This window comes from Spiroplasma eriocheiris (genome assembly GCF_001029265.1).
Lineage (GTDB): Bacteria > Bacillota_I > Bacilli_A > Mycoplasmatales > Mycoplasmataceae > Spiroplasma > Spiroplasma eriocheiris.
In genome coordinates this window covers 403,701-519,043 of record NZ_CP011856.1, presented here as the reverse complement: position 1 = coordinate 519,043, position 115,343 = coordinate 403,701, and the positions used below count along the sequence as shown (strand labels likewise).

Below are 115,343 nucleotides of genomic sequence, written 5' to 3'. Positions count from 1 at the left end.
TTTACTCGCCATTCAGGGAAAATTATTCAAATTATTGGTTTAGGAATTAAATTATTCCCGTTAATTATTGGATTATTTTTAGGATTCGTTCATCCAGCCAGTGATAACTCATTTAATGAACCAACAATGCGGAGTTGACACGCTGGAAATTTCTTTATTGCAATTGCACCAATTTTATTCTCTCTTGATGGTTTTATCTATGCCGCAAATTTACAAAAAGAAGTTACTAATAAGCAACAAGTGCCAAAGGCGTTGTTTTGTGGAATGGTATTTATTATTGTCTTTTATGTTTTATTATCAATCTCAATCTTCTTAGGAACAAATGATGGTAGTTTATTTACCTTGTTTGCTAATACATTAGCTGGATGATTTACCAGAGTAATTTATTGGTTGATCGTGATTTCCGCGCTTGTTAGTTTAAATGGGATGACCTTAACGGGAGCCAATGCCATTCATGCTGCTTCCGAAGATAAGTTCTTTTTCTTTCAAAAAGTAATTTCGTTAAAATGATCAGCAATTTACCAAACTATTATTGGGATTGCGTGATATTTAATTGCGGTATTGGTTAGTTATTTTGCCACTGGTGATTTATTCTATATTATTGACCAGTTGTCAAATGCAATTACAGTTCTTGATTTTGTCTTTTATGGTCTATTAATCTTAGCAGCCATTGTTAATCGGATTCGAAAAAAAGTCCCTGTTGATAAAACCCGCATGTTTTGACCGTTCGCAATATTATCCGTAGTAATTTTAGCTACTTTTACTTCTTATATTATTTACTCAATTTTTGCTGAACCAGGAGGAATTACCCGTTGGTTCTTATTAGGTACGATGATGATTGTGGTTATTGTGTGAGCAATTAATGAATATTTAATTAAAAAAACCCAAAAATCAGAACCTGAAGCAAATGCCGAAGTTGATCCGACCTTATTAAATTCAGAACTGGTTAAATCATCACAAACCCTTGAAACATTATAAAGACTATCCATTAATAGTCTTTTTTTCTGGCTAATAAAAAAAGACCTTTATCGAGGAATAAAGATCTATTAAAATTATCATGTTTTTTTGAACTTAAATTTAAATAAGTGAGAGGATATTTTTTATAAAGTTCAATTTATTATTAAGCATAAGGGTTTTGAGAATAACAGATGTGCTAAAAAATTAAATATTATATAAGAGTTAAACAAATTCAATGTAGACGAGAATGAGTAAATAGCGACATATTAAAATGGAGATAAGAATAAATTTTTATAAATTATATTTAAAACTAAAATATAAAACTTATGATTATTTTTTAACAGCACCTGTTATTTGTTATAATATATTTCTTATGATAAGTTATTTTAATGGGGTATATTAATTTATATGTATTTTCGAAGGTAAATTTATAAATGTTATATATGAATAAGTTTGTTATTTTAATGCACTATAGCATGCATCGTTAATACTTTTATAAATATAATATTTCAATACAGATACCTCTTTCCTTGATTAAATAATTTTCGCATTCGTAAATAGTTTTTTGCAGTTTATATTTATCAATTGATGGGGTACCCATATGAGGATCCCACCTCCTTTCCTATCATAATTATTTTTTAATCAATAATGTATCTGAGAAAAGACTTGCTGTTCGTTTTATAAATCTCTTCCTAATATAATTAAATCATTGAAAAGCAAAATTTTTTTTATTAAAAATAAACTTATTTTTTGTATGAAAAATAGAAACCACAAATTTTATGGTTTATTTTTTTGCTAAATAAAATAATTGTAAAAGAACTTGAACTTTTTCTTCACTAGTAGCATCTGATTCAAGAATTTTATTAACAATCATTTTTGCTTTTTCAAAATCTAATAAATCTTCAATTGCTAAACTTTCTAATTTAATTTTAGCTAACATATCTTCTAAATTAGTATTTAAAGAAAAGTAAATTCCCTTGTTTTCTTTTTCAATGTTAACATCATTACTAATTTTTAAATAATAATCATAATGATTTTTATTTTTATAATAATTATTTAACGAAATGATTTTATTAATATAAAAGTTAGGAAACATTTCAGTGGCCTTTGCTTTTAATAAATTAGCTAAACTTCCTTTCAAATCAGTAACCAAAATTGCTTCTTGACGAATAACATCTTTTTGGGGAAAAGTATTAATATATGGAATGAAGATAATGGTAAACTCAATAATTTGTTTTTCAATTAATTCTTTATTAATAACTTCTTTAATGTTTTTATTTAAATTAGTAGTTAAAAACTTAAACAAGGTTTTATATTCCACCCGGGAATTAATAAAATCTTGTTTTAACTTTGTGGTAGCATCAATTGTCCACAAATTTTCTCATTGGTATTTTGTCCAGATTAAAAACCGAAATAACCGTTGTTGGGCATCATGACGATTGATAGTATACCCTTCTTTTTCGAGATGATCAAATAATCGTTGCAAAAAATTAGTAATGACTTGGTATTCATAACCAAAGTCATTCGTGGCAACAATCATTTCATGTTTTGATAAAAACATATTTGATAAAAATAATTTTTCAAATTGATTAGAAGTAAATTCAACATTAAAGGTTGTACAAATTTCATCAATAACTTGACTAGCAATATTATATGATTTTTGATGTTTATAAAACTGTTCATGGTCTGCCAATTGGGCATATAACTGCTGACCTTCACTAAATTTTTCTCGATATACCAAGGTGATAAATAAAATTAAGGATAACGTATCTCACCCAAGTTCAACAAATGATAAATCATTTTTATGAGATAATAAAATATTTTTTATTTTTAAAAAGTCTTCATAACCATATGGCAAATTAAACTTGTTAAAAATAAAATCTAAAATTAATTTACTACTTTTATTTGTATTAATTTGAATACTAAGATTAATCAATAATTTCCGTTTTGATAATTCATCACCACAAAAGAAATACCCGTTACCACTGTTTGAAATTAAAATTTTATCATAGTGATATTTTTCGCGAATCGTTTCATTAATTTTAGTAATTAATTTAAAAGCACTATTCACACTAATGTTTAATAATTTACTAATGGTACTTAGTTTGGTATAGTCATTTAAAAAGACATAAGTAACTAAGATGTAACCACCAACATTACTATTTAAAAAGATGTCTTGTTTTGAAGTAATTAATTCATAAATTTCTTGAAACTCTTCTTTAGTAATTTTAGTAACATTCAAAGTTTTGTTTTTGTGCTTTAAGGCACTATTAATGTGATTTAAGTGATAATAAAAATCACCACGTGATATTTTAATATGATTTAAGAAATTTTTAATTTTCTTAAAAGGTTGGTCCAAATTTTCTTTTAAGGCTTCTAGGATTTCCAAATCTTTTGAATCTAACATAATTATTTTTTCTCCTTACTTTAATTATATTATTAATTTTTTCTTTTTAAAAAATAAAATAAAAAAATGTAATATTATTTTATTACATTTATTTTAATTTGTCCCAATAATTTTTTAACTTCTGTGTTTTCAGCAATCCCTTTGGTAAATGCTGTTGCCGCTCCGGCACTCGCACTATACACGAGTGCTTGATCAAAAGCATGATGTTTTAAGTAAGTTCCAATAAAACCAGCAACCATCGAATCACCAGCTCCCACAGAATTTACTAATTGTCCATGAGCACTATTAACTTGATAAATATTTTTATCTGTAACTAAAATACTGCCCTCTTTCCCATTACTAATTAAAACATTTTGGGCACCCATTGTTATTAATCGTTGGCCAAGATTAATGATATTTTTTTCTTCCTTAAACTGATAATTAGTTTGAAAGAGTTCATTTAATTCTTCAAGATTTGGTTTAATTAAAAACGGATGATAGGATAATGTTAATAATAAAATTTCTTTAGTACTATCAACCACAAACATAATATTATTTTCAGCACAATGCTTGGCAATCATCGCATACAAATCACGGGGACATCCCTGGGGAACTGAACCCGAAATAATTAAACAGTCATTAGCCTTTACATTTGTTTTAACTACTTCAATAATTTTTGTAACATCTGGTTGGGAAACTTGAAAACCTAAACCATTTAATTCAGTTTCTTGTTTAGTAGTTAAGTTTTTTATTTTTAAATTTACCCGGACCTTCCCAGAAACCTCCACAAAATTACTATTAATATTTTTTGCTGTTAAATATTTTAAAAATTCAAGCTTACTATCTTGTCCCATTCATCCTAATACTGCTGTTTCACATCCTAAATTTTTTAACATTACTGAAACATTAATGCCTTTTCCGCCAAGAACTTCATATTCATTCAAAACTTTATTTGTTATTCCTAAGTTAAAAGTTTCAGTTTCTACAATCCGATCAATAGCGGGGTTTAAAGTTAAAGTATAAATCATTTTAATAACCTCTTCTCCTTCCACAATTATATCTAAATAAAACCCAAAACTTAATTTGGGTATCAACTTTCTTAAAGATTAATATTTAATTTTCCCTTTTTAATATCATGCATTCTTCAAAAACTTAAAACACATGTTGAGGCAATCGCTCCTAAAATAATTGCTAATAAATAGAAAACAATTCCCATTCCAATTTGTAAACCAGTTCCACTAAATAGGTTTGATCGTAGGAGAGCAAAAACAAAGATTCCTCCGTGCGGAGCACTTAAACTAACTTGGAATGCCATTGTCACAGCACCCGTAATTGCTCCGCCTACCATCATTGCCGGTAATACACGTTTGGGATCTTTTGCCGCATAAGGAATTGCTCCCTCGGTAATAAAACACAATCCTAAGAACCAGTTAGCACGCGATGCTTCGCGGTCTTTTGGTGTTCATACTTTTTTAAATACTAAACATGAACAAGCAATTGCTAATGGGGGTACCATTCCAGCTGCCATTACAGAACCCATAATACTTGGTTCATAAACAAAACCAGATTGCCCAACATCCGGATTAATTGATAATGTTCCTAATGTGTAAGCTACTTTATTGACCGGCCCTCCCAAGTCAACACACATCATAAATCCTAAAATTAATCCAACAATAACTGACACATTATATTCATTTAATTTGGTTACCCCTAATTTTAAACCATAAGCAAAATAACCTAATGGAATGTTTAAAGCAAACATTACGACTCCAATTGCTAAAACTGATAGCACCGGAATAAAAACAATATCCTTAACTCCCCGTAAGGATTGAGGAATTTTTTTAAACATTACTGTTAAACCATACACAATAAAGGCAGCTGCATATCCTCCGACTAGTGCGCCAATAAATCCTGAATTATATTGTAATCCTGATGGTAATAAACTTCCCCATTCATTAACTCATTTAGTGGGGTCTTGACCCGGACTATATAACATTTCGGGTGCAGTGGCTGCTAAACCAGCAATCATCCCCGGTAACAAACCTTGGGGACCAACAATTGAATACGCAACATAGGCTCCTAAAATTGGAATCATCATTGCAAAGGCAATTTTTCCCAATCCGCTAAATCAGCGGGCAATTGGACGGTTAGTTCCAAAAGCGCCACCCGTATAACCCGAATCTAATAAAAATCCAATTCCTAAAATAATACCACCAGCAACAACGAATGGTAACATTCGGGAAACTCCACCTAATAAATTTCGTGAAACATATTTAAATTGTTTTAAAGAAATTTCACCAACTTCATCACCAGCACCTTTATTTTTAATTGTTGTTAAACGATCATGATTTAAATATCGTTTAATAACAGCTTGGCCATCATAGATAGCATCTTTAGTTCCAACTTCAAGAACTTCTTTATTAGCAAAGCGCCCTAAGTTAGTAACTGCCTTATCAGCGGCAAAAATAATAATTTTAGCATTGGCAATATCTTCTGCTGTTAACACTGATTCGGGTCCACTGCGACCTTGGGTTTCAATTTTAACTGTATATCCCATTGCCTTAGCCGCTTCTTCTAATTTTTCTTTAGCCATATAAGTATGAGCGATACCAGTCGGACAAGCAGTAATTCCAATTACATCATAATGTTGATTTGGTGCTAGCTTATTTGTCACTGGTACTTCTTTATTTTGAAAAGCATTAATTAGTTCTTGATAAGATGCGGCATTTCTAATTTGGTTAATTGTATCCTTATTAGTTAAAAACATTGCTAACTGAGATAATGCTTGGAGATGTTCTTCTCCTTCTTTTGCCGGGGTAACAATCATAAAAATTAAATCAACTGGTTTATTATCTAAACTCTGCCAATCAATTTCCATAGCCAAGGTCATAATAGCAATAGTTGGTTTAATAACCGCTGAACTAGAACAATGTGGAATAGCAATTCCATCCCCAACACCGGTTACGCCCTCTTTTTCACGCTTATCTAAATCTTGTAATAATTGGTATTGATCATTTACAATATTATTTTTAACTAGTAACGTACTTAACTCTTCAAAAACTGCGGTTTTTGTTTTCACAGTTCCTTTAATAATTGTTGTTGTCTCATGAAAATAATTAACAATTGTCATTCAATATCCTCTCCTTTAATTACTTTTCTTTCAATTTGCGGAAATAATTTCAACCTCATTGGTTGTCGCAAATTTTACTAATGATTTATGATTAAATTTAGTTTGGTCGGCTAAAACATAAACTTGCTTTGCTCTTTTAATAACTTCAGCTTTAATCATTGCTTCTTCAGGATCAGTTGTATATAACTCATTGTTATCAATTCCATTTACTCCTAAAAAACCTAAATCAATATTATATTTTTGCAAAGTGCTAATTGCTTCTCAACCGATTAAAGCACCAGTTGATAGCTTATACTTACCCCCAATAAATAAACATCATGAAAACCAGCGATAGCTAATAATTCCGCATGTAAAATTGAATTAGTAATAATGATAATTTTTTGGGTTGGATCAATTAATTTAATCAAAGCTAACGTTGAAGAACCAGCATCTAAGTAAATTGACATTTTATCTTTAATTAATTTAACAGCTTTATCAGCAATTAAATATTTTTCTTTCGCATTATGCTGAATCTTTTGATTAATTTGTTCTTCAAAGCCATATTCTTTGCTTTCCTTTAGTTTAACTCCCCCATGAGTTCTTTTAATTAATCCTTGTTGTTCCATTTCTGTTAAGTCGCGCCGAACAGTAGTTGGTGAAAGATTTAGTTTTTCAATAATATCATTAACTAAAATGATATGGTCCTCTTTTAATAATTCTAAAATTTTATGCCATCTAATATCCTTTATCATTCTTTATCACCTAGTTTTATTATATCCTAATTTAACCAAAATTAACCAAAAAAAACCAAAAATAATAAATTATGATAGAAATTATTCATTTTTAACATTTTATTTGTTTGAAATTTATGAAGATTGTTTTAAGCATTTTTTTATGAAATTGCTATAATTTAAGTATCTTACAATTAATTAATGTAGGAAGAAAATTACAAAGAGAGTATTTAAAATACCATAAAAAAGTTTATTTTTTATGGTATTTTTCTTTAATTGGAGGTGTTCCTTATGCGAGAAGAAATTTTATCTTCAGATACTGATGAAGGATTTGAAGAAGATTTAACCGAAAATAAACAATTGTTAGGTAACAACAATTCTTCACCAGCTTTGGAAGAAGAAAGACAACCATCACAAGAATTTAAAGAAAGCTCTGATGAAGGGTTTGTTGAAGATTCAGATGACAAAGATTTTGAAAATGAACCGGGCAATAATAAAAGTTTATGAACTAGAATAAAAAATAAAATTACGGGAAATAATGAAGAAATAAAAGTTAGTAATGTTGCTTTTTTAGCATTATGAAAATTCCATAATGATTTAAATAAATACGAAAAAGATGAGCAAAATAAAATTAAGGGATGCTATCAAAAATTTCACAAAAAAATTTATAATATTTTAGCAAATAGTAATGAAAATGATGAAATTGTAATAAAAGTTGAGGGACGAGAAGTTGCAGCCATTACAATTGGAGAATTAAAAAAAATGTCTGGTGATCCGGTCAAATGAGTTTATGATCAAATTGAAGCTAATAATAAGATCAAAGAAACTCATACAATTAATGCAGAAGAACTAACGGAAAAGCAACAAAAATTAATCCAAAGAAAAATTGAAAATGCAAAAAAAACAGAAGATATTAAAGCCCAAATGGATAATCAACTTAACGAACAACTAGTACTTGCTCCATCGACCCCTCCACCAGTGAGTGACGACTCAATTCATAGATAACAAGATAATTTAATTAACATAAAAAATGGATAATTTAATTATCCATTTTTTTATAAATATCAAATTGTTGATCATTCCATATTCGATAATTACTTTTAATATTAATCCGTTCTAATGTTACAGAAATGATAATAGAAAAAATATAACAAATGCCAATTTGGATGGCATCATTAATTAACTCAATAATAGCTGCGGATGGGCCAAATAATAAATAAGCATATAAAACATATCATAATAACATTAAACTACTTAACAAGTTTGCAACATACCTTGTAATAATACGATATAAAAAGTAAGTAAGAACAAACATTAAGATTCGAATAATAATTGAAACCGGAATGAAAACTAATCCCCCTGTTATTAAATCAATTATTCCGGCATAAAGAATTCCCGCAATTAACATTAATGGTCCGCGAATAAATATTGTTAATCCTAAAAATAACCCATCTGATAATTGTAAAATACTTTTCCCATTCGCAATTTTAATAAACTGACTAATAAAGGCAATAATAATTAAGATCGCAGTAACTAACGCAAGGGTTGTTAAATAACGAATTGATTTTAAACGGTACATAAAGTTCTTTTTCCTTTTAAACAAATTGTTGATGAATAGCAATTTCAGGGGAAGGATTATTATAAAAAACACTAGTTTCAACTGGTTTTTTTCCTTCGCGTTGAATTTTTAGGAGGATAAGATAACCATTAATTACTTTGATTTTAATCCCTTCTTTAGTTAAAGCGACAATTGTCCCGTTTGCTAATTGCTGATCACTAGTACTTAAATGGTCTAAACTAATTTTTGCTTCATGAATTTTATAAATTTTATCATTGATAGTAGTATAGGCAATTGGCCACGCATATAGCCCCCGAATCTGGTTATAAATATTTTCTTTAATTTGATTCCAATTAATTCGCTCTTCTTCGCGGGTGATATTATATGCAAAAGTAACCTTTGTTTCATCCTGGGGTACTGGGTGGTATTTATTTTCTAAAGTTGGAATTAAATGATGTTTAATAATATCAATTGCTAACAACATTAATTTATCATGCAGAGAACTTGCCGTCTCAGTTAAACTAATTGTTAGTTTGTTTTGGTAATAAACATCCCCAGCATCCATCTTTTTAACCATTTGCATTAAGCTAATCCCCGTCTCATGCTCCCCATAAATAATTGCTTTATGAATCGGCGCCCCGCCCCGTAATTTTGGTAATAATGATGCATGGACATTTAAACAATTAATAGTTGGCAATGCTAAAATTTTGCTCGGAATAAATTGACCATACGCACAAGTTAAAATTAAATCTGGTTGCAACTGGGCTAACTCTTCATAGGCATCAATTAATTTTTCTGGTTGAAAAACTAGTAAGTTCTTAGCGAGCGCTAATTGCTTCACAGGTGAAAACTGAACTTCTTGTTTACGGCCAGTTTTCCGGTCGGGTTGGCATACTACCCCAACAATCTCAAACTGGTTTTTCATTTCTAACAACGTTTTTAAAACACTTGTAGCAAACATGGGGGTTCCCATAAAAATTACCCGATATTTTTTCATTTTAATCATTCCTTTTCTATAAATAATGGTGCAAATGTAATAATTGCTTAATATGTTGGAAAATTACCACCATTGCTAACGTATCACGGTTACAATATTTCAGCATTGCAGAACGAAAATATTTTAGCCAAATTGGTAAGGTGATATTATTTTCAACACGCCGACGGAAGGTTTCACTGGCCATATCTCCTTTTCGAATTTTTAACTCCTGGTAAGTAAACTGGGGGTCAAAAGCCGGTTGGGTTTTTTTAATTGATTTGGAACCATAAAATTCTGGTTTATAAATCATAAAGTCTTTAAAAAAATCCATTAAATCAATTGTTTTCGCTCTAATTTCTAATAATTTAGTTTGGAGATATTGGTATTGTTGTTTAAGTGCTATGTCATCTGTAGTAGAAATTTTTCAGTTCAAATAATCTCCTAGTTCAAAAAGAACTTTACATTCAAAACTTTTGTAATAGGCCACATAAACTCCCATCCCATTCTTAGTTAAATCAGCAATTAATTGGGTCGCTAATGTTAAGCGTGGGTCTTCAAGGCCATCAGCTAAATAAGCATAATGATCCATTGTATTTTCATCTTGATAATCAAAATTATCATCTGTTAAAACATGAACTGAATATTGAAAAGGGATTTGTTGATAAGAATATGAATAATCAAACCGTGGGACGGCTGCTTTCATTGTTTCAAAATCATACATATAAATGGGATATTGATATTGACGAAAAATCTGTAGTAATTCATCTACCCGGTGGGGATTAATAATAGGTTCTAAATCCTGAAGTACTTTAATTTGGCGTATTTGAGGTTCATTAAATTGTAAAGGTTTTTTTAAGATAGCGGAACGTTTAAAATTGAATGGTAAATGGATATCTTTTAACATTATAATATTTTCTTCATATAATAATAAGGTTTTCTTACCCATCCCGCGGTAAAGTTCAAACACACTATTATGTTCGGGGAGTAAGGCACTTGCATGTTGGCAATAACCATAGTAACGGAAATGATCATCTGGTTTTTGGTTTCAGCAACTAGCACTCATAAATAAATCATAAATTTCCGTTAATGACTTTTGATATCCTAGTTTAATTGCTACTAAATCAAGTTCAATTGCACGCTCATTTTTTAACTGCGGGTCAGTAATCTCGCCAGTTGTTAACTGCTGGGCAAATGTCATTAATGATACTCCCGCCATTCGTTTTGATGGTTGTTTAAAATGATCTTGCAACATAAAAAGGCGGTCATAATCAATATCACCATGACGATAATATGACGGATCTAATAACATTACTGAAATTTTACTAATTCGTAGACCACAACCTGTTAAAACATAATATTGGTAGGCAATATCATAGGCATGATCAATCTTGAGATCTTTTTCAACATACTCACCATAGTTTTTATCATATTTTTTGCCGGTAGAAGCTTTTACTTCAATTAAATGAAAGCTACCATCATCTAAACGCTTTAAAATATCACATTTGGTAATACAATTATTATATTCAAAAGAAGGCTCAAAATATACTTGGTAAGATTGGTCTTGTAAAACCTCCTGGGTTTTCGCAAAAGCATTTTTTTTACTATAATGGTCAAGATTAAAACATTTATAATCACGAGTAAAATATTCCCGCGCCCGGGCGCCCACTTCATTTCCATCTGCAATGGTTTCCCCCGGATAAAATTCAATAATCTCTTCGGGATCAATTAACTGATTTAAATCATCATAATAATTGATTAGTTTTTGAGTGTCAAAATCATCTTCGCCTTCTCCGGCTGGTCATGATGTTTCTAGCATTAAATCATAGAGGTTTTCATTCAAAATATTAATATTATTATTCTCTTCATCTTCATTTTCATCATTTAAAAAATTATCTTCATCAATTTTTGCCCCATGAATATTATCTTTTAAATCAAAAAAAACCGACAGTTGTTGTTCACTAACCCATGTTTGAACTTGTTTTAAGTTTGCCCGGTTAGCTAATGCTCAGGATAATTTAAAACATTTTTTAAAACGTTTGTAATCTTCTTTTTTTAAAGTAAGTTTGGCATCCATTTTTATTAACCTCCAACTAAATTAATTATACTAATAAAACAAAAAAATAAATTCAAACTTGAATTTACTTTTATTTGCGGGGCACAAATTTTTCAACTTTTGGTTTTGGTTTATCTTCGGGGTAATCACTACCCGCTGTTTTTTTACCAGCTTTTCGTAAATTGCGTTCTTCTTCCCGTTTTTTTAACATTTCTTGACGTTGTTGTTCAATTTCTTTTTTGGTTTGTTCTTTTTGGGCTTTTTTTTCTTCTTTTGTTAACTTAACTTTCTTTTCAATAATATTAATGCGGCGTTTAGCTTCTTCTAAATCAATTTCTTGGTTAACAGTTCACGTTGTTTCATATTGTTTTTTACTAATTTTTTTTGAAATTCCTTCAATTTCAAACGCTTTTTGTTCTAAAAAATTATTTGTTTTTGCCTCGTAAATATCAACAATTACATCAAAAATATCACGGTATTTATATTCTTTCCCTTTGCGGGGAATAACTTTTTCATATTCTAAGCGTAAATTTTTACGATTATCAGTTTCTTTAATATATTGTTTAATTTTATCTTTAACTTGTTTTTTCCGTTTTTCCCGCTCTAATTTTTGGGCTTTCTTTCCCATTACCGACGAAACTACCGCAAAAATAATAACTGCTACTACAATCACAACTAAAATAATATTCATTGTCATTGAATTTCCAAATAAATTTGACATTTAAAATAAACCTCCCATAAGTTTTAGTTCTATGATGAATCTAACCGCTAGATAATACTAACCTTTTTCTTACTAATATTATATCTTAACAAAATGAATAGTAAATAAAATTTACCAAGATTCTAACTTTAAAACCTGGTAAATTTTATAATTTAAGTTGTAACACTTTTGGTTTCTTCTTCAATAATTGCAATCCGTTCTAATTCCGCGGCACTTTCATTTAGTAAATGCTGCGCGGCTTCTTGTTCTGTCATTGGTAAAAATTCAGCATCTAATTGAACTTGCAAAGCAGGGTTATTTTTTAACCGATCACGTAGTTTTGGCAAATAATAAATAAAATACCACCCCACGGCTACCGCAACAAAGAATCAAAACATTAAAAATTCAATTAAAGTGGCGGCTAAAGTTGCGCCGGTTTCATTAATCATTGTGGTAATCATTTGATAATTAAAAATAATAAATTGGATTGTTAAAAAAATAAACGTAATACTAAATAAAATTCATTCTCAAACTTTAATTTTTAATTGACGACGAAAGCCCATCACACAACATGCTGCTAACACAAAAATATAAATAACAATCGTAATATTTGTTGAGAATCCTAAGACGGTTCCAAAATCAAAGCCCGAACCGATTGCATCAGGGATTACTAGCATAATAATACAAGCAATAATTGTAATAATTAAGTTAACAGTACTTGCTCGCATTGCAATATTTTCTTTATCTAAGACAGCTAATTTTTCACTAATATATCCTTCTTTTGCTAATGGTTCAATCATTCCTCCCGAATATAAGGAATTTTGCATTGCGCCGTTTAGTTTTAATGATAAAGTACAAATGACCAAAATTACCATTCCGGTGGTTCCGGCAACCCCAGCAACAACGTTATTAGGATTATAATTACTTGTTCCTGAACTTCACCCATTATGGTTAATACCACCTTCCGTAATGGCTCCAATAATAAAGACGGTAACTACTAAGTAAAAAATTGTTGCAATCGCTAAAATAATTAAAATTCCGCGCCCAAAATTTCGTTGGGGATTTTTAACATTTTTGGCAACCACAATAAATGTTTCAAAGCCAACAAAGAAATAAAAGAAACTACTAAAAGCATTATTAAACTTGTCAACCGTAAAGGATAAGTTTTTTGTTCCCCGGGCGGCCTCGCTAAAAGCAACATGACCATTTTGAGCCATTAAAATAATGGCACAAATAATTAAGAAAATAGTTGAACCCCATTTAATAATTCCCGATAAATTAACAAATCAACGAAACCCTTTCATTCCAAAGTACATACAACTAGCAACTAAAGCATAAATTAAGATTCCAATACTATCAATAATTAGATTTTCTCATCGTTTCGGAGCTCACGCAAAAATTGGTAGTTGGTCTAAATTAGTCCGAAACATTGAAATAATAGTGACAATAATTGTCGAAGGTAAGGTAATATATTGGATAAAACCAATTAACCAACCACAAAAACGACCAAAGACTCCACGGACATAAACATAAGCCCCACCATTAGTATCGTGGTAAACCTTACTACATTTGGCAAAAGCCCAGGCGCTCCCCCATGCCATTAAGGCTCCTAATAAAATAATTCATAAAATATGTAGGCCTAACCCCCCAGTTTGCCAGTAATATATTGAAATAAATGACATTGGAAACGCAATTCCACAAGTATAGTTAAACCCAATTCAAACTAATTCCGCTAAACTAATTTTACTTTTTTCCGGTTTTGATGTTTTGAACCAGAATTTCATTTTTGTCCAAAATCCTTTTTTTTCCATTTTTAAATCCTTTCTATTTAATAATTAGTAAAAAAAGAGCGAGATAATAAATCTATCATCTCCCTAAGTTAGTAATTATTCTTCTCGTAAATCTCCTTCTAAGGTAAGGGCTTCTTCACGAATATGAAGCGCATCCTGAAGATTTTCATTATCTTGGTTATGATGAATTGCCTTGTTCCGAACTAAATAGTTATCTAATTCATCTTGAATTTCTTTCATTACATAGTGTCAATCATCAACCACTACAAATTGCGCATCTAAAGTTTGTTGAATAGTTGGATCTTTTTGCAATCTTGCTTTGTATTTAGGAATATAATAAACAAAATATCAAATAATTGCAAAGAGAATCATCGCTAGAATGTAAGCAACTTCAATGGTATTTGAAACCAGGGCAGCTACTCCCGCTGCTGAATCCTTGGTCCCTAACTGAGCAATGGCACTATCATATGATTTTCCTAAATCAATAAAAAACTGAATAAATTGTCAAATTAAGAAAACAAACACTAACATTCAAGCGATCATTTCCCAAATTGTCACTTTCATTTTTTAGTAAATCCTAATTTTAAAGCCGTGGCAATTACAAAAACATAAATAATAATCATAATTAATGAGGCTTCTCCGACAATTGCGGCATAGGAGAACACCGAGTCTCCACCAGTCGCCCCTTGAATAATATCGGGGATAAATAGTCAAATAATGGCAAAAATTAAGGTAATTACTAAGTTTAAAAATGATGCACGAAACGGAATGTTATCTTTTGTTAATTCTTGATATTTGGCTGGGAAAATTCCCTCTACCGCAAACGGTTCCAAAATTGACCCTGAATATAAGGCATTTTGCATTGCCGCATTCGCTTTTAATGATACAGTACAAATTAACATAATAATAACACCAATATAATATAACCAACTTCCCGCATGATCCCCTAATAGCCGAAAGACTTGTAAATTAGGATTATTACTAAATTCCCCGCCAATTGCTCCTAACATTAGAATAGTTACCACCACATAAAAGATAGTTGATAATAGCATCGTTCAAATAATACTACGTCCAATATTTCGTTCGGGATTTTTAACGTTTTTTCCAATTGTCGCATATGTTTCAAAACCAAGGAAGAAAAAGAAACACGAGGTAAAAGCAGTAGAAAAATTGCTCGGATTTAATTGGGTATACTTACTACTAGCGTTTAAATCTCATGCTGGAGTGCCATTTAAGGCAAACATCGCAATTAATGCAATAAATAATAACGCAGTTGAACCTCATTTAATATAACTTGAAGCATTTAAATAGCGTTTTAACATTTTCATTCCTAAAAATAAAGTACATGAGACTAACATATAGACAAAGACCCCAACAGCATCTCATGTTAAATTAGCTCAATTTCCTAAACTATCTTTGGTATCTAAAAAGGTTCCTGATCCCACAAAGTTTAATCTAATCATTGAGACAATTTGTGAAGTAACAATAATTGGTAAAGTGGTATATTGTAAAAAAGAAATAAATCAACCTCAAAATTTACCAAAATTACTACGCACATAAATATAAGCGGCCCCATTGCCTGCTGGGTGTACCCGCGATAATTTATTAAAAGCTCACGCACAAGTTCCCGCCACCAATCCTTCAATTAAAAAGATTCAAATCATGTGCATTCCTAAAAATAACCCATCATGTTTTTCCGATGATATCATTAGCGTTGCATAAACTGAAGTAAAAGCAATTCCACAAGTATAGTTAAAACCTAATCATACCAACTCTTGCAAACTAAACTTCTTTTTTCCCCACTAACTATCCTATTTTCAGTTTTCGCAGAGTTTTTTATTTTTTTAAAATACTCCTTTCTTTTTCAAAAGATATTAAATAATAAACTTGATAAAGGCATTGTAGTCCTCTTAATTTAAATAAAAGTATATTACTAAAATTACTTTAAACTCAAAATGAATTATAATTTAAAGTAAATCTAGATATCTAATTTATTGGCATATCATTTATTTAAATTTATTAAATAATTCCTTTATATAAGAATTAGTATAATTAAAAATAATTGAAAAAGCAAGTAAAAAATGTCAAGTATTTTAAAAAACCCGATAAAATTAGCCTTTTTTACCACATTAAATATTAATTAACTTCAAACATCAAACTTGTTTAAATATAATTACTCTTATTTTTTATTACTATTTTAATTATTTGATATACTTGTAGCGAATAAATAAATTATTCACATTTATAAACAAATGAAAACATATTAGAGCACACAAAGGCCGTAAAAGTAAACAATATTTTTACGGTTTTTTTATTTATTTAGAAAAAATAGAAAGACAATTAGGAAACTTTAACATGGAAACAAATAATAATACAGTAAAACAAAAAAAAAAAAAAAATTGAGAATTTTGCAAAAGACTTAATAATTTATCAAGAACATCCGGAAATTATTGACGATGAAAATTTTATCTTTGCTTATGATGACTTTTACAATGAAACAGTAAAATATAGTGATGAATTATTAAAAAATGAAGACCTAATGAACGATATTGTAAAAATAAAGAACTTTTTACAAGATAAAAACTATCAAATCACAACAGAAGAATTAAACAAAACTCTAGCAAATCTTAAATCTTACCAAAAAAAACTAACTAAATTAGAGTTAGAAATGAAAAAAAAGAAAAACTCAAAAATTGTTAATTTATTAACTAATATTCTTATAATTTTGACAAAAGTAATAGAAATTTTAACGACTTGATCAAAAAATCTACGTTTTGGCATTGCTGAATTTATGGTTGGAAAAGAACACATCAATCGAATCGAGCCAACAGAATATTTTGATCTAAATGAATTAAATAAATTAAGGGAAAATATTTTAGATGCAGAATTCATAATATCTGCAGTGGGAAACTTTAACATTTTTTTAAAAGAAAACTATTATGATGCAATTCCCAAAAACTTATATAAATTCGTAGATGATGAAGCTGAAGAAAATAATCATTTTGATGAAACAATGGTTTTTGAACTTGAAAGTTTAAAATTTTGACCAGTTAATATCCGCCAAAAAATCCTTACTAACTTACTTAGTTGTTTAGAAGCTTGTGTGGCTAAAAATAAAAATTATTCATTAGAAAACTATCAGCAAATGAACAATATGATAAATGATGAATTAAATACTATCGCTAATCTTAGTATAGAAAATGAAAATCTAAATGAGAAAATTGCTGAAATTGAAGAATTTATTAAAAATAGTGACCAGGAAATTTTTGAATCAGTTAGATATTTGCAATATCTTGATGATCTAGCACTAATTCAAGAACATCATATTACCGAAGTCTATGATTATTTATTGATCCCAGAAAAAGATGAATTAGCAAAAAAAATAACAGAAATGACGCAAATCTTAGAAAATAAAACATCAATAACTGAACAATATGAATTAATAACTAATTATATAACATTCATTCCCGCGTTAAATGTAGACTTGGAATATTTTGAAAACTTTAGTTTAGCTACTATTAACAATATCTGGCAACAGCTCCTTAAAACCCCTGACAAAGATTTAATGATAGAAAAACTAATTAATCATCTGGAAACTAGTTATTGAGATAATTTAAAAGAATTTATTAGCAATTATCAAAAAACACAGATCTTTATCTTACAAAATCTTTTAATAAAAATAAAAATGGGTGAAACCGATAATATTGATTGATTCGCTATTAAGACTCAGTTTGAAATATTACAAAAAAATGAAGACAAGTTATTAGAATCAATAACACTATGTAATAAAAATTATACAAATCTTATTCATCTGATAGTTCCTAATGATCAAAAAAAATGTAAAAATATTATTGCAAAACTAGCGATAACTACTCAATCTATTGAAGACCATACTAACCAAATTATTCCAATTTATGACCAAACCAACCCACCAGAATGAATACATGAACTCAACCAATTTGACAATAAATTTGTGGGATTTTTAGAGCAGCAAAATTTTCCTGAAGATAACATAAATTCAATGAAAAAGAAATATAGTTCGCAAAAACAAAGTCAATATCGTTTTGCATTTTATAAAGAACGAAGTCTACCTCAAAACTTTTTTAAAGAATTTGATATTTTAAATGTTAATCAATTAAGCTTTCATCATTGGTATCAAACTGGTTATGCTTTAATTGATAATTTTATTGAGAAAAAATCGCTTGATAAAAATAATATATCTTTTAAAGAAAAAGAAGATGAATTATTAACCTTCCAATTAAGTAATTTAAAAAAACCTGCGTTTTATACAACATTAATTGAAAATCTTGAAGCGGAACAAAGAACTTTATTAAAAGATTATCCTGATTTAGAACAATTTTTGCAAAATATGTTTAAAAATAATGAAGAATATATCGCGACGACAGATGCTCTTTATGAAGATTTTTTAGTATCTAAGGCTAGTACATTAGAAAATAATGATGATTCAAAAAATGAATGATACCGATATCATTATTTATTAAAATCAAAGTACAATCATGAATTTATGAGATTATTTAATTATTTTGGTCCTAAAATATACTTGCTTAAATTTACCAATGATGATTTTGCTGAAAAAATTCTTCAAGAAATTAAAACTGAGATGTCACAATTTGAAATAGATTTTTTGCAGACAGTTGGATTAACAAACAACAAAGCCCTTGCAGCAGACCTTGAAAATTTAATTATTAAAAATTTAGATAGAATTACTAAACATAATGAATCAACAACTTTTGAAATGTCATCTACTAGCCTTGAACACAAATTACCAACTTATGACATCATTCAAAAATACTATGAATGCACTAATAAAATTAATTCATTAAGTTATTTTAGATATTTTGCTGAACTTTATGATACTAATAATCCTGATGAAACATTTAAAAAAGATAATTTTTCTAATTGATTTATGATCCCTTATGAAATTTTGCATCAAATAAAATCTGAAATTTTTGACGCACAAAACGAAAAATATCAAGAATCAATCTTTAAAAATAAAGGTCATGAAATGATTAAGAAAATAAGGTTCATTCAACAAAAAATTATTAATGAAAAAGAAAAAATTGATGAAATAATTTCAAAAAATAAAACTGAAATTAAAAATGATGATCAATATAGTTTTGACCAATACATAATAAGCATTTTAAGAGACATTAAAGCTATTTTTTGTGAAATAATACATGCAGTGATCGAAAACCACGACAAGTTAAATTTAGAAATAAATGATTTTAATAATGCCATCTTAAATCATTTGGGAAAAACAATTGATTTTGAAAATATTGATACTCTCCCCTATCATAACCTTCTTATTGATTGAAATAAAATTGATATGCATTTGGAGGCCTTTAATCTAGAATCATTAAATTCTAATGATCAAAAATATATAGCATCTAATTTGTTAGATACAATCCAGATTTTAATTGATGAATTAATTTCCAATAACTTAAAATTAAAAAAACTTGATGATGACCAAATACCTTTGAAAAGAGAAACATCCCTATTTTCTGACATTAATTCATTAGTCCAACTTTTTTGTGAAAAAAATGCTCAGCAAATTTTTGGTTCAATAACAAAATTAAATGAAAATAATAACAAGCTAAATATATTATTAAACAAAGAGTTTGGAATAGTCATAGAAAAGTACAAAAAAGAAATTGAAATTGGAACTGATAAACTAAAAGAACTAGAAACAGAACTAGAAAAACAACAAAAAATTCACCAAGAAACACTAGATAAAGAACTAGAAACAAAACTGAAAGATTTTGAAGTAATGAAGAACTTTATTGCTAAGTTAGAAACCTTTTCTTTCGATAAAGATAGTTTATTTAAGACGATTCTTAATTTAAGCGGAAATGAAACATTAAACCATAATCAAGTAATAGTATTCCAATCTGTTTGAAATTCTATAAGCAAGAAAATAGAAGAAAATAAAAACATAGACAAAGAAAAAGAAAATTTAATACAAAAGATAGCAAAATTAGAACAAGAAATAGGCAACTTGACAACTAATGTTGTAAGTTCTGACATCAAAGATGATTTTATTGAAAATTATTTGAAAAAATTAGAAACCTGAAAGATTAAGCAGCAATGGAAAACAAAAACTGAGTTTCATGAACCATATGTCAGCTACAAAAAAGAATTTAAAAATAAAAAAATAAATGATTTTAAAACCTGGGTACAACTAATTATTTTAACTAAAAATGTAGATCTTCATAATAAAATTAATGATGATGAAACTGCAAATAAAATTATTAAATATGCACTATTAACAATAATAAAAGCATGTGAACCTTATTCAAATGTTCTTGATCAAGTGGGGAAAAAAAGTACTAAAGATTGAGAGAATGATAAGAATAAACCAGTAATTATTCAAAATAATACAGATATAAATTCGAAACTTAATTCTACACCCTTATTTAATAAATATCAAAGTTTTGATGATCCACAAGAAATTATTAGTAATTTAATAGCGGAAGACAAATATCAACTTATAAAAGAAATTGCTAAGATGTTACCTGAAAATATGCTAAATGGCCTTAGTTCCTCATCACAAATTGAAAATAAATTATCATTAAAAGTAAAGCAAATATCAAATGATATTAAAAAATATATGCTATTTGTTAGTCAACTAAATAAAAATTTAAGTGGATCCCTTTCATCCTTAAATTCAAATAGTACCACTACAAACAGTGCTAACAGTTTTTGAAAGATTTGATCACCAAAGAAAGATTCTTCTAGATAATCGCTATATAAAAAATGAATTCTCTTTTAGAATTCATTTTTTTATTAAACAACATAGTTTTTAAATTATTATTTTTTAATAATCTAATTCTTTGTTTTTGATATGTTCTTGACGCATAATATCATAAATATCAGATTCAAATTTTTTTGTCCCATTAATAACTGCCAATAATGGTTGTTCACCAATTTTAGCTGGTAGTTGTAAAGTATCTTCAAAGTAAGTGGCAATTCCTTTAATTAAACCACCCCCACCACAAATGGTGATCCCATTTTGAAAAATATCTCCCGCTAATTCTGGTGGTGTTTCTTCTAAAACTTGAACTGTTAAATCAATAATACGGGAAATTGGAACTTTTAGAACTTCACGAATTTCTTCGGGAACTAGTTCAATTTCTCGTGGTAAACCAGAAACAACATCACGACCATATACTTTCATTTTTCGTTCATCAGGATATTTTGCTAAACTACCAATTTCAATTTTAATCATTTCGGCTGTCTTAATTCCAATTTCTAATCCATATTGACTACGAACATATTTTAAAATTTCATCATTTAAGTAGTTACCAGCAACTTTAACTGATTTTGATAGCACAATATCTCCGGATGATAACACCGCAACATCAGTTGTTCCACCACCCATATCAACAACTAAGTTTCCATTAGGTTTATAGATATCAACTCCCCCACCTAAGGCTGCCATTTTAACTTCTTCTTCAACAAAGACACGGTCAGCTCCTAAGTTAGTAGCAATTTTTTTCAAGGCATTTTTTTCTAATTCTGTAATTACACTAGGACAAGCTAGTAACATTACTGATCCTTTTAATTGTTTTGAGACATGTAAACGGTTAAAAATATATTTTAATTGGGCTTCAGTTGCTCTAATATCTGTGATAACTCCGTCAACCATTGGACGGACAATGCGAATTGATTTGTTACCTTTTCCGATCATTTTATATGCTTCGGCTCCAACAGCAATAATTCGATTTTCTTTAATTTTGTAAGCAACAATTGAGGGTTCATTATAAACAATTCCACTTCCTGAAATGTAAACAAGTGTAAATGCTGTTCCTAAATCAATTGATACAAAAGTCGGTTTCTTATTGTTAATCAATGCCATATAAAAATCCTCCTTAAGTATAATTATATTCTAATTCTTATATTAAACAAGATAAAAATTAGGAAAAAATATAATTATTATTAAATCTTCAGGCAAAATTTTAGAATTTTAAAAACTAAGTTGCTAACCATGAAACTTTAATTGTTAATGATTTTGTTTTAACTTCACCAGTAATTACTGACCAGGAAGGAATTTTAAGATTACCATATTTTAAATTTGTAATTTTAACTTTTTGAATTTGATATTTTAATACCACATCACTTGGTTGCGAAGGTTGTAATAATCCTTCCACTTGTAAAAACTTAATATTAAAGAAAACAACATCTGTGTAATATCCCCGGTAATGCATTAAATTGCTGTTAACCTTTGCTAAATTAGCAGGAAATGATAATTGGGTTGTTGGTAAAAAATTGGGGACAAATGAATAAAAAACCTGGTTACGAATAACTAACTCATTTTTAAAATTATTTAATAAATTTAACTGGTCTGCTAACCAGCGGTTCACAACATTAATTTCTTGGCGATAAATAGTAACTTTCCCCTGGGTTGTTAAATAAACAATATTTTTTAAGGGCACAACATGATCATTTTCATCCGTCCCCATTGCATAGTTAGTAATCGCAGGATTGGCATTTTGATCAATTGCAACTTCAACTTGGGGGAGGTGGCAATTAATATTATCAATCTTAATGGTGTTATCGGCGTGAAAATTGTGACAGCCACTAAGCAAACTAGCAGAGGTACTGCTCAAAATAACGGCACTAAAAAAGGCTAATAACTTTTTCATAATCTCTCTCCTGGGTAATATCTCATTTTCTTTGTTATCTTAACTATCTTAACTCGTTTTGGTTTAAAATACAAGATACTAAGAAAATAAATAACAAAATTAAAAAAGTCAAAATTTGTTTTGACTTTTTTAAAAACTCCTATTTTTTTAATGATGGGACAGGATTACCATGGTAGGCATCTAAGTAGATTTGTTTAATATCAGTTAATAATGGAATTCGCGGGTTAGCTGGCGTACATTGGTCATCAAAAGCATCTTGTGACATTTTGTCTAAGGCTGCTAAAAAGTCTTTTTCACTAACATTTAATTGGTATCTTTCAAAATATTCTTTAAATGAACTAGCTAATTCAACATCTTTTGATAATTTTTGAACATTGCTAATTAAGTTATCAACTAATTCAGAATCACTACTTCCTTTAACCCCACAGTAACGAGCAATTTCGGCATAACGTTCTAGCGAATTCGCAACAGTATATTGTGAGAAGTAAGTTTGTTTTCCTCCTTCTAATAAAGTTGCTGCGTTATAACGAATTACATATGGTAATAAAATTGAGTTTGCCGCCCCGTGGATAACTTCAAATTCTCCTCCAATTTTATGACTCATTGAGTGGACTAATCCTAAGAACGCATTGGCAAAGGCCATTCCAGCTTGAGTTGCAGCATCAGCCATTTTACTACGGGCTTTGACCGCACTACTTCCGTTATGGTAAGCATCTGGTAAATAAGTAAAAATTGTTTTAATTCCTTGCAAACAGTAAGGATCAGTATAATCCGTTGCTAAAGCTGAAACATAAGCTTCAAACAAGTGGGTCATCGCATCTAACGCCGGAGCATTAGTTCCCCCTTTCGGAACGGTTAATGTTAACTCAGGATCAACAATTGCCATGTGCGGAGTTAACGCATAATCCGCTAACGGATATTTAATATGTGTTTTATCATCGGTAATAACTGAGAATGGTGTTACTTCCGAACCTGTTCCCGAAGTTGTTGGAATACATACTAATTTAACCCCGTTTGTCATTGTTGGGAACTTAACAACTCTTTTGCGAATATCATTAAAGGTCATTGCTAAGTCCGCAAATTTAGCATCGGGATGTTGTTCTAACAACCAAATCATTTTGGCTGCGTCCATCGCACTTCCCCCTCCGATCGCAATTACAACATCGGGACGAGAGTTTTTCATTGATTTAACTCCACGTTCAGTTGTGGCAAAAGTTGGGTTTGGTTCGACATCGGCAAACACATCATATTTAATTCCTAATTGTTCTAGCACTGATGTAACTTTTTGACCGTATAATTCGTTAATCACTGGGTCAGTTACAATAAAGGCTTTTTTACAATTTCATTCTTTTAGATCTTGTAACGCAAATGGTAAACAACCAAATTTATGATAAATGCGTTCTGGTAATCTCATTCATTGCATATTTTCTCTCCTTACTGCGACAGTTTTAGTATTTAATAAATGTTGCGGACCAATGTTAACTGAAGTCGAGTTTCCCCCTCAGCTTCCACATCCTAAGGTAAATGAGGGCGCTAATTGGAAGTTGTACATATCTCCAACTGCTCCTAATGACGATGGCATATTAACAACCATTCTTCCATCGTTTAAAGAATCACGTCATAAGTTAATTTCAGCTTTACCTTTAATTTCGTCAGTTCATAAACTAGCAGTATGCCCTGGTCCCATTGTTAATAAATCTTTGGCGATTGCTAACGCATGGTTAAAATCTTTTGCTTTATATAAACCAACATATGTTGATAATTTTTCATGGGCTAATGGTTCATCATGACTTGATTTTTCGGCAGGACATAAAATTAATCTTGTATTGGTTGGGATTGTTACCCCAGTAATTTTCGCAATTGTTTGAGGAGTTTGCCCTACTAAAGCAGGGTTTAAAATTCCATATTTTCCTTCTTTAAACATTGCTTTCCGAACTTTATCCAAGTCTTCTTTTTTTGTCATTACATAACCATTTTTTTGCTCAAATAACTTCACAACTTTGTCATACACTTTTTCTAACACAATTACTGAGTTTTCAGTCGCACAAATAACCCCGTTATCAAAAGTATTTGATTGCATAATTGAAGAAGTTGCGACATCTAAATCAGCTAATTCAGTAATAATTGCCGGACAGTTACCAGCACCGACTCCTAAGGCTGGTTTTCCTGAAGAATAAGCTGATTTAACCATTCCTGGCCCCCCAGTTGCTAAGATTAAATCAGCCGCTCCCATTAAGTCAGTTGTATCTTGAATTTGAGCATCTTCAACCCATGCAATAATATCTTTGGGTGCCCCAGCGGCAACAGCCGCATCTAAGACAACTTTCGCAGCTTTAATGGTACAGTTTTTTGCTCCTGGGTGCGGAGAAATAATAATCCCGTTTCTTGTTTTTAACGCAATTAATGTTTTAAAAATTGCAGTGGCAGTTGGATTTGTGGTTGGAATAACAGCCGCAATAACTCCTACTGGTTCATATACTAGTTGGTATCCTAGCCCTAAATTTTCTTCGTATACGCCAACTGTTTTCATATCACGGTATTTATTATGAATATATTCAGCAGCATAATGGTTTTTAATAATTTTGTCTTCAACAATACCCATGTTTGTTTCATTAACAGCATCAATTGCTAATTCGATCCGAGCTTTATTAGCAGCAATTGCGGCAGCATGAAAAATTTTATCAACTTGCTCTTGATTATAAGTTGCAAATTGTTTTTGGGCAGCACTAACTTTCGTAATTAATGCTTCAATTTTTTTGTTTTCCATCTTTTGGTTTTCCTCCTAATTTGTAAAAATATCTCCATCAATATAGTTATACTACAATATTTATAACATTGATATAGTTTTTTGGTAAATTTTGACAATTTTAAATGGAAATAATTACCATTTTAAAATAAAAATACCTATTTTTTTATTTACGATGCATTCCTTCTTGGACAATCTTTAGACACTCACGACAATACTCACGAGTGGGCGGGACAACTTCTGGTAACTCAAACTTACGATTTAAATTATTATATTTGGGAATCATCATATTATGATATGGGAGGATTTCAAATTTTTCCATATGTTTTAAATCCTTAATAAAATTACCAATCCCTAATAAATTTTCTCTTGTATCAGTATAACCTGGTACTAAGACATGGCGAATTCAAGTCGTTGCTCCATTGTCATCTAACCACTTAATTCCTTGCAAAATATTTTCGTTTCCTAATCTGGTTAATGCTTTGTGCCGAACACTATCAATTTCTTTAATATCACAAATAAATAGGTCACACACTTTAACCAGCTCTTTTCACTTATTTAAAATTACTTCATTAGTACTAAAAGTACATACTGAAGTATCAACGGCCGTATGAATCCCACGTGCTTTGGCGGCGGTAAATAATTCAATAATAAAGTCTAACTGCATCAAGGGTTCTCCCCCCGACATTGTTAAACCACCATGGACATAAAATTCTTTTGTCCGTTCATAATGATCAAGAATTTCTTCAACCGAAATTGGTTTCTCCTTATTTACCTCTTGTGTTTCTGGATTATGACAATATTTACATCTTAACGGACATCCTTGTAAGAAATAAACTAGTCGCAACCCTGGTCCATCAACCGCGCCAAAAGATTCAAAACTACTATAATAACCAGTCACCTTTGACATACTCTCCCTCTTTTCCATAATTTCATTATATCCCTTTTATTAAAAAATAAAATAGGATTAAATCTTTCAAAATAAAACAATCAACTCCTCACGTTGATTGTTTTATTTAATTAATAGCTTAATTTTTATTACATTCCTTCGTGGAAAGTTCTTGAAATAACATCTTCTTGTTGTTCTTTAGTTAATTTTACAAAGTTAACTGCGTATCCTGAAACACGAATTGTTAACTGTGGATATAATTCAGGATGTGCTTGGGCATCTCTTAAAACCGCACGGTCTAAAACATTAACGTTTAAGTGGTGCCCTCCTTTTCCCATGTATCCGTCTAACATATTAACTAAATTTGTGATTTGTGAATCTGATGCTGCCATCGTCTTCATCTCCCTTCTCTTATACTTATATTCTAGTCCTTTTCCGCTAAAAATCAAGATGTTTACCAAAATTTTTCATTTTTATTGATAAAGTAAAAAAGAACAATTTCTTGTTCTTTTATGAACTTAGTCTAATTTTCCAAAGACATTTTTAAAGACTTCATCATAAGTCGCAACCGGAATAATTTTTAAAGTATCCTGTACTTCTTTTGGAATATCATCTAAGTCTTTTAAGTTTTTATTTGGAATTAAGATTGTTTTTAAACCACTTCGTTTGGCCGAAATTGATTTTTCGCGTAATCCCCCAATTGGTAACACTTGACCACGTAAGGTAATTTCTCCAGTCATTCCAATGTCTTTTGAAACTGGGCGGTTACTTAAGGCACTAATAATTGCAGTTGTTAAAGTAATTCCCGCGGAAGGACCATCTTTGGGAACTGCTCCTTCAGGCACATGGATGTGGACATCATGAGTTTCAAAGAATTTTGGATCAATACTATATTTTTCGGCATTTGCTTTAACATAGTCTAAGGCAATCGAAGCTGATTCTTTCATCACATCTCCTAGTTTTCCGGTTAGCACAAAGTTTCCTTTTCCTGGAAAGGTATTAACTTCAATTGGTAAGATGTCCCCACCAAATTGGGTATAAGCTAAACCAGTTACGACTCCAATTTGTGATTCTTTTTCTGCTTCTGTATGTTCAAAACGACGTTTTCCTAATAATTCATTAACCACCTGCGGAGTTACTGTTAAATTCGTCATTTCTTTATTTAAGAATTTGACAATAAACTTACGAGCAACCGCGTTTAAATCACGTTCTAACTGTCTAACTCCCGCTTCTCTAGTATAATGCTTAATAATTTCATTAATGGCATCATCTGCGAAAATTAACTGCACATCAGCTAAACCATTATTAGTTAATACTTTTGGTACTAAATAATCTTTGGCAATATGGAATTTTTCTAATTCCGTGTATGAAGATAATTGAATAATCTCCATCCGGTCAATTAATGCTTCGGGAATATTATCATAATAGTTGGCCGTTGCAATAAACATTACATTTCCTAGATCATAGTTTTCTTCAATATAATGGTCTGAGAAAGTTGCATTTTGTTCGGGGTCAAGAACCTCTAGCATTGCACTAGCGGGATCACCACGGTAGTCTGAAGACATTTTGTCAATTTCATCTAATAAGAATAAGGGGTTAATTGTTTTTGCCCGTTTCATTGATTGAATAATTCGTCCAGGCATTGCCCCAATATATGTTTTCCGGTGACCTCTAATTTCTGATTCATCTTTAACTCCACCTAGGGCCACTTTGACAAAGTTCCGTCCGGTTGCTTCCGCAATTGATTTCGCTAAACTAGTTTTTCCAACACCAGGAGGGCCAACTAAACAAATAATTTGACCTTTTAGAGAGTTAGTCATTGTTTTAACAGCTAAATATTCAATAATCCGTTCTTTAACTTTATCTAATCCAAAGTGATATTTATCCAGCATTTCTTTAGCATATTTTAGGTCATTTTTTTCTTCGGTACGTTCTCACCATGGAATTTGCATCATTCAGTCAATGTAAGTGCGGATAATATTTGATTCACTTGAAGCTTGTGGCAATGATTCATAACGAGCAATTTCTTGTTCAATGCGTTCTTTGATGTTTTTTGGGAACGGTTCTTTTTCTAGTCGTTCTTTGTAGACTTTCATTTCGTCTGCCGCATCATCGAATTCACCTAATTCGTCTTTAATTGCTTTTAATTTTTCACGTAAATAGTATTCACGTTGTTGTTCATCAACACGTTCTTTAATTTTTTTACTAATTTTGTTATCAATATCGCTAACTTGTTGTTTATTAACTAAATGGTCAAAGATAATTTGTAATCTTTTTTCAACATCTAATTCTTCTAAAATATCTTGTTTTTTAGCAACTGGAATAAATGGTAAGAATTGGGCAATGGTATCAACAACTTCATTGCCATCAACTGAATCACCGATTTGTTCTAATAAATCTTCAGGTAAAATATCTTGCAACTCCATTAATTGTTTAATATTGCTTGTAATTTTTTCAACAATTTTATCTTCTGATTTAATTACTGATTTTAAAATATCAATATCAGCTGTATAATATTCGCCTTCGCGTAAATCTAACAATTTAACACGATCAACGGCTTTAAAGTTAACTGTTAAACTACCATCTTCTCACACTTTCCGAATTTTTAACTCTGCTAAGACTCCAATCCGGTAAATCCCTGATAATTTTGGGTCATCTTCTAGTGGTTTTTTTTGACTAACTAACACAATATGGTTATCGAATTCCTTATTCGCTGTGTTAACCGCTAAAATTGACTTATCTCTCCCCACTTCTAAAACTTGTTCAAAACCTGGAAAAATATAACTACCTCTAGTAACTAACACAGGAACATTCTTTAATTGGGTTGTTTCTGTTGATTGGTTAATTGGTTCTGCCATTTTTAAACACCTCCTATAAATGTTTTTTACTTGTATATATGTTAACTATCATAAAATAAAAGTCAATAGTTAAGATACATTTCCACTATAAAAAGATTATAACAAAAAAATTAGCACTTGCAATACCTAAGTGCTAAAATTTTAAAAGTTTTCTCTTATTGACCATTATTATTATATAAGTATTCAAAAACCTTATCATGAATTACTTGGTCTTTAATTTGGTCTTCGGTTACTAATTTAGCCTCTTTTAAAGTTTTCCCATCAATGCCAAATTGTTTTCCTAATTTATCATATTCTTTATCAATGTCATCGGCACTAACATCAAATTTTTGTTCTGCTTTAACAGCATCAACAATAACACCATTTTCTAAACGGTTTTTTGCATCCTTGAATAATTCATTATTGATGTCTTCTTCTGTTAACCCTGTTCTTTTTTTGTAAGTTTTAATGTCCATTTGTTGAGCTTGTAATTTTTGTTCAAATTCATGTTTTAACTGGTTAGCTTCCTTACGAATAATTGATTCAGGGATTGATAAAGCTGAATCTTTCGCAATTTCTCTAAATAATAGCCCAATAAAACGGTCTTGTTCTTGTTTCATTAGTTGTTCTTTTAGATTATTTTCCACATGTTCTTTTAACTTCGCTAAAGTATCAATTCCTTTTAAATTAACATCCTTTGCTAGTTCATCATTTAATTCGGGTAGTTCTTTTTCCTTAACTTCTTTAATATTTAGTTTAAAAACTGCTGGTTTTCCTTTTAATTCTTCCACTTGATAGTCATCTGGGAAAGTAACATTTATATCATGGTGATCACCAGTTTTTAACCCAATCATAGCATCTTCAAAACCAGGAATAAATTGACCACTACCAATTTCTAATGTAAAATCACTAGCTTTTCCCCCTTTAAAAGGTTTACCATCCATAATTCCTTCAAAGTCAAAGATAACTGTATCGCCCTTGGCAATTGGAGTTGTTTTGGCTTTAAAAATTGCAAACTTGTCACGTAACTGGTCAATGCTACGATCAACATCTTCTTTTTTAACAACTACTTTTTCTTTTTTTAGATCATTAAACCCAGTATATTTATTAATTTTAATTTCTGGTTTTAAATCAAATTCTAATTCTAAAACATATTCTGTTTTACTTAATTTTTTAACCGCAGGAGTTGGCGAATTAAATGGTTCCACATCTGACTTTTGCGCAAAGGCGAATTGATAAGCTTTATTAATAACTAAGCGGTGGGCTGCATTTAAAATATTTGTTTCGGTTAAATGCTTTTTCACCAAGTCAGCGGGAACTTTTCCCTTACGAAAACCAGGGACTTCGATCTCATTAGTTGCTTTTTGCTCAGCTTTTTTAACCACTTCTGCTCATTCGTTACCATCAACAGTTACAATTCATTTTCCAATTCCTTTATCTAAATTTTTTTCTGCTTTAAATTTCATCTTTAATACCTACCTTTTTAACACATTTATCATTATAACAAAAACTATAATTTATATCCGCTAAATTTATTATTTTTTACAGAACTTGTTCAATTTCAAATAATTCTAAATATTTATTAGCAATTGCCACTGAGCAATTTAATTGTTCAGCAATTGTTTCAATTTGGACATTATCAAATTGAAGCAAATGACCTTTATAAATAATTGCACAGGTTAAATCAGCAACTTCATTATTATCGATAAAAGATGGATATAGGGCATAATAATAATTTTGTAAAATATATAAACAAACATTGAATAAACTAGGATTATCATTATAAACATGCTGGTCTAATAATTTTTGAATTTTTTTAACCTGGTGGTGCGTATAAAAATCTTGAATTTTTGTGGGATTTAACGTGAAGGTGCCATTTGTTTTAGTTACTTGAAAATCTTCATCAATGTTTTGTTCTTTTAAAACATATAATAAATGAATTTTTGACGCATTGTGATAGAGATTATTCATTAAATATTTCCTGATTGTCGGGAGAATTTGGCGGACATTATAGTTTTTTAAATAATGAAAAGCAACTAAATGAATTTCTTCATCCAACGAATTTAATAAAATATTTTCAATCTCCGCTAAAGATAAATTTGCTGGTAATTTCCGATTAGTTTGTTCATTCATAACAGCATTTGCTTGTTTAAAAAATTCAACTAATTTTGTTTCTACCTGTTGGGGAATATAGGGCATTTCTAATTCATTGCGGGCTTTTCAATAAGCCGCTTCATAATTGCCTTCTTTTAAGAGATTAGCAATTTCAGTTAAAATTTCATCATAATAATTATTTGATTTTTCCATCTTCTTAAACTCCTAGGACTTCTACTAAAATTATATAATTAAAAAAATAAATTAAAAACCCTATTTACATTAATTTTTGACTAATGCGGATAGGATTTAATTTGTGCTTTTTCAATTAAATTTAAATGGCACCCACGGAGAGATTCGAACTCACGACCCTACGCTTAGAAGGCGCATGCTCTATCCTACTGAGCTACGTGGGCATAACCTTATTTATATTATCACAATTATTTTCATTTTTTCAAGGAAAATTAGGATATTTTAAGTAGATATTTTGTGGGAAGAAAATAAAAAAATAATTTTGCTAATCATTTTAAATAAAAAAATATGTTATAATATTTTTAGAATTAAATATTTGAGTATATATAATACCTAACAAATCTTTTTTTGTTAGGTATTTTTTTATTTCAGAGATATTTAGTTCTACTAGGATATGAAACTAGAATTCTGACTGACTATTTTAACGGAAATTTAAGTCTTGATAGCTAAATTTAATACAGAGATCCCTTAAATCGCAACGTAACAATTTGAAAAACTATTTTTAATCAAAAAAGTAGTTAATTATTAACTACTTTTAAAAGAACAATTCTTCACTAAGATCATAATCAAGATATAAGGTTGAATTGTCACTAGTTTTTGGTTTTGATGGAATTAATTGGTAATTCAATTTAAATTGATGCTCAATTAACACAATTGCTCGATAAATTGCCATAAAAATAACACCATTAATTGAAAACTTAATTAAATTAAACGGAATCACAATTGATACTAAAATACTTTTAAACCAAGCAATATCACTTGGTTGATAGTTCATAAATTTTGCATACATATCATAAATAAATAACCAGTTAAAAAATGTCATTAAGAATGTTGTACAAATAATGCTAAAGATAATAGCAATACTTGTCATTAAATAGTCATATCCTTTTTCGTTTTTGCCCTTAACAAATTTATTAATTATTTGGCGGAAATAAAAATCCCCAACTAAGAAAATCCAAATAAAAATTAAATCGGCCAACATTAAGGCAAAAACATCAATTGGACCATCGCCTAAATAGGCCATTCGTAATCAGCTCACACTAATTACTAATAAACTACTATAAACAATTCCAATAATCCGGACTGCTAATAAACAAATGAAGTCAGTAAATTCAATTTTTAAGAAAGGCGCCACTGAAAAAATACTTAAATTAGCAACCTTACTAATTCAAGAAAATAGCACATATAACGCAACAATAATTGCCATTGCAGCGATTCGTTTTGTTTCTAACCGAAAACTATTTTTCAATAATCCTCTCATCTTAAATTCCTCACTTTTTTAATCAATAAAATTATATCTAATTAAAAAGAAAATGGAATAGTTATTAACCAAAGTTTTACAAATCATGAAAGGAATAGTGACCAATGCAATTCAACAACTTACAAGAATTACAAAATATTATAATAAAGTTCCCATCAAAAGAAGTTAAAAATCATCAAGAATTAGATACTACAATAAAAGCCACTCATCAAGAATTTTTAAATGTCATTTTAAAGAGCATTTTATCAGAAATTAATGTTCTTCAAAAACAACTAACAAAAAATGCTAATGATCCTTTATTAGCAGGAACTAATCAAAAAAAACAAGAAAAAATGGCCGCTCTGTATTGGTTTCAAAAGGAAATTGAAATACTTCAAAGCAAAATTACTGAAATATCACCTAATACCATAGTAATTGAGCACGAAAAAAATAAAATTAACTTACTTTTTCAAAAAATTATTGATCATCTATCACAACAAGAAATTGCTAATTTTAAAAAACTTTTTGAAGGAGATTTAAAAAAAGCTTTAAAATCACTTAGTTTCCAAAGGAAAACAATAGAATATCGTTTAAAAATTAATCCAAATAATATTCAATTTACCGCATCATCAAAATTTCTTTGAGAAAAAATGGCCCCTAAAAAAATACAAAAAATGATATTATCAAACAAACAAAAAAAAGGGATTGAAATTGCAAATTGAAATTTTCTTAGTTCCCCATCAAATAAAGATTATGCTTATAAAAAAGAAAAAGATAAACAATTACGACCAGAAAAAAGAGAAGAAACACTAGAAGAACTCAATGAAATAAAAGTTGCTAATATGTTAAAAATAACTGCAGAAAAGGAAGCAACTCAAAAAATTGAAATGGTTACATTAACAACAAGACAAGAAAATTTAAAGATAACTAAAAAAGAAAATGTTAAAAAACTTAATGAAATTAAAGACGAAATAAAATATGAAGAAATAGAAATGAATGAAATTAAAAACAATCCTATTAGTCGTTAAATTTCTAAAATATTATCCAACTGATAATTTTCTATGTTATATTAATATAAGAAAATAAAAAAGAAAGGAAATTTTAAGATGAGTAAAAATAATGTGCTACCAATAATTGTGGAAATTCCAAAAGGTTCAAGCAATAAATATGAATATGATAGTCAAACGGGCCGTATTATTTTAGACCGAGTATTATATGGTGCTAATTTTTATCCCGGTGAATATGGATTTATTGAAAATACTTTAGACTGAGATGGTGATCCGTTAGATGTAATTTCATTAATTACATATCCAACAGTTCCGGGGTGTCAAATTAATGTCCGCGTGTTGGGAACAATTAACATGATTGATAGTGGCGAAATTGATACCAAAATATTTGGGGTTGTGGATAGTGATCCCCGTTTTAAACATTACCAAACATTAACAGATGTGCCCCAACATTTGCGCGATGAAATTGAAAACTTCTTCTTGCAATATAAAGCATTACAAAAAAAAGAAGTCCGCATTAATGGGTGAAGTGGTGTTGAACAAGCACTCAAAGAAATTAAAGAGTGTCAAGATCGTTACTTAGAGTATAAAACAATCCTTGAAACCGAAGGCAAAGAAAAAGTAATGCAAATCTGAAAAGAAAAAGGATTAGGTCAAGCGTAAACTAGGATTTATTAATAAAAAAGCTGTAATTATTTACAGCTTTTTTATTTTTGATACTGATCAATTTTTTCCGAAATTATATCAACAATTTCATTGGGAGTTTTATCTTCCGCATCAATAACCAAGAAATTAAACTTATCTTTATTTCGTTGGTATCATTCTTCATATTTTTTATTTAATAACTCTCAGTAAGCGGGGCTCACTGTTTGTTCACTTGGTCTTCCGCGTTGTTTAATTCGGTTCATCGCCCCAAATGGTGAAATTCGTAAGTAAACTACTAACTCCGGTTTAATAGTTTCATCCAGGTATAAACTTTGTAAAACAACAATATCATAAAACTCACGATAAACTTTGTAATCAGTCATATTCATATACCCTAGTTCGTGAAGAACATCGACAAATATAATATCTTCTAACACACTCCGGTCAAAAATAATATTTGGCTCAATTTTAGCTTGTTTTAACTGTTTACTACGGGCCATCACCATATAAACTTGCATTTTAAACGCCATATTTTTGGGATCAGCATAGTATTCATCTAAGTATGGGTTTTCTTCCACTGGTTCATCCATTACTACATAGTTATATTTATCGCCAAGCATTTTACTAACAGTTGATTTTCCAACCCCAACTACTCCCGCTAATGTAATTCGCATAACTTCCCTCTTTTCTCATTTGCTTAATTTTATCGTATTTTAAAAATGATTAAAAGTAGTTTTATTTTTTTATACTATTAAAAATTCCAAAAAAGCGCTTAATTTCTTTGGGTTTTAAGTATCGCCATTCTCCTGGCTTTAAACTTTCATCTAACTGTAAAAAACCAATCGCCACTCTTTTTAACTTTAGAACTTCACTGCCAACCGCACTAAGCATACGCTTGACTTGGTGTTTTTTACCCTCGTGAATAATTAGTTCTAACACTGTGGTATCATCTTTTTCTGAATATTTTAGCACCCTAGCTTGGGCTGGGGAGGTTGTAAAATTATCCTCAATTTTTACGCCCCGAGCTAAATCACGTAGTTGCGTTTTCGTAACCGCTCCTTTGACAAGCACATGATAAGTTTTATCAATAATATGTTTAGGATGGGTAATAATATTAGCAAAATCCCCATCATTTGTAATTAATAATAACCCACTAGTATCATAATCTAATCGCCCTACTGGATAAACTCGGTGAGAAATCCCGGTTAAATACGAAAGCACCGTTTTCCGGTGGTGGGGATCACGAACAGTGCTCACAGTATTACGCGGTTTATTTAACATTATGTAGACTTTTTGCTGATTTTTATTTTCCAGGATTTTATTATCAATCATAATGACATCATGGGGCGTAACTTTAAATCCCATTTCGCTAATAACTTGCCCGTTTACCTTCACCCGGTGTTGGGTAATTAATTCTTCTGCTTTACGACGAGAGGCATAGCCATAATTAGCAATTACTTTTTGTAACCGTTCCATTATTTAAATAAGTCCTCTTCTTCATCACTAGTAATTTCTTGTAATTGTGGTAATTCAGCTAGGGAATTTAAGTTAAAAGCTTTTAAAAATTCTTCGGTAACTTTATAGTTTAGTGGTTTTCCGGGCAAGTCACTTTTTCCGGCCTCTTCAATTAATTCACGCGCTTTTAACTTATAGATAACATTATCGGAATTAACACCTCGTAAATCCTCAATTTCTGGTTTACTAATCGGCCCCCGATAGGCAATGATCGCTAATGTTTCGAGAGCTGCTTGGGATAGCCGGGCTTCAACTTTTGGATGGGATAATTTTAAATAAAACGGATAATATTCTTTTTTGGTTGTTAACCGATATTTATTTGCAAAATTATTAATCATTAACCCCCGAGTAGGATTAGTTTGGTATTCCTTGGCTAAGGTTGCAATTAACTGCTGACAATCCGAGGTTGGTAATTCTAAGACTTCACTAATTTCAGTCAAGCCAATTCCTTCATCGCCACTAATAAAAAGTAATCCTTCTAATAAAGCAATTTTTTCATTATTATTCATTTTGGTGCTCCTCTCCTAAGTTAAGATAAGTAATATAAATGTTATCCAAATGTTGGTGCTGAGTAATGCTAATCTTTTGGTGACGAGCTAAGTCTAAAATCGCAATAAAACAAGCAACAAACACCTGGGTTGATAGTTCAAAATAATCTAATAAATCTTCTAATAACCATTCCTGAGTGGTGTTTTCAATAATATCTAAAATTTTAATGGCAACCTCTTCAGGGGAAACTTCGGTAATTATAATATTAGAATTTAAGGGTTTGGAAGCATTAATTTGCTCTAACATTTTTAAAAAACTATTTGCTAATTTATCAATGTTAATTTTAGGGGATAAGGGCAATTCTTCATCGGGAATACGCTGACCTTTAATAATAGTTTTGGGTTTTGACAAATATTTACTTGACTCTTGGTGTTGGTTTTTAAAATAATGGGTCACTTCTTTAATCTTTTTATATTCTAATAACCGGGTAATTAACTCTTCGCGGCTATCCTTTTCATAGTTTTCATCAATTTCAACTTCTTCTTTGGGGAGAACTAGTTTGGTTTTAATTTCAATTAAATAACTTGCCATTAATAAATATTCGGATGCAATTTCAATGTTTAATTTTTCAAATTGATGTAAATACGCTAAAAACTGATCAGTTACTTCTAACAAACTAATACTAAAAAGATCAACTTCTTTTTCTTTAATTAGATGCAATAATAAATCCAACGGACCAGTGAAATTATCTAAACTTACTTCATAGCGGGGATTATTTGTCAACATTATCTTTCCCTTCTTTATTTCCTCTTTATATATCATAATGATATTTTATAATAATTCAAAGCAAAATTATAAAAAATTACGAAATAAGCACGCGAGTTTTAAAATCCGAAAGAAAAAGAGGGCACAGCTCTCTTGATTAATTATTGAATTACTTCATATACTAGTTCGTAGGCTTTTGGTTCTTTGTCGGTAATTTTAAAAGTACTTTCTGCTCATTCATAAACTGGATCGGTAACATAACGATTAGTATATAGTGTCATCACAGTTTCCCCTTCGTTAACAAATTCACCAGTTTTTTTATTTAAGTAAATCCCCGCATGATGGTCAATTTCTTCTTCTTTGGTATTCCGCCCGGCTCCTAACCGCACTGATAATAATCCTAAGGCATTAGTATCAACAATTTCAATAAAACCAGTTTCTTTTGCTCTAATTTCAACTTTATTTTTAACTTTTAACATTTGGTCCAGCGAATGCAAATCACTAATTAGAGATAAATCACCACCCTGTTCTTGGATAAAGTTTTTAAAGTAAGTTAATGGTTCTGGTGAATTATGGAGTTTATCCTGACAAGCTTTAAAAGCACTCTCAAAATCAGGGAATAAGTTTGCTTGGCATAAACTCAATGCTGCTGATTCACAAACAATATAATTTAAATCTTCGGGACCTTCGCCTTGTAACGTTTTCACAACTTCATAAATTTCAATGGCATTTCCAATGGCACGACCTAATGGTTGGTTCATATTGGTAATTTCTGCCGCAATTTTTTTATCAAAGTGTTTGCCAATCCCCACCATAATTTCAGCTAATTGTTTAGCTTCCGAAATTGATTTCATAAAGGCCCCATTCCCACATTTAACATCTAAAACAATCCCATCACTCCCAGTGGCAATTTTTTTACACATGATGCTAGCGGCAATTAAGGGAATTGAATTGACAGTGGCTGTCACATCACGGAGAGCATAAATTTTTTTATCTGCGGGAACAATATTACTTGACTGGGCAATAATTGAAATATTTGTTTTATTAACAATCCGGACAAACTCCGCAAAGGAAATTTCGACTTTGAACCCCGGAAAACTTTCTAATTTATCAATTGTTCCCCCGGTTTGGCCAAGGCCGCGTCCAGACATTTTTGCTACTTTTAACCCAAAACTAGCAACTAAGGGCGCATAGATTAAACTAACTTTATCCCCAACTCCCCCGGAAGAATGCTTATCAACCTTAAACCCCCGGATTCCAGATAAGTCATATACTTCTCCGGATTGAATCATCGCATCAGTTAAATATGATATTTCAGTAATTGACATTGATTGGAAAAAAACTGCCATTAGAAAAGCTGACATTTGATAATCAGGGATTGCCCCAGTAGTGTATCCTTCAATAATAAATTTAATTTCTTCTTGGGTTAGTTCTTGACCATTTTTTTTCTTTTCAATTAAGTCTAAAAGTCTCATTCTTTTTCATCTCCTATGTATTTCTTAAGCATTTTTGGCTTTTTGTTTTAATTCGGCACGATATTTTTCATAGGCTTTCTTATGATCAACATCTTTATATTGATCAATTCCTTTTTGAATGATTTGTTTAACATTGTTCGAAATTAAGTCTGTTGGTTTGGTCATAAAAGTATCTGGTTTAATTGGTTTATGAAACACAACATGAATATATTTCTTGCCTTTTTGTTTAACTTTTTTATTTAAAACTTGGTATGAATTAACAAGTGACACTGGAATAATTGGCGCATGTGCTTTTTGAGCGATTTTAAAACTTCCCGCTTGGAATTCTCCCATTTCTTGTTGATGACTACGGGTTCCTTCCGGGAAAACAACCATTGTCCGGGGCACACGAATTAATTCGTTTGCTTCATTAATAACTTCAATTGCTTGACGCGGATTCTTACGGTCTAAGAATAACACATCAATTAAAGCCACAAAATTTTTAAAACGCTTGTCAGTTGCTAATTCCTTCTTGGCAATAAAAGCACACGGGGCGGTTTTATTAAAATCATTTAACCGAAAAATAATAGCAGGATCAATATTTGACTGGTGGTTAGCAACCATCAAACAACCCTTATCAATTCAATTTTCTTCGTTATGAACAATTAACTTAATATCAAAAATTCATAACATATACTTTGTTCGTTTTTGGAGCCAGTGATAACGGTATTCCTCAGAAACAATATTGGGATCACGTTTAATTTTTCTGGCCATGCTCTTTGATTTTGTTAACATTCGTAAAAAACGGGGCAATGTTAAGATAATTTTTCATATATTTGGCATTAAGTTCTTCTCCTTCTCACATATCTTTTAATAGTAAATTCATCATACTCTTGAATAAATTTTAATTCAAAATCATCAAGATTAAAAGGGGGAAAATAAGTATCACCAGTATATTCACCCTTAATATAACTAATAATTAACTCATCCGCCACAGGTAAAGTTTCCTCATACACCTTTGACCCCCCACAAACTATTAACTCATTATTCGGATTTTGTTGATATTCTATGAGGATTGGTTGTAAATCATGAACAACCTGCACATCCGGATGGTTAAAGTAATAGTTAGGATTATGAGTCACCACAATTGTTTTTCGATTAGGTAACACCCGATTAATTCCTTCAAAAGTAGTCCGTCCTAATAAAATTGTTTTATTAAGAGTTTCGGCTTTAAAATGTTGAAGTTCAGCTTTAATATGTCATGGTAAGTGATTATCCTTTCCAATTAAACCATGCTGATCCATTGCTCATAATAACTTAATCATTACACTGCCACCAAACCTTTAATGGCCGGATATGGATCATAGTTTTCTAAAACAATATCTTCATAAGTAAAATCAAATAATGACTTTACTCCGGGGTTTAATTTTAAGGTTGGTAATACGCGGGGCGTTCTCGTTAATTGTTCATTAATTTGGGCTAAGTGATTTTGATAAATATGACAATCACCAAAACTATGAACAAAATCTCCAACTTCAAAACCGCACACCTGGGCAATCATATAAGTTAATAACGCATAACTCGCAATATTAAACGGAACTCCTAAAAAAACATCCGCACTGCGTTGATATAATTGACAACTTAATTTATTATCTTGAGAAACATAGAACTGCACAAGGGTATGACAAGGTGGTAAGGCCATATTATCAACTTCTTTTGGATTTCAAGCACTTAAAATGTGACGACGTGAATAAGGGTTAGTTTTTAAATTATCAATTAACTTTGCTAGTTGGTTCACTCCTTCAAAATTACGCCATTGTTTTCCATAAACTGGACCTAAATCCCCATATTTCTTTGCGAATTCATCATCTGTTTTAATTTTTTCAACAAATTCAGTTAAAGTTTCATTTTGATAATCTGGTGACTTTGTATATTTTTCATATGGTCATTCGTTTCAAATTCGGACATTATGGTCAACTAAATATTTAATATTAGTGTCACCCTTAATAAACCAAAGTAATTCATACACCACTGATTTAAAATGAACTTTTTTCGTTGTTAACAAGGGGAACCCTTCCGCTAAATTAAAGCGCATTTGATAACCAAAATAAGAAATTGTTCCGGTATTAGTTCGGTCTTGCTTGGCTAAACCATTATCTAAAATAAATTGGGCCATTGTTAGATACTGTTTCATTAATTTACCACTCCTTTTTGTCCTATTAAAAAGTATCAATACAAGTAAATATTACCTTATTTAACAAATAAAATCACTCGAAATTACGAACAATTAATTAATTTTTTGCTAGTAATTTAAAAAAATATGTTATCATATTTATAAGAAAAGAGGCATTAAACTAATGAAAAAATATTTTAAATTATTAATTAATAAACTTAAAATATCGTTTGGTTTGTTTGTGCCAAATATCTTTGGAACAATCCGCCCCACAAATAGTGATAATGACTACGAACAAGCTTATATAATTAATAATGCTATTTGTACTCCGGAAGAAATTAACCATGCCGCAATTAAGGTTAAAGCAGAAGATGAGCAACCTGCAACGTCAGTTAGTTACCAAATTGTTAAAAAACACCATAATTTAACTTTAACCCCACCAAAACATAGCCCTTTATTAGTAATTATTGGTTTTGTATTTTGGTTTTTTAAAATAAAAAATGTGCAGATCCTAATCTAAATCAAAACTGTAACTTACTCAAGAATACAAAATACATACCCAAAAAAATTAGTACCTAATCAAAATACAAGCAAATTTAAATTAACAATTATAAACTTACAACAAATATAGTAATTTTTTCATATTTAAATTAAACCTTTCAAATCAAATAATAATAATAATATAAAAAGTCTAGTTTCTCTCATGCTAGGCTTTTTTTAATTTAAAATAAAAAAATATTTTCGAAAGAAAATATTTTAAAACCATGGTTTAAAAGTTTTGGTAATTCCAAATCATGAATTAATCTCATTCTGTACAACCGGTAAGTTAAAGTATAGAATAACAACCACAATAATTGCTAATACTAGTAACACAACAAAGGCGATCATAAAGATGGCAAATTTAGATAGTTTTCGTTTTTCATGGTTGATATCTTTCTCACTGGCTAAAGTAGCTGGCTGCTGGTCAGCATACAAGTTATTAGCATCATAACCAAATTCCATATCATTATTTAGATCAAATTCATTATTTGCCGAGTCATTATAACTTGGTTCTGCAAAAGTAGTGGCATCATTACCAAATTCTGATCCGTAATTATCCAAATTATTATCTAATTCCATCTCATTGGCATTTATCATTCCGTCGTTGATATTTTCCATCGCAAATTCATTATCAGCAAACTGACTATCTACTCCTAAATTTGGCGCTGGCGCATTTAAATTTGAGGATGCCATAATTTCAGGATTCATAATTGCATAATGGTTATCCGCCCCTTGCGCAGATGATTGGTGATTATTATTACTATTATTTACATATTCACTGCTAGGTGGAGGGGCAATTGGTGGATTATATGGTGGTTGTTGGTAAAAGGCTGGTTGGTTTAATGGTGGTGTAAAATATTGTTGGTAAGGATTATTCATCAAATAAGGATTATTAAAATTCATATAATTAGGTGTCTCAGGATAATATGAATAATTTTGTTGGTGATTACCAACTGGTGATAAAATGTATGGTTGGTAGACAATTGGTTGATAAATTGGTTTATTATGTTGGATATTATTTTGTCCTGTTAATCCTAATGAACTTAAAACTGGTGAATTACGATTAGTCAACGGTCCTAATGGCCCTAGCCCCATTTCTAATTCCGAATTATTAACAGGATAATAGCCTAACTGGGCTCCTCCATAAAGCATTGGATTTGGAGCCGCTCCCATTGGATTCATCATTTGAGCAGCTGCTAATTGATTATTCCGAGCCATTAATGCTTGGTTTTGTTGTCATAATTGATTAATTAAATTAGTATTATCCATATTACCATTTGGGTTAGGATTATTGGTTTGGTGTTGATAATTAATGTTATTTGTTGGTTGAATAAATGTTGAATTTGGTACTGCTTGGTTTAAATTTCTCCCTGGTCCAGGTTGGGAAAAATTGTCTTGTGATTTATTTGGGACAGCTGCTTGTTGAAAATTTTCATTAGTAAAAGTCTTTGGTCCATTGTTACTAGTCCCCAAATTTTGATTAATTGCCTGTTGAAATTGTTCTTTGCTGTTTATCATTACTGTTTGCCCCTATCATATATTAACCTATACTCTATATACCCTGCTATCTTTGTATTATTATTACTATATATATTATACTACAAAATTGATTTTTTTAATTTATAATCTTGCATTATTTTTTATTTAAGTATACAATATTGTATTTTTATTTTTTTAAAAAACCCAAAATATAAATAAAAAAACCTTTTAGATCAAGGTTTTAAAACATTATTTAGAATCATTATGAATAATAATATTTTGTTCATCATTTTCAACCGCATTGTCCTTGGCTTGTTGGACAAAATCGTCAGGATAATCAATTAACTTAGCTTTATTTTTCCGCCATGTTGTATAAAGCATTGGAATTAAAATTAACGCACAAATTAAGTCATTTAACCCAGTGAAAACAAAGTAATCAATATTATTACCAGTCGCATTACTTACCCCAAATCCAATTAATGATAATGGTACAATTACTAATAATGAACGCAACATTGAAGAAATCATTGTTTGAACAGGACGGCCAATTGATGAGTATAAAGTCATCGCTGTATAAGTTGCAGCAGCAAACAGATATGTTGAGAAGTTTAAAACAGCATATCATCGGTATTTACCAACTAATTCGGCGGGAAACTCATATAACTTCATCATTTGATCAGCAAACGCTAAAATAATAATAAAGACGATAAAGAACCAAATTAATTCTAAGAATGCCACCCGAAAGAGAATTTTTTCAATCCGCTGATATTTTTTTGCCCCATAAGCATAGGCACAGATAGCAGTTGCTCCTTGAGATAATCCAATTCCTGCGGAAATAAAGATCACCATAAAGGGTGAAATCGAAGTATAGACTAATTGACAAATATAGATGCCAACACTAGTTGCTTGCACACGTTGACCATTTAGAGTAAAGTAAACATCATCTTGGCCAGGTAAATGAACAACTAAAATCGTTGAAATTAAAATTTGAATGGCATTGGCAAAGTTCATAAAAAACGCTCCCACTCCAATTGGCATTGCCCGTTTAATAACCGCAAATGATAGTTTCATATCTTTAAATCCAAATTTACAATATGAATTTTTAGAAAAGATAATAATTGCAGTTGAAAAACAGATATTAAAGGTTCACGCCATCATACTTCCCATCATCACTCCGGACATTTCTAAGTGACAAAGTTTAGCAAAAATAAACGAAAATAACACGTTGACGGGAATTGATAAAACTTGCATTAATAAAACAATAAAAACTTTTCCTTCGGTACGTAAAAAAGTTGGCAAGGCAAATGATAAAAATAACAAGGGTGAACAAAAGATAAAAATCCGCGAATATTCCCAATCTAAAGTTACATAGTGCTCTTGAATTGTTGATGATAAAGAACTATTCATCTGCACCCGCACTAATAAGGCATGAAAATTATTATTCATTAAGAAAAACACCACGGTACTGATAAAAATTGAAGTAATAATTTGCAAAACAATCATGTTCCCCATAATTTTTCGCATCGCAGCAATATTTCGTTTTCCATATTCCATTGAAAAAACAATTGAACAACCAACCCCAAATAACATCGCGAACGAAAAAATTGTGTAATAAGCAGTCATTGTATAACCTGTTGTTAAATTTACTAAATTATCAGCGTTTTTAGCAGTAATCCCAAACCGAGCCATAATATCATCCTGGGTAAAACTTTGCGCCATATTTTTATCAATAATATTATATAACCCCTGAATAACCATAATTAATACCATTGGTCCACAAAAATACCAAATTGCTTACCAAGGTCTCGCATAGCGGAGCTTCTGTTCGCGTTTGGTTAATCCTAGTTTACTATCCATAATCTTCCCACCTCCTTTTAAAATATGTTAAACATTTAACAAATAATGTTAAGATTATACCATACTTTTCATAACTTCAACGTTTTCGCCAATTATTTATCAAGAAATTTTAAAACATCTTCAATATGGTCAACGGGTTTTACTTTTCGTCAAGCTTGAAGAATATTAAAATTATTGTCAACAACAAAAGTACTTCTTTCAATTGCCATAAAAGTATTATTGAACATCTTTTTTTGTTTCATAACATCAAAATGTTGGCAGAGTTTTTCATCAATATCACATAGCATTGGAAACGCAACCGCATGGTCACATTTAAATTGATGTTGTTTTTTGGGATTATCCCGGGAAATCCCAATCACATTGTATCCTCTTTGTAAAAATTCTTGGTAATGCTTGTTATAGGCTATTGTTTCTAATGTACATCCTGGGGTTGATGCTTTCGGGAAAAAATATAAGATATAGCCCTTTTCCTTTTGAAATTCCGATAATAAATGCTGGTGATTATCCTCAAATAAAAATGGTGTTGTTTTTAAATTCATGGCATGACCTCCTTGTTAAAAAAATAAGAAATAACAATTTCTTATTTTTGACTACTAAAAATTTGAATTAAGTATTTAGTTACTTCCAGTTTGTTTTTTAATATGTTAAATGATAATTTTAAATCTAAAAAAATCAAGTAAAATGAAATTTCGCTCAGATCAAATTGGTATTCTAGTTTATTAATTTCTTCTTGAATTTTATCAATTTCTGCTTTAATATCCTCATAATCCTCTTGCGCAGCATATACTTTTAAACTAGCACGTTCTTGTAAATCACTCGCATCTTGATCTAATGATTTAATTATTGCCATTAATTCATTTAATGATTGTTCAATCTTTTCTTCTTTTAATGACATTTTTTCATTCTTATGCTCCATATTAATCACCTACTTCTATGTCTTTAATATATCATAAATTAACAAAAGAAACTAAAAATTTCCAATTATTAGAAAAAATTATCTCGTGATAACTACCAAATTACCATTTGGGATATGATTGGTAATTCTAAATAATCCGTTCTTAAATTAAAAGAGTGGATAAAAAATATTATAAGGGAAAAGGATTTTTTGTAAAGACAAATCGAACATTTAATAAAAAAATGGTTATTGTAATAACCATTTTTAACCGCAAAATGCCACGGCTTCAATTTCAACTAACGCATCTTTGGGCAGTTTTCCAACCTGAACGGCAGCTCGCGCTGGTTTGTTCGTATTAAAAAATTGACCATAGACCTCGTTCATTTTGGCAAAATCATTCATATCTTTTAAGAAAATATTAACTTTAACAACATCTTCCAAGGTTGCATTCGCAGCGGCTAAGATTGCTTGAATGTTTAATAATGATTGTTTAGTTTGATCAGCAATATCATTACTAATAAATTCCATTGTTGAAGGAACTAATGGTAATTGCCCCGAAACATAAATAAAATCGCCAGCTTTAATTGCTTGTGAATATGGTCCAATTGCACTTGGTGCTTGATCAGTATTAATTACTTGATGTGCCATTTTTTTCTTTCCTTTCTGTGGTCTTTATAAAGTTATTATACAACAAAAGGTTTAGTAATTAATTACTAAACCTTTAATTCTTGTTACTGAATTTAATGTTTCTTTAATTCCTTGGACCCCTTGCCCTGATTCTTTAATTCCTAAGAATGGGAAGGAATCGGGTCCTCGTTGTGATTTCCCATTAATATTAACAGTTCCGGTTTCTAATTCATGCGCTAAATGAAAGGCTTTGTTAATATTTCTCGTAAAAATACTTGCTTGTAAACCAAAATTTGATTTATTAGCAATTTTAACCATTTCTTCTTCAGTTTTACAACGAATAATTGGTAACACTGGACCAAATGGTTCTTCTCATGCTAAACGCATATCAGTTGTTACATGGTCAATTAAAGTAGCTGCCATCAAGTTGCATTCTCTTTTATTACCAACAATCAATTTAGCATTTTGTGCTAAGGCATCATCAATTAAACCTTGCACAAAATCAGCTGAGTTTAAATCAATTAGGGGAATAATGGTATGGTTATCTAATGGGGAACCCATTGTTAATTTTTCAACCTCTGGTTTTAATAGTTTTACTAACTCATCAGCCACTGTTTCATCAACTAAGACCCTCTTAATGGCTGTACAACGCTGCCCTGAGTAAGAAAAAGCCCCACCAATAATTTCTTTAACTGTTTTATGCAAATCAGCATCCGCTAATACTAACGCGGGGTCTTTCCCCCCTAATTCTAAAACCAATTCCCGACCTTTGGCCATATTTTTAATATGATTTCCAACTTCTACTGAACCCGTAAAGGAAATTAAATTAATTTCATGGTGACTAACTAATAAATCACCAATATCACGCCCTCTTCCTGTTACCACATTGAAAACACCACGGGGAAAATTAGCTTCCATCGCTAATTTTGCCATATATAACCCAACTAAACTACCATTGGTTGCTGGTTTAAAAACAACGGTGTTTCCAACAACCAAGCTCGGCGCAATTTTAGAAATACTTAAGTTAACAGGATAATTGTATGGTGAAATTGCTAAAATAACACCCCGTGGTACTCTCGTAAAGATTCCCATTTTGTTTTTAATATTTCATCCATCACCGGTTAAAGCTTCTGGTTGTATTCTTTTGGCTTCTTCAATAGTATATTCAATATATTCAACTGATCGTAAAACTTCAGTTTCACCATCTTTAAGATTTTTTCCAACTTCATAAGCCATAATTTTTGCTAACTCTGCTTTATGTTTAAGCAATAAGGCACTTCAGTCTTCTAAATATTTAATTCGTTCAAATAACGTTAAATTCGCCCATTCACGTTTGTGTTGACGAGCACTTTTAAAAGCTAAATCAATTTCTTTCGCTTTTAAGGCTGGGACCTTTCCACACGGTTTTAAATCTATTGGTGAAATAATTTCTAATCATTCACCATTATTAATTAACTTTCCATCAATTAGAGCATCAAGTGTTCAATTCATAAATTTATCATCTCTTTTCTATATAATCTTATTCTATAACTTTTTTAGTAAATTGCTAGCAGTTTTATTTGAAAACCACCTTGCCAATGGTGAAAATAATAATTGTTGATAAATTAAACTCCGTTTTCTTTAATGAAGTTTTCCAAGGCTGTTAGTGATCGCGAACCATAAGCTTGGTATTTTTCTAATTTTGAATTAAATTTTTGGTCAGTAAAATCAGGAATAATCCCAAAATTAGCTTTCATTGGTTGAAAATTATCCGGACTCGCATTAATAATATAATTAATTAAAGAACCAATCATTGTTTCTCGCGGAAATTCAAGTAATGCTTGCTGGTTAACATAACGAAAAATATTAATGGCACTTGCCAAACCCATCGCAGCAGATTCAACATAGCCTTCCACCCCGGTAATTTGTCCCGCAAAGAAAAGATGGGGATTTGTTTTTAATTGTAATGTTGGTTGTAATAAAACTGGGGAATTAATAAAATTATTTTTATGCATAACTCCATAACGAACAATCACCGCATTTTCTAATCCGGGAATTAATTGAATAATTCTTTTTTGTTCGGGAAATTTTAAATTAGTTTGGAAACCCACAATATTATATAAACTATCAATGGCATTATCTTGGCGCAGTTGAACCACCGCATAAGGCTTCGCACCATTGGGCATTGCTAAACCAACTGGTTTCATTGGACCAAATAATAATGATTGTTGGCTACGCTTAGCCATTACTTCAATTGGCATACAACCTTCAAAATAAATTTCTTTTTCAAAGTCATGCAATTGCACAACTTCAGCATTAACAAGTTCATTTACTCAGTTATCAAATTCCGCTTTTGTTAACGGACAATTAATATAATCCTTACCTTCTCCTAAATCATAACGAGATTTATAGTATGCTTTCTTAAAATCAATACTATCCTTGGTAATAATTGGGGCGGCAGCATCAAAGAAATAAAAATATTCTTTGCCTAAGAAATCACGAAGCGCTGCTTGGAGGCTATCAGTTGTAAGGGGCCCGGTTGCAATTAAAGTAATTTCTTTGTCATTAATCTGGTTATATTCCTGATCAAGAATTTCAATGTTCGGATGATTAGCTAACGCTTCCGTAATATATTTCGAAAAACCCTCACGGTCAACAGCTAAGGCACCCCCGGCTGGAACCCGGTTGGCATAGGCCGCTTTAATAACTAGCGAATCCAACATTGCCATTTCGGCTTTTAATAATCCCACTCCATTGGTGATATTATCACTTCGTAACGAATTTGAACATACTAGTTCAGCAAAATAATCTAATTTTTGAACCGGATTTTTATTAATGCGCTTGCTTTCATAAAGTTTAACTTTAACTCCCCGGGTTGCTAACTGATAGGCAGCTTCACACCCAGCTAAACCAGCCCCAATAATATTTACAGTTGTCATTTTAAAGTTTTCCTTTGATTTGTTCATATTGGTTTAAATATTGTTGATATTTTTCTTGTTCAGCTTTAACCTTCTCAGGAGATGCTTTGGTTAAGAAATTTTGATTATTTAAAATATTGCGACTCCGTTCTAGTTCTTGTTCCAATTTAGCCAATTCTTGTTTTAATTTTTCTTGTTCCACCGTACGGTCAATTAAACCAGCTGTAATAACTTCTAATGTGTAATGAGTTAATGGTAAAGAAATATAATCTCCTCCTGGCAACTGATAAGTAACCTCTATAATTTCGGCGTTAACTAATTTTTTTAAATATTCATTAATCGCTGGTTGGTAAGTTTTCAAATGCTCATAATAATCTGCTTGAGGATTAATAATAATTTTGATTTCATGATCCCGACCAATATTGTGCTCATTGCGTAATTCACGAATGGCGGGAATAATCATAATAACATCATTTAAAAAATTAACTGGATAAGTAAAGTTAACATCGGGATATGTTTCTAACATAATTGATGGTTGTAAATTTAAGTGTTGGTAGATCTCTTCACTCACAAATGGAATAAAAGGATGCAACATAATTAAAATTTGTTTTAAAACATAGTATAAAGTTTGCAAAGTAATTTCTTTCACTTCTTGCTGACTACTATTTAAATTAACTTTTGCAAGTTCAATATACCATGAACAATATTTATTTCACACAAAATCATATAACTCTTTGCCAGCCAACACAAACTCATAGTTATCCATATTTTCTTTAACCTGATGTAAAGTTTTTGTTAATTCACTAAGAATTCAACTATCAATATTATTTTCTTGGTGTTGATGAATAATTTGGTCAATCTCGTTGGCAAAAGCTGTTCACGGAACAAAACCAGTTGGCAAGTTTAATAACACATAACGAGAAGCATTTCATAGTTTATTAATAAAATTTCATGACGCGTTAATTTTTTCTTGGGAATAACGTAAGTCTTGACCAGGAGCACTATTAGTCATTAAGAAATGACGGAGAGTATCAGCTCCGTACTGGTCGATCACATCCATCGGATCAATCCCGTTCCCTAATGATTTACTCATTTTTCGTCCTTGTTCATCCCGAATTAACCCATGAATTAAAACATCATTAAATGGTTTTTGCTCAGTAAATTCTAATGCTTGAAACATCATTCGTGATACTCAAAAGAAAATAATATCATAACCCGTTACTAAGACATTAGTTGGAAAATAACGATTAAATAATTTTTCATCTCAATTTCACCCGAGGGTCGTAAACGGTCATAAGGCGGAAGAAAACCAAGTATCTAAAACATCTTCATCTTGGGTTCAGTTCTCTAAGTCACTAGGTGGATTAACACCAACATAAATTTTTGTTTCATCATTTTTGTGGTACCATACTGGAATTTGATGACCTCATCATAACTGACGGGAAATACACCAATCTTGAATATTTTCCATTCAAGTTAACAAGGTACGATTAAAACGTTCCGGGAAAAAATTAACTCGTTCGGCACTATTTTGTAAATTAATAACCGCCCTTGCTAACGGTTGCATTTTAACAAATCATTGTTTTGATAAATATGGTTCAACAATTGTATCACTGCGTTCTGAAAAACCAACTTGGTGATGATGATTTTCAATTTTAACAACTAACCCTTGGGCAATTAAATCAGTTACTAAGTTACTGCGCGCAGCAAAGCGATCCTGGCCTTGATACTTCCCTGCTAGTTCATTCATAGTACCATCTAAGTTCATACAAATTGGCATTGCTAGGTGATGGCGAAGGCCAATTTCATAGTCATTAGGGTCATGGGCAGGAGTACATTTCATAGCGCCAGTCCCAAAGTCCATTTCAACATAATCATCACAAATAACTGGAATTAATTCATTATTAGCTGGATTAATAACTTTTTTATTTCAATATTTTTTGTAACGTTCATCCTGGGGATTAACAATAACACATTGATCAGCAAACATTGTTTCGGGACGAGTTGTGGCAATGGTTAAATATTCAGTGGTACTGTTTTCTAAGAAGTATTTAAAGTAATACATCTTCCCTTCCGCTTCTTTATAAATAACTTCAATATTAGAAAGCGCCGTTTGTTGATGCGGATCTCACGGAATAATGCGATAACCACGGTAAATTAAACCTTTATTATATAACTCCCTAAAAACTTTGCGGACTGCTAACGATAAATTATCGTTTAAGGTAAACTGTTCTTTTTGATAATCCAATGCTAATCCTAATTTTGCCCATTGACTACGAATAATATCTGCGTATTCTTCTTTTCATGCTCAAACTTGTTCAATAAATTTTTCACGCCCTAAATCATGCCGTAAAATATTATTAACTGTTCGTAATCGCTCTTCAACCTTACTTTGGGTTGCAATTCCCGCATGGTCCATTCCTGGTAAATATAAAGTATCATACCCATTTAATTTTTTATAACGAATAATTAAATCTTGTAATGTTGTATCCCAGGCGTGCCCTAAATGTAGCTTGCCAGTAACATTTGGCGGCGGGATTACAATTGCAAATGGTGGTTTGGGCGAATTAACATCACTGGTAAAATAACCATTTGCTTTTCAAAATTCATACTTATCTTTTTCCACAATTTGCGGTTGGTATTTTTTATCAAATAATTCTTTCATGGTAAATCCTGCCCTTCTATTGCAATAAAAACTCCTATTATATCAATCTATAATAGGAGCAATTAATTTAATTACGGTACCATCCTGATTTTAATAAATAATTAAATATTATTTATTATCTTAATTAAGATATTTAATTTTATCTTATAAGCAACCTTCATTAACATAATATATTAATCTTGCACCACCTGATTAACTCTCTAAAATATTATTATTAACTACTCCTCTTATATTTATATCCTTTATTATAATTTAAAAAGTTAAAAATACAAGTTAATTACTTGAATTATTACTAAGTAGTTTTTATAGTTTTCAAATTTAATTTTATTTCATAAAATAACTCTTTAATAACAATAAAAAGTAATTTCAACTTTTTTAAAATTTCAATATTTTAGTATAAATCCCCAATTAAAAATATTTTTAAAAAATATTTTATAGTGTTATAATTTTTATATAGAAAATTATTATGGAGGAAAAATAAATAATGAAAAAATTATTATTTCTATTAGGAACACTAGTTATTAGTAGTATTTCAAGTAATATTGCCTTAACAAATAGCCAAATCTTAAACCAAAAAGTAACTAACATCTCAACAGAATTAAAAACAAAAGATTTTAATACTGATAATGTCTCATTATCAACGGGAGATGCTGAACAAAATTTACCACAATTTGTTGCAGTACTAAATGAAGCCTTTCAATATATAAAAGAAAACAATATTAAAAATTGAAATATTAAATTGTTAAATTGATATCAAACTAGTCCATATGAACAAGATCGAAATCACTTTATTCCCCAAGATCAATTGGATAATCTTCACAAAATTATGAGTACCGACTCCTTTGTTGCTAAGACATTAATAGGTCAGTGAAAACGAATCCCAGTTTCTGAAACAACTTTCCATTATATTTGGAATTCTTATTTAGTTTATACTAATAACCAACAGGAAGGAAAAACCAACTTAAATCCTTTTTCAGCAGAACTTCCTGTTCAAGAAACAAGAACATTTAATATAAAACTTACGATTGAGTATTCCGAACCAATTCACGAAATTATTGTTGATTCTTCATTAGTTGAAATTACTAGTGATGCAGCTTATGGTAAATTAACTGCAATGACAGATATTTATGATAAATGTTATGAAGCAATGCAATTATTAACAAACCCTAGAATTGCTATTATGGTAATTGGGTTCCTTGTTAATGGTGAAATTAGAGCAGCTGTGCCGTTGTCACAAAATGCTGTTCATACATTTAAAAATATATTAACTGATGATAATTTTAAATTATTAGATTTTGAATTTCATGCTGAAAATCATGGATCTGACAAATTTTATACCGTTAATATGATTTATTTAGATAATAATGTTGAAAAAAATATTCCGTTGTCACCATTTTTTACAATTCACGGTTTATTTCAAAAAGCTACAATCCTGTTGGAAACCGAATTAATAGGAGATTAATTAACAATTACATAAACAAGGATTTAGTCATATTTATAAAAAAAATTATTTTATAAATATGACTTTTAATATTTATATAAAGAATTAAAAAATGTCTAAGTTAATTAGACATTGGTTGTAATTTGCGCTAATTGCGCTGATTTATTATTCGCATTACCTGTTATTAATGTTGAAGTTGAAATTGAAGTCACTGTAATTTTAATGTTAAGATTAGCAGTACTTAAATCAACTGTGGCGGGAAACGTCGTTCCATCATCTAAAGTTATTGCGGTATGGTAGTCCGTATCTAATTTAGTTCCTGTTACAATCTTATCAATTAAATTTTGTACCACCATGTTAACTGCACTTGTTACATCAGCTTTGCTAACCTGACCGGGAGTTGCGACTGAACTTCCAGTCACGGTGATTGGTTGGGGAAAAGTAAGATTACTAATATTTTTTCGGAAATTTTGATCAGAGATTAGAACATCCCCATCAAATTTTGTCCCTGCTAAATAGCCTTGCATTTTTCGCGCTAATGCTAATTGTTCAGGACTAATAAAATCACCATGCTGGTCTTTATAAAACTCGCGAATTTGATCATCATTTGCTTTAGTAATTGTTAAATGAATAGTATCACCATTTTTTAAACTACTTGTTCCATCTCAACCTTTATAAGTAATTAAAAAAGCATTCCCAAATAAATCGAGGTTATCATTAACTTCCTTTTGATGAGCACTCTCCACCTTGGTTGCAAGAACTTTCACAACTGTTGTGTTAAGTTTTTCTTTACTATCAACATTTAATAACACCTGGCTAAAATCACTAGCTGTTAAACCACCTAAAACAGGAGGTTTTGGATTTTCGGGCTTATTACAAGCAACCACTGATGAAGCACCGGTTGCTGTTAAACCAACAGCTCCTAGAATTGCTAAAAGTTTTTTCATAGGTCTTCTCCTTTATTGTGGAATAGAAAGGGATTTTAATTGTACTGTTCGTTTTTTCATAATTTATGTCTTTCTTTCCAAGAATATTATATTAATTAGTTTCCAATAATGTCAACCATTTAAAATTCTTAATTTTAAACAAAAAAATGGTTATCAATTAATTAATAACCTATGTTTTAACTAAACAAACTAGTAGCGCCTAGGGCAGTTGTAATAATAATTCAAAATGGTAAAGCGATAATTGAAATTAGCGTTGATACTAAAGTAAGATTGCTTGTTAATAATGTTTCTTTATTAAAATTAATTGAGTAAGCAACAATTACTGAGGCTGGGGGCGCTGCTAACATTATAACAATAATAGTTAACCCCATTGTGGATGTTGTTCAAGCACCGGTTGCTTTACCAATTAAAGCAACCAAACAAGTTAGCCCTAGACCAATGACTGGGGCAATTAAAGTTTTCATAATAGTTCCATATCAAACTTTGGGATCTTTTAAGATATGAGTAATTTTCCCTTTTGCTAAATTAATTCCAATTGCTAACCAGGCTAAAGGAGTACAAACTCCAGCTAATGTTTTAGTAACAGTAAAGAGCGGGGGAAAAGTATTATCTAATCGCAGGGGTGAATATTTTGCCGAACTATTCTTTATCTGGTCGGGAACAACATTAATTCCCGGAATTAACTGGGTTACTCAAAAAATAAAGCCAATAATTGTGGCAATTAAAATTGGATTGAAAAAGATTTTTTTATAATTTAACTTTAACATTTGCCCAACATACACAAATTTGTTGACTGCTTTAACAGGTTGGTCAGTAGAAATGTGCACTGGATGATTAACTTTTCCCATAATAATAAACCCTAAGGAATATAAAAAGATATGGTATGGAACATTAAAAATATTAGAAGCAATTTTGCTTTCACTACCAGGAAATAAAGCTGTTACAATTGGAATCCCAAAGAACGAAGTCGCCGCAAAGGTCATACTCATTCCCAAAGCATCTTGGACATCTTTATCATATTGGAGATAAAAATAACGGGCAATTACTAACATAATTAAATAAAATAAAAATCCCGTTAATAATACCGCACACTCTGTTTTAACTTGTTCAACACTCGTATCAGACATAAACCCGTCAAATACTAAACATGGTAACCCCAGGGTGACTAAAACTTTAATAAAAACAACATCCCAGGTTGGTTTAAACTTTTGTTTTTTGGTTAAAATTCACCCCAGAAAAATCACAAAAATAGTTGCCAAAATGGCACTTCAAAAACCCCATGCTTGGAGTGTCTCAACAATTGCACTACCAACTGAATAAAAAATAATCCTCGTCTCCTCTTTTTTTCTTGTTTACTTTATTATAGCAAGAAAAAATCCTTATGGTTTCTTTTTATCACTTTCATCACTTGTTGCCTGGTGTTTTTTGGTTGCTAACCAATCACGATAAATGAAAAAGACAAAACTACTAAATAAAATAACAAATAAAACAATAATAATAACTAATGTAATAATTTCATTATGACCCATCGTCTAATCCCTCCTGTGGTACTGTTCTACTATTAAGCGTAACTGGTTTAATTTGATATTTTTTTAATTTGGTAATTGATAACCAACTAAAGAGTGCCGGAATAATTATCCCGAGTAAGACAGCTAACACACTTAATCATCATGCTTTATCTAATCCTTGGCTAACAAAAGTATAAAGCATAAAAATGATATTAACAAAAATTAGGACTGGAACTAAATATGAAAAAATAATCCGATAACTCTTGTTAATTTTAATTCACGAAGTCGCATTATTATTATCAATAATAATTTGTAACTTTTTGTAAATATGGACAAATAAGATAATTTCTAATAAACACATTAGTAACATATCAACACTGCCTGCTAAGGATTGGAAAGAATATATTAACTGGTTAGTTTCACTAAACATTAAGACTAAACCAATTACCATCATTAACCCAATGACTCCCAACACAATTTGGCGTTCTTTAATCCGATAGTTAGTATAGATTGCGTTAATACTAATTTCTACCATTGCAATAATACTACTTAACCCCGCAAATAATAATGCAATAAAGAATAAGATTCCTAAGAAATTACCGATCCCAACCACGGTGTTCTGGTTAATAACATTAAAGGCCTGCGGAAAGACATTAAAAATAAAACTCATCCCATCTCCATTCGGAAATTCAGCATCAATTGCTTTACTAAAATCATTAATACTACTTAAATTAGGGTTTTGGTTATAGACCAGAATCCCAGCGGATCCAAACACCATGATAATAGTTAATAACGAAATTGTTAACACTCCGGTTGATAAAATTCATGCTTTATTGGCATTATCTTGCTTTTTATTCGTTGACCCCGCAAAAATAATCATAAATCCCGACCCCACACAAACCGTAAAAATTGCTAATCCAAACGCATCACTTCAGACTTGGACATTTCCAAACGAAGCAGCTGTTTTATGGGTCGGAAGAAAAACCGTTCCTAATCCTTGCAAAGCCCCTGGGACTGTTAAAATATAGATTGATAAAACTAATAAGATTAAAAATAAGAGTGGAATAAATACTAAGTTTGCTTTTTCAATTCCTTTATTCCGAAAGTAAATAATTGCACCAACAATCACAATAATTACTAAAAATGCTATATAAGCTATTCATTGAAAATTAGCATCCCCAGCAACACCAACTCCCCCGGGTTCTAAAATATTATTATTAAACCAACTTGGAATCGCAATTAAATTAGTGAATTCAAGGACTAATGAAATTAACACATAACCAATTAAAACAGTATAATAATTAGCCACAATAAACATAAATCCCGCTTGAAATCACCCCATAAAACCTCCAACCGTTGGATTCTCTTCATCAAATATTCTGATTGCTGATTTCCGTCTTAAATTCCCTAAATTAAACTCAAAAATTAATAAGGGTACCGAACAGACTATTAACGCAAAAATATATAGCACTAAAAATGATAATCCCCCATCTTGTTTTAATAAAGTGGGAAATCCCCAGACGTTTCCTAAACCAATTGCTGCTCCTAAGGTAGAAACAATAAAACCAATCTTGCTAACTTCTTTTTGTTTTTTCATTCTTTTCCCTTCCTACTATTTATATTACCCACCAATAATTTATTAAAATTGTACCATTATTTTAAATAACAACATAAAAATTCAAAAGAAAATTTAATTGTCTTAATAAAATAAAAAGTACCTCCTTAAATATCATGACATATTTAATGGTACTTTTATTATTTATAGAAAGGTATTTACATTTATTTTATATTAATTTCGTATTTGATTATTGATATATTTTTTAAATATTTTATATTAAATTTTATTATTTACTTTCTTCTTGATGAAAATTTATAGTAAATGTTAATTCTTTTGATGTTGCAGAAGCAGCACCTTTTGTAATTGTTACAGTTACTTTAATTGAACCACTTTCATCAGCAGTTGGTGCTTTAAAATCAGCATATCCATACTTAACTTCTGCATCAGCTTTAGCTTCTGAAATTTCGCCATCAATTAATTTTTCAATTACTGTTTCAGCAGCAGGTTGATCATTTCCTTCTGGAGAAATTGTTAACTTTTCACCACTAATAGCATCAACTTTAGCTTTAATAGCATTAACTAATCCCTGATCCTTATTTTCTTCTTGTTGTTTAAATGTTACATTAAACTCTCTTTTACCTGTTAATATTTTAGAATCATCTTTTGCTGTAATTGTAAATTTTAATCCTTTAGAAATATCTTGACCAGCTTTAATACTTTCAAGTCCATTAATATCATAATATGTTCCTTCAATAGCACCTGAAACACTATTATCTTCTAATGTGGTTTTTACAAATCCTTGTACTTTTGTTTTAACAAAATCTACATCACTTGCTGCAAGTTTATCTGTTTTAGAAACTGAAATTGCAAGAGGTTGAACCGAAATAATTCCAAGATCTGTTTTTTTAACTTCTTGAGAATTAAATTTTACATTAATTGGGCTTGAAGAACCTTTAAGTAATTCACTTTTATCAACAGCTTTAACAGTTAATGTTACCCCTTTTGATAAATCTCCGGCTTTGATATTATCAATTCCATCAACTGTATAATCTTTATCAGTTGCAGTTGATTGCAATTTTTTAACTGCTTCTGAAATAGCTTTAATAACTTTGTCTTTTGCATCGTTTGCTTCAGTATCAGTAACTTTTGTATTATCCTCAACTTCAATTGGATCAATAGATACTTTTAAATTAGTAAGATCTTGTTGTTGAACTTTACTTGTTACTGTTAAACTTACTTCTAATGAACCTGTTAATTCTGATCCATCTAATGCTTTAATATTAACAATAATTTTATCCCCATCACTAAATTGAGCATGATGAGTAGTAAATTCTTCTTTGTTTTCATCCAAAATATTAATTTGAACTTTAACTGCATTTAGAGCTTCTACTTCTGAAATATGTTTTAAACTATCAATAACGGCATCATTAATAGCTTTATAAGCTTCGGTTTTTTCACCAGCTGCTTTATTAGCTGTATTAGCAATTGCATTACTAATAGCTACTGAAATTTGTTCTTTTTGCTTATCATTATATGATGATAAGTTTGTTAATTCATCTGTTGGTTCTGACTTGTCACTATTGCTACATGCCACCACTGATGAAGCGCCAGTTGCTGTTAAACCAACAGCCCCTAAAATAGCTAATAACTTCTTCATTTTATCTTCCTCTCTTTGTTAGCAAAATAGGAAAATATACAAAATAAAAAATTATCGTAATATTGGTGGAATAATAATTATCTATTTTATATACCTTTTCCTATGTGTAATAATACAAAAAAAAAAAAAAAATACGATTTTTTTAATTATTGCTATTTTAAAATGTCTTCTCTCCATATTTAATCAAAATAAAAAAAGATGTTTTATTCTAAAATAAAACATCTAAAGATAAGGAATAATTAATTTTATAATTAACTATTAGTATTAGCTGTAAAATTTACTGTAAATTTTGCAGTATTACCTTGAATTAAAGTTGATGTATCTTTTGATTTAACTGTTAATTTTGCACCAGTTGTCATATCAGCACCTTCTTTAATTGCAGTAATCCCATCAATTATGTAATCAATATCTAGAACTGTTCCTGCAACTACTTCATCAATTGCTTTTTGAACAGCATCTTTAATTGCAACAATTGCTTTGTCTGCTTCTTCTTTAGTAATGGTTGCCACAGCATCTGCTTTTTGTTCTCCAACAGTAATTACAACTGATGAAATATCTTTTTTTCTGCTGGTGGTGTAACTTCTTTTACAACAACACTAATTTTAACTTCCATTGTTGTATCAGTTTTTTCTCATTTATATGTTGTAGTTGGTGTTGTTTCATCAGCGTATACTAGTGCTGATTTTACAGTAGTATCTTCAACAGCTTTTGCTTCTGTTAAAGTTAATGTAACTTCAACTTTACCATCTTCTGTTGCTACTAAATCAGTAGCTGTTCCTGACACAAAAGCAATTAATTGATCAGCCGCTGTTGGTACAGCTGCACTTGCTTCAAGAGCAACACTTTTAATTTTTGCACCTTCAGCTTGTCCAGTAGTTAATAATGTATTAACTGTAGCAACATCAATGTTTGCAGAATCAAAATTATATTTGTCGTCTTTAGCACTAACCCCATATTTTCCCATATCTGCTACAGCGTTGCTTGCATCATATGATGATTTAAATGAATCAGTTAAATCATTTGATGGTGTATCATTTTTGTCTTCTTTGTTACATGCGACAACTGATGAAGCACCAGTTGCTGTTAAACCAACAGCTCCTAAAATATCTAATAATTTTTTCATGTAAAATACCTCTCTTAATTCTATTTTAATTTCTTAACCTCTATAAATAATTGGAAATCGATATTTTGATAAGCATAAATTAGTCTTTCATAAGACTTATTTTGTTTATCGCAACTATTTATTATACTTATACATATATCTTTCTTTCCTAAAATTAATGTTAATTAAAAGGTCTAGTAAAAACAATAGATTTCATTATTGCAAAAAAAAAAAAAAAACATTTTTTATCTTAAAAAATATTCAATAAATATAGAGTTTAAATTTTAGTAAATTATATAATTATTATTTTTTTCATATTTATGAAAATAATAAAAAACTTCCTATAAATAAGAAGTTTTACTAATAATTATTTAGTTTTTTTAAAACGATAATCAAATTGATAATCTTTATGGTTCTTAGTAGTTGAATGCTTAGTATTCCATTCTTTTTTAGTTTTTGACGGTTTATTTCATGAACGGTTATTTTTACTATCAAATGCTTTTTTAAATTTTGGCATGGAACTAGAATGTGATTTTGAAAAATCTTTTGTCAAATTATAACTACTAATATCATAAGGGTTAATTGCTTTTTTTTGATATTGTTCAATTTTACGTAAATCATTCAAACTATTACGAGAATTAATAAAAGTAATTGCCGTTCCTTTAGCACCAGCACGAGCAGTTCGTCCAATCCGGTGCGTATAACTTTCTAATTCAACAGGTAAATCATAGTTAAAAACATAATCAACTCCATCAACATCAATTCCTCGTGCTGCAACATCTGTGGCAATTAGGACACTAACTTCTTGATTTCGAAAAGCTTGCATTGAACGATAACGGTCACCTTGTTTTTTATCACCATTAATAACTCGAGACTTAATTCCCTGACTAGCTAATAATTTAGCAATTTTTTCAGTATACATTTTAGTATTTGAAAAGATAATGCTTAATTTGGGTTTTAATTCTTGGTATAACTTAATTAACACTTCTTCTTTATTTAGTCCATACGTATCAATGTAATATTGATTAATATTGTTTTGTTCGAGAGTATTTTTTTGAACCGTAATACTAACTGGGTTCTTTTGATAAGTATTAGCAATTTCCAACACTGGTTTTGACATTGTTGCTGAAAATAATAAGGTTTGGTAATTTTGGGGCGCATTATTAAAGACTAAATCAATATCTTTTTTAAAGCCCATTTTTAACATTTCATCTGCTTCATCTAATACTATTGTTTTAATATTATTTAATCTTAATGTATGACGATTAAGATGATCGGCAATCCGTCCAGGGGTTCCAACTACCACATTTGCTTTTTTTAAAGCATAAATTTGGCTTTTAATTTGTGATCCTCCACATAATAATGTTGCATTTACTCCGTGTAAAAATAACGCGTATTTACGAACCTGATCTAGCACTTGGGTTGCTAATTCGCGGGTTGGACATAATATTATTGCTTGTGGTTTTTTTAAATTAACATCTAAATTATGTAAGATTGGTAAAACAAAGGCCGCTGTTTTTCCGGTTCCGGTATGTGATTTTCCAATAATATCGTAATTATCAATGGCAACAGGAATTGCCTTTTGCTGAATTTCCGTTGCCTTCACATAACCCGTTTTTAAGATTGCTCGGTGCAATTCTTGTTTTAAATTTAATTCATTAAAATTCATTTCGTTCTCCTTTATCGATATAGCTGTCAAAATAATAAAATTGCTATGGAATCTTGCCAATCGCTAGCTATATACATTTAGAATTATCTGTAAATGAAACTAATGTAAATTATTTAACAACTTAGTACATTATATCACTAATTTCCAAAAAACGAAAAAAGTTATTTTTTTTAAGTTAATGATCTGGTCTTATTCATTGGCTTAATGTCACCCCGGGAATATGCTCTGAAGATTTAATCGTTCCGGCTAAAACTCGACAATCAAAGTCATGATTTTCCCGGCTAAAATATTCCCCACTAAGGTGTTTAATAGTCAAAAAGACAAAAAGCATTAATAATAATGTGATGGCTAAACAAACCATCAAGATGATTATTACCAACAAATGAAAATTACTAAAATTGAAACTATCATCTTGCACTACTGGTAAATTCCAATCAACATTAATATTATTAAAAAGACCACGGTGGGTTGTACTAATTGCGCGCTGAATTAACTGCGCAACAAAAGTTGTGAATGCGTTTAAAGCGGAAAAACAACCAGTGACCGGACGGCGACTAATTCGATAATTTCAAACAATTGCTAAGGAGAATATTATGGTAAAGATAATAGCAAAAGCAAAACCATTTAATAATTGACCAACAAGTCATAATTCTGGGACCTTCGTAAAACTAACAAGCAAAAAGTAAACAATTCATAAGCTAAAGGCAATCATCATTGCTTTTCGAAGTCCTCATTTTTTAACGACCATTGGATATAATAACCCCCCGGCCATAATTTGGGCAATTCACCATAATTCTTGGGTTAAATGTAAATATTTTTTAACTAAATTAAGGTCATGATAAGCTACCCAAGTTTGTTGAGCTAATAATAAATTGTAAAAATCACCCTGGGAAAATTCTCGAATTAATCCTACAAAAAATAAAATTACTAAAATTCCCCCTACTTTTCATCACGAAAAGTTTTTAGCTAATTTTAAGCGTTCAACATTAAAAGCACCCTGGTATGCTTTTTGTTCTTTTAAGTTAAAACATAACCCAAAAGAAATAACCGTAAAAATTAACATTAAACTAAACACCAGATAATAATCGAGGGTTTGATTTTGGGCAATACTTTTAACAAAATTCAATAAATTAGCCCCACTTAAATTAGCAATAATCACCACCGGAAATAGTAACGAAACAGTTAAAAAAGAATTGCTACGGTATAAATAGACTTCATTAAAACATAAGTATCAAATTGAATTAGAAGCAATGGCAATTCCAAATAATAATGCACAAATAATAAAAGTCACTTGCTGATGAGGAGCACTTAACGCAACAATTATTCCAATTATAATACTAAAATATGACAACCAAAACCAAAATCGGCGGTTTAAAAGTCCGGTAATCCATGACGCTGGAATAAAAAAGATTGTCGCATAAAAACTAGCACTTACTGCAACTAAAATACCAATATTTTTTCAATTAATATTAGCAGTAAATAACATAAAATTATAATTTAAGTTTAGAATTATTGATAATGCTAACCAGAATAAAAAATGTTGAATAATAAATGATCACTGTTTTTTAGTTGTTAAATGCCGACGAACCAAAAAAGCAGCATATAAAGTAATTATTAAAATTGTTAATAATGGGTATAAAAGTAAACTATCTCAGTTATTCATTCCAATCCTCCCCATTATCGTTACTACCTTGCACAATTATTAATAAATTATTAAAATTGTTATTCATAGATAACTTCCCCTTCTATTATGATGGTTTTCTTATTAAAAAATAAAAAAACGCATCGAAAAACTATGCGTTCATTTAATTTAACCGCGCTTGAACTAGAATGCGCTCTGTAACTTAGTTATATTTTATCATATTAATTTAACAAAAACTGGTTAAATTAACTAATGGAATATTTTTTTATAAAACCATTGACTTTTTTTTTTTTTTTTAGAATAAGACCATAGAATAATATTTATAAAGTTATTCTATAAAGCGTCGATATATTTAGATAAGAGTTTTTGATATGCTAAATCTTTTAGGATAAGATAATCAAAGATTATCAATAAAAATTAATTCTCCGGTACGGGAGAATTAATTTTTATTTTTTTGGCTTTTTATAAGGGGTCCCCATTGTCATCGGTCTTAATTGCTTGACTTTGGAAAGCAAAAAAACAACCAAATGGAATCGTATTATGTTGTTCATCAACAATAATTAAGGCACCATCTTGTCATATTCCATTTTCATCTCGATAACGGGGATCACTATTGCCTTGGTTCATATGAACATCATGAATCCCCGGGATTTTATTTGAATAAATTTTACCCCACACACATATTTTATAATTAGGATTATTAATTGCACTAGCAAGATGTTTAGAAATCATAATTTCTAAAGCTTGTGATTCATTACTAGGATCTAAAGGTAAAACCTTCATATCATTAATATCAAAGATCCCACTGCGTAAATAGTCAATTGCAATCCCATGGGACCCAGTTGGTAAATTACGATACTCTCCCTCTGGAATGTTAATTGCTTTATTTAAAATTGGATGGTTCATTTCATGGGCAAAATAATATTTTAAATTATGAGGCGCTATTTTTGAATACACATTAATTGCTACTTCATAAACTTGAGCTAAGGCATAAATTTTAATAATATAATGGGGACTTTTATTATAAGAACTTATCCCTTCCACGGTTGTTTGGATAACTTGTCCTTTTAATAATGCATAACTGTTCATCATTGGCGTTCCTTTCTCATTAGTATTATCTCTCACTTATTTCTTATTTTATCATTAAAAGAATTAACTCCTACTTGACTTTTTTTTTTTTTTTAGAATAAGCGTATAGAGTAAATGATTTTTATTTATTCTATAAAGGCAACGCTTTGTTAATAACTAATTTAGGGTGTAATTTATTAAAAATTAAAAAAACCTCATTAAGAGGTTTTTTATATTATTTTTGCAGTTTTCTCTGTCCTAATTTATAGCAAATTGTGTTATATAAGGTAGCTAGACCAAAAACTAAACCAGCAATAATAATGATAGCAATTACAAACCACGCGGCACCTGGTAACCCAGCAAATGGCTTATGAACATTTAAAAAGAAATATTGATAAGGATAGGCTTTGCCTGCTTGTCAACGAAATTCTCCCCTAATCATGTTGAAGATTCCTCATAAAATTGGGTAAAAATATAACTTTCAAACTTGTTTATTTCAATACTGACGATTCGGAATAATTTCATTCTTTGGCATCATAAATAAGAAATAAACAATCATGGCAATTGGACAAACCATATGTTGGATAACAGTTAAGAATCATCCCATAGCATTAGTAGGTTGCGCAGCGGGTAATAACATTGCGTTATAAATTAAAAACGTAATTGAAATATAAACGGTAATTGCTAGGGCCATGTTATAACCTAATCATTTGCTTTTTCCCTCATATTTTGGAAATAAACCGGCAGCTAATAACCAAACTCATACTAAAATGTTAGTTTGAATGGTAAAAAAACTGAAATAATTAAAAGTAAAATCACCCTTATCTTTCATAAAATTCTGGGAAGCTTCATCACTTCAAGCAGCATTTGGGGGAATTGTAATGCCATTCACTAACGGACTAATTCATCCGTATAAACAAACAGCCCCAATTAAACCGCCAAAAAATAATTTATAATAGACGCGTCAATCTTTTCAAGTCTCCTTTTGGTAAAACACTAACTATCAAATCCTTTCATTGTTTTTATCATAAAAGTATTATAACAAATATAAAAAAAATAATAATAATAGTTATCAAAAATATTCAAAAATTATCAAAATCTAAGGAAAAAGCAATCATTTTTTTAAACAACTAGCACGGGTTTTTGTTATAATTAATTTAACTCACACAAATAATTATTCACAAAATTATAAAATTTAATTTGATAAAGAGTATGTAAAATGCCATCAGTAATAAATTTATGTTTTTACTAGTGGCTTTTTTAAATAGAAAGAAGAAAATAACATGTTAAATAAAGATATAAAACAAGAAATTTTAGAAGTTAGTAATATTGAAATTAGCAAAATATTAGATGATCCAAGTTTAGATGAGGAACAAAAAGATTCACAAATCAAAGAAATTTTTAACAATATCCAAACAATCTTATTTTACGAAGTTAATGAGCAATTAAATACGGTAAACGATGAGATTGCAACAGAAATTAAAAAAAGTGAAGTTGAACTAGAGAAAGTATTATGTGATTCAGCATTAAATGCTGAACAACAACAAACCGCAATTGAAAAAATCATTCAGGATTTAATTACTATGATTGATAAACTTTTTCAGCAAAAACGCAATGAAAAGGTAGTTAAACAAGAAAAACTTGCAATTTTAAAAGAAGAAAACGAAGCAAAACTTAATAGTTTACTTGATAAAGCCTTTCAAGAAACTAATTCAGATTCCGAAACAAGATAAAAAAATAAGGATAATTTAATCCTTATTTTTTTAATGTTTTATTTACTATCTTTGGCATATACTGAAACTTTAGTTTTATTTTTTCCAAAGCGTTCATATTTAACAGTCCCATCAATTAATGCAAATAAAGTATCATCCCCACCACGAGAAACATTAACTCCCGGATGAATTTTAGTTCCGCGTTGACGATAAATGATTGATCCCGCTCTTGTTGCTTGACCATCAGCTTTTTTTGCTCCTAATCTTTTTGAGTGTGAATCACGACCATTTTTAGTTGACCCAACTCCTTTTTTCGAAGCAAATAATTGTAATCCTAATAAGAATTTCATCATTACTATGACACCTCCTTAAAACTAATATAGTTTTGATACTGTTGATAAATTGTTAATAATTGATAATATAAGGTATTTAAAATAACTTGTAAATTATGAGTATTTTTAATAACCTTAATAATTATTAACCCTTCGTTAATGGTAAAGTCACATGTATCATTTTCAAGTTGGTCAATAGCGTTTAATCCACCACTAGCAATTCCAGTAATTGCGGCACAAACTAAGTCTTTTCCAACTTCACCAGCATTGGCATGACCAGATATTTCAACTTTACTTATTATGTTTTCAGTTTTATAAAAATTTATTTTAATCATAAATTATTTAGCAGATTCATCTGTTTTTTTCGCTGGTGTTGATTTTGATGTTGATGTTTTTGTTGTCGAAGTTGCTTTTGCTGTTGTTGTTTTAGCAGCACTAGCTTTTGTTGAAGTTGCTTTTGCTGTAGTAGTTTTTGTAGTACTTGCTGTTTTTGGCGCAGCTGTTTTTGGTTTTGCCGTTGAACTAGCTGAGGCCGCTTTCGGAGCACTTTCTTTAACTTCTACTGCCACCGCTGGTTTAGCTTCTGGCTTAACTTGGGCTGGCGCTTCTGATTTTTCAACACTTGGAGCAGCTGCTTTTTTTGCAGTTCCTGCTAAAGCAATATCTTCAATTTTAACTTTTGTATAAGGCTGACGATGACCAGCTTTGGTATGTTCATTTTTCTTAGGTTTATATTTAAAAACAATGATTTTCTTTTGTTTTCCTTGTTTTAAAATAGTACCTGTGACACTAGCTCCTTTTAAGAAAGGAGTTCCTACTTTGCCGTCAATCATTAAGACTTCATTAAAGTTAACTTTATCGCCTTCATTTCCTTCTAACATTTCAACAAAAATTTCATCACCTTGTGAAACTTTAATTTGTTTTCCACCAGTTTTGATAATTGCAAACATTTTTACACCTCCAGTTTATACTCGCCTAGTAAGTAGATAAGTGTTTCATATCCTTTTGGTACTTAAAAGTCAAAGAGCGGTTGAAACTGAAACAACCATAAGTAATTATATCTAAAAAAATATTAAATTCAATAAAAATAATAAATTCTACCGAGTTTGTTGGACATTATTTTGTTTATTATTAAAATGACCAAATAAAATAACTATTCCGCCAATAATCCCTGCAAATAAAATATCAATAATAGCAATTAAATATTTATAAGGATCTTTCCCGTTCAAAAAACGCTGGTTTAAAATAATAACCGGAATTTCAATAATAACAATAACTAAATAGCAGATACTAGCTGCCAAAGAAAAGACCATTTTTAAATTTTGATTAATATTCATTGTTTTATCTAAAATATTTAACACAACGCCAACTAAACCAAACATTAAGAAAAAAACAAGAATCAAAGATGCTAATACTAAAGAAATAATGGCTCCGCTTTTAAAACATCCTGTCACTGGCTGGTTGCTGTTTATTGGTGCTACAGAAGCCGGAGGATTATTGCTTCTTACTGGTTGTTGAGAATTATTTACATTATTAACCATTTAAAAATCTCCTTTTAAAACCACTGACTAAATTGGACATAATTTTGATAATTTGGATCTTGATTTCCGGGATTAACAATTGTCATTCCTAAAACATATTTTCCAATAATAGCATTAAATGTTTTTAATTGCTCCGCTCCCGGAGCAATTTTTCCTAAAGTATAAAGGTTTTTTAACATATTATATAATTTATTACCATCAGTAATGGTTGGGGTTAAATCATTGGGATTAGCTTCGGCTGCTGTTTTTAAACCAGGGAAATAAACATAAGTTTTTGAAGTATCATTCATCATTTCTTGCATTGCAGTTCCGTTAAATATTTTCCGGGGGTTACTATTTTTTCATTTGTTAACTTCCCCATTAATATCACTTCAGTTAATTGTGGCAACGGGTAATTTGTCAGTTTCTTCTTTAATCTTTTCAATTACAGGACCGATTAAATTATCAACAACTTCATTTTTTTGATCTTCTGGTAAATCTTTAATAATATCGGCAACATTATCTTCAAAATGACCAGGGTCAGTAATTGTTTCAATAATATCACTTAAATCACCCGGGTTATTTTTTAATCCTACGATAGTTCAAAACCAATAAGCTAAGGCATCTCCGGTTTTTTGAACTTTTAAATCAGGAAAAATACTAAACATTTTATCAGCTGAAGATTCTCTAACTTTATTAGGGTATTTTTCCTGGTCACTAGTTTGGCCTTTATCAATAATTTCAGTAATATTTTGATTGAAATTATTACTATTATAAAAAACTTTACTACTCATAATATTAGTAATAAAAAAAGCTAAAATCATCATTGTTAAAAAGCCAAAAATCCCGCCTAATAAGTAATTTATTGGTCGGTTAATTTTGACTGTTTTAAAATGTCCCCGGAGCGTTGTTAAATAAACAACCAATAAAATTATATTTGATAAGAAAAATCATCCTAAGTACACTAAAATTGTTGCTACTAACATCGAAACAATAATTGAACCAGCTGCTAACTGGGCGTTACTACTAAACATATTTTTAATGGCTGGATTAATAATATTAGCAAACGGTTCAATTAAAAATCCTTGTAATAAAAATAAAATTACAAAGAAAATAATATTTGCCCCTAAAAAATATAAACCACCTAAAGTCTTCATAAAACATCCAACAACTAAACCAACAGCTAATAGGCCAAACACAATTCCTTCTCACATTGCAACGGGACCAATATTAATCATCAACTGTTCCTCCATTTTACTATTATTAATAGTTTTTTCTTTTATTAATTATATAATAAAACTTTCTAAAAACATAATCTTTGAAACTAATAATGTTTAATTTTTAAAAAATTCTTAATTTAAAACTATTATATAATTAAGAAAAGCATCAATAAAGAAGGAAACTACATGAAAAAAATATTATCTATTATCGCTTGTTCTATTTTAGGAAGCAGCGTTAGTTCTCTTGTTATGACAAATAATAATTTTAATAACAAGACTACTGAACAAGAAAATTATATTTATCAAATTAATATCTTAAATTTTAAAATTAATTTGACAAAGAGTCATTGAACTGATCTCTTTAATAAAATTATTCATCAACCAGGGAGCTATGAACAATTTCAAGTAATTAATGCTGATTTGCAACAGCTACCCCATGATTCGGGAGTTACAAGTGCCAATATTACCGGATGTGCACAAGCAATGGAAGCCGGATTAGACCCCATTATGAAAAATATCGGGACTAATGGTATTCTAATTTATATTTCAATTATCACCGTTGATAAACATACTTTTTATCAATTAGAAACTGCCACTCCTTATTAAAATAAAATTATTTGTTATTAAAAAATGTTAGAATTCCTAACATTTTTATTTATTATTTAACTGTTCTTTAAAATTAAGAATAATTTTTTGTTCACTCGAAGTTAATAAAGCATTATCAGGATTTACTAATTCATCTAAATCTGTTAAAGCATAATAGTTAAGATTCATCTTTTTAAAATTATTAAGTGCTTTTGGTAGTTGATAACTAAAAATTGCTAAAACACCAAGGACCTTAACCCCCGTTGCTTGTAAAGAAGCTACAACATCTAATACCGAACCACCAGTTGAAATTAGATCTTCAATAACAATCACCTGGTCACCCTTTTGATAAACTCCTTCAATTTGGTTTTGTTTACCATGGTCTTTTTTACTACCCCGCACATAACCCATTGGTAGTTGCATTAAATTAGCAACCAACATAGCATGCGGAATCCCCGCTGTTGCTGTTCCAAAAATTGTGGTAACCTTGTAATCACCAAATTTTTCCTGAATAAGATTAACAAACTCCTCGGCAATGGCGGTTCGTAAATCAGGATAACTCATAATTAATCGATTATCAATATAGATTGGGGATTTAATCCCACTTGCTCAAGTGTATAATTGAGTTGTATTAATATTAATCGCTTTAATTGCCATTAACTTTTGTAAAATTTCTTTTTTGGTCATTTATTTTATTTTCCTTTCCTGGTTAAATTCTTCGTAAATTTGATGATAAGTTTGGTAGGGATCGCTCGCCGTGGTAATTGCCCGTCCCACAACTAAATAATCTGCTTGGTACTCCCGCGCTATGGCAGGCGATGCCACTCGTTTTTGATCAGTTTGGGTTGTTGATAATTGAATCCCCGGTGTAATTGTTTTTAACTGTGGATATTGGGCTTTTATTTGTTGTGCTTCTAATGGTGAGCAAATAACACCATAATAATTAGCATCAACCGCAAGTTTTGCAAAGTTAAGAACTAATGCCTCGGAAGTTAATGTATCAGATAAAAACATTTCTTGTAAATCTGAATTATCTAAACTAGTTAACACTGTAACTCCTAATAATTTGATATTATGTTGTTTGGCAAGAATACTAGTTAACTGTAAAGCTTCTTTACCACTAGCCAAATGAATTGTTAACATGTCAATTTGATATTGACTTAACGATTGGAGAGCTTTTTTAACTGTTACGGGAATATCATGTAGTTTTAAATCTAAAAAGATTTGGTGGCCTTGCTGTTTTAATTCATTAATGATTTCTAAACCTTCACTATAAATTAGCTCCATTCCTAATTTTAAAAATAATTTTTCAGATTTAAAATTATTTAAAAAAGTAGTTAGTTCTTGTTTATTATTAAAATCACAAGCAATAATAATATTATTCTTCATCTTTTCCTCCTAACGGTGCGCAGCACCTACAATTTCACTAATATTCTTTAAATTATTTTCTTGACAATATTTTTGTAACCCCGCCTTAATTTCTAACACTAATGAAGGATTATTGAAAAGACCAGTCCCCACAGCAATAACGGCAGCACCAGCCATTAAAAATTCAAGGGCATCACCAACCGAACTTATGCCGCCCATTCCAATAATTGGAATTTTAACAGCTGAGTAAACTTCATATACCATCCGCACCGCAATTGGTTTAATACAATCACCAGATAAACCACCAATTTTATTGGCGAGAACTGGTTTTTTAGTTTGTAAATTAATTTTCATGGCGGGGATGGTATTAATTAGTGACAAACCATCAGCTTGTTCCTCTTCGCACACCTTAGCAAATTGCTTAATATCAGTAACATTCGGAGATAATTTTACAATTAGTTTTTTCTTTGTTAAAACTCCCCGCACCGCACGGACTACTTTTCTCGTTAAATCAAGATTAGTACCAAATAAGATTCCCCCCTCTTTAACATTAGGACAGGAAATATTTAGTTCTGCAATATGGACTTCTGGAAGTTCATTAATTAACTTTGCGATTGCCAAATATTCTTCAATTGTTTTGCCATTAATGTTTACTATAATAGGGATCGTAAAGTTCTTAAAGGTTGGAATAATATTTCTTTTAAAATAATCAAACCCGGGATTTTCTAAACCAATTGAATTGATTAAACCATTTTTCACTTCGGCTAACCGAATTTGGGGATTACCGCTCCGCGGTTCTAATGTTATTCCTTTGGTTGTTAACATCCCTAATTCATTGGGATCAAAATAATTTCGGTAGCATTCGCCATAACCAAATGTTCCGGAAGCAGTTGTAATTGGTGCTTTTATTTCATATCCTAAAAAATTTGTTTTTAATGTCATTTGTTTCCTCCTAAAATACCCGTTGGATAACTGGGCCATCAGTACATATCTTTTTATTAACACCATCAATATTTTTAGTACATCCCATACAAGCTCCAGTTCCACAAGCCATATGGTTTTCATAAGAAATTTGATAAGTAATTTGTTCAGCTTCAGCAAGAGCTTTTATTTTTTCCATCATAATTTCAGGACCACACGTAATAATTAAATCAACCTTATTTTTTTGTAAATATTGTTGTAAACTGACAACAACATTTTGGGGTTGTCCCAAGGAACCATCATCAGTACTTAAAAGATAATCTTTTTTAATAAAATGTTCTAAAATTGTCAGACCGTTTTTATTTCGCGCGCCAAAAATTCCCTGAAAATTAATTTGTTGCGCATTTAGTTGATCAATTAATACTTTTAAGGGAGCAATTCCAATTCCCCCACCAACGACTACCACATTATGATAAGGTGGAGAAATTATAAATCCTGATCCTAACGGTCCTTGCATTTTAATTTGTTGGCCAACTTTCCAATGCTTACTCATATAGAAAGTTCCTAACCCCTTAACTTCATAATAAATCTTCACAGTTTGCGCTACTTTATCAATATCAAAGAAACTAAATGGTCGTTTTAGGTACTGGTCAGCGGAAGTTTCAACTAGGACAAACTGACCAGGGTTGGCGTTGGCACTAATTAAGGGTGCTTTAAAAGTGGCTAAATATAAATTATCAGCAATTTGTTCATTATTTAATAAAGTAACAGTTTCAACTACTTGGTGTTTCATTTATTCTTCTCCTTCTAAACGGTAAATGGTACCTTGGTAAATATTCATAATTGGTCAACCAACTAGTGATTGGTTTAAAAAAGGGGTATTTTTTGATTTTGATTTTAATAACTCTGAACTAACAACTTGTTCCTTCGCAAGATCAATTACTACAAAATTAGCCAGGTTCCCGACAACTAATTCAACGGGGGGGTGGTTAATCAACTTTTGGGGATTAGTGGTTAAACACTTAATAATTGTTTTTAATGCCACTTGCTGAGTTTTAACTAATTTTGTATATAAAGTGGGGAATGTTAATTGTAAGCCGATAATTCCCATTGCTCCCGTTTTAAAATCAGCTTTTTCTGATTGGTGGTGGGGTGCATGATCCGTTGCAATAACATCAATAAGGTTCTCATTTAAAGCGGCAATTAAGCTTTGTTGGTCATCTTGTGAATTTAATGGTGGGTTCATTTTATAATTAGCATCATTGGTAATTACATCTTCATAACTAAGAGTTAAGTGGTGAGGAGTTACTTCACAAGTAATTAACTTATTTTTTTGCTTAGCTTGACGGAGTAATTCAATACTTTTCTTAGTTGACACATGACACAGATGATATGGTAAATGATGTTTAATTACAAAATCTAAATCTTTAATTAATGGTAAGGATTCATAACTATCATCAACCCCCTGTAAATCAAAATGTTTTGCTAGATTATTGTTTAAAATAACTTCGGTGGTTAAAGGAGCACGGCTATCAACATGTAAGGATACCAGTTGTTGATGTTGATGGGCAAAGGTTAGCACTTCTTTTAAAATTTGGTGGTTAGCTAAATAATTACCATCATCACTATAACCAATAACGCTATCCTTAACTGTTAATAAATCAACTAGTTCCTGCCCTGCTAAATCTTTGGTAATTGCCGAAAATAATTGCAAATTAATAGGTTGTGCTTTTAACTTCGGTTGGATACTTTTAATAATCTTAATATTATCAATTGTTGGTGTAGTATTTGGCATTAAACAAACAGTTTGGTAGCCGCCATATAGAGCACTTAGAGCACCCGTATGTAGATCTTCTTTATGGGTTTGTCCTGGTTCACGAAAATGGGCATGCAGGTCAATAAAACTTGGGGTAATGATTATGTCCTTGGTTAATTTAATTTCAGTTCCTAGAAGTTCTGGTCCAATGTTAATAATTTTATTATCTTCAATACTAATATTTGTTAGGACAAACTCATTTTCTAAATATAGATATCCCCCACTAAATGTATAAATCATTTTTTTATGACTCTCCTGCTAAAACATTATTTAAAAGAGTCATTCGAACATAAACCCCATTATGCATTTGTTTAAAAATTCGGGATTGGGCACATTCCACAACTTCATCATCAATTTCAATTCCGCGGTTAAAAGGTGCGGGGTGCATAATAATTGCGTGGGGAGGCATCTGGGCCACCAACTCTTCCGTTAACTTATAATTTCGTAAATAATCTAAGTGGTAATGTTCATCATCTGCAAACCGTTCAAATTGATATCTTAATAACATTACAATATCCATACTTGGGAGAGCTGTTTTTAAATCCACTTTTTCAACCCCTGGAATTTCTAATTCATTAATACATGAAATATAAACTTTCATCCCTAACTTTTGCATTATTTTAATATTTGTTTTTGCTACTCGGGAATACTTAATATCTCCCACAATCACTATTTTTAGTCCTTCAAAAGTTCCAAACTCTTCTTTAATTGTTAAGAGATCTAATAAACTTTGGGTTGGGTGGTTTCCCGAACCATCACCGCCATTTAAAATTGGCACATTAATTTTACCCACAAGTTGGTCATAATAATTGTTTTCACGATGGCGAATAACTAACGCATCAACTCCCAACGCTTCAAAAGTCTTTACGGTATCATACAAAGTTTCCCCTTTTTTAGTCGCACTATATGCTTCATTAAAATTCAAAGTTTTACATCCTAACCGGTGGGCCGCCATATCAAATGAATAATGGGTTCTGGTTGAAGGTTCAAAGAATAAGTTAGCAATTACTTTTTGTTGTTGATAATCAACTGTTTTTTGATTATTTTTAAATTTTAAAGCATCATCTAATAGTTCGTTAACATCACTAGATGTTCAGTTGTCTAAGTTTAAAATACTTTTGTTTTTCATTATTTTATACCTCACTTTTCTTACCTTTATTTGACATAAAAAAAAATTACCTAACTAATTAGAAAAGTCTAAATAGTTAAGTAAGTAATAAAATTATTAGGAGAGAATAAATAAGTTAATGATTGGAAAAAACCAACATAATTTCGAAATCTTTTATTTTTCAGTTCTCAAACAGTAGTTGTTTTTCTTCTTTTCATTTATTATCACCTTGCTATAAATAATACCAAAATCTAAAAATTTGTCAAAGAAAATTGCTAAAAATTTTTAAATGGATAGTTATTTTATTATGATTCTTTAGTTAAAACATTAAGATAATTTAAAGCATTATTTTTATTCCCAGCAATATAATCTTTACTTCATTGTGATCAATTCATTAAATAATCATCTTTAATTGTAAATCAATTAAGTGTTTGGTGCTGATTAATAATGGCATCCAAATCATATAAAACATTGGCAAAGCGGAATGCTTCTGCCGTTAATAAAATTGCATTAATTAAACTTTCACGAACAACTAGTTCAGAAAATTGGGCTGGAGTTTGCAGATTAGTAATCATCTTATTAAAACCATTATAAGTTAATTTAACTTCACTTAAACCAGCGGTTAGTGATCGATAATCACCATTATAATTTAATGATAGGTTATCTTTGGCCCCAGGATAAGTCTTATAATCAGCTTTGGTAAAATAATGGTAAATATTATTTTTGTCAAGAAAACCTTGAATATATAAACGATATGATTCTAACACTAAAGTAACAGATTCTGTTCCCATTGTTAGGGTCACATCAAAGGGGTGTTTTGTTTGATAATTTGGATTCATAACATATATTATTTCATCCGTTAAAATATTATGATCATTATTTTTATTTTTAAGATAAATATTGTCTTGATAAAATTGATGGTTTAATTCTAACATTTTAGGAACTGAATAATTTGATAAATTAATGTCATAATTACGATATTCTTTATTAATAACACTATGATAAGAATAATGATTCAGTAAGGGACTAATAATATTTGTTGTTCCCATTACTAAAGAACTTAAAATAATTAATAATTTTTTCATATAAATATTCTCCTATTAAATCATAATTATTATCTAAAATTTTATTAGATAATTAATTTTATTATAACTATAAATTATGTAATGTAAATATTTAAAATAATAACGAATATCAAAATCATACTCCTTTTAAACCATCTAAATCCTTAAATAAATTAGGAACAATAAAATGATAAAAAGTTGCTCAAAGCAACCTTTTTATCATTTTAATAAATCATCAATATTTTTAAAGGGCAAGGCATCAGTTGCAATTGATGGTCAAATATCTTCTTTAAATATTAATCTTGCTATTCTCAACGATGATACCATACTACTATTAGTTATAGTTGGAAAAATATCTAATTTATAGCCATGGAAATTAAATCAGAGGTTTCCATATCATTGATCCATTTTTCTTTCAAAATACCATTGTTTATTTGAATCATCAAAACCATTTACTAACTTAAATTCTTGATTGACTTTATCAGGAAATTCTATTCACATTCTATCAGTTTCTCAATTAAAATCAGTAAGGGTATCACCTAAAACCCTCACTCCTTGTTCAAATTCTTTAAACACATTTGAATAAATTTTAAGAATATCATTGATATGTAAATTATCCTTGTGGGCTTTGATTTCTTCATATAAACTTTTATTATTTATAAAATTATTTTTAAAACTAAAGTCAATATCTTGACCTCCTGCACTAACAAGTTTACCTAAAAATGATTGAGTTAAAAACACTCCCGCAACTTCAACAAAATAATTTCAATCAAATTCACGAGTTAATGTTTTTTTGATAATTAGTTGTGTTGAAATCTGTTCTAAAGCCATTCCTTTAAAGTTTCAATTAGTTAATGTGAAATTCCCAAACCCAAAAACACGTTCAGCTTCAGCAATTTTTTGTTCTCCTAAAAATTGTTCTAAATCAGTTTTGAATGTTGTTTATAGTTTTGTAAAATATTTTGTTAATGGTTGTGTAACATATTCTTTTTCTTTTCATCCAACTCGATTAAATTTAAAATATTCATTTTCTCATTCTCCGTTATTGCCTGATTGTATAGTAGTATTACCAAATTGTTTAGTTAAATTAGTTGTATAACTATTTATTGTTAATTCATCACTAAATCCTTGCATAATAGTTCCTTTTAAAATATTATAAACATTATTATTTAAAAACTGATTATCAGCATTTAAATCTTGATGATCTAATTTTTTAAATTCTTTAAATTTATTAGCATCCAGCTTAGTAAAGTCAACTTCTTGAATTGTTGTTTTTAAGTATTCAGATAAAGCATTTGATACAATTTTAATTAACTGTCCTAAAGCGGCTAAGTTATATGAAATATAAATATTATAATGATCAATGTTCAAGTTAATCGACTCAGCTTTCCCATCTTTCATGTATTGTAATTTTAAATGTAAGCTTCCTTCAACACGATAGACCTCTGTCAATTGTTCTGCAAGCCCTTCTTTTTCAATTTCTGCTTTCACAGCCGCATTATGAACCCCAATTGCATCGACAACAGACTGAGCATCAAATGCTTGTTTTGTTAATACAGAATTTTTAATATCAAAGTTTAAAATATTATTGACATCAATTTTATCAAATAAAACTGAATATTGTTTATTAGTTGCTAAAGTATCATTAATACTTTGCACAATGGGTTTTAAACCATTAAAAATTTTATTGTTAACATCAATGTTATTAATTTCTTGACCAGCAGTAAGTTTACCTAAAATATTAGCAAAATCTGATGGTTTCATTCCACCAGCTAATTGTGACATTGAGAATAAATTTTTGCGGTCATTAATAGTATGTCCAAATTGATTTGTAATATCATTTTGAACTGTTGATAATAATTGTTCTATTTTTTGATTATCATTTGGATTTTGAGCATTGTTATCATCTTTGCTACTAGAATGACAAGCAATTACATTACTTGCCCCAGTTGCTACTAAACCAATAGCTCCTAAAATACTTAGTAATTTTTTCATTTTTACATATCTCCTTATTTATTGTTTTGAATGGTGCAATTTATTTTGCATGTATTCCAAAGTTAATTCGTAATCCTTGACACTTAAAATTATGACCTTATTAAAAATAGCAAAATTAAATAATCTATTAAGTTCAAGAACATGGTTAACGCGTAAAATAATTTCTTTTGCTAAGTTGTTATAAAAATAAGATATTCTTCGATGTTTTAAATAACGTACAATTAAACGATTATTATTTGTTTTTAAAACAAAAATCTTATTAACATTAAATGGCCCCATTAACCCTGTATAAATTAATTTTCCATAACTTATTATTGTACATTCATCAATTAAATCTTTAACTTCATTTAATAAATGCGTTGAAAAGAAAACTGTTTTACCTCGACGTTTTAGTTCTAATAAAAAATTATTTAAAAATTTTCGATTCTTAGAGTCTAAGTTTGCCCCCGGCTCATCTAAAATAACAATATCGGGATCATGAACAATGGCTTGAATTAACATTAACCGATTTTTCATTCCACTAGAGAACGAGGTTACTTTTTTCTTATAATCTTTTCATAAATCAAAAATAATCATTAGTTCTTTTACTCTTGCTTTAGCATCCCGGGAACTTAAACCAGCAGTTTTTGCTAATGATAATAAATATTCAAAAGCACTAATACCACTTGGAAAATGCTCTAAATTTAAACAAAAACCAATATTAAAATTTGCTTTTACACTGCCAGCTTTATAACCATTGACACGAATACTACCCTCATATTTTTTTAAAGCACCAATAATGGATTTCATAATGACACTTTTGCCACTTCCGGAAGGACCAATAATCGCATGAATTTTACCGGGATTAACAACAAAGTTAATATCCTTAATAGTAAAATTTTTAAATTTCTTAACATAATCTTTAACAATAATTGAATGATTATCCATAGAGAACCCCTCCTTTAATTTGAAATATTTTTACGAGTAATAATCATAAAAGCGCCAATGGTTAATAACCCTGCTAAAATAAGATAAACAATTTCAATCAAATAATCATCTTGAAACGGATGTAAATTTTCAACATCAAGTTGATTTTTATTGTTTAGAATTAATTCAAAGTCTTGATAACTAATTAACATATTATTTTGATTATCAAAATCTGGGGAGAAATTACTAAACGGATAAAACCAAAAATTACCATAATAACCAACCATTGAACTTCAAATACGATTTCAATGTTCAATTACATTAAAATAACTAATCGCTTGGTAGATGCCAATAATACTTTGATATTTTTTAAAACTTTCATCAAGACTAACTTGACTTGTTTTAAAAGTGTTATAGTCATAAACAGCATTATAAATAATGTCTTCTAAGTTTCGAATAATAAAATATAACGGATTATTATAAACTTTTAAAAATTCGCGCTGTAATTCAGCATTAAAACGATAAACTTTTGAACCACTCATGAAACTTTTATAAATTTCATTATAAACTTCACCATTAATTTTATTGCTATCAAAAGTAGAGCCATCATCCAGCTTTAATACTAATGAACTATCATTATAAGTTAATAATCCACAACATTTTGGTGATTCTAAATCAATAAATTGATTTAAATTATATGTTGTTTCATAATAATCAGCAATTTCTAATAATTCTTTAATATATACGGATGATGAACGTGATTGTTGCAAACTCGTTAAATCTTTAAAATAATTATCAAAACTTAAATCAATTTCAACACCATTCATAATATCAGGATTATCTTTTCAATAATTCACAATACCTTTTAAAACAAAATCCTTACTTTCGGTTAAACCTAATGATCGGTATAAATCAATTCTTTTCATTGTTACATCTTCAGCAGCAGGATTTTGCAACTCAGCATCACTTAATGAGTTATAAAAATCATAAATTTTCTTGGTAATATTTGGGTATTTCATCTGCTTAGTATCTAAATAATTTTTAAAATTAATAATTTCTTTAACTTGAGAAATTGTTTTTAACCCTTTTCCTTCAAAATTAATTGTTATTCAATTAGTTTTTTCCTTAAATAATGAATAAGGTAAACCTCCTAATAAAAAGAGACTACAAAAAATTGTTAAAATTAAGAAAACAATTTGGGAAGATAAAAAGGCTGTTAAAAAAGCTGTTCCGCTCATCACAATAAACCCAAACATTAAAGAATAAATAATTAATTCTTTTATAATATGCAAAAAATAATTAAAATAATGAGAATAATTAATACTATTAATAATAAATCCAACTAATGCACTAGCGCCACAATTAACTAAAATAAAGATAATTACAACAAAAAAACACTAATTAATTGTCATAAAATAATTGAAAATCGTGAATAAGGTTTAGTAATTAGTAATAAAAAGGAATTATCCTCAAATTGGTTACTAAATAACTTAATCGTACAAATAACAGTTAATAATAAAAGTAACAGGTTTGTAAAAATTAGCACTAAATATTGGTAATTTACTAAAAAACTACTACCATCTTTTGCACTTAAGAAAAATACCATTGTACAAACAATCATAACGGTTAATGATAAAAGAAAAAAAACTCATAATGTTATTAAGTGACTTAATTTCATTAATGAAAAATTAAAAATCGCAAACATCCTTTTTTTTCGATGAAGTTTTTTAAAAGTTACAACACTTGTTGGACTATTATTCATTATTATTCCTTTCTTTAAATTAATGTTTTTGCTTATTTTAGCAATTAAAATAACTTTGCTCCCCCCACACTACCCTTAATAAATTTTTTAAATTCTAATTAAATCATCAATTGTTCAAGAATTATCAAGTTGTAAAAAACCTAATTTTCTCCAATAATCATTACTAAACTTAAAGTTAACTGTCATTGGTTTAAAACTTAAATCTGTTCTGTAAAAATGTAAGAAGTATCCATTTACTTTAACTCCTAGTGAATACGAATATGGTAAATATATATTTTTAAAAACTATCTGATGATTATCTTGATCAATTTCATATTTTAAATCTTTATAATCATCATCTTGATAACCTAAAAATTGAATTTTTCCACCAAGATCAGAATTAATCTCAATGTTAGTGTTGCCAACCTTTATACCTGTTTTATAAGCTGTAAAAGTATTATTATAGATACTTAATAAATTATTAAATGCATATGAACCTAATCGACTAGGAAGTTGTTCAAAAAGTGATAAATTATTCAATAAATTATCTTTTAAATAAAAATTAATCGCTTGATCAGGTTGATAGTCAAACATCTGGTTAAAATAGTCCTTATTAAAATAATCCAAAATTATTTCAATAAAATAATTACTACTTAATTCCCGACTCGCTGCTTTTTTCAAAACTAGATTAATTGCAATAGTTCCTAGGTTAAATCCTTCAAATTCTAAACTATTAAAGAAGAACTGCCCGATCGCATAAATTCGATTATTATCTGGAATATTATTAAAATCAATATTATAACTATTTTTTAAAAATTTAGTTATTCGATTAATAAAATTAATTTCTTCAACCTGGCAGAGATGTTGTCATTCACTTTTAATGGTAGTTGGCCAGCCCTTTTTAATGGTTGTTAAATTAACATCTTTGAAAGAATAACCTCTTTCTTTCAAAAACTCATCTTCTAATTCAAAATGATAATCATTAACTTTAAAATTTTCTAACCCTTCAAATAGTTTTTCATGTAAAACTTGAAAAATATTATTACTTAAAAATGCTTGATCTTGGTCGGAAAAATTATCATGGTTAAGTTTTTTAAATTCTTGGTACTTATCATCTAAATTAGCTAAGTCAATTTCTGTTGCATTATAAGAAAAATAATCTTGTAATGCTACAATGATAAATTCACGTAGTTGTTTAAAATCATCTAAATTATTTGCAGAAAAATATAAATTTAAATTATCATAATTAATATCCATTGTTTCTAAATGACCATCTTTAAAATAATTTAACTGTAACTTTAAAGAACATAACACCCGATAAATATCGTATAACCTATCTGATCCAAACTTATCTAATTCTTGTTGAATTGCTGCTAACACGGTTTGGTTCTTAATTTTCCCTAAGGCCTGAATAACCCCATTAAAATCAAATGGCATTAAATTAAAAGTTGTGCGATCAAAATTAACTGTTAATATATTATTACTTTCAATATTATTAAATAATGCTAAATATTTTTTATTCGTTGATAATTCATAATTAATTTTTTTAATAATTGGCGTTAACAAATTAAAAATTAATTTTTTCTTATTTTGTTCTTGAATTTCAACAGCATGGTTAGGATTTTTAGTAGTTAAATCTTCTAAAAATTGCTTAAATTCTCAATAAGGTACCTCTGGGGTTCCCACATTTGCTAGTCTAAATAAATTTTGGCTTTCATTAACAACTGCACCTAAATTATTAGTAATATCATTCGAAATCATTACTAATAAATCTTCTAATTCATCTGTTTTGTCATCAGGAACGATCGAATTATCTTTTTGTTCATTAGTTTGATAAATATGACAAGCACTAATACTAGTTGTCCCCGCCCCTAATAAAGTAACTGTTCCTAAAATAGATAATAATTTTTTCATTTTAATATGTCTCTCTTTTTTTAATTTAAATTGTGTTGTTAACTTTTAGGCAATTAATTCTTCAATTGTTGCAATTTGTAAATTACTAACTAACATATCTGATCAGTTTTCTTTTGCAAACATAAAACTAATTTGCTTAATTTGATTTGGGTCATTGCCAATGAATGGATAAAGTTTTAAACAATAACCATTTATTCTAAACACTAAATTTTCAGCAGCCTTGTTATCCATTAGTTGATAACTAATCAGATGATTTGTATCATCAAAAGTAGGTCCTGCTAAATTATTAACTGTTGTAAGTGGCAATTCTAAGTTCATTAACCCGCCCTCAGAAAAATCAATCAGTTCGCTGCCAAGTGTAACTCCTGATTCGTAATGAATAAAAACATTTCGATAAATACTTAATAAATTATTAAAAGTTAATTTGCCTTTAATATTGCTTAGCTCAGTATAAACTGATTTTTTATCTAATAAATCATCTTTAATATTAAAAATTAATTGATCAGTGCTAAAACTAAACATTTTATTTCCTAAAAAATTCTGTGCTAAAAAATCAGCTGCCACTTTGGCAAAATAACCCCAACTTTTTTCTCTTGTTCAGGTTTTTTTAATTATCAAGTTAGTTTCAACTTGCTCTAATGCTAAATCTTTAAACTGCCAATTATTTAAGGAAAATTTACCATATCCAAAAATACGATTAGCATCTAAAACCTGTTGTCCTTCGGGAACATTTTTCAGAAAACTTTGCAAATTATTCATAAAATCTGTCTCTTGTTTAGTTAAAGTATTAGAAAGTGATGAATAAAGTTCTGGTGTTGTTAATGATGATAAATTATTTAAATTATAATTACTACTATCATCAAGTGTATTACTTCCAAATTCATTGTTTAAAGTAGTGCTATAACTATTTATCTTTAAATTTTTAAAGTCATGAAAAATAGTATTTTTTAAAATATTGAAAACATTTGTATTTAAAAAATTAGGGTCACTTGTTAAAGAAGCTTTATCTAATTTTAAAAATTCTTGATATTGTTTTGCATCTAATTTAGTGAAATCAATTTCTTGAATTGAATTAGCAATAAATTTTGATAAATTATCAGAAGCAATTGTAATTAACTGACTAAGGGCAGCAATATTGTACACAATATAAAGATTAAAATTATTAAGACTTAAATCTAAAGTTTCTAATTTTCCTTCTTTTTGATAACTCAATTTTAAGTTTAATTTAACTTCTAAATGGTAAACATCTTTTAAAGCATCCTGGTTAATATTTTTTAATGCTTCTTTTAATGTATCATTACCACTTTCTCCTAAAGCATCAATAATCCCTTGTCCATCAAAATTTTGTTTTGTTAAAGTAGAAGTTTCAGTATTTAAAGTTAAAATATTTTTTGATGGCAAGTTATCAAATAACACACTAAATTCTTTATTAGCAATTAAAGTTGTACTAATATCTTGAACAATATTATTTAAATTATTAAAAATAGTTTTCTTAACTTTTTGATCAGTAACTTCCTTACCAACATCAGTATTTTTAATTATGTCAACAATATTACCACCCGTTATTTCAGAATTACTAAGAGTACTAGCTGTAATTAAATTCTTACGTTCATTAACAGTTTTGCCAAAAGAACTAACAACTTGATTTTGTAACTTTGTTAAGAGTTCCTCAAAATTAACTTGTTGTTTTTCAACATCAGACTGATGTGATCCTCCACAAGCAATAATATTAGTAGTTACCGAAGAACTTAAACAAATTACCCCTAAAAATGACAACAATTTCTTCATTTATTCTTATATCCTCTCTTTATTTAGTCTTAAAATTACAAAACTAAAAAATAACATTTGCTTTATCTTAAATGTTTTTTACATACCCTTTTTTGAGATTAGACACCTAAAAATTCACAGTCCCGCTATTCTCACATCTAATCGTATTAAAAAAAAGCAATAGTTTTCACATTTATGAAAATAAACGTTATTGAAAAAAAATAGCTCTTTAAGTCATTTAAACTTATTTTATTATTTATTGAATATTTCAAATTTATGAAAATTTTATATATTTTTAATTAATTTTATGAAAATGATTAATTAAATTATGTTTAATAATTTTTTTGTTCAAATATTGATGCTTTTCTATTTTCATCAATAAATTTACATCAACATCACTAATTAATAATTCAATTTTTGTAGATTGATTTTCCTTTACATTGTGGTAAATAAATACCATTTTTCATTTAACTTTTTTAAATTTATTATTTGATATATTAATTAAAGTTATTTGATCGTAATTTTTAACTTTCTTTTGAATTAATTCTGCTAAAATAATCAAATCATTTTTACTTAAATTATCAATTTCCTTTTTAATTTCCTTTAGTTACATAACTTTCATCTCAATATCTATTTAACTAATGGATATTAAGTTTCTTTTTTTATTTTCACGAAATTAATTAAAAATATGAAATTTTAAAATAAAAAAAGCATTTATAAAATGCTTTTTTTAAACAAGATCTTTTTTATAAAATATCAAATATGTCAAACCTCATAGACAACAAATAAGAACCAAATAAACTCCAGTTAAAACTCCATAATTAATATTCCTTGTTAAAACAAACGAATTTGTTATTAAAAAGGTTCGAACTAAACGATTATTATTAACATCATTTTTTTGAACTTCTATATAATTGAAATAATTATTATTAGGAATATGAACATCACCTAAACTATAAAAAGTAGTTGTAAGGTTACTCTGATCTTCAACATTCATAAAGGGTGTTAAAAGTTTATACGGATGATAAAATAAATTAAAATAATTAGTATATTTGATAACATCATTATAATAATAAACCTTATGAATTAAATTTTGATCTTGGACAGTAATTACCTGGTGATAATATTCATTTAATAAAACAATTAAATCTGTAAAAATCCCAAGAAAACCTGTTAAACTAAAATCATTAAGAGAAACATTGTTAATTAAATAACTTAGATTGTTTAACTGAACATTAGCTTGGTTGGCTGCTAAAGATCAAAATGTCAAATTATAGTTAGAACTAGGTTTCACTATCTCAAGAAACTTAACAATATTTTTATTTAAGAATTTTTTTTGCTGTAAATTATCGAATGTTAACATTCGGCTTAATAAATTTTTAATTGCCAGATCAGGCATTTTGGTAATTAGCGACTGATAATTATTATAAAGTTGACTAACATTTACCAGTCCAACATGATCAGATAATACGCCTAGATTTAAATTTGTTATTAAAGTTTGAATAAGATGATTATTACTATGTAAGAAATTTGCAGTTAGACTGGAAGAAATAACTAATTTTTGTTGTTGCATAATTTTAACAATATTTTGACAACCATTGAGGCTTTGAGAACTAGCACATTGGGTTATTAAATTATTAAAATCTTCTGGAGAATTATTAACTAAAAATTGGATCTTAGTAAATAATAATGGATTCTAAAAATAAGGGAAATCATACATCGGAGTAAAAAGATCACTAGTAAAATTTAATTCCCTAATAAACTTTGCAAAATAACTCCCATACTGCTGTTCGAAAGTTGTTTTAGTTTTCTGATCTTGTAATAATTTTGAAACAATTCCCGCATCATTAAGGGGGGTTGTTACAAAAACACAACATATTATATTACCAATTGTAATAAAAAAATTAATAAGGAAAAATAATAAAATAATTATGCGGGGGAAAATAAATAACTAAAGAAAATAGTTAAACTAAAAAAAGTAATGATTAAAATTATACTAAATAAGATAAAACCATAAAAACGATTAAAATAATAGTTACTATAATTAATATTAATAAGATAACCAAATAATAAAGGGATAATTATACTTATAATAATCGTCAAAAAAGTAATGATAAAAATGGCACTAAATTTAGAAAGAAAAATATTTAGTCGGGAATATCGCATTATTGAAGTTGTTAAATAACTAGTATTATCAGTTATATCATCTTGAAAAAAATTAATGCTTTTCATCACTACAAAAAAACCAGTAAAAACAAGAAAACTTAAATAATAAATAAAATATCCCAGGGCAACTGCATCACTAAAATTTAAACTATTTTTTGCCACCAGAGCAAAAATAACTAAGGTAAAAATTAGGTTAATAGCAATCTGAAAAAAAAGATAAATTTTTGTAACAAAACTTTTAAATAATAACCAACAATAAACTTTAAAAAGTTGTAATTTCATCTGAAATGCCCTTCCCTTCTAGTTTTAGTTATTTAATATATTTATTATATAAATCATAGAGTGTCTCATGATGTTCTTTTAATTTAGACGGTTTAATTTTTAATTGATATAATTTTTCTAAAAAAATTTGTTTTGGTTCTGAAAGAGTTATTATGCAGGTATCATTTATTTTTTGATATGCAAGATTATTTTGCTGAGCATAGTTCTGAAAGATTTTTTCAGAAGTACTATCTAAAAAACTAATTTCCAACACAGGATTTATTAATTTGGGACGAGTTCCTGAATATAGAATTTTTCCTTCTTTAATAATTGTTAAGGAATCTAATAGTTCTTCTACTTCTGACAAAATATGTGTACAAATTAAAATTGTTTTTCCCTCGGCATTTAATTTTTTAATCAGTTTAATAATTCATAACCGCATATCAGGGTCAAGATTATCGGTAGGTTCATCTAAAATAATAACATCACAATCAGTAAATAAAATATTAGCAATTAATAACTTTTTCTTTAATCCACTTGAAAATTTATTGGGATTTTTCTTGGCAACAGCAGTTAAGTCAAGTTCTTTTAACAACTCCCAAGTTCTTGTTTTTGCTGCTTGATAGCTCATCCCTTTAATTAAACCTACCATTATCAAATATTGCTGACAAGTTAATCCTTTTTTAAAATTAGCCACTTCCGGAACATAGCCAATTTTTCCTTTAATTTGTTCAGCAATATAAACTTCCCCATGATTAATATTTAAAACATTGAGTAACGATTTAATCATCGTGGTCTTTCCCGAACCGTTAGGTCCAATTAATCCATGCAGTTGACCTTTTTCTAAAATAAAATTAATTTGGTGTAAAACCTCTTTGTTTTTAAATTGTTTTTTAACATCTACTAATTTAATTAAAATATTTGGTTGCATTTAAACTAAATCCTTTCTTTTAAAAAATAAATAGCCTAAATATAAACTACTAATTGCTAATGTTAAATAAACACAATAGATTGCCACTTTATTGGTATGATTGGAAATTTGAAATGGGTTAACGATTAGAATAATATTTGGCTGATCATTCTGAATAATTTGATAAAAATTAGGTAAGATTTTTTCATTTAATAACAAATAAAATTGTCCAGCTGCTAGCGAAAGATATTTTGTTAGTTGGGCACTTGGATTTGATAAATTAACATTTTCAAATTCATAATTACTAGTTCATAACTGGTATGGATGGTAAAGAATATCAAAATAATTAAGATAACGAAAGACTTCATTATACATAAAGATGCCTTGAACTCAATTATTAAAACTATTTTCATTATCAAATTCTAACAGGTTATTTAAATAATAATTCGATAAAGTTTGATAAAAATAATATCACACTGCCCCCTGACCATTAATGATCTCTTCATCAAAAGTATATTTGTATTTAGCAGCACTATTATGGTAATAGTTCATCAAATAATTAACGTTTTGCAACGGGACATTTAATTGCTTGGCAAACATTGGAATTAATGTTTCAAGCGTATTGCTTGGATTTACTTCCTTCATTTTTATAAAAGATAATAGTTTACTAATTGCAGGAGGAGAAAAATAGTTATTATGATAAATATTATTTACTAAAATATTAGCAAGCATTTTTAAATAATTATTTTTAAAATTATTAACATTCACTGATTTAGAAACTTCCTGGCTTCACTTTTGCTGAGAATAAGCAGGTTGAACAATTAAATTAGCATTTAAACTATCAGTTGTTAAAATATTTTTAAAAATTGAATTATCTAAAAACTGATGACTAAACCTTAGTTTCATTGTTAGTTCCCCATCATGAAAAGTTTTAAATACCTGGTCACAAACACTAATTGTTTGAGCATTAAGACAAGAAATAAGTAGTTGGTTGAAACCTAGGGTTGAATTATTATATTGAAAAATAGCATCTTGAAAAAACGGAAACTTATTTTTAATTTTAAATAGGTTATTCGCCAGGGTTGCATCAATTTGAACATTATAATATTTTTGAAAATTTAAATTAGTAACAATATTTTTAAATTCTTTCAAATAGTAATATTCGCTATATTGTTTTCGCTGTTTGGCAGTAATTAAAGCTAGGATATAGGGTGAGGTACGCCCATTGGAATCAGAATATTGTAACCCAAAAGCAATAAGAAAATTAATTCCAAAACTAATTAATGATATTAAAATAAATCAAATAATTGTTGCCTTAGCTGAAAAAAGAAAACTTAATAATAATGTTAATATAAAAAAGAAAATAATTAATATCATACTTGTAGCTACAAAACCATAAAATTTAGTAAAAAAGTAATTGCCATAATTAGCATCAAGGCCATAACAACATAGAAGTGGAATAATTGTACTAATCATAATTGTTGAAAACGTAATGATAAAAATTGCTAAAAAACGTGCACAATAAAGATTTAATTTGGAATATTTTAGGGTGCTAGTAATTAAATAGTTAGTACCATCTTGTTCCTCATCTTTAAAAAGGGCTAATGTTATTAAACAAATATAAATTCCGCTCACAAAATTAAAACAAAAATATAATAAAAAATAAGTTCAAGCAATATTAGTTCCAAGCGCATTCTTGGTCACTATAATGCTGCTAATTCCTAGTAAAAACAAAAAATTTAGTAAAAATTGAAGAATAAAATATACTTTAGTGCTAATGAATGTTATTAATAATCATAAATATGTTACTAATATTTTTCAATGAAAAATTGCCAACTTCATTTATAATAAGTTCCTTTCAAAAAATAAAAAATTAGAAAACACCATGTGGGCCTTCTAATTTTTTATCTTATTCAAATTTTACACTATTTATTGCCATTGTTCCAGAAATTCGGTCAAGCGGCGCTGAAATTACCTTAATTTCCATAAAACCATAAGTTCGAAATTGAAGCTCCATTGTTTCAGGAATAATTCTTATTCATATTTTTAAAGTTATATTAGCATATGCCATTCCTGAAGAATCACTTCACGAAAGTTCTGATATTTTTGTCCCTTCTTCAGTGGGTGAAATATCTTTTAAATTAAGAGCTAAATTTTCATTACTATGCGAACCAGCAATTAATGATCAATTTCAATCATAGCCAAGATTACTATAATTTATAATTAGATTTGAGTATTCAGTTTTAAAACGTTCTCAATCTTCGCCATATCATTTTGATAAATCGGCTATTGTATTTCAACTACGATATTTATTTGAATTTGCTCATGAATCATAACTACTTCAATCGGCGGTTGCCGTTCCTGATTCAGAATAGTTAGGATTAAATGTTAAATTTTTATATAATACTCCTAAAGTTAAATCAAATGATAAAAAACTATTTTGTACTAAATTAACTGACTCTTTGACAACATTTAATCTAATGTGATATTTAAAGGTATAGTTATTAATTTTAGTAACTGGATTATCAAGACCGATAACTTCAATATTATTAATATTGTCAATAAATAAACTTCCTGTTTCTTCCGGTGATGCGGCTAAGAAAATATCTAAATTATTAAAAATTTCTTCTTTATAAGCATTTGCATTTGTTGTACCAAAAGCAATCTTTGTTGTTTTTGCTTTAACTGTTATCCCATTTTTTAATAATTCAGTAAAATCATTAATATCAATTTTTCCGGTATTTTTTAAAATAACTTTAAAATTAGCAACTCCTTCATATTTTTCATCAGTTGGTTTCGCAATAATATAAATATTGTATGTAATTGATGAATCAAAATTTGGCATTTCAAATTTAGCATCTTTAATAATAAAGCGCTCTGGATTTGTTAATAAATCAACCCAAAATTCTTCATAAGTAGGATATGAATTTAACATTGTAGTTCACACATGAGTCGTAATATCATCAACTTCATTACTATTTAGTTCAATAGTAGTTGGATTAATTTTCATATCATTTAAGTTAGTCTTATTAACTAACTTCACATTATTTGTTGAGGTAAAACTTGCAGAATTTAATTGTCCTGTTAAAGCCCCCACCGCTGGGGTACCACCTAATGTTAATGTTCCTAAAATAATCAATAACTTATTCATAATTATATATCTCCTTAATTTTTCTTATAATTTTATTATTACATATTTTTTTAAAAAATAACAAAAAATAAAAATATATTTCTATTATTAGGATAAATATTATCACTACCATATTTATGGTTAATAAGGTAGTGATAATAAAAATAAATTAATAATTTACTATATATAATATAATTTAAACTAATCTTACAAAATACAAATCAAATGTGTCATTTTGCTGTAATTCTAAACCATCAATTCCTCTGGTACAATAATTATTTGGCTGCTCAGCACAAAATGGATTAGTGGGACTATTTAATGATCAATATGACTCTTTTCAACCAGTTAAATAATCCTGAACTGATTTATTCCAATCATAAATTCCTTCTAAAACTCGCCCATATTGGGTTACCTCCGGATTAATTTTAAAAGGTGCTTTGATACCAGCAGTAATTGTTGGATAATAATTATTTAAATAATTCATTAGATTACCTAAAGTATTATCATCTTGTAATAAGGTTTTATCAATTTTAGTTGTAATTGTTGCTAATGTTTGTTGGGGTTTTGCTGGATCTCATTGTGATCAGTCAACATAAGCATTAATAGTAATGGTTTCATTATTGCTAGGGATAGCGGAACTAAAATCCCAATTAGCATCAATCTGATAATTATTATCAACCCCCGGTGTTAATAGCTCCTGCGGTGTTGCATTTTGGATATTTCCGACTTGCGAAATTATTGGGGTTGTAATTAATGTTAAACTTGACATTATTGTTAGTAAATTTTTCATCTTAATTCTCCTTTGCAAACATTCGTGCGGATATTTTTCCGAATGTTATGATATGACGTTAACTAGCCATAATTTTATTATCTTTAAATTTTGTGGTTTCTTGGTCATTAAATGATAAATAATCTGATTGTAATAAATAATCTTTAATGTCTTGATATTTAAACATTTCTTTATTAATAATTGGCAATTGAGGTGACGAAAAAGCTAAATGATCTTTCGTTCATGCTTGTTGATTAGGAGTATCATAAATTCGAAACATAAATCCCCAGTGAGGTAATGAATAAGTAACTACTTCCCCATTATTATTAATCCAATATTCATTTGAATTAACTTCCAAACGATAGACATGCTTTTGAGTTGTTGCATGTAATTTAAACAATCCCTTTGCTACTACACTTAGCGGCACATTCATGCCCGGATTACCCGCTGCTCACTGGTTATATAAATCTAATTCTGAATAAACATTTGGGTTATTTTTTAAATCTGGGATATTTTTTTCAGTTGATAGTAATTTTTCTCAGTGGTTTGAATTTCATCAAGTTGCTCGGTCGTCACCTTGGTATTTTGACATTGAACCAAATTTAATAAAACTTTCACGGTTCTTATCACCTCAAGTTGTTTTTGCCTTACTACTATTTAAAATATCATCAAATTTTTGGTAGGCCATTAATGCAGCTCCACCTACCGAAGTATCTTGGGTAATAAACTGGTTACTTTCAAAATTACTATCAAAAATTATTGGTTCTTTTCCTTTTGTTGTCATCCCCATATCAGAAGTATCAATTAATTGTAAATACTGCGTAGCTTCTGTTAAATTATTAGCTGCTTGTAAATAAATAAAAAGATTATTATTTTTTGCAATATCTAAATAATCATGCTGATCCCAAATTGATTTGGTATTGGTATCAACATAATAATTTTCATATGCTACTCTGACTGCTTCTTTGTTTTGACTAACCACTTTCGCAAAAGTTTTTACTCAGGCAGGTTCTTGATATTGTTGATTGTTTGTTTGATTATTTAAACACCCCACCAATGGTGTTGTAATAGTGGTTAATAAAGTTAGACTCGTAAATATTGTTAATAATTTTTTCATTCTTAAATGTAACTACCTCTCTTGTATTTTTTCGTTTTCGCTTAATGGTTCTAATGGTTTCATTTCAAATGATGAAGTCGTCTCTAATTTTGCTTGGGTTTTTTTGGAAAAAATATTATAGGAAATAATGCGTTTATCATCTTCATAAAATAAATAATATTGGAGATGGTTAACTCATAGTCTGGTTAAAGGATAAAATAAAACCCCGGCCATCATAATATTTCCCGCACAGTGAATACCATCATAAGATAATCCGTTTAATCATCAGGCAATTAAGGCAAAACTTTGCCCCCCGTTAATTTGGTTACCAATGATGACCACTACTAGTCAGTTAATAACAGCAAAAACAAAACCAAATAATAACCCAAAAAGACCAGCAATAATAATAAATGTTCACCATCATTTGAGAATTACCGGACGACAAACTCGCCCAATAACCGCTAAAAGTGGCCAAATAATTAAGTATGGTAAAAACCAACTTAAATTAAAACCCCAGTATAAACCATCAAGAAAGCAAAAAATTAGACTAATACTAAAACTCATATAAAAAGGAAAATAAACTCCAGCAAATAAAATTAATAATGTCACTGGTTCAATGTTTGGTAAAAAAGCCATTGCTTCTTTTAACGCAAAAACTAACGCCGCATAAATTGGAATTAAGCAAATTTGAATTAAAGTTTTAATAGTATAAGGACGCTTATGAAACAAAAATTTTGTTTTTAGTTTACCTCAAAAATTTTTCATAATTTTATTGTGTAACTAACATTAAATTAAAAACATCATTATTTTTCAAGAATAAATCATCAATCCCTACCCCACAAATATCAGAAATATTACTTTTAGGATCAGTATTACCCTTACATTTTGAATTTGTGGGACTGGTAATTGCTCAATATTCAGAATCATGAGCTGTTTTTTTAATTCATCCTTTGTTAGTATTAACTCCTTCTAGCCAATGTCCTAAAGAACCACTGGCAATAACCGCAAAGCTATCAGGATAATTTTGCATTAAATCTCCTAATGTTAACATTGTTGATTCATAGTTGGAACTAAACAACATTTCATGGACCGGTTTTGTCGCATCGTAGGCATTAATTTTTATTTTTAAAGTATTATCAACCCGATTTTTTAATGCAAAATACTTTGGCAAATATGTAATGTTTAAGATTACCGAAGCACTAAAAATAATACTCGCAAGGGCAATTATTAACCACATTACTCAATTTTTTTTATTAGTTTTATTCATATTGTTCTCCTTTAATTATGAGTTCTTAACAACTAAAAAAACGCTTTTGGAGCGTTTTGAATAATTATTAATTAGTAGGTTTTGGTTAGAAAATCAACCTTCATTTTAACTACTAGTAAACAATTAATTATCCAAACCCCAGGGATAATAATTATCGTATTGATAATTGGTTTGTAAATTTTTAGATCGGTCTACTGGCTTAGCTTCATTTTACTTACTATTCCTTCTCAAGATCTTTATCTCAATGGATTTTTATAGTGTTCATCAGCATTACAGTTGCTGGGACAGCCTAGGACTTGCACCTAATTCCCGTAATATCCAAAATTTGCTTTTTTAAGTTGTTATCTTAATAATATGAAGAAGTTGTCAAAATTGCAAACATTATTTTATTTTTTACATCTAAATAAACTATTTATTATTTAATTCATATAAATAAAGATGATTTATATCAGCACTAACTACTGAAAAAAATAATTTATGATCAGAAGTCTCAAAAAAACCAGCAGCATAACTCTCTAACATGTTAGCAACCACAATTCTAATTGTACCATCATCATTCAATTGTAAAATTTGATGACTCCCATAATTGAAAGCCAAAATAGTGCCATCATCCAATTGCGCAATAGTCTGAACAAGAGTAGCGGTTTGTGATAAAAGTTTAAAATTATCTGATCCAATTTCTCAAGAATAAATATTACTCTCTGTAGCAATTTTTATCAAATCCCCAAAATTTGGATTTTTATTAATTAATAAAAATCCAATAACTTTCCCACCGTCATTAGAGGTTTCATAGAAATCATATGTTTTTTTAAGTGTTCAATCAAAATCAAAAATATAAATATATTTACCACTAGCAGCTAAAAACTGCCCATTAGAAAGTGGGAAAAAGTAAAGAATCTTATCAGGGCCACTAAATTTTTTAAGCAAAATTAACTTAGGTATTGATCCACTCAATTCTAAAGAATAAATTAGCAAATTATTAAAATTACCAGCAAAAACATAAATTTTACCATCTAACAACTGCACAATTTTATAAAATGTAATGTTAGATTCTGGAACATCAATGAAATCTTTTTTAAAAGAACCATCTCGATTTAACTCAACAATTTTTTTTCCTAAATTTAATAATATCGTTGAATCTTTCAATTCAGCTAATTTGGTATAATCAGTCCAAACTCCCCCTAAATTAGTCATATCAAAATGAGCAGTTTGTTTTTTTATTTTTCCAATATTAGGATTATATACTTGAAAATAAATTTCAATTGGTTCTACATTATCAGAAACATATATTTTACTGTCTTTTTTTGCAGTCACTTTTGCAGTTGAAGATGTAATTGACAACAACTCAATTTCTTCGATTTTTAGGTCTTTATTTTTAGCAACCAATGCTTTACTAATAGTTTCAGATTTATTATTTACAATATTACCAATATTTGGCTCAATTAAATCTTGCGATAATAATTTTTTCCCACCAGTATTAAAATAAACCATCAAAGAATCACCAGGAATATAAACAGTACTATCTGGTTTAACAACAATTTTAGCTTCTGATTTATTATAGTCCTTAACTAATATTTGATTAATTTTTAAATTAGGATTTTCCTTGCCAAGATTATTTAAAACATCTTTTTCAATTGATGGATCATTAACTTCACCTACAATAATTTGGCTACTCAAATCTGTTTTTAAAGTTACTACTTGCGGTAAAAAAGTAACAGTAACTTGTGAATTATATTAATAATGACCACTAGCTGATTTTGCCGCAATAACTGCTGATGTTCGTGTAGTATTTCTTAAAAAAATATCTTCAACAACTACTCTAGGATTATGCTTTTTCACTTCTGCTAAAATTGTTGAATCTTGATTATCGGCAATATGGCCTAAAACATTATCATCAAAATCTTCAGCTAAAGCAATAAGATTAACCCCGCCATTAAAATTATTACTTGTCACTTTTTTAGAAGCAGAAAAATAAAATCCTAATCCCGTAGCCAAACCAGCAGCCACCAACAAAATAAAAATTAAAAAAGAAATCAAAAAATTACGGCGCATCTTTGACATATGCTTTAAACTATGCAAATGCATCATGCCCAATTGATTAATTTTACTATCAACATTTTTTAAATAATTAATATCTTCACTATTTGAAATTGGATAATTTAGATTTGGCAGATCTTGTGAAACCAAAGTTGGTGGATCAAAAGCTTTATCTTTCTTTACTATATTATTAGGGGTTTCATTCAAAAAGACTTTATTATTATAAGGAATAACATTTTTACGAACAATATCCTTATAATCACCTTTTATATCAAACAAACTACTTTTTACAAATAGCCCAAAATGACGATTAGCACACCGTAAATATAAGACTATTTTAATATCATACTTTTCTTTTAATTCCACCAAACTCTTATTTCTAATTTCTAAAAATATTAAATTCTTTAAAAAATCTGGTCGAGTGACCTTAATAGTATTTAATTTATTTTGTAATTCTGCTTGACATTGCGCACACAAAAAATTAGGAATCATATTTTTCATAGTTTTTTACCCTCTTTTTTATAAATTAGTATATTTCAAATTATACATTAAAAAAAAAAAAAAAAAGATTTATGACATTTTTATATTTTCAAACTAATTTAATCCTCTCAAAAGAAATGGTTAAATTCATTTTTTTAATTTACTAATTAAATAAATTATTAGTAAAAAAACTAAAATTCAACAGCAAGAAATTACTAAGGGAACAGTGAGACTATCAAATAAATTATAGGTTCCTTGGTCAACAATTGGATGGTGATTATATAAAGGCACAAAATTATACCACCCAAGAATCATCACCCCCATTGGGTAAGTAAAGGGTAAGCAATAACTAAAATATTTTAAATAATGACTAGCTTTAATTACTAATAAAGGTAGATATAGCCCTGATAAAAAGACAGTTAATAAAAATATAATCCCCGCTAATAACAACGTTACTTTAAAGTTATTAAAAGCAATTCCTAAACAAAAACCGATTAAACAAGCTAAAATAGAATTCAGAACAACAGCAATAAAAACATAAAATCAATTAATTCAACTAAAATTAATTTGGGAATTATAAACTAAAAACCCGAAACCCATAATTCACATTGAACTAATAATACTAATTAATAAATTATATAAAATTAAGCTAACAATAAAATCTTTAACATTTACCATCAACACAGCTAAATGCTTATAAAACTTGGTAACTCGTAGTTCAGCAATCGTAATAGCAAGGTTAATTAAACCAATAGTGGGACCAATTGATAAAATAATGCCTGGTAATACAATAAAAGCAGCTTTTCCAGCCACTTGACTGTTCATTAAACTTGCTAACTGGGTCATAATTACTAAGAAGATAATTGGTAAAATAAAAACTAAAAACCATAATAAAATTGATTTATTTTGGTAACGCCAAATTAAGTGGAAAGTCTTCATTTTAATATGCCCCCTTGCTAAAATGGAAATACTTAAAATATCATCATCCTAAAATTACTAATAAAATAATGCCAATTAAAACTAAACTAATTATTAATGGAATTGTTAAGTTGGAAAAAATACTATAATCACTTGCTTTGACAAGTGGTTGTCCGGTCACGGGAATAACTGGAGGAGAATAATATCAACTAACTAATAAAATTCCCATTGGGTAAGTAAAAGGTAAGCAATAACTAATAATTGTTAAAAATAAATTATTTTTTAAAATTATGAGGGGGAGATATAACCCTGATAAGAAAATACTTAATAAAAAGATAACTAGCGCAATAATAATACTTCATTTAAAATTATTAATGACAATTCCTAATAAAAGTCCTAAACTACAAGCTAAAATTGTACTAATAATGATCGCGAGGCTAAACAATGGTCAGTTAATTCATTTAAAAGCATGGAGATATGAATGATAAACACTAAAACCAACTAACATTATTCATAATGTTCCTATTATAGTAACAAAGAGGTTATATATTATTAAACTGCCAAACAAAATTGGTAGATTAATTGTACTAATTTTTAAGTGTTTATAAAAAGTGGTATTCCGAATTTCAGAAATAGTAATTCCTAAATTAATTAAGCCAATTAGCGGACTAATGGCTAAAATTACACCGGGGAGGGCTAAATAAGGGCCGTTGCTAGAACCACTATTCAAAGTATTTGCTGTTTCCACACTTATAAATAAAAAAATCACTGGCACAATAAAAATTAATGCCCCGGAAATTCATGATTTACTTTGAAATTTTCAGATTAATTTAAAAATAATCTTCATTAATATTTTCCTTTTCTTCTCAGCATTTTGATTAGTATTTAATTTAATTATAATCAAAAATAAAAAATAGTTTTAAAAAACTATTCTTTATAAATTTAATAATTTACTAAAAGTAAAGTTTCCAATAATATAACTTGAACTACCGCCATAAATATCAGTGACAATTAATTTTACCCCTACTTTTTCATCTAACGGAATAATTGGCATGTTTTCAAAAATATTGTCGTTACTGTCAACAATTGGATGACCATCAACATAGTATTTAACTCATTTTAAAGGATCCCATGCAGTAAAGGTAAAGTTAATTTGGGCAATATTGCTATTAATACTACGACTTAAATGTGGTCCTCAAATATGGGTTAAATTAACATTATATTTTTCCCCACTTGCTTGAATAAAATGTTCTAAAATCGTATAGTAGAAAACACTTTGCACATATTTAACATTTTTAAAATCAAAATCTGGTAAAAATGGGTTACTATTTCAATCACGCCCTTGTTTAAACCAATTAGTATAATTACCACGTAATTTATCGACATATAATCAACGTTTTTTCTGAGCGGATGGAGTTTCAGGATTATAGATTTTTTCGTAATATTCAACAACTTTTTCCATATTAATAATAGAATCAGCTTTTTCCTGGTCGGTTAGATAGCTTTCATATTTATTAACAATCTTATCAGTTGGTTGTTCCATAATATCATTTGATGATAATAAAGATTCGCGAATTAGTTTATTGATATCTTTTTTATGATCATCATAATCGCGGGAATTTGGAGCTGTATATAATAAAGAATTTGAAGTTAAAGAAACTTTCGGACTAAAATGTTGGGCATTTATGGAAGGACTAATCTTATTAAGATTAAGGTTCGTTTCTAATAAATTCCCATTAAGATTATTAACATCTTCAGCTGCTCATTTATCTAAATTATAATCAAATAATGATGAAATTTTTGATTTTCCTGGAATATCAAAACCACCTAAAACGGCATCATTAATATCTTCTTCATTTTGCTTAGTCATCCCATCATTATTATAAAATGGTAAAGCCGTATCTAGGTTACAAGAAACAATATTCATTGTTGAAGAAGTTATTAAAGTTATCGAAGTTGTAAGCGCCAACAATTTCCTCATTTTAATGTCTCCTTTATCTGTATATTTCTTTTGCCTAATTATATCAATTTAAAACTTAATAGCAAATATTTTTAGACTTGACAAAAAAATATTACATTTAAAACCCTAGTGTTGCTGGGAAATTTTCATAAAAATAAAAAAAGAAAATAAGATTTTCTTTTTTTAAGTAATTTTTATTTAAAAAATGTCATATTAAACATTTGAATATACTGTCAAACCATACTTCCCATACAATAAATAACTTCTTTATCATTTAAATTACCAATTTTACTTAAATTATTTCATAATCCTTGGTCTAATAAGCTATGGTTTGCAAAAATTTCATCATGGTATAAACAAAGTTCTAATTTTTTTCTTAATTTGGCAACTAAATTTTTATTTAAGAATAACTCCGATAAATGCCCTTTTTCTGCCACATTAATTTGGTAAGTTTGTAAACTATTAAGAAGACTTTCCTTATATTCTTTTTTCCAACTACGGTGGTCTTCAAAATCAGGTTTCATAATATTTGCCATATTAATTTTTGTATTAAAAGTTCAAAATAAACTACTAATTTTTTAGCAATTGTTTCTGTAATTTCAATATCACTAATATCCATTTCAACTATTTCAATTAAATATTGAATATAAATGTACGGAATAATTTTTGTTTCTCATAATTCTTTGACTAACGCATCCGGCGCATTGGTTTGTTTAATAAATTCATACATTAAAGTATAGTCACTGATAAATAAATTACTATAGTTGCCTTTTTTTCAAATCTTTTTAATAATTTTCTTATGTTGGTCATTATCAAAAGCAGAAAGATAACATTTTTCTAAGAATTTATCATCAAATTTACGATAAATCATAAATTCTTCAAATTCATTAGTTTTTTCCTCAATAAAATCCAGGTTTAAATTATCGCCAGTTGGGAATTCATCTGGCAATTGGTCAGAATTTTGAGGGAGCACCTTATCAATTTCATGTAAACGTTGTTGTAAAACATTATTAGCTGGGGAATTCTCATTAAACTGGGCAAAAAGTTCAGTGGTATCTTCTCCGTTATTATGTTTTGCAACATAATCATCTAAAATATCTGATAAGGATGAATATGTTTTTAAAGACGTTTTTGCTTGCTGTAAAATTGCAGGAGTTGAAGGCCCAGCAAATTCATTATGGGAAATTTCTAAGAAGAAAATATCTCAATAAGGTTCTAATTTATAACGAGAACTAATATTATTAGTAGTATCACTTGTTTCATCAGATGTTGGTGATTGCTTATTTTTTGTGCCTTTTTTCGCTTTTTTAGAGATTTTTTTGGTCTTTTGATTTATAGAATCATCATCCGATAAATTTTCTTCATCAACAATTGGTGTTGAACCTTTTGTTGTTTTGTCTGGTGAAGTTTTACTATTAGAAATTGGTTTGTTATCTTCAGTAACAGCTCTTGATAAATCATCTTGTTCATCAACTAATTCATCATCACTAGTTGTTAAAGGGGCCGAATCATCATTACCAGAATCTTCCGCAAAATTGTCTTCCGTTAATTCTAAATCAATTCCCATCGAAGGGTTTTTTTCGACTTCTACTGTTGGGTTATTAATAATATCTTGAATAGCGGCATCAACTTCAGCGGTGCTCATCCCTTCATCATCATCGTCATCTACCAAATCTTTATTACTAGAACTAGCAATAAAATTATCATCCGTAATAATTTGATGATCATCATACTGAATTCATTCTCCACCCCGCGATTGGACTTCATTTAAAAATTCAATAATTTTAAGATCACTAGTTTGGGGGAACATTTTATCAATAATAGCGAGAACTTCTTCTTTACTTAGTTGCTGAGAAACATTATCAACATAATCAAAAATATAGTCTTTAAATTCTTCAAAAAATTTAAAATTTTTAATGCGTTCTAAATCAAACATAATTATTTAACCCCTTCCATTTTTAATGCAATATCTCTCAGAACTTTCTCACGGTTAACTTCCCATTTTAATAATGGGATTCGATAAATTTCCCAATTCCGAACTTCTAAATATTTTTGGCGATAAAAATCGTATTCTTTCTGGGCTAAGATTTTATTATAATGTTCCCCATCAATTTCAATTCCTAACACAAATTTTTGTTCCTTTTTATCATAAATTCCAATATCAATTAGATAATTGTCAACTTTAATTTGCTGTTTAATTTGAAAACGTTTTCCATAACCATTTTCCTGAATTAACTGATCAAGAGCAACCAATACTTCTGCTTGAAATTCTGGGTTGGTTGTTTTTACTTCTACTACTTCTGATTCAATAACATTATTACCAGTTTCTTCATTTCGTAATTCTCCTAACACATTATCTAAGAAATCATCACGAAGTTCTGGTTCAATATTTGGATTATTTAAGGCTTCCACATATTTTAAATAATAATGTAAGAATTTTGGTCCCTTATTTTTACTATCCTTACTAATATCATAAGATTTAATTGATTTTACTAAATAAATTTTTCGCTTTGCTCTGGTAATGGCTACATTTAAGCGGTTTTCCCCACCACGGTCGCTTAATGGTCCAAAGTAATTTCGAAAGACCCCATTTTCATTTTTAGCAAAACCAAATGAAAATAGAATAATATCACGTTCATCACCTTGAACATTTTCAAGGTTTTTAACAAAAATTGAATAATTTTTACGATCCACAATCCGGTTTAATTCATCTGCTAATTTTTTATTATTTTGAGCTCTTTTATCTAATAAACTTTGGATTAATACACTTTGTTTCACATTAAAAGTAATAACCCCAATTGTTTCATTATGTTTACGAGTTTCTAAAATTTCTTCAATTTTATTAACAACTGCTTCGGCTTCAGGACGATTTTGACGATTAATAAATTTCCCTTCAGGTAAATAAATTTCTTCAATCGGAATTGTTGATAGTTTTGTATTTGAATTTGTAAATAACTGGTCAGTATAAAATCCCGTGTTTGAAAAATTAATTAACTCTTTATGCACAGAACGGTAGTGATAACGGAGCATACGACTTGGAATTTTTCCATTAACAAAATCAAGGAGACTTTCTGCTTCTAAATTATCATTAAAGTCCTCGGTTTCTTCTTCGCCAGTGTTTTTAATTCCAAAGAAATTAGTTGGGCGTAATTGTTTACTATCTCCCGCCACAACAATTCGTTGCCCCCAATAAATAATTGGAATTGTTTTTTCCACAAATAACTGGGATGCTTCATCAAAAATAACCTGGTTAAATAAATTTGGTTTGGTTTCTAATAAAATTGCGGCACTATCTGGGGTGGTCATTAACACTGGAAAGAGTGTGTGAATTGCTAAGGGATAATTACTAAAAATAAATTTTAATGATTTCCGCGAGTTATTATTGACAACTTTCTTCAGCATCATAATTTGGTCTTGAATTTCCGGACCTAAACTTTGAATTTTTTCCCGGATATCAATTGCTAAGTTATTATCTAACTGGTCAATGGCCACATTAATTGATTTGATTTCAATTTCTTTAATTTCTTTATGTCAAACAGAGTTGGCAATTCCAATCATATCTTCATTATTATTTTCAAAGTTTTTAATATAAATTCATTTGTATAAAATAATCAAGTGGTCTTTTGCCAATTGACTTTCTAATAAAAAATCAATAAATGGATAATTATCAGTAATAATTGGATCAAAATTGGTTTCTAATTTTAATAACACTAATCCTGCTAAAAATTCATCTAATGATTCGAGTTCTGTTTTTAATTTTGTAATTTTGCTACTTGCTTCGGATAAAAAATTAACATAATCATCATAATCTTTTGTTAAGTTAATCTTTGGCTTAATTTCACCTTTTGCTAGCATATTATAGATTAAATAATCTAATTTTTTATCTTTGATTTTTGTTAATAACTTACTTAATTTTAAAAAATTAATTTTTTTATAATGCAGTTCAATTAAAACAGCAAACTTTTGTTTAAATTCCTTAATTTTAATAATATCATCTAAGTTAGCATAAATCTTTTCCACACCTTCGGTAAAACTTTCTAAGGCTAATGAAAAAATTGCATATTGATTTAAACGTTCATAATAATTAGGATCTAAGTAATTATTAATATCTTTTAAATCATTTTTATATAGCGTATAATTTTGAGTTTTTTCTTCTTCAATTAGCTGACGATATTCCCGGATTTTATCAAAATAATAATCCATTTCATCATTACTGATCTTTTGTTTTTCACTAACCACGGTATTTAAAGAACTATCAATAGCGGCTTTAATTTGTGAAAAAACAAAACTTTTATTATTCATATCGTCAATAAATAAACAATATTTTTGGAATTTTTTCATATTATTATAAACAACTTCTAAAGCTGTTTTTTTCTCCGCACATAATAAAACATTATCACCGCGATAAATATCATTAACAATTAGGTTAGTAATTGTTTGCGATTTTCCGGTACCAGGTGGCCCTTCAATAATTAAATTTGAATTCATTGCTTTTTTAATTGCTAGTTTTTGATAAAAATCTAACTCACTAATCGCAATGACATCTTGTTCACGAAAACTTTTTTCAAATTCAATTCGTTTTTCTTTTGAATCCTCATATTCATTTAAAATTTGAAAAAATAAATCATTTAATTCCCCTAAATTAGTATTATCTAAAATTTTATTATAATCACTAAATAAAGCCGTGTTAGTTGTTTTATAAATTCCAATAAAAGCCGCACATAAAATGGCACTTTCATTAAAATTATATTTATTTTTTAACTCACTGGCTGCTTGTTCTTTATTATAAGCTTTTAATGGCAACGAAAAATTGGTAATAATGCTTGTTTGACTCACAACAGTTGGGTTATTATTTTTAACAGTAAGTCCAATCTCGCTTAGTTCCGTGAGCGCTTTTTCAATTTTATTAACATCTTCTTCATCGTCAAGCGGATCAAAATTAACTAAATCTAAATTAATTTTACGGGCTGCTAACTGACGAAGTTTAATCATGGGGTTAATAATGACGTTAGTTGTTTCAATTCTTAATGTCATTTCTCGTTTAACCTTATCATTATTATCAACCACAATTGGTCATAATAATAATGGTCCCCGAAAAACTTCTTCTGTTTCTAAAAATCCTTCAATATATGGATAACCAAGATAAAAAACATTGTTCCCCTTTTCTGATAATTCATTTTCAGAATCTTTGACAATAATCTTTAAGTTATCAAATTGTTCAGCAAAATATGAATTTAAAAACTTAATTGTTTTATTAACTAAATCCTCAGGATTATCCTTATTTTTACGTTTATAAAATTTAATAATTTCTTCAAAAATTGGTTTTACTTTAAAAATATTTGATTTGGTTGATAATTCCCGATATTTATGCATAAAAACTTTATCATCTTCAGAAGAGTATAAAACTTTTAAATGCAAATCAATGTTTGGAATACTATAAGCGTTTATTTCTTTTAGTTTGAGAGCTGATCCGGTTAAAAAATTTTGAAATTCTTGTTGGGGTTCAGCAAAATTAGTAAACAATAATTGGTATAAATCAATGATACTACGGTTGGTAGCGGTACTATTTTTTGTAAAAAATAAGTTCCCAATGGCTTTTTGTCGTAAAAATCGATTTTGATATTGTTTTAAACTAGTATAAAGCTTTTTTTCTTCCATATTCCTTTCTCCTTTGCTCTCCTCGATATGGTGTTTATCATTATAACAAGCAACAAATAATATCACAATTTTGGTAAAACTTGACAAAATCACGACTATTAAAAACCCCATATTTTTATTGATTAATTTCCCAACTAACTTAAAAAATCTGAAAAGAAAATTAGCAATTCCTTTTCAGATTTCAACCAAAAAACCAGTTTTTTTTAACTAATTAAACTAAATTCTGCCGTTAATATGTCAGAGTCAACCATTTTTAAATATTTTCCAATTCCAATAAAATCATATAACTTTAATTTAAGGTTTGGATAGAGATGGTTAATTTTATTTTGCAAAAATAAGTATTTGGTAATATTAGGGTTTTGAATATCTTTTACTAATTTATTATTAATTTTCATCTGTTCGGGTAATGATCACCAATATTCTTTTGTGATAGGATCATATTTAGTTAATTTCCCATAGTTAATAACTTCGGTATCAGCTAAAATAACTAGTTTAGTTTCATCAAAAGTTAAGTGTCCAGCTTGGAAAGCAATAATTCGTAACGGTTTTGATGGAATAAAATTTGTTCTTTCAATAATACATAATGCTTGACGAACAGTAAAAGTTCAATTACCGTATAATAATGAATTCTGTTGATGAGATTCTCTTGCAATTAATAATTCATGGTCAAGTTTATATTTTAAAATTAATAATAATTCATTAACAATTAACTGGTTATGCTCAATAAAATAATCAATTAAATCTTCAATTTCTTGGTAATTAGGAAAAATCCCTTCATAGGCATTCATACTAGTTACTTCATATAATAATGAACACATCAAAAGATTATCATAGCAATGTTGATATTGGTTTGGTGGTAAGCTTTGTTTTAAGCGATGATAAAAATATCAAACAATGTCGTAACTATTTAAAAATAAAAACTGCTTAAAAATATTTTTATTCCGTTGATGGTCATTTTCATTTTTATTATACAAAGTAATATTTTGAGCAACTTTTAAATAAAAATCATTCAGAATATTATAAAAATCTAATAAATACATTTCATAGGTTTCTAAAATTTTATATAATCCTTCCGGTCCATATTTTTGATAGAACTCGCGGACCTGTAAACGAATGCGATGTTTATCATCATATCATTGTCTTAAATTTCGTAAAATAATCTCTTGACTGCGTTTTTCTAAAGTAATTGTACAACCATACGGTAGCCCTTGGTTTTCACTAATCATTTTGCGAGAAGTTAAATTATTAGCAAATAAATTTTTAATTCCTAATGTTAAATCATATTTTTTATCAACATTAGTAATTAAATCATAAACTTCCAATCGACTTTTATGATCAGTTTTTCGTAATCCCCGCCCCAACTGTTGTAAATAAATTGTTTTAGAATTAGTGGGGCGCAACATAATAATTGTATCAATTTCAGGAACATCAATTCCTTCATTAAACATGTTGACAACACATAAATAATTAATCCGCATTTTCTTAAAATCATTTAAAATTGCTGTACGGCTACTATTAACTTCGGAAGTTAAGTAACTTGCTTTTAGTCCTTTTTTTATTAAAAATTCTGCGACAATTTTTGCATGCTCTGTTGTAATACAAAAAATAATACACATTGGTTTGGCATAATAGCCCAGATATTTATTAATCATTTGATACAACAATTCATTACGACTCGTTGTATTTAACTTTTGAAATAAAGCTTCATCATTATTTAAATCCACCCCAGTTAAATCAGAAGTCGTATCATCAATACAATAATAATCAAACGGACATAGTAAACGCTGGTTGACAGCATCCCACAATCTTAACTCACTAGCAAACTCATTATCAAAATATTTTAAAATTGTTTTACCATCAGTACGTTCAGGAGTGGCAGTTAACCCTAATAATTGTTTTGGTTTAAAATAATTAAACACTCGCTCAAAAGTTTTCGCTGCAATATGATGCGCTTCATCAAAAATAATAATATCAAAATGCTGCGGATCAAATTCTAACAAGCGGTTATGAATTGTTTGAATTGTGGCAAATAAATAGTTATTATTTTGGGAAGTCATCTGGTCATATAAAACTTCACCAAAACTTTTATCTCTTAATACACTTTGAAATGTTAACAAGGCCTGATCAACAATTTCTTTTTGATGGGCTAAAAATAATATTGTTGGTTTAACATTATTATTTTCTTTAATTTGATTTTGATAATCAAAAGCACTAACTACCGTTTTCCCGGTTCCGGTGGCCATAATAATTAGATGTTTATTTTTTCCTTGTTTCCGACGGTTTTTTAACTTGTTAACAATTTCTTTTTGAAAATCATATAAGTATTTTCTCGTTGTTAAAAATTCGGTAGTTTGGTTAAACTGGTTATTAATAATCTCTTCTTGAGCTAAGTGAATTCGGTTTAATAAATCAGCTCGCTCCGCTGGGTTATTAAAATTAACCAAACGATCAGTTCAGATTGTTTCATATTCAGTTAATAGTTGTTCATATAATTGGGGATTAGCAAATTCATTAACCTTAATATTTCATTCCCGACCGCGGACCATTCCTCAATATGTTAAATTAGAAGATCCTATAATAGCAGTCCCAAATCCTGTTTTTCGGCGAAAAATTGAGGCTTTAATATGAATACGTTCGCTTCGTTTTTCTAAATTATCTTCAACTCTAATCTCAAAATTATCATAGGTGGTAACAAGGCGGGTTAACTCTTCTAAGTTAACAAAGGCCGCCATATTATCAAATGTAGTAGTAATTAACCGAATCTTGGTTTGACATTTATTAGCAATCGCAATTGAAGCTTCAATCTTATTTAAAATTGCTTTTGAAATAAATGGAAAAATAAAATCAACTTCATCGGCCGTTCTAATTTCTTTGTTAAGTTCATTAATTAACTCCTGGGCGTTTTGATTAGTAAATAGATGGTTATCCGTTAACCGAATTGTATTATGATATTCACTCGGATTATTATCTGAAATTTTTAATAAAATTTGCGGTAATAATTGCTCTTCAACATTAGTTTTACCAATTAAAGTATTTAAAAATACTAATTTTTCTTCTAATGTTGGATAACTTTTTAATTTTGTTAATAAAAAATTATTATTAAATTGTTTTACTAAATAATGGTCCCAGTCTTTAATATAATCTTTTTCGTCGGTTAATTCTTTGACAACATAATTGTCTTCAATTTGGTCATTAAGTTTTAATAAAAGATCATAAAACCCTTTTTGTTTCATTTTTTTCACCTTACTATATAATTATTGCTTTAGTTGGATAAGTAGTTTTCTATTTATATTATATCTAGTTTTTAACAGTTATAAAAATATTACAAAATTTCTTTAATTTTTTTATTCCAGCCGCAAACTAACCCGACAAAAATTAAGCAAAATATTAAAATAATTACAAAAATTATGTACGAAAGCAAAATAATTATAGTTAATTATTCAAATTTTTTAGTATAATATGCTAGTGTTAGAACTTTAATTTATAAAAGGAGGAATGAGCAAATGGATATCGCAGCAGATAAAAAACATCGTAACTTTTATCTAACCGCTTTACTGATGATGATTCCCATGACTGTCCAAGGGTTAATGGATAACTTTATTAGTTTATTCAATACTTTTATTTGTGGGCAATTTCAAAATGGAACCTATTCATCAGATGATATTGTGGCGGGAATTGGTTCACAAACGAATGTTTTTGAAATTGTTTGGTATGGTTTAATTGGGCTCGTTATTGCGGGAAATGTTTATACATCGCAATATTATGGGGCCAAAGATTTTGCAAAGGTTCGCGAAACAATGAATACAAAACTTTGTTACATGGTGGGATTTGCCTTAATTTCATTAATTATTGTTGAATCAGCAACTCCTAATATTATTAGTGCCATCATTGGGGGCGAAAACGCCGCTGGAGGTGCAGATAATGCCATCCATATTGGTGTTCAATATACAAGAATTGGCGCCACTAATATTAAACCAATTTTCTTTGTCTTAGCAGTTATTGCGGTGGGATTTGCCTTTATTATCTTAGCGTTCTTTTGAACACTATTGTGAGCAGGTATTTTCTTTGGTGGCTCATTTGGTTGAAATAAAGTTGCTATTCCTTACAATGTCGGACCAGCAATTCCATTTGCATTAATTATTTTTGTTTCTTCGATTGGATTAGGAATGATGCTAGCGTCAGTCTTTAAATCAACAACTGCTTTTGTGGCGGTTTCAAATGTTATTTACATGCCAATTGCCTTTTTAAGTGGATCATTTATGCCAGCCGAATTAATTTTAAACAGTAATGTGTTAAAATATGTTACATATATTAATCCCTTTAAATATTGTTTAGATCCATTCTTATCAGCATGAAAAGGAAACTTTAGCTTCACAACTACTTTCGCAATTTATTTAGCAGTGTCATTAGGGTTATTAGCAACTTATATTGGTGTTGCTAGCTGAAAAATGCGTTGACAAGCATAGTTACCAAGCAATTATAGTATCAATTTAGAAAAACATTGGAATAACCCATGTTTTTTATTGTTATTTTAGAAACCATTTGTATTTAAGTTAACAATATCAAGAGATTGTTTAAAACATATAAAAAATTTAGTTATTAATTTCTTGCAAATTATATAATTTTCCATTATTATATTAAGTATAAGCACAACTATTGGTTGTTGTTTAATCGCACTTCATCTATTTTAAAAATAATGATGAAAACTATGAAAAATAGAAAAAAGGTGTTTTATGGAGAATGCTAATTTTAAAACCAAGAAAAAGAAAAGTACTTTTGTTGGTGGACAATATTTGTTTTTATTAATTTTCTGAGCAATCTTTACCGCCGTTTTGATTGTAATGTTAGTTTTATTTTTAAAAGAGCGGACAGATATTAATGAAAAAAATAATGTTAACCAAATTTTAACTGAAATTAAAACCGGTAGTTTAACCGATGCTGAAATTCAGGAGCGCTATCGTCAGTTAATGTCAATTTCTTATCCATTAATTGATTTTTCCCTAATGTCGTTTAATTTCTTTGGGAAGGGGAATAACGATGTTACTGACTGGGGAAAAGCCTGAGATCAGCGAACTGTTAACATTAACATGGCTTATTCTTATATTTTTATTACCGCAGTAATTGCATTAATAGGCTTATGTTTTTATATTACAATTATTATTAAATTATATAAACGCCGTGCTTTTGAATGACGTTATAATTTAATAACAACTTTCCCAAATGATTATGTGATTTTTAACACCAGAATTTATTTAAATTTTGTTACTAGTTTAACAATTGTTTTTAGTTTCTTCAACTTTTTAACAACTTTAATATCATTAGCCTATGGAATTGTGTTAGTCTTAGTTTCATACTTCTTATGATATGTTGTTGGTAAAAAAACAGAAGTTTTAGTACCACATAAATGGTGAACCGCAACTAATTTTGCGTTCTTTGTAACCGTTTTACTAATTCAAAATATCTATACCTTAATTAAATCAATCTTTGCTGATAAATTTGGCGTTGATTTAGACTTAATTATTCAAATTATTTTCCCAATTGGAACAATTACGGTTATAATTGCCGTGGCCATTAAAAACATGTTATCAACAAAAGTGACAGCTGTTCGCACTGCGGTGAAAACAATTGCTGGCAAAGTGGCTTCATTCCGAATTTTCTATTATTCACAAAAAGAAGGGGCGTTAGAAGATTATACTTTTGTCTCACAATTACCACCCCTTGTGAAAGGACCATTAGGAGCTGAAAAAATTAGTAATGATGAAGCATTAGCCCTCATGACAATTGTTGATGATACTGCTAAATTCTTTGAACAACATTTTACTAATCCGAAGGAACGAAATTATATGTTGTATCATTTATTTAATGAGATTACTAGTGTCGAAGAAATTAATGAAATTAAAGAAAACGTTTTGAAAGTAGAAGCTAAAAAAGCAAAAAAATAATTTAAAAAATGATAATATTAATTTATTATCATTTTTTATATGAATTTTTTTACATTTTTCTTGTTTAAAAATGTTAATAATCATTGGCAAAGAAAACTTAAATAATTATATATAATGATTTTAATAGTGCTTAAGTATTTTTCCTACTTAAGCACTATTAAATTAGAAAAGAAAAATTATTATTTAATCAATAAATTTATCCGATTTGACTCTTTTCTATTTAATACTGATGGTTATCTTCTAGTCCTAATAATATATTTATAATTAAATATAGAATTTAGTATTGTTTATTATTAAATTAGTATTGTCAAAATAGGTAAGTGAGATTCTGGATGAGTTTTATTTATTCAAATGAATAAGCAAGGAGGAAACTTAAATGCCAAGTAATGAAGGAAAAGGCCGCATTGCGATGCATGATAGCGTTTTAGTAGGCTGTGAAAAACATCGCGATAATTGTGAAAAATGTAGAGCAATTCAAGAGTCACAAAAAACAGAGTTAAGTTGTCAAAATTGTGGGAATGGTTTATTCTTTTGTCGTTCAAAACCTTGTGAATACAAACTACATTGTTTAAACTCAGAGTGTATTAAATCAAAACATAAATTTGTTTTTAGTAAAAAAAATAATAACCAAACTAGTTTTGCGGGTTCAAAGATTAGTCCAGAACATGGTGAAAATATCAAACATCCTAATTATAATTATAGTATGAAACGTTAAGAACAAAAAAAGAGTTTAATTAGTAATTAAACTCTTTTAATTTCCAGATGAAGGTTGGTTGGGATTATTTGGGGTTTGTTTTTTCTTCATTCGGCGTTGATGGTATAATTTTTGTCCTGGGGTTGCGTGAGAAGGAGCATATGATTCTTCGTGAACAACCAAATTCCGGTTTCATGGAATTAATAAGAACATTGTAAAGATGACTGCTAGTTCAATTAGTTTTAATAAACAACCGATCATTAAAACATAATGAATTGTTAAACTAGTATATTTAAATAATAAGAAGACTACTAGGACATCTAGCATCCATAACATAATAATATTGGCAATTGAGGCATATAATTGATAACCTCCAACTCCTAAGATTAAGGATAGAAGTTGAATTAAGGCCGTACATAAGAATGAGATTGGAGCAAAATATAAGTATCAAGAAGCTAGTGATTTTGTATAATCACTTAGGTTTGGATATAAAGTTTGTGGTACCCACCAACTCATTGATAAGAAGAGCAAGGCAATTATAAAGGACACGATAAAGACTAAGAAGATAATCCGTCAGGCGTTTTCTTTGGCTTGTTTAGTATTATTGGCACCTAATTCTTTTCCAACAAAGAAGGCCGTTAATCCCGTTAACGGACGGAAAATTGAGAAGAGAAGGGTGAAAATTGTTAAGACAATTTGTAAAGCGGCAATTGCTTGTGGTCCCCCGTTCCGAGCAAAGATTGCAATTTGAATTACTAAAGCAAAACCTAACATTAATTGGTTGGCAACATTGGGAATTGAAGTTTTAATCATTTTTTTGTGCATATCTTTTGTAATATAGAAAATATTAAAGTATGGACGAAAAATTGGTTTTGTTACTAAAAAGTAAATCACATACACCATTGTTGAACCAAACCATGACAAGATGACTCCAACTGCTAGGCCATCAACTTTAAACATTGTATCGTGATCACCGATAAAACCAAATGAACAAGAAACAAGTAAGTTAATTAGAATTCCCACTAGGGAAGCTAATAAAGTAATTTTAATTTTCCCTAGGGCATTCATGGTCATTGCAAAACAATAACTGATTGCTAACAAGGGATAAGAAATGGCGGCAATTCTTGTATATTGAACACCAATATGGATGGCATTATCTGCACCTCCAGCGGCGTTTTTGCCCCCAATGATGGCACTAATAATATTAGGAGTTGCTGATTCAACAATAATTAATGAAATTAAGGCAAATCCCACCATGTAACAAAGTTTTGTATTCATTGTTTCGCGAACCTTTGCAAAATCTTTGGCCCCATAATATTGTGATGTATAAACATTTCCCGCAATAACGAGCCCAATTAAACCATACCAAACAATTTCAAAAACATTCGTTTGTGAACCAATTCCCGCCACAATATCATCTGATGAATAGGTTCCATTTTGAAATTGCCCACAAATAAAAGTATTGAATAAACTAATAAAGTTATCCATTAACCCTTGGACAGTCATGGGAATCATCATCAGTAAAGCGGTTAGATAAAAGTTACGATGTTTTTTATCTGCTGCGATATCCATTTGCTCATTCCTCCTTTTATAAATTAAAGTTCTAACACTAGCATATTATACTAAAAAATTTGAATAATTAACTATAATTATTTTGCTTTCGTACATAATTTTTGTAATTCTTTTAATATTTTGCTTAATTTTTGTCGGGTTAGTTTGCGGCTGGAATAAAAAAATTAAAGAAATTTTGTAATATTTTTATAACTGTTAAAAACTAGATATAATATAAATAGAAAACTACTTATCCAACTAAAGCAATAATTATATAGTAAGGTGAAAAAAATGAAACAAAAAGGGTTTTATGATCTGTTATTAAAACTTAATGACCAAATTGAAGACAATTATGTTGTCAAAGAATTAACCGACGAAAAAGATTATATTAAAGACTGGGACCATTATTTAGTAAAACAATTTAATAATAATTTTTTATTAACAAAATTAAAAAGTTATCCAACATTAGAAGAAAAATTAGTATTTTTAAATACTTTAATTGGTAAAACTAATGTTGAAGAGCAATTATTACCGCAAATTTTATTAAAAATTTCAGATAATAATCCGAGTGAATATCATAATACAATTCGGTTAACGGATAACCATCTATTTACTAATCAAAACGCCCAGGAGTTAATTAATGAACTTAACAAAGAAATTAGAACGGCCGATGAAGTTGATTTTATTTTTCCATTTATTTCAAAAGCAATTTTAAATAAGATTGAAGCTTCAATTGCGATTGCTAATAAATGTCAAACCAAGATTCGGTTAATTACTACTACATTTGATAATATGGCGGCCTTTGTTAACTTAGAAGAGTTAACCCGCCTTGTTACCACCTATGATAATTTTGAGATTAGAGTTGAAGATAATTTAGAAAAACGAAGCGAACGTATTCATATTAAAGCCTCAATTTTTCGCCGAAAAACAGGATTTGGGACTGCTATTATAGGATCTTCTAATTTAACATATCGAGGAATGGTCCGCGGTCGGGAATGAAATATTAAGGTTAATGAATTTGCTAATCCCCAATTATATGAACAACTATTAACTGAATATGAAACAATCTGAACTGATCGTTTGGTTAATTTTAATAACCCAGCGGAGCGAGCTGATTTATTAAACCGAATTCACTTAGCTCAAGAAGAGATTATTAATAACCAGTTTAACCAAACTACCGAATTTTTAACAACGAGAAAATACTTATATGATTTTCAAAAAGAAATTGTTAACAAGTTAAAAAACCGTCGGAAACAAGGAAAAAATAAAACGCAACAAGGTAATTAGTTTGGGTTGTAAAAAAAGAATAATAATTTGAAATCCGTTCGGTGTAAGATAACATTCGGAATTGCGGTTGGGGATCATAAGTAGCTAGAGTTACATCCGCAATTAAAAATAAACTTAATGCTATTAAGGCAGCTAGCCGAACATAAAAATGGGCCTTATCATTTCATTTAAACATTTGTTTTCTCCTTTAATCTAATTATTTATTTTAATTTTGCTAAATTTATTAAGTAGTATAATTATAATCATTTTTTGTAAATTTTTAAATACCCTATTTTTAAGAGGGAACTAATCATAATGAAGATAACTAGTAAACCTACTAAATAAGCATACCAAATTGGATCTGGGGGTGCCAATTGTAACCAAGTACTAATTTTTGGTAGGTATGGAAGGACTAACACGACTCCTAAAATCATTGCAATTGGAACTACTAATTTTAACGGCGGCGCATCTTTAAAAATATTAATTTTATTTGTTCGCATCATCATAATCATCATCATATGCAAAATAGCCCCTTCGGTAAACATTGTGGTTTGAAATTGAGAAATTAAATGATTATTAGTTGCACCAAGTGCTAACGAACTGGCTAGGGCAATTGAACTAAGAATAATCCCACTAACAATAAAGTTTAAAATACTAATAAACGTTACTGAGGGACCATTTCATAATG

At 29.2% G+C, this 115,343-nt stretch carries 99 protein-coding genes, 1 tRNA gene, 2 pseudogenes and 1 riboswitch (2 of these 103 cut by a window edge); of the genes and pseudogenes, 13 read left to right on the top strand and 89 right to left on the bottom strand.

The features are described 5' to 3' along the window. On the top strand, positions 1-978 hold the 3' portion of the coding sequence (locus tag SERIO_RS02410) for an APC family permease (RefSeq protein ID WP_047791312.1). It extends 468 nt beyond the left edge of the window; the window shows 978 of its 1,446 coding nt (coding positions 469-1,446); the start codon falls outside the window, past its left edge; its stop codon occupies positions 976-978. A gap of 763 nt (positions 979-1,741) precedes the next feature. Here the strand turns inward: SERIO_RS02410 and SERIO_RS02405 are convergent. From SERIO_RS02405 to SERIO_RS02390, 4 genes and pseudogenes are all read right to left on the bottom strand, one after another. Continuing rightward, entirely contained in the window at positions 1,742-3,364 is a 1,623-nt protein-coding gene (locus SERIO_RS02405) for a BglG family transcription antiterminator (protein ID WP_047791311.1), read from the bottom strand. A 74-nt stretch (positions 3,365-3,438) separates the two neighbouring features. Next, positions 3,439-4,371 carry a 1-phosphofructokinase gene (gene pfkB, locus SERIO_RS02400; RefSeq protein ID WP_047791310.1) on the bottom strand — a complete coding sequence of 311 codons (933 nt, stop codon included), beginning with the start codon at positions 4,369-4,371 and terminating at the stop codon, positions 3,439-3,441. A 71-nt stretch (positions 4,372-4,442) separates the two neighbouring features. Beyond that, complete coding sequence (locus tag SERIO_RS02395; protein WP_047791309.1) at positions 4,443-6,473, bottom strand: PTS fructose transporter subunit IIABC; 2,031 nt, start codon at positions 6,471-6,473, stop codon at positions 4,443-4,445. Between the two features lie 15 nt (positions 6,474-6,488). Continuing rightward, positions 6,489-7,204 (bottom strand): annotated as a pseudogene (locus tag SERIO_RS02390) (DeoR/GlpR family DNA-binding transcription regulator). A 270-nt stretch (positions 7,205-7,474) separates the two neighbouring features. Here SERIO_RS02390 and SERIO_RS02385 point away from each other — a divergent pair. Beyond that, on the top strand, positions 7,475-8,188 hold the full coding sequence (locus SERIO_RS02385) for a hypothetical protein (RefSeq protein ID WP_047791308.1): 714 nt from the start codon (positions 7,475-7,477) through the stop codon (positions 8,186-8,188). Positions 8,189-8,222: 34 nt separating this feature from the next. Here SERIO_RS02385 and SERIO_RS02380 read toward each other — a convergent pair whose 3' ends face one another. The 7 genes from SERIO_RS02380 to SERIO_RS02355 form a co-directional block, all read right to left on the bottom strand. After that, on the bottom strand, positions 8,223-8,762 hold the full coding sequence (locus SERIO_RS02380) for an MSC_0063 family putative ECF transporter S component (protein ID WP_047791307.1): 540 nt from the start codon (positions 8,760-8,762) through the stop codon (positions 8,223-8,225). A 16-nt stretch (positions 8,763-8,778) separates the two neighbouring features. Then, a complete protein-coding gene (fmt, locus tag SERIO_RS02375) occupies positions 8,779-9,738 on the bottom strand; it encodes a methionyl-tRNA formyltransferase (RefSeq protein WP_047791306.1) in 960 nt (319 codons plus the stop codon). Positions 9,739-9,754: 16 nt separating this feature from the next. Continuing rightward, on the bottom strand, positions 9,755-11,791 hold the full coding sequence (locus SERIO_RS02370) for a DUF2779 domain-containing protein (RefSeq protein WP_047791305.1): 2,037 nt from the start codon (positions 11,789-11,791) through the stop codon (positions 9,755-9,757). Between the two features lie 70 nt (positions 11,792-11,861). Then, the gene (locus SERIO_RS02365) at positions 11,862-12,491 is read right to left on the bottom strand and encodes a hypothetical protein (RefSeq protein ID WP_047791304.1); all 630 of its coding nucleotides are present in this window, start codon (positions 12,489-12,491) and stop codon (positions 11,862-11,864) included. Positions 12,492-12,643: 152 nt separating this feature from the next. Beyond that, positions 12,644-14,281, bottom strand: coding sequence for an APC family permease (locus SERIO_RS02360; RefSeq protein ID WP_047791303.1), 1,638 nt, complete (start codon positions 14,279-14,281; stop codon positions 12,644-12,646). Between the two features lie 75 nt (positions 14,282-14,356). Next, positions 14,357-14,824: a hypothetical protein gene (locus SERIO_RS06255; RefSeq protein ID WP_148553415.1), complete on the bottom strand. Its 468-nt coding sequence runs from the start codon at positions 14,822-14,824 to the stop codon at positions 14,357-14,359. Continuing rightward, positions 14,785-16,041: an APC family permease gene (locus SERIO_RS02355; RefSeq protein ID WP_053040812.1), complete on the bottom strand. Its 1,257-nt coding sequence runs from the start codon at positions 16,039-16,041 to the stop codon at positions 14,785-14,787. The genes SERIO_RS06255 and SERIO_RS02355 overlap by 40 nt, the downstream gene beginning before the upstream one ends. Before the next feature lie 758 nt (positions 16,042-16,799). On the opposite strand from SERIO_RS02355, the gene SERIO_RS02350 reads away from it, so the two are divergent. After that, on the top strand, positions 16,800-21,020 hold the full coding sequence (locus tag SERIO_RS02350; RefSeq protein WP_047791302.1) for a hypothetical protein: 4,221 nt from the start codon (positions 16,800-16,802) through the stop codon (positions 21,018-21,020). Between the two features lie 75 nt (positions 21,021-21,095). Here SERIO_RS02350 and SERIO_RS02345 read toward each other — a convergent pair whose 3' ends face one another. The 10 genes from SERIO_RS02345 to SERIO_RS02300 form a co-directional block, all read right to left on the bottom strand. Then, positions 21,096-22,136, bottom strand: coding sequence for a rod shape-determining protein (locus SERIO_RS02345; protein WP_047791301.1), 1,041 nt, complete (start codon positions 22,134-22,136; stop codon positions 21,096-21,098). A 115-nt stretch (positions 22,137-22,251) separates the two neighbouring features. After that, positions 22,252-22,923 (bottom strand): hypothetical protein, encoded by a 672-nt coding sequence (locus SERIO_RS02340; RefSeq protein ID WP_047791300.1) that lies wholly within the window; start codon positions 22,921-22,923, stop codon positions 22,252-22,254. 139 nt (positions 22,924-23,062) lie between these two features. Continuing rightward, positions 23,063-25,690, bottom strand: coding sequence for a bifunctional acetaldehyde-CoA/alcohol dehydrogenase (gene adhE / locus SERIO_RS02335; RefSeq protein WP_047791299.1), 2,628 nt, complete (start codon positions 25,688-25,690; stop codon positions 23,063-23,065). A gap of 145 nt (positions 25,691-25,835) precedes the next feature. Next, a complete protein-coding gene (gene pflA / locus SERIO_RS02330) occupies positions 25,836-26,579 on the bottom strand; it encodes a pyruvate formate-lyase-activating protein (protein ID WP_073797396.1) in 744 nt (247 codons plus the stop codon). Positions 26,580-26,707: 128 nt separating this feature from the next. Next, the gene (locus SERIO_RS02325; protein WP_047791297.1) at positions 26,708-26,950 is read right to left on the bottom strand and encodes a glycine radical domain-containing protein; all 243 of its coding nucleotides are present in this window, start codon (positions 26,948-26,950) and stop codon (positions 26,708-26,710) included. Positions 26,951-27,076: 126 nt separating this feature from the next. Beyond that, positions 27,077-29,416 carry an endopeptidase La gene (lon, locus tag SERIO_RS02320; protein ID WP_047791296.1) on the bottom strand — a complete coding sequence of 780 codons (2,340 nt, stop codon included), beginning with the start codon at positions 29,414-29,416 and terminating at the stop codon, positions 27,077-27,079. A gap of 155 nt (positions 29,417-29,571) precedes the next feature. Beyond that, positions 29,572-30,861 (bottom strand): trigger factor, encoded by a 1,290-nt coding sequence (gene tig, locus SERIO_RS02315; RefSeq protein ID WP_047791295.1) that lies wholly within the window; start codon positions 30,859-30,861, stop codon positions 29,572-29,574. Positions 30,862-30,937: 76 nt separating this feature from the next. After that, positions 30,938-31,702, bottom strand: coding sequence for a DUF3196 family protein (locus tag SERIO_RS02310; RefSeq protein WP_047791294.1), 765 nt, complete (start codon positions 31,700-31,702; stop codon positions 30,938-30,940). A 126-nt stretch (positions 31,703-31,828) separates the two neighbouring features. After that, positions 31,829-31,905 (bottom strand) — tRNA-Arg (locus SERIO_RS02305). Positions 31,906-32,276: 371 nt separating this feature from the next. Then, entirely contained in the window at positions 32,277-33,002 is a 726-nt protein-coding gene (locus tag SERIO_RS02300) for an ECF transporter S component (protein ID WP_047791293.1), read from the bottom strand. 104 nt (positions 33,003-33,106) lie between these two features. Here SERIO_RS02300 and SERIO_RS02295 point away from each other — a divergent pair, with 104 nt between their 5' ends. Together SERIO_RS02295 and SERIO_RS02290 are read left to right on the top strand one after the other, a co-directional pair. After that, complete coding sequence (locus tag SERIO_RS02295) at positions 33,107-34,009, top strand: hypothetical protein (RefSeq protein ID WP_047791292.1); 903 nt, start codon at positions 33,107-33,109, stop codon at positions 34,007-34,009. 78 nt (positions 34,010-34,087) lie between these two features. After that, on the top strand, positions 34,088-34,651 hold the full coding sequence (locus tag SERIO_RS02290) for an inorganic diphosphatase (protein WP_047791291.1): 564 nt from the start codon (positions 34,088-34,090) through the stop codon (positions 34,649-34,651). Between the two features lie 44 nt (positions 34,652-34,695). On the opposite strand, the gene SERIO_RS02285 is transcribed toward SERIO_RS02290, so the two are convergent. The 8 genes from SERIO_RS02285 to thyA all read right to left on the bottom strand — a co-directional run bounded on the left by SERIO_RS02285 (position 34,696) and on the right by thyA (position 41,050). Then, positions 34,696-35,307 carry a deoxynucleoside kinase gene (locus tag SERIO_RS02285; RefSeq protein ID WP_047791290.1) on the bottom strand — a complete coding sequence of 204 codons (612 nt, stop codon included), beginning with the start codon at positions 35,305-35,307 and terminating at the stop codon, positions 34,696-34,698. 61 nt (positions 35,308-35,368) lie between these two features. Next, on the bottom strand, positions 35,369-36,109 hold the full coding sequence (locus tag SERIO_RS02280) for a pseudouridine synthase (protein WP_047791289.1): 741 nt from the start codon (positions 36,107-36,109) through the stop codon (positions 35,369-35,371). Further along, the gene (gene scpB, locus SERIO_RS02275; RefSeq protein ID WP_047791288.1) at positions 36,109-36,657 is read right to left on the bottom strand and encodes an SMC-Scp complex subunit ScpB; all 549 of its coding nucleotides are present in this window, start codon (positions 36,655-36,657) and stop codon (positions 36,109-36,111) included. Before scpB ends, SERIO_RS02280 begins: the two co-directional genes overlap by 1 nt. Next, the gene (locus SERIO_RS02270) at positions 36,650-37,423 is read right to left on the bottom strand and encodes a segregation and condensation protein A (RefSeq protein WP_236682173.1); all 774 of its coding nucleotides are present in this window, start codon (positions 37,421-37,423) and stop codon (positions 36,650-36,652) included. The genes scpB and SERIO_RS02270 overlap by 8 nt, the downstream gene beginning before the upstream one ends. A gap of 140 nt (positions 37,424-37,563) precedes the next feature. Further along, the gene (locus SERIO_RS02265; RefSeq protein ID WP_047791287.1) at positions 37,564-38,877 is read right to left on the bottom strand and encodes a pyrimidine-nucleoside phosphorylase; all 1,314 of its coding nucleotides are present in this window, start codon (positions 38,875-38,877) and stop codon (positions 37,564-37,566) included. 24 nt (positions 38,878-38,901) lie between these two features. Beyond that, on the bottom strand, positions 38,902-39,699 hold the full coding sequence (locus tag SERIO_RS02260) for a lysophospholipid acyltransferase family protein (RefSeq protein WP_047791286.1): 798 nt from the start codon (positions 39,697-39,699) through the stop codon (positions 38,902-38,904). Further along, positions 39,699-40,181, bottom strand: coding sequence for a dihydrofolate reductase (locus SERIO_RS02255; RefSeq protein WP_047791285.1), 483 nt, complete (start codon positions 40,179-40,181; stop codon positions 39,699-39,701). Before SERIO_RS02255 ends, SERIO_RS02260 begins: the two co-directional genes overlap by 1 nt. Further along, positions 40,181-41,050, bottom strand: a complete 870-nt coding sequence (thyA, locus tag SERIO_RS02250; protein ID WP_047791284.1) for a thymidylate synthase — start codon at positions 41,048-41,050, stop codon at positions 40,181-40,183. Before thyA ends, SERIO_RS02255 begins: the two co-directional genes overlap by 1 nt. Positions 41,051-41,213: 163 nt before the next feature. Between thyA and SERIO_RS02245 the strand changes: the two genes are divergently transcribed. Then, a complete protein-coding gene (locus SERIO_RS02245; protein WP_047791283.1) occupies positions 41,214-41,549 on the top strand; it encodes a hypothetical protein in 336 nt (111 codons plus the stop codon). A gap of 236 nt (positions 41,550-41,785) precedes the next feature. Here the strand turns inward: SERIO_RS02245 and SERIO_RS02240 are convergent, their stop codons facing one another. The 8 genes from SERIO_RS02240 to SERIO_RS02205 form a co-directional block, all read right to left on the bottom strand. Then, complete coding sequence (locus SERIO_RS02240) at positions 41,786-43,087, bottom strand: hypothetical protein (RefSeq protein ID WP_047791282.1); 1,302 nt, start codon at positions 43,085-43,087, stop codon at positions 41,786-41,788. Between the two features lie 210 nt (positions 43,088-43,297). Further along, positions 43,298-44,818 (bottom strand): MATE family efflux transporter, encoded by a 1,521-nt coding sequence (locus SERIO_RS02235; protein WP_047791281.1) that lies wholly within the window; start codon positions 44,816-44,818, stop codon positions 43,298-43,300. 179 nt (positions 44,819-44,997) lie between these two features. After that, complete coding sequence (locus tag SERIO_RS02230; RefSeq protein ID WP_047791280.1) at positions 44,998-45,444, bottom strand: peroxiredoxin; 447 nt, start codon at positions 45,442-45,444, stop codon at positions 44,998-45,000. 41 nt (positions 45,445-45,485) lie between these two features. Beyond that, complete coding sequence (locus SERIO_RS02225; protein WP_047791279.1) at positions 45,486-45,821, bottom strand: hypothetical protein; 336 nt, start codon at positions 45,819-45,821, stop codon at positions 45,486-45,488. 243 nt (positions 45,822-46,064) lie between these two features. Beyond that, complete coding sequence (locus SERIO_RS02220) at positions 46,065-46,448, bottom strand: RidA family protein (protein WP_047791278.1); 384 nt, start codon at positions 46,446-46,448, stop codon at positions 46,065-46,067. Positions 46,449-46,499: 51 nt separating this feature from the next. Next, positions 46,500-47,918: an NADP-dependent glyceraldehyde-3-phosphate dehydrogenase gene (locus SERIO_RS02215; RefSeq protein ID WP_047791277.1), complete on the bottom strand. Its 1,419-nt coding sequence runs from the start codon at positions 47,916-47,918 to the stop codon at positions 46,500-46,502. A gap of 113 nt (positions 47,919-48,031) precedes the next feature. Then, positions 48,032-49,345 (bottom strand): methylenetetrahydrofolate--tRNA-(uracil(54)-C(5))-methyltransferase (FADH(2)-oxidizing) TrmFO, encoded by a 1,314-nt coding sequence (gene trmFO, locus SERIO_RS02210; protein WP_047791276.1) that lies wholly within the window; start codon positions 49,343-49,345, stop codon positions 48,032-48,034. Position 49,346: 1 nt separating this feature from the next. Next, complete coding sequence (locus SERIO_RS02205; protein WP_047791275.1) at positions 49,347-51,989, bottom strand: valine--tRNA ligase; 2,643 nt, start codon at positions 51,987-51,989, stop codon at positions 49,347-49,349. Positions 51,990-52,473: 484 nt separating this feature from the next. Here SERIO_RS02205 and SERIO_RS02200 point away from each other — a divergent pair, with 484 nt between their 5' ends. Then, positions 52,474-53,451: a hypothetical protein gene (locus tag SERIO_RS02200; RefSeq protein ID WP_047791274.1), complete on the top strand. Its 978-nt coding sequence runs from the start codon at positions 52,474-52,476 to the stop codon at positions 53,449-53,451. Positions 53,452-53,555: 104 nt separating this feature from the next. Here SERIO_RS02200 and SERIO_RS06640 read toward each other — a convergent pair whose 3' ends face one another. The 11 genes from SERIO_RS06640 to SERIO_RS02150 form a co-directional block, all read right to left on the bottom strand. Then, entirely contained in the window at positions 53,556-54,377 is an 822-nt protein-coding gene (locus SERIO_RS06640; protein WP_047791273.1) for a lipoprotein, read from the bottom strand. Between the two features lie 176 nt (positions 54,378-54,553). Further along, complete coding sequence (locus SERIO_RS02190; RefSeq protein WP_236682172.1) at positions 54,554-55,636, bottom strand: AEC family transporter; 1,083 nt, start codon at positions 55,634-55,636, stop codon at positions 54,554-54,556. 120 nt (positions 55,637-55,756) lie between these two features. Beyond that, entirely contained in the window at positions 55,757-55,906 is a 150-nt protein-coding gene (locus SERIO_RS06555) for a hypothetical protein (RefSeq protein ID WP_158500490.1), read from the bottom strand. Continuing rightward, positions 55,896-57,482, bottom strand: coding sequence for a sodium-dependent transporter (locus SERIO_RS02185; protein ID WP_047791271.1), 1,587 nt, complete (start codon positions 57,480-57,482; stop codon positions 55,896-55,898). Before SERIO_RS02185 ends, SERIO_RS06555 begins: the two co-directional genes overlap by 11 nt. Before the next feature lie 247 nt (positions 57,483-57,729). Further along, the gene (locus tag SERIO_RS06630) at positions 57,730-59,100 is read right to left on the bottom strand and encodes a spiralin repeat-containing protein (protein ID WP_047791270.1); all 1,371 of its coding nucleotides are present in this window, start codon (positions 59,098-59,100) and stop codon (positions 57,730-57,732) included. A gap of 251 nt (positions 59,101-59,351) precedes the next feature. Further along, positions 59,352-59,609, bottom strand: a complete 258-nt coding sequence (locus SERIO_RS02175) for a hypothetical protein (RefSeq protein WP_047791269.1) — start codon at positions 59,607-59,609, stop codon at positions 59,352-59,354. 29 nt (positions 59,610-59,638) lie between these two features. Continuing rightward, the gene (locus SERIO_RS02170; protein WP_047791268.1) at positions 59,639-60,223 is read right to left on the bottom strand and encodes a lipoprotein; all 585 of its coding nucleotides are present in this window, start codon (positions 60,221-60,223) and stop codon (positions 59,639-59,641) included. A 346-nt stretch (positions 60,224-60,569) separates the two neighbouring features. Continuing rightward, positions 60,570-61,871: a DEAD/DEAH box helicase gene (locus tag SERIO_RS02165; RefSeq protein ID WP_053040811.1), complete on the bottom strand. Its 1,302-nt coding sequence runs from the start codon at positions 61,869-61,871 to the stop codon at positions 60,570-60,572. A 175-nt stretch (positions 61,872-62,046) separates the two neighbouring features. Then, complete coding sequence (locus SERIO_RS02160) at positions 62,047-63,534, bottom strand: MFS transporter (protein ID WP_047791267.1); 1,488 nt, start codon at positions 63,532-63,534, stop codon at positions 62,047-62,049. A 441-nt stretch (positions 63,535-63,975) separates the two neighbouring features. Continuing rightward, the gene (locus SERIO_RS02155; protein ID WP_047791998.1) at positions 63,976-64,605 is read right to left on the bottom strand and encodes a DUF2278 family protein; all 630 of its coding nucleotides are present in this window, start codon (positions 64,603-64,605) and stop codon (positions 63,976-63,978) included. A 211-nt stretch (positions 64,606-64,816) separates the two neighbouring features. Beyond that, entirely contained in the window at positions 64,817-65,578 is a 762-nt protein-coding gene (locus tag SERIO_RS02150; RefSeq protein WP_047791266.1) for a Pr6Pr family membrane protein, read from the bottom strand. Positions 65,579-65,864: 286 nt separating this feature from the next. Here SERIO_RS02150 and SERIO_RS02145 point away from each other — a divergent pair, with 286 nt between their 5' ends. Then, a complete protein-coding gene (locus SERIO_RS02145; RefSeq protein ID WP_047791265.1) occupies positions 65,865-66,314 on the top strand; it encodes a hypothetical protein in 450 nt (149 codons plus the stop codon). 38 nt (positions 66,315-66,352) lie between these two features. Here the strand turns inward: SERIO_RS02145 and rpmA are convergent, their stop codons facing one another. From rpmA to SERIO_RS02120, 5 genes and pseudogenes are all read right to left on the bottom strand, one after another. Continuing rightward, positions 66,353-66,643, bottom strand: coding sequence for a 50S ribosomal protein L27 (gene rpmA / locus SERIO_RS02140; RefSeq protein WP_047791997.1), 291 nt, complete (start codon positions 66,641-66,643; stop codon positions 66,353-66,355). A 5-nt stretch (positions 66,644-66,648) separates the two neighbouring features. Continuing rightward, entirely contained in the window at positions 66,649-66,960 is a 312-nt protein-coding gene (locus SERIO_RS02135) for a ribosomal-processing cysteine protease Prp (RefSeq protein WP_047791264.1), read from the bottom strand. 324 nt (positions 66,961-67,284) lie between these two features. Next, positions 67,285-67,575, bottom strand: a pseudogene (gene rplU, locus SERIO_RS06725) (50S ribosomal protein L21); the annotation flags it as partial. Positions 67,576-67,722: 147 nt separating this feature from the next. Beyond that, positions 67,723-68,166, bottom strand: a complete 444-nt coding sequence (locus tag SERIO_RS02125; RefSeq protein WP_047791262.1) for a hypothetical protein — start codon at positions 68,164-68,166, stop codon at positions 67,723-67,725. A 14-nt stretch (positions 68,167-68,180) separates the two neighbouring features. After that, complete coding sequence (locus SERIO_RS02120) at positions 68,181-69,383, bottom strand: CvpA family protein (RefSeq protein WP_047791261.1); 1,203 nt, start codon at positions 69,381-69,383, stop codon at positions 68,181-68,183. Between the two features lie 168 nt (positions 69,384-69,551). Between SERIO_RS02120 and SERIO_RS02115 the strand changes: the two genes are divergently transcribed. Further along, positions 69,552-69,971, top strand: a complete 420-nt coding sequence (locus SERIO_RS02115; RefSeq protein ID WP_148553413.1) for a hypothetical protein — start codon at positions 69,552-69,554, stop codon at positions 69,969-69,971. Between the two features lie 45 nt (positions 69,972-70,016). Here SERIO_RS02115 and pyrE read toward each other — a convergent pair whose 3' ends face one another. The 33 genes from pyrE to SERIO_RS01950 form a co-directional block, all read right to left on the bottom strand. Further along, positions 70,017-70,637: an orotate phosphoribosyltransferase gene (pyrE, locus tag SERIO_RS02110; protein ID WP_047791259.1), complete on the bottom strand. Its 621-nt coding sequence runs from the start codon at positions 70,635-70,637 to the stop codon at positions 70,017-70,019. Then, a complete protein-coding gene (gene pyrF, locus SERIO_RS02105) occupies positions 70,638-71,339 on the bottom strand; it encodes an orotidine-5'-phosphate decarboxylase (protein WP_047791258.1) in 702 nt (233 codons plus the stop codon). 9 nt (positions 71,340-71,348) lie between these two features. Beyond that, a complete protein-coding gene (locus SERIO_RS02100; RefSeq protein ID WP_047791257.1) occupies positions 71,349-72,260 on the bottom strand; it encodes a dihydroorotate dehydrogenase in 912 nt (303 codons plus the stop codon). A gap of 10 nt (positions 72,261-72,270) precedes the next feature. After that, positions 72,271-73,032, bottom strand: coding sequence for an iron-sulfur cluster-binding protein (locus tag SERIO_RS02095; protein ID WP_047791256.1), 762 nt, complete (start codon positions 73,030-73,032; stop codon positions 72,271-72,273). Next, positions 73,033-74,295 (bottom strand): dihydroorotase, encoded by a 1,263-nt coding sequence (locus SERIO_RS02090; protein WP_047791255.1) that lies wholly within the window; start codon positions 74,293-74,295, stop codon positions 73,033-73,035. Positions 74,296-74,299: 4 nt separating this feature from the next. Beyond that, positions 74,300-75,184 carry an aspartate carbamoyltransferase catalytic subunit gene (locus SERIO_RS02085; RefSeq protein ID WP_047791254.1) on the bottom strand — a complete coding sequence of 295 codons (885 nt, stop codon included), beginning with the start codon at positions 75,182-75,184 and terminating at the stop codon, positions 74,300-74,302. A gap of 68 nt (positions 75,185-75,252) precedes the next feature. Next, positions 75,253-75,381, bottom strand: a complete 129-nt coding sequence (locus SERIO_RS06825; protein WP_257787437.1) for a hypothetical protein — start codon at positions 75,379-75,381, stop codon at positions 75,253-75,255. 87 nt (positions 75,382-75,468) lie between these two features. Beyond that, a complete protein-coding gene (locus SERIO_RS02080; RefSeq protein WP_047791253.1) occupies positions 75,469-76,248 on the bottom strand; it encodes a ribosome-inactivating family protein in 780 nt (259 codons plus the stop codon). A 195-nt stretch (positions 76,249-76,443) separates the two neighbouring features. Beyond that, positions 76,444-77,058, bottom strand: coding sequence for a hypothetical protein (locus SERIO_RS02075; RefSeq protein WP_047791252.1), 615 nt, complete (start codon positions 77,056-77,058; stop codon positions 76,444-76,446). 111 nt (positions 77,059-77,169) lie between these two features. Next, positions 77,170-78,222 carry a lipoprotein gene (locus tag SERIO_RS02070; protein WP_047791251.1) on the bottom strand — a complete coding sequence of 351 codons (1,053 nt, stop codon included), beginning with the start codon at positions 78,220-78,222 and terminating at the stop codon, positions 77,170-77,172. A gap of 18 nt (positions 78,223-78,240) precedes the next feature. Beyond that, positions 78,241-79,149, bottom strand: a complete 909-nt coding sequence (locus SERIO_RS02065) for an ABC transporter ATP-binding protein (protein ID WP_047791250.1) — start codon at positions 79,147-79,149, stop codon at positions 78,241-78,243. A gap of 14 nt (positions 79,150-79,163) precedes the next feature. Further along, complete coding sequence (locus tag SERIO_RS02060) at positions 79,164-80,366, bottom strand: hypothetical protein (protein ID WP_158500489.1); 1,203 nt, start codon at positions 80,364-80,366, stop codon at positions 79,164-79,166. Positions 80,367-80,509: 143 nt separating this feature from the next. Then, on the bottom strand, positions 80,510-80,890 hold the full coding sequence (locus SERIO_RS02055) for a hypothetical protein (protein ID WP_047791248.1): 381 nt from the start codon (positions 80,888-80,890) through the stop codon (positions 80,510-80,512). Positions 80,891-80,977: 87 nt separating this feature from the next. After that, positions 80,978-82,783, bottom strand: coding sequence for a hypothetical protein (locus tag SERIO_RS02050; protein ID WP_047791247.1), 1,806 nt, complete (start codon positions 82,781-82,783; stop codon positions 80,978-80,980). A gap of 45 nt (positions 82,784-82,828) precedes the next feature. Next, on the bottom strand, positions 82,829-84,571 hold the full coding sequence (locus tag SERIO_RS02045) for a lipoprotein (RefSeq protein ID WP_047791246.1): 1,743 nt from the start codon (positions 84,569-84,571) through the stop codon (positions 82,829-82,831). 709 nt (positions 84,572-85,280) lie between these two features. Next, the gene (locus tag SERIO_RS02035; protein ID WP_047791244.1) at positions 85,281-86,123 is read right to left on the bottom strand and encodes a hypothetical protein; all 843 of its coding nucleotides are present in this window, start codon (positions 86,121-86,123) and stop codon (positions 85,281-85,283) included. A 356-nt stretch (positions 86,124-86,479) separates the two neighbouring features. Next, positions 86,480-86,998 (bottom strand): hypothetical protein, encoded by a 519-nt coding sequence (locus tag SERIO_RS02030; RefSeq protein WP_047791243.1) that lies wholly within the window; start codon positions 86,996-86,998, stop codon positions 86,480-86,482. 28 nt (positions 86,999-87,026) lie between these two features. Next, entirely contained in the window at positions 87,027-87,908 is an 882-nt protein-coding gene (locus SERIO_RS02025; RefSeq protein WP_053040809.1) for an ABC transporter ATP-binding protein, read from the bottom strand. After that, complete coding sequence (locus SERIO_RS02020) at positions 87,909-89,591, bottom strand: hypothetical protein (RefSeq protein WP_047791242.1); 1,683 nt, start codon at positions 89,589-89,591, stop codon at positions 87,909-87,911. Positions 89,592-89,796: 205 nt separating this feature from the next. Continuing rightward, the gene (locus SERIO_RS02015; RefSeq protein ID WP_047791241.1) at positions 89,797-91,038 is read right to left on the bottom strand and encodes a hypothetical protein; all 1,242 of its coding nucleotides are present in this window, start codon (positions 91,036-91,038) and stop codon (positions 89,797-89,799) included. A 175-nt stretch (positions 91,039-91,213) separates the two neighbouring features. Continuing rightward, positions 91,214-91,807, bottom strand: a complete 594-nt coding sequence (locus SERIO_RS02010) for a hypothetical protein (protein ID WP_047791240.1) — start codon at positions 91,805-91,807, stop codon at positions 91,214-91,216. A gap of 58 nt (positions 91,808-91,865) precedes the next feature. Beyond that, positions 91,866-92,903, bottom strand: coding sequence for a lipoprotein (locus SERIO_RS02005; RefSeq protein ID WP_047791239.1), 1,038 nt, complete (start codon positions 92,901-92,903; stop codon positions 91,866-91,868). A 12-nt stretch (positions 92,904-92,915) separates the two neighbouring features. Continuing rightward, positions 92,916-93,647 (bottom strand): hypothetical protein, encoded by a 732-nt coding sequence (locus SERIO_RS02000; RefSeq protein WP_047791238.1) that lies wholly within the window; start codon positions 93,645-93,647, stop codon positions 92,916-92,918. 4 nt (positions 93,648-93,651) lie between these two features. Further along, positions 93,652-94,149: a hypothetical protein gene (locus SERIO_RS01995; protein ID WP_047791237.1), complete on the bottom strand. Its 498-nt coding sequence runs from the start codon at positions 94,147-94,149 to the stop codon at positions 93,652-93,654. 167 nt (positions 94,150-94,316) lie between these two features. Beyond that, positions 94,317-94,486, bottom strand: a riboswitch (cobalamin riboswitch). Between the two features lie 71 nt (positions 94,487-94,557). Continuing rightward, entirely contained in the window at positions 94,558-95,826 is a 1,269-nt protein-coding gene (locus SERIO_RS01990) for a hypothetical protein (protein WP_047791236.1), read from the bottom strand. 57 nt (positions 95,827-95,883) lie between these two features. After that, on the bottom strand, positions 95,884-96,687 hold the full coding sequence (locus SERIO_RS01985; protein WP_047791235.1) for a hypothetical protein: 804 nt from the start codon (positions 96,685-96,687) through the stop codon (positions 95,884-95,886). 120 nt (positions 96,688-96,807) lie between these two features. Continuing rightward, on the bottom strand, positions 96,808-97,605 hold the full coding sequence (locus tag SERIO_RS01980) for an ABC transporter permease (protein WP_047791234.1): 798 nt from the start codon (positions 97,603-97,605) through the stop codon (positions 96,808-96,810). A gap of 1 nt (position 97,606) precedes the next feature. After that, complete coding sequence (locus SERIO_RS01975; protein ID WP_047791233.1) at positions 97,607-98,431, bottom strand: ABC transporter permease; 825 nt, start codon at positions 98,429-98,431, stop codon at positions 97,607-97,609. A gap of 87 nt (positions 98,432-98,518) precedes the next feature. Beyond that, the gene (locus tag SERIO_RS06250) at positions 98,519-99,565 is read right to left on the bottom strand and encodes a hypothetical protein (RefSeq protein WP_053040808.1); all 1,047 of its coding nucleotides are present in this window, start codon (positions 99,563-99,565) and stop codon (positions 98,519-98,521) included. A 173-nt stretch (positions 99,566-99,738) separates the two neighbouring features. After that, positions 99,739-99,981 carry a hypothetical protein gene (locus SERIO_RS01965; RefSeq protein WP_047791232.1) on the bottom strand — a complete coding sequence of 81 codons (243 nt, stop codon included), beginning with the start codon at positions 99,979-99,981 and terminating at the stop codon, positions 99,739-99,741. Continuing rightward, complete coding sequence (locus SERIO_RS01960; RefSeq protein ID WP_047791231.1) at positions 99,945-101,480, bottom strand: hypothetical protein; 1,536 nt, start codon at positions 101,478-101,480, stop codon at positions 99,945-99,947. Before SERIO_RS01960 ends, SERIO_RS01965 begins: the two co-directional genes overlap by 37 nt. A gap of 2 nt (positions 101,481-101,482) precedes the next feature. Next, the gene (locus SERIO_RS01955; RefSeq protein ID WP_047791230.1) at positions 101,483-105,202 is read right to left on the bottom strand and encodes an AAA domain-containing protein; all 3,720 of its coding nucleotides are present in this window, start codon (positions 105,200-105,202) and stop codon (positions 101,483-101,485) included. Between the two features lie 203 nt (positions 105,203-105,405). Continuing rightward, complete coding sequence (locus SERIO_RS01950) at positions 105,406-108,435, bottom strand: DEAD/DEAH box helicase family protein (RefSeq protein ID WP_079450778.1); 3,030 nt, start codon at positions 108,433-108,435, stop codon at positions 105,406-105,408. A gap of 270 nt (positions 108,436-108,705) precedes the next feature. Between SERIO_RS01950 and SERIO_RS01945 the strand changes: the two genes are divergently transcribed. From SERIO_RS01945 to SERIO_RS01935, 3 genes are all read left to right on the top strand, one after another. Continuing rightward, positions 108,706-109,668 carry an MATE family efflux transporter gene (locus SERIO_RS01945; protein ID WP_047791229.1) on the top strand — a complete coding sequence of 321 codons (963 nt, stop codon included), beginning with the start codon at positions 108,706-108,708 and terminating at the stop codon, positions 109,666-109,668. Between the two features lie 267 nt (positions 109,669-109,935). After that, entirely contained in the window at positions 109,936-111,144 is a 1,209-nt protein-coding gene (locus tag SERIO_RS01940; protein WP_236682171.1) for a hypothetical protein, read from the top strand. Between the two features lie 376 nt (positions 111,145-111,520). Continuing rightward, positions 111,521-111,859 (top strand): hypothetical protein, encoded by a 339-nt coding sequence (locus SERIO_RS01935; protein ID WP_047791228.1) that lies wholly within the window; start codon positions 111,521-111,523, stop codon positions 111,857-111,859. A gap of 36 nt (positions 111,860-111,895) precedes the next feature. On the opposite strand, the gene SERIO_RS01930 is transcribed toward SERIO_RS01935, so the two are convergent. Next, the gene (locus tag SERIO_RS01930; protein WP_047791227.1) at positions 111,896-113,410 is read right to left on the bottom strand and encodes an MATE family efflux transporter; all 1,515 of its coding nucleotides are present in this window, start codon (positions 113,408-113,410) and stop codon (positions 111,896-111,898) included. A gap of 270 nt (positions 113,411-113,680) precedes the next feature. Here SERIO_RS01930 and SERIO_RS01925 point away from each other — a divergent pair, with 270 nt between their 5' ends. Continuing rightward, on the top strand, positions 113,681-114,676 hold the full coding sequence (locus tag SERIO_RS01925) for a phospholipase D-like domain-containing protein (protein WP_047791226.1): 996 nt from the start codon (positions 113,681-113,683) through the stop codon (positions 114,674-114,676). Here SERIO_RS01925 and SERIO_RS01920 read toward each other — a convergent pair. Then, entirely contained in the window at positions 114,618-114,851 is a 234-nt protein-coding gene (locus tag SERIO_RS01920; RefSeq protein WP_047791225.1) for a hypothetical protein, read from the bottom strand. The genes SERIO_RS01925 and SERIO_RS01920 overlap by 59 nt on opposite strands. Before the next feature lie 61 nt (positions 114,852-114,912). After that, on the bottom strand, positions 114,913-115,343 hold the 3' end of the coding sequence (gene mgtA, locus SERIO_RS01915; RefSeq protein WP_236682170.1) for a magnesium-translocating P-type ATPase. It continues 2,293 nt past the right edge of the window; the window shows 431 of its 2,724 coding nt (coding positions 2,294-2,724); the start codon falls outside the window, past its right edge; the stop codon is at positions 114,913-114,915.